This window comes from Streptomyces sp. x-80, from assembly GCF_046549095.1.
In the GTDB taxonomy this organism is placed as follows: Bacteria; Actinomycetota; Actinomycetes; order Streptomycetales; family Streptomycetaceae; genus Streptomyces; species Streptomyces celluloflavus.
This window is the reverse complement of record NZ_JAJPWM010000013.1, coordinates 115,344-230,686: the sequence shown is the minus strand read 5'-3', so window position 1 is coordinate 230,686 and position 115,343 is coordinate 115,344. Positions and strand designations below refer to the sequence as shown.

The following is a 115,343-nucleotide window of genomic DNA, read 5'->3' as shown; positions in this document are numbered from 1 at the left end:
GTGCGGTGGCCTGCTCGGCCGCCCTGAGCTTGGCGGCGGCATAGCGCTCAGCAGGGGACATGTCCTCGGTCATCGTGCTTACGAGCCTACCGGCCCCCTCTGACAACGACCCGATCTTTATGACGGCCGGTACGGGCCGGGCCCGTACCGACGGCCCCGCCGAGCCCGGCCGACGGCGCCCGGCCGACAGCCCGTACCGGTACGGCCCCGCCCCGTCCCCTCGTGCCCGGCAGCCGGACGGCCCCCGGCTCGCAGAGCTCGGGGGCCGTCGGCCACGACAGACCGTCTCCCTCCGGTCACCCGGAGGGAGACCGGACGGATCAGGTCACGTCGTCGTATCCGTTGCGCCGGGGCGGCTCGCCCTTGCCGGAGTCACCGCCCGGCAGCTCCGGGGGCGTCCGGCTGGAGGTGACCGGCTCGATCTCGCCGAGCGCGGAGGGCGTCAGATCGAGCTCCGACGCCTCGTCGTCGCTCAGCCCCGCGTCCGGGTTCTTGCGCTGACGGCGGCGGTCGTTGAAGAGGCAGATGCCGACGGCGCCGAAGTACAGCACCACGATCGGCGCGGCCACCAGGCACATGGTCAGCGGGTCACCGGTGGGGGTGGCGATGGCCGAGAAGATCGTGATGCCCAGCACCATGAACCGCCACCAGCTCAGGACCCGGCGACCGGTGATCACACCGCCCATGTTCAGCATCACCAGGAGCAGCGGCAGCTCGAAGCCGATTCCGAAGACCATGACCATGCGGGTCACGATGTCGAGGAACTCGTCGGCCGGGAAGAGGTTGGTCCACTCGCTGGGCGTCAGTCCGACCAGCGCACCGGCGGTGGTGGGCAGCACCGCGTAGGCGAGATAGGCGCCACCGAGGAAGAGCGGCGCACCGGCGGCGACGAAGCTCAGCGCGTACTTCTTCTCGTGGGAGTGCAGGCCCGGCGCCAGGAAGGCCCAGAACTGGTAGAGCCAGATCGGGCTGGCCAGCACGAGCCCCGTGGTGAGGGACAGCTTGAGCATGATCGTGAACGGCGCCAGCAGACCGTTGGCGGTGACCTGGGCGCACGGGTGCGTGCGCGGTCCGAGGGCTCCGGTGGACGCGGGACAGCCGACGGCGTCGATGACCGGACCCGTGACGAAGTGGGCGATCGCCGGGTACTGCCACATCGCTATGGCACTGATCACCACGATCGCCAGCACCGACTTCAGCAGCCGGTTGCGCAGCTCACGCAGATGCTCCGCGAGCGGCATCCGCCCGTCGGGGTCCTTCTCGTGCTTGCGGGCGGACTTGGGCAACCCACTTCCTCGTCTCGTGCGTCAGCCGCTCCCGACGGGGTCGGTGCGGCTGGGTCGGCTCAGGTCAGCTCTGGGGGGCGCGGTTCGGCTCGGCCACCGGACGCGCGCTGCTCACATCGCCGGGAGCCGCCTGGATCGTGCGCGGCGCGGTCTGCTGAGCGGCGTCGGGGGCGGGCTCGGGCGCGGCACCGGCCGCCGCCTTCTCCGCCTCGCCCTCCTTCTTCATGGCCTTGGCCTCGCTCTTGAGGATACGAGCCGACTTGCCGAGCGAACGCGCCATGTCCGGAAGCTTCTTGGCGCCGAACAGCAGCACGACGACGACGAGAATCAGAATGATCTCGGTGGGCCTCAGGTTGCTGAGCATGTGCGACTACCTTCTCGCCGGGGCGGCGTCTGCTGTGGTGCCTGCCGATGGGGTCGGACTGGCGTCCTGGTGCTGCGTCGATCGTAACGTTCGGTGGTGAACGCTGGGCAATCCCCGTGCATACTCCGGATTGCCTCCCCCTGCTCGCGGTGCGGTCCGCGGGTGCAGCGTACCTCTCGGATTCCCGTCGCAGCAGAGTGCCGCAGAGGTCAGTCCCGCGTCGCCTCGTGCACCCGCGAGGCGAGCGGCGTCGCGGCCCGCTCCAGGTCCTGTGCGGCCCGCTGGATCCGCTCCGACGCCGCACCGACCTGGCGGGCCAGCCGCCGTACCTCGACGAAGACCCGGACGGCGAGGACTCCGAGCACGGCGATGCCGAGGAAGCCGAGGGCGACAGCGATCATGGGCCAGAGCATGGAGTGAGCCTATCGGGCGTCCGCGGGGAGCCGCGGCCTGCCGTACGGGGACGGTGGACGGACCCGGCTCAGCCGGTGTACAGCCGGAGCGTACGGACCCCGCCACCGGTCAGCAGCTCGACGATCCGCTCGCCGGCCGGCCTGCGCACCGGGCGGGCGCAGGCGGGGCAGGTGAAGGAGTAGAAGGTGGTGCGGCGGCTGCCGCCGATGGCCAGCCGGAAGGCGTCCGAGGCCAGTTCGAAGCGGCCCCGGCAGTCCGGACAGGCCGCTTTGAAGAACACCGGCGCGGCCATCGTCGCCAGGGTGGTGGTCGCCGTCGTGGTCGTCATCCTCCGCTGCCTCCTCCGTGCGTGTCCCGGGAGCCGCGCTCAGTCGTCGTACGCCGCGAGGGCCTGCGCCGCCGCCTGCCGCGCGCTGTCGGCCAGCGCCTGCGGTGCGACGATCCGGCCGTCCCGGCCCAGCCGCAGCCCCAGCCGCCGCAGCGACGCCGGGTCGGGGGTGCGCAGAGTGATGCGCAGTCCGCCGTCGGGGAGTTCCTCGGCGCTGTCGTGCGGGTAGTACTCGGCGACCCAGCGGCCGCCAGGACCGACCTCGATGGAGACCTCGGGGTCCTCGGCAGCGGGCTGCACCAGGCCCTCCGAGAGGTCACGCAGTTCGATGGGCGGCGGGTCGGCGGGCGCGTCCAGCAGCCTGATCTCGGCGACGCGGTCCAGCCGGAAGGTCCGGCGGGCCTCCGAGAGCCGGCACCACGCCTCCACATAGGTGTGCCCGACGGCGAAGAGGCGGATCGGGTCCACCTCGCGCTCGGTCAGCTCGTCGCGGGCCGGCGAGTAGTAGCGCAGCCAGAGCCGGCGCCGCTCGGCGATGGCGCGGTCCACATCGGCGAAGACCCCGCCCTCGGATTCGAAGGTCACCGAGAGCCGGGAACTGGCGCCCGCCGCCTCGCCGGCCGCCGCCTCCAGCTTGGCGGTGGCACGCAGCAGCGCCTGGCGGTCGCCCTCGCGCAGACCGGGGAGGGTGGCCACGGCGCGGGCCGCGACCAGCAGGGCGGTGGCCTCGTCGGCCGCCAGCCGCAGCGGCTCGGCGACATCGTCGGGGTTGTGCCACCAGATGCGGTCGCCGTCGGTGTCGATGTCCAGGAGGTCGCCGCCGCGGAAGCTCGTACCGCACATCGGCAGGACGTCGAGGTCGGCGATCAGCTCGTCCTCGGTGATGCCGAAGGCGCGGGCGACGTCGCTGACGCGGGCGCCGGGGCGCTCGCGCAGATAGGTCACCAGGGACAGCATCCGGCGGGTCTGGTCGATCGCGTTGGTCGCCATGGGTTCTCGTGTCCCTCTCAGCCCTTGGCCACGGCGCGCAGCCGGTCCACGACATCGGCCCGCAGTTCGGCGGGTTCCAGCACCACCACGTCCGGCCCGAACTCCACCAGCCAGGCGTCGAGTCCGCGTCCGTTGGGGATCTCCAGCTCGTCCCAGCCGTCACCCAGCGCCCGGACGGCGAGCGCGCGGGCGCGCAGCGGATAGCCGTGGTCGGCGCGGAGCTTGATCCGGGCCGTACCGGTGGCGGTCTCACCCGCCCAGCTCTCGACCGTCTCGCGGACGGTGACGTGATCGGGCACCGGCGCGGTGAACGCCCCCTGCCGGGAACGGACCCGGCCGGTGATCCGGGAGAGCCGGAAGACCCGCTCGGCCCGCCGGTCCCGGTCCCAGCCCGCGACGTACCAGTGGCCTCGCCAGCACTCCAGGATCCACGGTTCGACCTGCCGCGGCTCGGGGCGGGCGGCGTTGGACTTGCGGTAGTCGAAGACCACTGGACGGCGGTCCCGGCAGGCCAGCATCAGCGGCTCGAAGGCAGCTTCATGGGCGGGGATACGGGGTTCGAGCGCACTGTGCGGCTGCCCCGCGTCGAAGTCGCCGTCGTCGGCGGCCAGCGGCATCCCGGCCGCCCGCAGCTTCTGCAACGCGCCACTGGCGGCACCGGCCAGCCGGGCCTGCTGCCAGATCTTGGCGGCCAGCCCCAGGGCGGCCGCCTCCTCCGCGTCCAGCGTGATCGGGGGCAGCCGGTTGCTGTCGCGGCGGGCGAGATAGCCGACCTCACCGTCGATGCTGTCGACGGTCTCGATGACCAGGCCCAGCTCGCGCAGATCGTCCTTGTCCCGCTCGAACATGCGGTTGAACGAGTCGTCGCTGTTCGCCTCGATGTACGCCTCGATGGACGACCGCAGTTCGCGCTTGGCCAGCGGGCGGCGCGTCCCCAGCAGGCACAGCGCGAGGTTCATCAGCCGCTCGGCCTTGGCAATCGCCATCGACGCCCTTTCTCGTGGCACTCCCGACCGTTGACCGTACCGTCCAGGCTGCTCACGGCAAAAGCCGAGGGTCCGTGCCTGGGCAGGCACGGACCCTCGGACGCGTCAGCGGCGATCTCAGACGGAGACCAGGTCGCAGACGAAGATCAGCGTCTCGCCCGGGGCGATCCGGCCGCCGCCGGCGCCGCGGTCACCGTACGCGAGGTGCGGCGGGATGGTCAGCCGGCGGCGACCGCCGACCTTCATGCCCTGCACGCCCTGGTCCCAACCGGAGATGACCTGGCCGGCGCCCAGCTGGAACTGGAGCGGGGTGCCGCGGTTCCAGCTGGCGTCGAACTCCTCACCGGTGCTGAAGGCGACGCCCACATAGTGGACGGCGACCGTGGCCCCGGCCTGCGCGACCGGCCCGTCGCCCTCCCACACGTCCACGATTTCCAGCTCGGTGGGAGCCTGGCCCTCGGGGAAGTCGATCTCGGGCTTGTCGATGCTCACGAATGTGCTCCTACTTACGAATCACGACGATTACTGCGACAGTCTGGCAGACCGCGGTCAGACGGTGCCGACGACGTCGACCACGAAGACCAGGGTGTTCTTCGCCAGCTCGTGCTGCGGGCTCGCGCCGTAACCCAGCTTCGGCGGGATCACGATCTCCACCCGGTCACCGACGTGCTTGCCGACCAGCGCCTTGTCCCAGCCCTGGACGACCTGACCCGTGCCGATCTGGAAGGCGGTCGCGCCACCGTGGTCCCAGGACGAGTCGAACTTCTTGCCGTCCTCCCACTTCACACCGGTGTACTGCGCGATCAGCCCGTCGCCGGCCTTCACCTCGGGGCCCTTGCCCTTGATGAGGACCTGCTCCTTGAGATCGGTCGGCGCCTTCTCCCCCTTGGGGACGGTGATCGTCGCGGCCTTCTCGTCCGCGGCCTTCACCTCGGGCATACCGCTCTCCGGCGCCGTCTGCTCGCCCTCGGCCTTGGCCTTCTTGTCGACCTTCTTCGCGCCGACCACATCGACGACCCACACCAGGCCGTCCTCGGGCTTGATGCCCGACTGCGGGTTCAGCCCCTCGCCGATCAGCGCCTTGGCGGTGCCCTCGACCTCGAAGCGGCTGCCGACCTTCTGCCCGGCCACCGCGGACATCACCTTCGGCGGCAGCATCTGCTGGGTCATCTGGTCGGTGACCTCGCTGACGACCTGGGTACGCGGCGCACCCGGCTTGGAACCGGGCTGCGGCGTCCAGCTGCTGCCGAGGTTCTGGCCCTTCATCGTCTGGGCGGCGAAGTCCAGCCGGACCAGATCACCCTTCTTGACTACCTCGCCCTTGCCCTCGATGAGGTTCTTGGTGACGGCCTTGTCGGCGGGCTTGGCGTCCTTGGGCACGGTGATCGTCGGCTTCGCCCCCTCCTTGCCCTCCACCTTGACGACGGCTCCGTCGGACGAGCCCTTGCCGTCGTCGGACCCGCAAGCAGCGGTGAACAGCAGGATGGGCACGGTCAGCGCCGCGGCGGCGGCGCGACGGGTGTTCTTCGTGAGGTTCATCAGTCCAACTCGGGCTCGTGGGGTGGGTGGGCAATGCCCGCCACTCTACGACCTGTCCTTCGGGGTGTTTCCCGGTGCGACACAGCAATGTGCCGAGAACCCACAGGTCCTCGGCACACCACGGCATTCCCTCCGGTCACATCCCGGCGATCAGCTTCTCCACCCGGTCGTCCACGGACCGGAACGGGTCCTTGCACAGCACCGTGCGCTGCGCCTGATCATTGAGCTTGAGATGCACCCAGTCGACCGTGAAATCACGGCGCTGTTCCTGCGCCCGGCGAATGAAGTCGCCGCGCAGCCGGGCCCGGGTGGTCTGCGGCGGTACCGATTTCCCTTCGAAGATCTTCAGATCGTTGCAGACCCGCGCCGCCTGTCCCTTCCGTTCCAGGAGGTAATACAGCCCCCGACGGCGGTGGATATCGTGATACGCGAGATCTATCTGCGCCACCCGCGGGTGGGACATGGTGATGTTGTTCTTCGCCCGGTACCGCTCGATGAGCTGATGTTTCATCACCCAGTCGATCTCGGTCGAGATACGGTCCAGGGCCTGGTCCCGGATCGCCTCCAGAGTGCGGCCCCACAGTTCCAGGACCCGCTCCACGGTGCCCGTACGGATTCCGCGGCGCTCGCAGAAGTCGACGGCTTTCTCGTAGTACTCCTGCTGGACTTCGAGGGCCGAGGCTTCCCGGCCGCTGGCCAGCCGCACCTTGCGCTGGCCGGTGATGTCGTGGCTGACCTCACGGATGGCCCGGATCGGGTTCTCCAGCGTCAGATCGCGCATCACCGTGCCCGCCTCGATCATGCGCAGGACGAGATCGGTGGCCCCGACCTTGAGCAGCATGGTCGTCTCGGACATGTTGGAGTCGCCGACGATGACGTGCAGCCGGCGGTAGCGCTCGGCGTCGGCGTGCGGTTCGTCGCGGGTGTTGATGATCGGGCGGGAGCGGGTCGTCGCGGAGGAGACGCCCTCCCAGATGTGCTCCGCGCGCTGGCTGACGCAGTAGACCGCGCCCCGCGGGGTCTGCAACACCTTGCCCGCGCCGCACAGCAGCTGACGGGTGACAAGGAAGGGAATGAGAATGTCCGCGAGCCGGGAGAACTCACCGTGGCGGGCGACGAGATAGTTCTCGTGGCAGCCGTAGGAGTTCCCGGCGGAATCGGTGTTGTTCTTGAAGAGATAGACGTCGCCCGCGATTCCCTCCTCGTGCAAGCGGCGTTCTGCGTCGACGAGCAAGCCTTCGAGAATGCGTTCACCGGCCTTGTCGTGGGTGACCAGCTCGGTCACGTTGTCGCACTCGGGAGTTGCGTATTCCGGATGCGAACCCACGTCCAGGTACAGGCGGGCGCCGTTCCGCAGGAAGACATTGCTGCTGCGGCCCCATGACACAACACGGCGGAAGAGGTACCGCGCCACTTCGTCAGGCGACAGTCGGCGCTGTCCCCTGAACGTGCACGTGACGCCGTACTCGTTCTCCAGCCCGAAAATGCGGCGGTCCATGACTGAACATTACGCCTGATGGCCTGCTCTGAAACCGGGTTCGACAGCCCCGTTTCGATCATTTTCCGCCGGTCCCGCGCCTTCCTCGTGCGACCCGGGATCCCCCAGGAAGCGTTTCGTCGACAAAAGAACGAGCAGCGCGGCGATCCCCCCGGCGCCCGCCACCGCGAAACCGGCCGTCGCCCCGCCGTGCTCCACCGCCGGACCCACCACCGAGGTGCCCACCGCCGAGCCGACCCCGAAGGTCGTCACCAGCCACGAAAATGCCTCCGTCACCGTGCCCTTGGGCGCGTGCCGGTCCACGACCACGAACGCGCAGGCCAGTGCGGGCGCCAGGAACACCCCCGCGACACCGGTCAGCGCCGTCATCCCGGCGACCCCCGGGGTCAGCGCCAGCGGCAGATACCCCAGCGCCAGCAGGGCGACGAGCAGCCGCAGCCGGTTCTCCGGCAGCCCCGGCCACGCGCGGGCGCCGTAGACGACGCCGCCGGCCAGCGCACCGGCCCCCAGCGCGGAGAGCAGCCAGCTGGAAACCATGCCGCCACCGTGCTCATCGGCGTACGCCACCGCCGCGACCGCGATGGAGCCGAGCGCCAGCCCGACGAAGAAGAACGCACCGATCAGCACCAGCAGCCCGGCGGAGCGCAGCGCGCCCAGCCAGTGCGCCTCACGCGGCGCGCTGCGCCACTGCCGCGACGGCGGGGAGAGCACGACGGAGAGCGCGCCGAGCACCCCGATCAGGTTGATGACCAGCAGCGCGAACCGCTCCGACCAGACCGCCACGCACAGCGTGACCAGCAACGGTCCCACCGCGAACATGACTTCCTGCGCGACCGCGTCCAGCGCGTACGCGGCGTGCACCCGGTCCGCGCGCTTGAGCACCCCGGGCCACAGGGCCCGCAGACCACCCTCCAGGGGCGGCGTGCAGAGACCGGCGATCACCACGGCGACGAAGGCGAGCCACAGCACGTCGAGGCCGACGGCGGCGAGCAGCGCCATCCCCAGCGCGGAGAGGACCGAGGCGGGCAGCATCACCCGCGGCTGCCCGTAGACGTCCACGGCCCGGCCGAGCAGCGGCTGACCGATGGCGTTGGAGATCCCGTAGGCCGCGGAGAGCACGCCGGCGAGCGCATAGCTGCCGCCCTCGGCGCGGACGAAGAGCACCACGGCGAGCGCCGCGGTGGCGTTCGGCAGCCTGCCGACCAGGGTCCCCGCCAGGAGCCGGGCCGCGTGCCGGGTCCTGAGCAGCTCCGCATATCCCGCGGCCATCCCTGCCCCTTTGCGTCCGGTTCCGTCCGGATCGGCCGGACGTGTTACGTATAACGTGCGGCGTTATACGTACCATGACGACAGCCCGCGGGTCCACCCCGCAGCGGAGAGCGCAAGGAGCGAACCACCGGTGACCAGCGACAAGGCCCCGACCCGGGCCCACCGCGAGCCGCCCCGCCGGACCCCCGGGGAGACCGGACGGCCGTCCGCGGCGCCGGCGGCCGGACCGGGGACGCCACCGCCACCGGTCACCCCGGGCACCTCCGGCGGACCGAACGCCCCGGACACGCCGGGTAGCTCCACCGCCCCGCCCACTGCGCCGCCGGCCGCCCCGCGCACCACCAGCCGGGACGTCGCCCGCGCCGCCGGGGTCTCCCAGGCCGCTGTCTCCCTCGTCCTGGGCGACAAATGGCGCGGCCGGGTCTCCCCCGCCAAAGCCGAAGCGGTCCGCGCCGCCGCCCGCGACCTGGGCTACCGCCCCAATCTCGCGGCCCGCAACCTGCGCATGGGAAGCACCCGCACCGTGCTCCTCGTCGTCCCCGCGCTCACCACCGAGTTCTTCGCCCGGGTCTACACCGGAGCGGCCCGGGTCGCCGCCGACCACGGTTTCGGTGTGGTGCTCTACCCGTCCCCCGAGGGCATAGGACCGGCCCGCGACCCCTTCGCCTCCGCAGCGGCCACCCTGGACGGTGTGCTCGCCTCGTCCATGGCCGCCGACGCGCTCACCGCCCTGCGCACCGCCGGACTGCCCCTGGTGATGCTGGACAGCGACCCGGACGACGAGCGGGCCGCCGCCACCGTGAACCTCGACATCGCCGGCGGCGTCCGGCAGTTGGCGGCCCATCTGCTCGGCCTCGGCCACCGCCGTCTCGCCCATCTCGCGGCTGATGTGGACTCCTGGACCTTCGCGCTGCGCGCCCGCACGCTCGACGCGGCGCTCGGCGAGGTCCCGGGCGCGGTGCTGCGCCGCGAGCCGGCCGAGCTCAGTGTGGCGGCCGGTCTGCACGCGGCGCACACCGTACTGACCGGCCCCGGCCCGCGCCCCACGGCGCTGCTCTGTGACGACGACATCCTGGCCGCCGGCGCGCTCAAGGCCGTCCGCCGACTGGGCCTGCGGGTACCGGAGGACGTCTCCGTCACCGGCTTCGACGATCTGGCCCTCGCGGTAGCGGTCGAACCGGAGCTGACGACCGTACGGCTGCCCGCCGAGGAGTTCGGCGAGGCCGGTATGCGGGCGCTGCTGGCGGTACTCGACGGCGGGCCGGCCGCGGTCCCCGCCCTGCCGGTCGAGCTGGTCGCCCGGGGCTCCACGGCCCCGCCGTCGGCCGCCGGCGCCCCGCTCCGGAACGGGAACGCCGTGCGCCCCGGCGGGCGTTGACCCACCGGGGCGCACGGCCCGGACCCACAGCCCGGTTGCGGTACTAGTCCTTCGCGTCCGACGATCCGCCGGGCTCCTCCGGGGAGTCCGCGCCGGGTGTGCCGGAGCCGCCCTTCCGCGTGGCGCCGTTGCCCTTGGCACCAGTGCCCTTGGCCCCGTTGTCCTTGGTGCCCTTGCCGGACGGCCCGGCCGCGCCTCCCGCGTCCGACGATTCCTCGGCGCCCGCGTCCGCCACGGGCTTCGCGCCGGCCGCCGGGGCGTTCTCCTCCAGCAGCCGGGAGAGCTGACGCCCCAGGATCCGCTTGAACTTCCGCTGCTGCGGCCGCGTACGGTCCAGCGTCGCGACCTCAAGGTGTTCGGCGGTCAGTGTGCGCTCACCGCCGTTGTTGTCGCGCGACAGCGAATCGACGGCCAGCCTCAGCGCCTCGCCCAGCGTCATACCGTCGCGGTGCCGCTGGTCGAGATAGTTGCTGATCTGATCGGCGTTGCCGCCCACCGCGACCGAGCCGTGCTCGTCCACGATCGAGCCGTCGTGCGGCAGCCGGTAGATCTGGTCGTCCTCGGCGGCGTTGCCGACCTCGGCGACGATCAGCTCGACCTCGTACGGCTTCTCGGCGGCGCTGGAGAAGATCGTGCCGAGCGTCTGGGCGTAGACATTGGCGAGACCGCGCGCGGTCACGTCCGCACGGTCGTACGTATAGCCCCGCAGATCGGCATAGCGCACGCCACCGATCCGCAGATTCTCGAACTCGTTGTATTTGCCGACCGCCGCGAAGGCGATGCGGTCATAGATCTCGCTGACCTTGTGCAGGGCGCGGGAGGGATTCTCGGCGACGAATACCACGCCGTCGGTGTACTGAAGCACCACGACGCTGCGGCCGCGTGCGATGCCCTTGCGGGCGTACTCGGCCCGATCGGCCATGGCCTGCTGGGGTGAGACATAGAACGGCGTCGACACCGGCTATCCGTCCCTTTCTGTCAAGAGCTCTATCAGTGGCGAATGCATTCCGGAACATCCGTCCCGTCAGAGCAGTTCGGCGCGCGGGCCGTCGGGCAGCTCCAGCCGGCCCTCGTGGATGGCGCGCGCGATCTCCGAGACCTCGGCTTCGGTGAACCTCCGGAAACCGTCCTCGGTGATGACCGTGACGATCGGGTAGATCCGCCGGATGAGATCGGGCCCACCGGTCGCCGCGTCGTCGTCCGCGGCGTCGTAGAGCGCCTGAACGACAGCCGTGGCGGCCTGGTTCTCCGAGAAATCGTGGCGGTAGAGCTTCTTCAGGGCGCCACGGGCGTAGACGGAACCGGATCCCGTCGCCGTGAAACCGTGCTCCTCGGACCGACCGCCGGTGACGTCATAGGAGAAAATGCGGCCCTTCTGCCGGTCCACGTCCCAGCCGGCGAACAGCGGCACCACGGCCAGGCCCTGCATGGCCATCCCGAGATTGCCGCGGATCATCGTGGAGAGACGGTTCGCCTTGCCCTCCAGGGAGAGTTGGGCGCCTTCCACCTTCTCGAAGTGCTCCAGCTCCAACTGGAACAGCTTCACCATCTCGACGGCGAGACCGGCCGTGCCGGCGATGCCGACCGCGGAGTACTCGTCGGCCGGGAAAACCTTCTCGATATCGCGCTGCGCGATGACATTGCCCATCGTCGCCCGCCGGTCACCGGCGAGCACCACGCCACCGGGGAAGGACGCCGCCACGATGGTCGTGCCGTGCGGCGCCTCGAAGGCACCCTGGACGACCGGCAACGGCCGGTTTCCCGGCAGCAGATCGGGAGAGTGCGCACCGAGGAAGTCCATGAACGACGAGGATCCAGGCGTCAGGAAGGCGGCTGGTAGACGCCCGGTGCTACGAGTGTTGGCTTCCACACGTTTCCTTCCGGATATTCGGCCGCCCGCCAAGGTGTCCGGCCGATCCTTGAATTGGCCCCTGCCTGCATTGCAGCCGAGGCTGAGTACGCCTCGGACCCTACCCGCCCTGTGGTCGTGATCCACGCGAGTTCCGGAACCGGACCGCGGACGCGGTACCTCCGGTGCGGACGCACCGCACCGGCCTGCCGCCGGGACGGCCCCTGCGGACTCCCGCCCGGCGGCCGCCCGCGCTCCCGGCACCGCGGGCGGCGTTCCGCGGAACGCCGCCGACGCGGCCACCGGGACCACGGCCGGCTACTCGCCGCCCTTCTGCACAAAGGACCGCACGAAGTCCTCTGCGTTCTCCTCCAGGACGTCGTCGATTTCGTCCAGCACCGAATCCACGTCGTCCGACAGCTTTTCCTGGCGCTCCTTGAGGTCCTCGGAAACTTCCGCGTCCTGCGTCTGCTCCTCGACCTCTTCGGTGGAACGCGTCGCCTTCTGCTGCCCGCCGCCGCTGTCCTTGGTCGCCATATCCCTCACCCCGCTCGGTTCGCCCCGCTCGATGTGACCTGCAAGATCAGACCCTACAAGCAGGGTCCGACATCGGCCCTGCACTTGGTGCAACGTCCGGGAGTCACCTCGATGATTCCCGCACGGTGGCCATTTCAGCCGCCGAACGGCAGCGGATCGCGGCGAATGTGCCGCGTATCCGCCCCGGCTCAGCGGCCGGAAAGCACCCGTACCAGTTCCTCGGCCGTACGGCACCGGTCCAGGAGCTCCTTGACGTGCTTGCGTGTGCCGCGCAGCGGCTCCAGTGTGGGCACCCGTTGCAGGGAGTCACGGCCCGGCAGGTCGAAGATGACCGAATCCCATGAGGCGGCCGCGACGTCGTCCGCGTACTGCTCCAGACAGCGGCCGCGGAAATAGGCCCTGGTGTCCTCCGGCGGCTTCAGCTGGGCCCGCACGACGTCGGGCTCGTCCAGCAGCCGCTGCATCTTGCCCCGGGCCGCCAGACGGTTGTACAGGCCCTTCTCCGACCGCACGTCGGCGTACTGGAGGTCGACGAGATGCAGCCGTGCGGCGTCCCAGCCCAGGCCGTCGCGCTGGCGGTAGCCCTCCATCAGCTCCCGCTTCGCCACCCAGTCCAGCTCACCCGACAGGCTCATCGGATCGTTCTCCAGCCGCCCGAGCACGTCCTCCCACCTGGTCAGGACGTCCTTCGTCTGATCGTCCGCATCCGCTCCGTAACGGTCCTCGACGTACTTGCGGGCCAGCTCGAAGTACTCCATCTGGAGCTGTACGGCGGTGAGCGTGCGACCGCTGCGGAGCGTGACCAGATGGTGCAGTGTGGGGTCGTGCGAGATCTGGTGGAGCGCGCGTACGGGCTGGTCGACGGCCAGGTCGACGGCGATGAAGCCGTCCTCGATCATGGAGAGCACCAGCGAGGTCGTGCCCAGCTTCAGGTACGTCGAGATCTCGGAGAGGTTGGCGTCGCCGATGATGACGTGCAGGCGGCGGTATTTCTCGGCGTCCGCGTGCGGCTCGTCGCGGGTGTTGATGATCGGCCGCTTGAGGGTCGTCTCCAGGCCGACCTCGACCTCGAAGTAGTCGGCGCGCTGGCTGAGCTGGAAGCCGTGCTCATGGCCGTCCTGGCCGATACCGACCCGGCCGGCGCCGGTGACCACCTGGCGCGATACGAAGAACGGGGTCAGGTGCCGCACGATGTCCGAGAAGGGGGTCTCCCGCTTCATCAGGTAGTTCTCGTGCGTGCCGTAGGAGGCGCCCTTGTTGTCGGTGTTGTTCTTGTAGAGGTGGATCGGCTGGGCGCCGGGGACCTGGGCGGCGCGCTCGGCGGCCTCGGCCATGACCCGTTCGCCGGCCTTGTCCCACAGCACCGCGTCGCGCGGATTGGTGACCTCGGGAGAGCTGTACTCGGGGTGCGCGTGGTCGACGTAGAGCCGGGCCCCGTTGGTGAGGATCACATTGGCGAGGCCGATGTCCTCGTCGGTGAGCTGGCTGGAATCGGCGGCCTCGCGGGCGAGGTCGAAGCCACGGGCGTCCCGCAGCGGGTTCTCCTCCTCGAAGTCCCAGCGGGCACGCCGTGCCCGGTGCATCGCGGCCGCGTAGGCGTTGACGACCTGGGACGAGGTGAGCATGGCATTGGCGTTCGGGTGACCGGGGACGGAGATCCCGTACTCCGTCTCGATGCCCATTACTCGCCGTACGGTCATGCGGCCCTCCTTGCCCGGCGGCGCCCCCGGACGGGGACGGCGCTCAAGTACCGCTGCGCTTCCGGTCCGTATGCGATCTCCGCTCCCGGACAGCGCGACGCGGCGGTACCGAAGAGCCTAGAACGCCTTTGCGGTGCTGGGGAGATCATTACAGTCATTGCTCCAGTCCGGTTTTCCCTGCTCCACCGTGCCCCATTGCGGGAACGGTCCGGGCGCCCCCGGAAAAGCAACCGGCTGCGGACGCCCCGTGCAGGACATCCGCAGCCGGAGAGCGGCGTTACAGGTATTGGCCGGTATTCGCCACGGTGTCGATGGAGCGACCGGTGTCCGCGCCCTGTTTTCCGGTGACCAGTGTGCGGATGTAGACGATCCGCTCACCCTTCTTACCGGAAATACGGGCCCAGTCGTCCGGATTGGTGGTATTGGGTAGGTCCTCGTTCTCCTTGAACTCGTCCACGCATGCCTGGAGCAGGTGGGAGACCCGCAGACCTTTCTGGTTGTGTTCGAGAAATGCCTTGATCGCCATTTTCTTGGCACGGCCGACGATGTTCTCGATCATGGCTCCGGAGTTGAAGTCCTTGAAGTAGAGGACTTCCTTGTCACCATTGGCGTAGGTGACCTCCAGGAAGCGGTTCTCCTCGGATTCCGCGTACATCTGCTCGACCACCGACTGGATCATCGCGCCGACCGCGGCCTTGCGCGAGTCGCCGTGCTCGGCGAGATCATCGGCGTGCAGCGGCAGCCGCTCCGTGAGGTACTTCGAGAAGATGTCCTTCGCCGCCTCCGCGTCCGGACGCTCGATCTTGATCTTCACATCGAGGCGGCCGGGGCGCAGGATGGCCGGGTCGATCATGTCCTCGCGGTTCGAGGCACCGATCACGATGACGTTTTCCAGGCCCTCCACGCCGTCGATCTCGGAGAGGAGCTGCGGGACGATGGTGTTCTCCACGTCCGAGCTGACCCCGGAGCCACGGGTGCGGAAGAGGGAGTCCATCTCGTCGAAGAAGACGATGACGGGGGTGCCCTCGCTCGCCTTTTCTCTCGCCCGCTGGAAGACCAGCCGGATGTGCCGCTCCGTCTCGCCGACGTACTTGTTGAGCAGCTCGGGGCCCTTGATGTTGAGGAAGAAGCTCTTCCCCGCGGGCTGCCCGGTCACCTCGGCGACCTTCTTGGCAAGGGAGTTGGCGACCGCCTTGGCGATGAGCGTCTTGCCGCAGCCGGGCGGGCCGTAGAGCAAAACGCCCTTGGGCGGGCGGAGTTCGTGTTCCTTGAAGAGGTCGGGGTAGAGGTACGGAAGCTCGACCGCGTCCCGGATCAGCTCGATCTGGCCGCTCAGGCCGCCGATCTTGGTGTAGTCGATGTCCGGGACCTCTTCGAGGACGAGTTCCTCGACCTCGCTCTTCGGGATCACTTCGTAGACGTAACCGGAGCGGGGTTCGAGCAGCAGGGCGTCGCCGGGGCGGATGGTGATGTCCAGCAGCGGCTCGGCGAGCCGCACCACCCGCTCCTCGTCCGTGTGCCCGATGACCAGGGCGCGCTCGCCGTCCTCAAGGATCTCCTTGAGGGTGACGATGTCCCCCGCGCTCTCGAACGTCATGGCCTCGACCACGTTGAGCGCTTCGTTGAGCATGACCTCCTGGCCGCGCCGGAGATCCTCGGTCTCCACGCCGGGACTGACATTCACCCGGAGCTTTCGACCGCCGGTGAAAATGTCGGCCGTACCGTCCTCGTTCGCCTGTAGGAAGACGCCGAAGCCGGCCGGCGGCTGCGCGAGCCGGTCGACTTCCTCCTTGAGCGCGACGATCTGGTCGCGGGCCTCGCGGAGTGTATTGGCGAGTCGCTCGTTCTGAGCGGAGACGCCGGCCAGGTTGGTCTGTAGCTCGACGATCCGCTCTTCGAGAATCCTCGTGTGCCGCGGAGAGTCGGCGAGCTTGCGTCGCAGGACGGCGATCTCCTGCTCAAGATAGGCAACCTGGCCGGCGGGATCTTCAGACCCTCGCCCCGGCCGGATGCCGCGGTTCATGTCGTCGTCGTGGGCTGCCACGGTCCTCACCTCCTCCAAGGAGCTGGACGCTTCCTGACCCTACCTGGGCCGGTGCAGGTTGAAACCCCTAGATCGAAAAGACTGTCGGGGTGTGTCCGATCTTCACCCTTGCGCACGTCCTCACGCCAAGGGAATACCCACCCAACAACATCGGAAAGCGAGCGGTTGTATCGTCGAGTCGGTCAACACCCGTCAGGGCTGGCACCACTTAGTCAAAATTGGTTCACGTAAGTAGGAACGGCAGGCGAGATGACCGCACAGGATGAAGCCCGTCCAGAGCTTGAAGTCTGGATCGACCAGGACCTGTGCACCGGCGACGGTATCTGCGCGCAGTACGCGCCGGAGGTCTTCGAGCTCGACATCGACGGCCTGGCCTATGTGAAGAGCGCCGATGACGAGCTCCTTCAGGACAAGGGCGCCACAACGCCCGTCCCGCTGACGCTGCTCAATGACGTACGGGACTCCGCCAAGGAGTGCCCGGGGGACTGCATTCACGTCCGCCGCGTCGCGGACCGGGTCGAGGTGTACGGTCCGGACGCGGAGTAGACACGGCGTCGACGAAGCGTAGGCGTGGCGTAGACACCACGGAAGACGCTCGTACGCCAGGTGACGGGTCAGGCACGCTCGGTGCTCGACAAGGCGGGAAGTTCGCTCTGGACGAACTTCCCGCCTTTCCATTGCCACTTGACGGCCGTGCGGACGTCGGGGCAGCAGCGCGGTACGTCGGTGGTGGAGTAGCCCAGGAGCGTCGCGGAGATCACGCCGCGCTTCAGGGTGAAGTCCTCGACGCTGAGCTTCCGGGCGGGCGCGAGCAGGGTGGCCACGATCCGCGGCGCGGCCTTGGCGCCGGCGGGCTGCGCGAGGACGTAGACGCCGCTGGGCGGAGTGCCGGCCTCGGTGTGGCAGCGGACCACGGCGACGGTCTCGGCCGTGCCGTCGCCGTCGAGGTCGCCGGACGCCTTCGTCACCACGTCGAGGCGGTTGGGGCCGCAGTCGACGGGAAAGGTCACTTTGGCCGGGTCCGGGGCCGCCGCGGCCCGCCGGCCGGTCCCGGCGTCGCCCGAGGTGGTGGCGGTGGCATCGGGCGGCTGGACGAAGGACGCGGCCGCGACGACAGCCGCGAGGGCGGCGGCGGTGACGAGCCAGTGCATGGGGCGGGGCTGGGTGTGCGGAAGGTCCGGGCCTGCCAAGGGCTGCACGCGGGGTAACTCCTGTGAAGAGCTGTGGCGGTGGGAGTGACCGGCATCGTTCCACAGGACGGGGCGCCGAGGAACCAGCCGGTCCGGAGTTTTGCGGGGAGAACGAAACAGCGCCGCCGACGGTTCCCGGGGGAACTCGTCGGCGGCGCCTGGTGGTTCGGTGTCCTGAGCGCGGGTCAGCCGCGCTCTCCGGAGCCGCTGCCCGCGGCCGCCGCACCGTCGGCCTTGCCGGGTCCGGTGTAGTCGTCGCCGTACGCGCCCTTGGCGGGCCGGCGGCGGCGCAGCGGGGGCTCGACGCCGTCGGCGAGGCGGCGGGCGGTGAGCAGGAAGCCGGTGTGGCCGATCATGCGGTGGTCGGGTCGGACGGCCAGGCCCTCGACGTGCCAGGTGCGGACCATGGATTCCCAGGCCGACGGCTCGTTGAAGGTGCCGTGCTCGCGGATCGCCTCGACGGTGCGGGCCAGCTGCGTGGTCGTGGCGACGTAGGCGCAGAGGATGCCGCCGGGGACCAGGGCCTTGGAGACAGCCTCCAGGCACTCCCAGGGGGCGAGCATGTCGAGGATGACGCGGTCGACGTCGGTGTCGGAGAGGTTGTCCTGGAGGTCACCGACGGTGAGCGTCCACGCGGGGTGCGGGCTGCCGAAGTAGCGCTCGACGTTCTGCGTGGCGATCTCGGCGAAGTCGGCGCGGCGCTCGTAGGAGTGCAGCATGCCGTGGTCGCCGATGGCGCGCAGCAGGAAGCTGCTGAGCGAGCCGGATCCCACCCCCGCCTCGACGACCCGGGCACCGGGGAAGATGTCGGCCATCGCCAGGATCTGCCCCGCGTCCTTGGGGTAGACCACGGCGGCGCCGCGGGGCATGGACAGGACGTAGTCGGGGAGCAGCGGGCGCAGCGCAAGGTAGGCGACGTTCCCGGTGGTACGGACAACACTGCCCTCGGGAGCACCGATCAGCTCGTCGTGGGGGAAGGCTCCCTTGTGGGTGTGGAAGCTTTTTCCCTCTTCGAGCGTGAAGGTGTAGTGGCGTCCCTTGGGGTCGGTGAGCTGGACCTGGTCCCCGACCTTGAAGGGCCCGCGACGGCGGGCGGCACCGGTCGGTTCGGACATGTGACCAGCCTACCGGCCCCTGGGGACGCCCGGGACCAGAGGGTTCCCGGCGGAGGGCCGGGCGGCTCAGGAGTGGCGGGCCATGGCGGAGACGAAGGCGCGTTCCACGTCCGCGGTGGACAGCACGCCGTAGATCTCGCCGGTGTCCTCGACCACGAGGTACTCGGTGGCGGGGGTGGCCCGCAGGTATTCGAGGAGGTCCTCGCCGGCGAGTTCGGCGGAGACCCGCATACCGTCCCTGAGGTCCTGGGCGAGGGTGCCGACGGCGACCCAGGGGCGGCGGTGCTCGGGGACGCCGACGATGGCGGCCTCGCGCACGAGGGCGGTGGGCTCGCCCTGACCGTCCACGACGACCAGGGCGCGGGCGCCGGCGTCGTTGGCGCGGCGCAGTGCCTCGGAGAGGGGGGTCTCGGTCTCGACGGGGACGGCGCGCCGGGTGAGATTGCGGGCCTGGAGGTCGGGGAGGCGTTCGCGCAGCCGGGCGACGCGCAGGCTGTTGCCCGCGCCGGTCCAGATGATGGCGGCGAGGATCGCCGCGAGCAGGGCGTCGGTGAGCGAGTCGGCGCCGCCGATCTCGGGGCGGGTGTTGCCGAGGGCGCCGGTGTGGGTGAGCAGGGGGAGGCCGATCAGGACCGTGACGGCGAGCGCACGGCCCACCCAGGCCGCGGCGACGGTGCCGCTCATGGGGTTGCCGGTGATCTTCCAGACGACGGCGCGCAGCATCCGGCCGCCGTCCAGCGGGAGGCCCGGGAGGAAGTTGAAGACGGCGACGATGAGGTTGGAGATCATCAGGCCGGCGAGCAGGACGCCGGGGACCGTACCGGGCTCGACCAGCTGCATACCGGCGTAGAAGACACCGGCGAGGACGAGGGAGAGCAGCGGGCCGACGAAGGCCAGGACGAACTCCCGGCCGGGGGTCTCGCTCTCCTTCTCGATCTCCGAGACGCCGCCGAAGAACTGGAGCTGGATGCGACGTACGGGGAGTTTGAAGCGGAGTGCCGCGACGGTGTGCGCCAGCTCGTGGATGAGCACCGAGGCGTAGAAGGCGACGGCGAAGAAGAGCGAGACGAGGTAGCGGGCGCTGCCCAGCTCGGGCAGTACGCGCTCCAGCTGGCCGCCGAAGACCCAGGTGATCAGGGCTGCGACGAGGAACCAGCTGGGGGCGACGTAGACGGGCACACCGAACGGGCGGCCCATGAGGATGCCGCCGCCGGGGCTCTGCTTCCCGCCGTCCGGCGCGGGCGCCCGGCGCTTCTTGCCGTCCTTGGGCGGCTTGGGCGGATGGGGCGGCTGGGGCTGCCCGGACTCCTGGGGGTCCTGCGGCTTCCCGCTCTCGTCCACGGCGTCCCCTCGTCGAAATACGGCCTTCGCACCTGCTCGGCGCGATCTCTCTCGATCATGCAGGGCAAAGGGGTCTGGCGTCGATGGTATGCGGAATGCGGTGTGGTGATCCGCCGCGGGGGCCCGGCGCCCGGACACCGTCCGGGACGGTGCGCAGTGTCAGTGGCGGGCCGTAGGGTCTTGTGGCATGGGAACGAGCACCGAGAAGGCCGGGGCGGCCACGCAGGGTGAACAGCGCGGGCCGGACCCGCGGCAGACCGCGGCCGGGCCGGGGGCGCCGCGCGGGCCGCAGCCGGGTGAGAGCTCGCCGGCGGGGGCCGGCGGGCGTCCGGTCGCGCTCTCCCCGTCGCGGGCGAGCGATTTCATGCAGTGCCCGCTGCTCTACCGCTTCCGGGTGATCGACAAGCTCCCGGAGAAGCCGAGCGCCGCGGCGACACGGGGCACGGTGGTGCACGCGGTGCTGGAGCGGCTCTTCGACGCGCCGGCCGCGGAGCGTACGGCGCCCGGGGCGCGAGCGATGGTGCCGGGCGAGTGGGAGAAGCTGCTGGCCAAGCGGCCGGAGCTGGCGGAGCTCTTCGAGGACGACCCCGGGGGCGAGCGGCTGGGGACGTGGCTGGCGGACGCCGAGGCGCTGGTGGAGCGGTGGTTCTCGCTGGAGGATCCGACGCGTCTGGAACCGGCCGACCGCGAGCTGTATGTGGAGACGGTGCTGGATTCCGGGCTCCGGCTGCGCGGGTTCATCGACCGGGTCGATATCGCGTCGACGGGCGAGGTGCGGATCGTCGACTACAAGACCGGCAAGGCGCCCCGGCCGGAGTACGCCGAGGGCGCGCTGTTCCAGATGAAGTTCTACGCGCTGGTGATGTGGCGGCTGCGGGGCACGGTGCCGCGGCGGTTGCAGCTGGTGTATCTGGGCAGCGGCGACGTGCGGACGTACGACCCGTCCGAGGCCGATCTGCGGGGTGTGGAGCGGAAGTTGCTGGCGCTGTGGGACGCGATCCAGCGGGCCACGGACTCCGGGGACTGGCGGCCGCGGCCGACCAAGCTCTGCGGCTGGTGCGACCACCAGGCGCACTGCCCGGAATTCGGCGGCACTCCCCCGGTCTATCCGCTGCCGGTCCGCCCGGCGGACGGCGACGGGGCGGCGCAGGGCAGAATGGAGCAGATCTAACGAAGGAGTGTTCGTGGCTATCCGCGTCCTGCTGGTCGACGACCAGCCCCTGCTGCGCACGGGATTCCGGATGATTCTGGAGGCCGAGCAGGATCTGGCGGTCGTCGGCGAGGCCGGCGACGGTCTCCAGGCGCTGGACCAGGTGCGGGCGCTACAGCCCGATGTGGTGCTGATGGACATCCGGATGCCGCGGATGGACGGTGTCGAGGCGACCCGGCAGATCACCGGCCCCGCGAAGGACGGTCCGGCCAAGGTGCTGGTGCTGACGACCTTCGATCTGGACGAGTACGTCGTCGAGGCGCTGCGGGCGGGTGCCAGCGGCTTCCTGCTCAAGGACGCGCCGGCCAATGAGCTGGTGCAGGCGATCCGGGTGGTGGCGGCGGGCGAGGCGATGCTCGCGCCGAGCATCACGCGCCGGCTGCTGGACAAGTACGCCGGGCATCTGCCGTCGGGCGAGGAGCCGATGCCGGACACGCTGCACACCCTCACCGAGCGTGAGGTCGAGGTGCTGAAGCTGGTGGCCCGCGGGTTGTCGAACGCCGAGATCGCCGCGGAGCTGTTCGTGAGCGAGACGACGGTCAAGACGCATGTGGGCCATGTGCTGACGAAGTTGGGGCTGCGCGACCGGGTGCAGGCCGCGGTGTACGCGTACGAGAGCGGGCTGGTGCGCCCCGGCGCGCAGTAGCGGCCGCCGCCCCCGCGGCACGGCCGGATCCGGCACATGACGGCGGGGCCGGCCCGAGGATTCCTCGGGCCGGCCCCGCCGTCGTGTCCGCGCCGTACGGCCGGCTCAGCCGGGCGTCACTTGCCGACGCCGCGGCCCAGCTCCCAGATCTGGAGCGAGGAGGAGGAGTTGAGGGCCCATTCGGTGCCGGTGACGGTGTCCCGGGCGGCGACGTACTGCTTGCCCTGCCACAGCGGGAGGATCGGCACGTCGTCGGCGATGATGTTCTGGGCCAGCTGGAAGCCGGTGGCGGCGGCGTTGCGGTCCGCCTGCTGGCGGGTACCGATGATCGCCTGGGACTCGATCTTGGCGTTGCGGTAGGGGATGTTGAGGAAGTTCCCCTTGCCGATGAACGGCGCGATGTAGTTGTCGGCGTCCGGGAAGTCGGCGTACCAGCCCATGCCGTAGATCGCGTACTTGCCCTCGGTCTGGTCCTTGCGGAACTCCTGCCAGTTGTCGATGCCCTTGATCTCGACGTCGAACAGGCCGCTCTTGTTGAACTGGTTCTGCAGCTCCTTGAACTCCTTGGCCGTGATGGCGCCGTAGTGGTCCTTGGTGTAGGTCAGGGTCGTCTTCACCGGGGTGGAGACGTGCGCCTGCTGGAGGATCTTGCGGGCCTCGGCCACGTTCGGGTTGCCGTACTTGGTGAAGAAGGAGTTGACGTGACCGGTGAGGCCGGCCGGGACCAGCGAGTAGAGCGGGTTGCCGGTGTAGGCGTACACATCGCGTACCAGCGCGGCGCGGTCCACGAGCTGGGCCATGGCCTGGCGTACGGCCTTGTCGGAGATCACCGGGTCGTCGGTGTTGAAGGCGAGGTAGCGGATCTCCGCGCCGGGCATCTCCTGGAGCGTGATGCCCTTGTCGCGGGCATTTTGCAGACCCTGGATCTGCTCGGGCGACAGGCTGCGGTTCATCATGTCGATGTCGCCCTTGCGCAGCGCCTGTTCCATGGCCTTGGAGTCCTTGAAGAACACCATCTCGATCTTGTCGCTCTTCACCGTGATCCCGCCCTTGTAATTCGGGTTCTTGGTGTAGATCGCCTTGGTGACACGCTCACCACTGCGTTCGATCTTGACCGTGTACGGGCCGGAGCCCGTGATGTCGAAGCCCTTGAAAAGGCGGTCCTTCGGGTACACCGCGCTGTCGAGAATGGACGCGGACGGCGTCGCGAGCTTCTGCGGGAAGGTGGCGTCGGGCTTCTTGAGGTGGAAGACCACCTCGCTCTCGCTCGGCGTCTCGACCTTGTCGATACCGCTGAGCAGCGAGACCGGACCCCGGGCGAAGTTGATGGTGAGCATGCGCTCGATGGAGAACTTCACGTCCTTCGCCGTGAGCGGATGCCCGTTGGAGAACTTCAGGCCACTGCGCATGGTGCAGCGGTACTGTTCGTTCTGGGTGTCGCGGAAGCCGCAGGATTCGGCCGCTTCGGGCACCGGCGCGTTGCCGGTCCTGGGCAGCCGCAGCAGCGTCTGAAGGCTGGGGCGCAGCACGTTCATCGCGTCGACGTCGTACGCCTGCGCGGGGTCGAGAGGGGCCGGCGCGTCCTTGATGGCCTCGATCGCGGCGGTCGTGCCGACGACGATCGGATCACCGCCCTCGCCCGCGCCGTCCGTACTGCCACAGGCCGCGAGTGCGGGGACGAGCAGACCGGCCAGGGCCGGCAGCACCAAGGTCTTGCGATTCATCGTCGGCAGGTTCCTTATCAGCGCAGAGGTGTTGCTCGCGTCGACATTAGTAGGAACGGCCAGCGGGTCCGGGACACAACAGAGTTGACCGGATATCACGCCCGGATAACAGCAGCCGGGTGACCGATATCCGGACGGTGGAACGTTTCGTACGCTGCCCCACCAATCCGGACACTTACCCCCAGAAGAAGTCCCGAAAAGGCTCCATGGAACAACAGTTGACCTTGCTGTCGACGCACTGGCGCGTGAGAAACCTCACTCACGCAATTGCGCACATGTGTACGGGAATTCGGCCAGTGCATTCGTCACGGAAAATGAGCACACCGCTGCCCACAGTTCCTTCCGCTTTCGGCAGGACACGCTCAGTGCACGGCTCACCGGCTTTCCGTGATGAGGGCCCGGAGAAAAGACAGATCCACTTCTTCGAGTGAGCCGACGACCGTGCGGCCGGACGCGGGGGCGATCGGCGTGACCGATGGCACGGCGACGACCCGGCAGCCCGCGGCCTCCCCCGCCGTCACTCCCGTCACGGTGTCCTCCACGACCGCACAGCGCGCCGGGTCCACGCCCAGCCGCGCCGCCGCGGTCAGATAGGGGTCCGGATGCGGTTTGGTCCTGGGCAGCTCGTCACCGGCCAGCGTCAGCCGGAAGTTCTCCCGGCCCAGCGAATGCAGCATCCGGTCGATGACGCCGCGGTGCGAGGCGGAGACCAGGGCGGTGGGCACCCGGTGGGCGGCCAGTTCGGCCAGGAGCCGGCGCGCGCCCGGCATCAGGGGCACCCCGCGCGCGATCCGGGTCATGAAGCGCGCGTTGAGCAGCAGCGTCAGCTCGGCCAGGGCGATATCGGCGCCGGTCACCTGGATCAGATAGGCGGCGCTGCGCGCCATCGGCCCGCCGACGACGACCTCGCGGTGCGCCTCGTCCAGGGTGTGGCCCAGTTCGGCGAAGACCGCGGACTCGGCCTCCCACCAGAAGCCCTCGGTGTCGACGAGAGTGCCGTCCAGGTCGAGGAAGACGGCCTGGAGTGTCGCGGAATCGGCCATCCGGGTGCCGACCGCGGGGACGCTGCTGGTCATCCAGCCACCTCCGTGAGGGTGTCCCCGAAGGGACGAAAGGGCCGGCCGCCATCCCGGGCAGGGGAGGCGGCCGGCCACTACCGGACCGACCAGTCTACGACGGTTGGCCCCGGCGCGCGGGGGGACGGCGGACGGGGCCGTCCGGGGGACTCCCCGCACGGCGCCGCGCCGGCCGCGTGACCGGCCGCCCGGCCGGTCACGTGGTGTCTCACCTGGCGTTGAAGTACTTGGCCTCGGGGTGGTGGATGACGATGGCGTCGGTGGACTGCTCGGGGTGCAGCTGGAACTCCTCGGAGAGCTCCACGCCGATCCGGCCCGGTTCGAGCAGGTCCGCGATCTTGGCCCGGTCCTCCAGGTCGGGGCAGGCGCCGTAGCCGAGGGAGAAGCGGGCACCGCGGTACTTGAGGGCGAACATGTCCTCGACCTCCGCGGGGTCCTCACCGCCGAAGCCCAGCTCGGTGCGGACCCGGGCGTGCCAGTACTCGGCCAGCGCCTCGGCCAACTGCACGGACAGGCCGTGCAGTTCGAGGTAGTCGCGGTAGGAGTTGGCCTCGAAGAGCTCGGCGGTGGCCGCGCCGATCTTCGAGCCGACGGTGACGACCTGGAGGCCGACCACGTCCGTCTCGCCGGATTCCTCCGGGCGGAAGAAGTCCGCCAGGCAGAGCCGGCGGCCACGGCGCTGGCGGGGGAAGGTGAAGCGGGTGCGCTCGGTGCCGTCCTCGTGCAGCAGGATCAGGTCGTCGCCCTTGGAGACGCACGGGAAGTAGCCGTGCACGACGGCGGCTTCCAGGAGGTTGTCGGTCTGGAGCTTGTCGAGCCAGCCGCGCAGCCGGGGACGGCCCTCGGTCTCGACCAGCTCCTCGTAGGTCGGGCCGTCGCCGGTGCGGGCCTGCTTGAGGCCCCACTGGCCCTTGAACAGCGCGCCCTCGTCCAGCCAGGAGGCGTAGTCGGCGAGCTGGATGCCCTTGACGACCCGGGTGCCCCAGAACGGCGGGGTGGGGACCGGGTTGTCGGTGGCGGTGTCGGAGCGCACCGAGCCCTCGGGCTCGTCCACCTCCAGGGCGGCCGTCTCGCGCTTGGGCACCCGGCGCTGCTTGAGCTCCGGCAGGGTGGCGCCGGGGACGCCGCGCTTGACGGCGATCAGCGCGTCCATCAGGCGCAGGCCCTCGAACGCGTCGCGGGCGTAGCGGACCTCGCCCTCGTAGATCTCGTGCAGATCCTGTTCGACGTAGGCGCGGGTCAGGGCGGCGCCGCCGAGGATGACGGGGAAGTCCGCGGCCATCTTGCGCTGGTTGAGCTCCTGGAGGTTCTCCTTCATGATCACGGTGGACTTGACCAGGAGTCCGGACATCCCGATGACGTCGGCACGGTGCTCCTCGGCGGCCTCCAGGATCGCCGAGACGGGCTGCTTGATGCCGAGGTTGACGACGTTGTAGCCGTTGTTGGACAGGATGATGTCGACGAGGTTCTTGCCGATGTCGTGGACGTCGCCGCGGACGGTGGCCAGCACGATGGTGCCCTTGCCGTCGGCGTCGGACTTCTCCATGTGCGGCTCCAGATAGGCCACCGCGTTCTTCATGACCTCGGCGGACTGGAGCACGAACGGCAGCTGCATCTGGCCCGAGCCGAACAGCTCACCGACGACCTTCATGCCCTCCAGAAGGGTGTCGTTGACGATGTCCAGGGCCGGACGGTCCGCCAGCGCCTCGTCCAGGTCGGCTTCCAGGCCGTTCTTCTCCCCGTCGATGATGCGCCGCTTCAGGCGCTCCTCCAGGGGCAGCGCGAGGAGTTCCTCGGCCCGGCCGGCCTGCATCGACCTGGTGTTGACGCCCTCGAAGAGCGCCATGAGCCGCTGGAGCGGGTCGTAGGCCGGCTCGTCCCCCTGCCGGGGGCGCCGTCGGTCGTAGACCAGGTCGAGGGCGACCTCGACCTGCTCCGCCTCCAGCCGGGCGATCGGCAGGATCTTGGAGGCGTGCACGATGGCGGAGTCCAGACCGGCCTTGACGCACTCGTCCAGGAAGACGGAGTTCAGCACGAGGCGGGCGGCCGGGTTGAGGCCGAAGGAGATGTTGGACAGGCCCAGGGTGGTCTGGACGTCGGGGTGGCGGCGCTTGAGTTCGCGGATCGCCTCGATGGTGGCGATGCCGTCGCCGCGGGACTCCTCCTGGCCGGTGCAGATGGTGAAGGTCAGGCAGTCGATGAGGATGTCCGACTCCAGGATGCCCCAGTTGCCGGTGAGGTCCTCGATGAGCCGCTCGGCGATGGCGACCTTGTGTTCGACGGTGCGGGCCTGGCCCTCCTCGTCGATGGTCAGCGCGATCAGCGCCGCGCCGTGCTCGGCGGCCAGCGCGGTGACCTTCGCGAACCGGGATTCGGGGCCGTCGCCGTCCTCGTAGTTGACGGAGTTGATGACCGCCCGGCCGCCCAGCTTCTCCAGACCGGCCCGCAGCACGTCCAGTTCGGTGGAGTCCAGCACGATCGGGAGGGTGGAGGCGGTGGCGAACCGGCCGGCCAGCTCCTCCATGTCGGCGACGCCGTCCCGGCCCACGTAGTCGACGCACAGGTCGAGCATGTGCGCGCCCTCGCGGATCTGGTCGCGGGCCATCTCCACGCAGTCGTCCCAGCGGCCCGCCAGCATCGCCTCGCGGAACCGCTTCGACCCGTTGGCGTTCGTCCGCTCGCCGATCGCCAGGTACGAGGTGTCCTGCCGGAACGGGACGGTCTGGTAGAGGGAGGCGGCGCCCGGCTCGGGGCGCGGGCTGCGCGGTGTCGGCGCCAGGCCCCGCACCCGCTCGACGACCTGCCGCAGATGTTCGGGGGTGGTGCCGCAGCAGCCGCCGACCAGCGAGAGCCCGTACTCGCCGACGAACGTCTCCTGGGCGTCGGCGAGTTCACCGGGGGTCAGCGGGTAGTGCGCGCCGTCCTTGCCCAGGATCGGCAGGCCCGCGTTGGGCATGCAGGAGATCGGGACGCGGGAGTTGCGCGCCAGATAGCGCAGGTGCTCGCTCATCTCGGCGGGGCCGGTGGCGCAGTTCAGGCCGATCATGTCGATGCCCAGCGGCTCCAGCGCGGTCAGCGCGGCGCCGATCTCCGAGCCCAGCAGCATCGTGCCGGTGGTCTCGACGGTGACCGAGCAGATCACCGGGAGCTGGGTGCCGGTGGCCGTCAGGGCGCGGCGGGCGCCCAGGATGGCGGCCTTGGTCTGCAACAGGTCCTGGGTGGTCTCCACCAGCAGGGCGTCCGCACCGCCGGCGATCATGCCCTCGGCGTTCTGCTGGTAGGCGTCGCGCAGCGTCACGTACGGGGCGTGGCCCAGCGTCGGCAGCTTCGTCCCGGGGCCCATCGAGCCGAGCACCCAGCGCTGCTGTCCGGTCGCGGCGGTGAACTCGTCGGCGACCTCGCGGGCGACGCGGGCGCCGGATTCCGAGAGCTCGAAGACCCGGCCGGGAATGTCGTACTCGGCGAGCGCGGCGAAGTTCGCGCCGAAGGTGTTGGTCTCCACACAGTCGACGCCGACCGCGAAGTACGCCTCGTGCACCGCGCGGACGATGTCGGGGCGGGTGACGTTGAGGATCTCGTTGCAGCCTTCCAGCTGCTCGAAGTCCTCCATAGTGGGGTCCTGCGCCTGGAGCATCGTGCCCATCGCGCCGTCGGCGACCACCACCCGGGAGGCGAGCGCCTCGCGGAGCGATTCGACGCGGGATGTGCTGGTGGACGATGGCGTGTACGAGGCCATGGAGATGCTCCCCTGGTTGCGACGGCTGTCGGCTTTGCGGCCTCCGGTAGAGGGCGCACCCGGCCAGCGTAGCTGGCGGCCCGCTGCGAGTGTTCCCCCGTTCCACGGCGTGGACGAGTGGACGGCGGCGGGGGCCGGTGCGCCGTCCTTGATCGTTCATCGACCGGAATTGATCCCCTGGGTCGGCATGGGCCGATATCGTTCAGCATTGTCGAATCGCTCATTTTGGAGGTTGCCCTCATGGCACGCACCATCCAGTCGCTGGAGCGCGCCGCGGCAATGCTGCGGCTGCTGGCCGGCGGGGAACGGCGGCTGGGACTCTCGGACATCTCCTCCTCACTGGGGCTGGCCAAAGGCACGGCCCACGGGATTCTGCGCACGCTCCAGCAGGAGGGTTTCGTCGAGCAGGACCCGGCATCGGGCCGCTACCAGCTCGGCGCCGAGCTGCTGCGTCTGGGCAACAGCTATCTGGACGTGCACGAGCTGCGCGCCCGCGCCCTGGTGTGGACCGACGACCTGGCCCGCTCCAGCGGCGAGAGCGCCTATCTGGGGGTCCTGCACCAGCACGGGGTGCTGATCGTGCACCACGTCTTCCGGCCGGACGACAGCCGGCAGGTGCTGGAGGTCGGGGCGATGCAGCCGCTGCACAGCACGGCGCTGGGCAAGGTGCTCTCGGCGTACGACCCGGTGGCGCACAGCGAGGCCGTCGAGGCGGCGCAGGAGGCGTTCACCCCGCGCACGGTGACCGGCCCGGCGGACTTCGAGAAGCTGCTGGACCTGACGCGGGCGCGCGGCTGGGCGGCGGATGTGGAGGAGACCTGGGAGGGCGTGGCGTCGGTGGCCGCGCCGATTCACGACCGGCGGCGGATGCCGGTGGGGGCGGTGGGGATCACCGGGGCCGTGGAGCGGGTGTGCCGGGACGGTGAGCTGCGGCCCGAGCTCGTCGCCGCGGTGCGGGATTGCGCACGCGCGGTGTCCCGGGATCTTGGTGCAGGGCGATTCTGACCCGATTCACCCCATATGTTCATCTAGGTTTCTGGTCACGGAACCCTTGACGACGTCCGGTTGGTGAATAAAACTGCCGTTCGTCGGTCGGCATTGTCGAACACCTCTCGGCAATCTTCGTTATGGTGGGGCAATGCCGCGGGCCGACCACCGCCCTCTCGGAGGGCGCGGGCCACCGGAGGGACCCGGGGTTCGCTTTTCTCTGGACGAAGGACAAAGGAGTCGCGGGTGTCCAGCTCCGACATCTTCATCAGCGAGACCATCGGTACCGCTGTTCTGATCCTGCTGGGCGGGGGCGTCTGCGCCGCCGTCACGCTCAAACGCTCCAAGGCGTACAACGCCGGATGGCTCGCCATCGCCTTCGGGTGGGGCTTCGCGGTCCTCACGGGTGCCTACATCGCCGCGAAGTCCGGCGCACACCTGAATCCGGCGGTCACGATCGGCCTCGCCATCAAGGGCGGTATCGAGTGGAGCCAGGTGCCGGTGTACTTCGCCGGTGAGCTGCTCGGCGCCATGATCGGCGCAGTGCTCGTGTGGATCACGTACTACGGACAGTTCCGGGCGCATCTGACCGACCCGGCAGTGCTCTCCGAGCACTACGGCTATCTCGACTCGGTCGACCACGAAGGCATGGTCGAGCAGTCCGCCTCGCCGAAGGCCGGTCCGGTCCTGGGCATCTTCTCCACCGGCCCGGAGATCCGTAACGTCGTACAGAACCTGGCCACCGAGATCATCGCCACCGTCGTTCTGGTGCTGTCGATCCTCACTCTCGGTCTGAGCGCCGACGGCAAGGGCGTCGGCGTCCTGGGCTCGCTGCTGGTCGCGTTCGTCGTCGTCGGCATCGGTCTGTCGCTGGGCGGCCCGACCGGCTACGCCATCAACCCGGTCCGTGACCTCGGCCCGCGCATCGTGCACGCACTGCTGCCGCTGCCGAACAAGGGCGGGTCGGACTGGGGCTACGCATGGATCCCCGTCGTCGGCCCGCTGATCGGCGGAGCCATCGCCGGTGGCATCTATCAGCTGGCGTTCGCCTGAGCCGCACGACCGCCCCGACCGCGCCCGCACAGACTTCCTTGGAGCACACCATGAGCGACACCCACCACACCGGTACTTCCTCCCACGGCCAGGGGACGTCCTCCCACGGCCATGGGACTTCCTCCCACGGCCATGGGACTTCCTCCCACGGCCATGGGCCGTTCATTGCCGCCATCGACCAGGGCACCACCTCCAGCCGCTGCATCGTCTTCGACAAGGACGGCAGGATCGTCTCGGTCGAGCAGAAGGAACACGAGCAGATCTTCCCGAAGCCGGGCTGGGTCGAGCACGACGCGAACGAGATCTGGGCCAACGTCCAGCAGGTCGTCGCCGGCGCCGTCGAGAAGGCCGGGATCACCGCCGCCGACGTCAAGGCCATCGGCATCACCAACCAGCGCGAGACCACGCTGCTCTGGGACAAGAACACCGGTGAGCCGGTCCACAACGCCATCGTCTGGCAGGACACCCGCACCGACGGGCTCTGCAAGGAGCTCGGCCGCAACGTCGGCCAGGACCGCTTCCGCCGCGAGACCGGCCTCCCCCTGGCCTCGTACTTCGCGGGGCCGAAGGTCCGCTGGCTGCTGGACAACGTCGAGGGCCTGCGCGAGCGCGCCGAGCGCGGCGAGATCCTCTTCGGCACCATGGACTCCTGGGTCATCTGGAACCTCACCGGCGGCGTCGACGGCGGTGTGCACGTCACCGACGTCACCAACGCCTCGCGCACCCTCCTGATGAACCTGCACGACCTGGCGTGGGACGAGAAGATCCTGCACTCCCTGGAGATTCCGGCCGCGCTGCTGCCGGAGATCCGGTCGTCCGCCGAGGTGTACGGCACCACCGCCCACGGCGTGCTGGCCGGTGTCCCGGTCGCCTCCGCGCTCGGTGACCAGCAGGCCGCGCTGTTCGGCCAGACCTGCTTCGAGCAGGGCGAGGCCAAGTCCACGTACGGCACCGGCACCTTCATGCTGATGAACACCGGTGGCGAGCCCGTCAACTCGTACAACGGGCTGCTGACCACCGTCGGCTACCGCATCGGCGACCAGGCCCCGGTCTACGCCCTGGAAGGCTCCATCGCCGTCACCGGTTCGCTGGTGCAGTGGATGCGCGACCAGATGGGCCTGATCAACAGCGCCGCCGAGATCGAGACGCTGGCCAGCACCGTCGAGGACAACGGCGGCGCCTACTTCGTACCGGCCTTCTCCGGCCTGTTCGCCCCCTACTGGCGCTCCGACGCGCGCGGTGTCATCGCGGGCCTGACCCGCTATGTCACCAAGGCGCACATCGCCCGCGCCGTGCTCGAGGCCACCGCCTGGCAGACCCGCGAGATCACCGACGCCATGACCAAGGACTCCGGCGTCGAGCTGACCGCGCTCAAGGTCGACGGCGGAATGACCTCCAACAACCTGCTGATGCAGACCATCTCGGACTTCCTGGACGCTCCTGTGGTGCGCCCCATGGTCGCCGAGACGACCTGCCTCGGCGCTGCCTACGCGGCCGGACTGGCCGTCGGCTTCTGGTCCAGCACCGACGAACTGCGCGCCAACTGGCGCCGGGCCGCCGAGTGGACCCCCCGGATGGATGCGGCCACCCGTGACCGCGAGTACAAGAGCTGGCTCAAGGCCGTCGAGCGGACCATGGGCTGGATCGAGGACGAGGAGTAATCATGACCACCACGCAGAGCGTCCCGGCACTCGGGACGCACCCGGCCGACGGTTCGAACCCGAGCCGCGCCGAGACTCGGGAGCAGCTTTCCAAGGCGACGTACGACCTCCTGGTGATCGGCGGCGGCATCCTGGGCATCTCCACTGCCTGGCACGCCGCGCAGGCCGGGCTGCGGGTGGCCCTGGTGGACGCCGGCGACTTCGCCGGCGCCACCTCCTCCGCCTCCTCCAAGCTGCTGCACGGCGGACTGCGCTACCTCCAGACCGGTGCGGTCAAGCTGGTCGCGGAGAACCACTTCGAGCGGCGCGCCGTCTCCCGTGAGGTCGCACCGCATCTCGCCAACCCCCTGACCTTCTACCTGCCCGTCTACAAGGGCGGCCCGCACGGCGCGGCCAAGCTCGGCGCGGGCGTCTTCGCCTACTCCGCGCTCTCCGCGTTCGGCGACGGCGTCGGCCATGTCATAAGCCCGGCCAAGGCCCAGCGTGATGTGCCGGAGCTGCGCACGGACAACCTCAAGGCCGTGGCCGTGTACGGCGACGACCAGATGAACGACGCCCGGATGGCCCTGATGACCGTCCGCGCCGCCGTCGCGGCCGGCGCCACGGTCCTCAACCACGCCGAGGTCACCGGCCTGCGCTTCACCCAGGGCCGGGTCACCGGCGCGGAGCTCAAGGACCGGCTGGACGGCGCGGAGTTCGGCGTCAACGCCCGCCTGGTGCTGAACGCCACCGGCCCGTGGGTGGACCACCTGCGCAAGCTGGAGGACCCGAACGCGGCCCCCTCGATCCGGCTGTCGAAGGGCGCGCACCTGGTCCTCAAGCGCACCGCTCCCTGGAAGGCCGCACTGGCCACCCCGATCGACAAGTACCGCATCACCTTCGCCCTCCCCTGGGAGGACATGCTGCTGCTGGGCACCACGGACGAGGAGTTCGAGGGCGACCCGGCGGACGTCGCGGTCACCGAGAAGGACACCGCGCAGATCCTGGACGAGGCCGCGTTCTCGGTCCGCGACCAGCAGCTCTCCCGTGACCTGATCACGTACTCCTTCGCGGGTCTGCGGGTGCTGCCCGGCGGCCCCGGCGACACCTCCAAGGCCAAGCGCGAGACGGTCGTCACCGAGGGCAGCGGCGGCATGCTGTCGGTCGCCGGCGGCAAGTGGACGACCTTCCGGCACATCGGCCGTACGGTCATGAACAAGCTCGCCGCGCTGCCCGGTCACCCGCTGGCCGACGACATGGAGCCGATCTCCCATCTGCCGAAGAAGCTCCCGCTGCCGGGTATCGCCAACCCGAACGCGGTCGCGCACCGGCTGCTGGTCGACGGCGGCACCCCTGGCCCGCGGATGTCCCCGGAGACCGCCCGGCACCTCGCCACCCACTACGGCTCGCTCTCCTTCGACATCGCGCGGCTGGCGAACGACGACCCGGCGCTGGCCGAGCGCATCCACCCGGACGCGCCGGAGATCTGGGCCCAGGTCGCCTACGCCCGGGACCACGAGTGGGCCGAGACGGTCGACGACGTGCTGCGCCGCCGGACGACCCTGACGATCCGCGGTCTGGACACCGAGGACGTGCGCGCCAAGGTGAAGGACATGCTGGCCGGCTGAGGCACGCTGACGGCACGTCATGGTGCCGGACGACGGGGCGGTCCCTCGGGGGCCGCCCCGTCGTCGTACCGCGGGGCGCGGTCCGCGGCCGGCCCCCGGCGCGGTCCCCGGTCAGCCCCGTGGCGGTGCCATGCGGCTGACATACGGCGGCAACGTCCGGCGCGCACAGTGGGAGGACCCGCCGACCGCCCCGGCAGCCGCCGGCGGACCCGGGCAGCCCCCGACGCCGGAAGGACACCATGAAATTCTCCGTGCTCTCGCTCATCGGCCACGCACCGCATCCGCTGACCGGTGAACTCCCCACCCCCGCGGACCGGTTCGCGGAGGTCGTCGAGACCGGGGTGGCGGCCGAGCGGCTGGGCTTCGACGGATACGCCGTCGGGGAGCGGCACGCCGGCCCGTTCCTGTCGTCCAGCCCGACGGTGGTGCTGGGCGCGCTGGCCGCCCGGACCACCCGGATCAGGTTGCTGACCGGGGTCACGGTCGTCGCGATCCTCGATCCGGTCCGGGTCGCCGAGGACTACGCGACCCTCACCCAGCTCGCGCGCGGCCGCATCGAGCTGGTCATCGGCAAGGGCGCCGAGGCCGGACACTTCGACCTCTTCGGACTCGACGAGGACCGGCAGTGGGACCTCCAGGCCGAGAAGTACGAGCTGCTGCGCCGGCTGTGGAGCGAGGAGAACCTGGACTGGGCCGGCGAGTTCCGGGCGCCGCTGAAGAACGTCACGACGCTGCCGCGGCCCTACGGCGGGCCGCCGCGGATCTGGCACGGCTCGGCCACCAGCCGCAACTCCCCCGAGCTGGCCGCCCGGCACGGCGATCCGCTGTTCACCGCGAACGCGATACAGCCGCGCGCCGCGTACGCCGAGCTGATCGCGTACTACCGCGAGCGCTACGCGGCGTACGGCCACGACCCGGCCGGGGCGCGGGTCGCGGCGGGCTCCGGCGGGCTGCTGATCGCGGACTCCGACCGGCAGGCGGTGGCACGGTACAAGGAGCTGTACGAGGCGCGGGTCGCGCAGACCTTCCAGCCGCACCTGGCGGGCCGGGCCGGCTACAACACGCCCTTCCGGACCATCGAGTCCGCCATGGCCGACGGTCCGCAGCTGATCGGCGGCCCGCAGCAGATCATCGACAAGATCCTCGGCTACCACGAGGTCTACGGGCACGACCTCCAGTCGATCACCGTCGACGGTTACGGGCTCGGGCACGCCGAACAGCTGGAGACCTTGCAGCGGTTCGCCGAGGAGATCGCCCCCGTGGTGCGCCGCGAGGCGCCGAGCACGCTGTGGGAGCCGCCGCGGCCGTGACGGGGGCGGGCTCCCCCGGCGGACCCCGTACCGGCGCGGCCGGGCCGGCGGCGACAGGTCATAATGGGCCCATACATCGGATGTCTGTGCGGACGTCCGGCGGGTCCTAGCGGGGAGGGCGGCCATGGCGGTCACCGACGAGGCGATAGAGAAGATCAAGGGGATGATCGTCTCCGGGGCGCTGCGGCCGGGCGACCGGCTGCCGAAGGAGAGCGAGCTGGCGGCCGGACTCGGCCTGTCCCGCAACTCGCTGCGCGAGGCGGTGCGCGCGCTCTCCCTCATCCGCATCCTGGACGTCCGCCAGGGCGACGGCACGTACGTCACCAGCCTCGATCCGCAACTCCTGCTGGAGGCCATGAGTTTCGTGGTGGACTTCCACCGCGACGACACGGTGCTGGAGTTCCTCGCCGTCCGCCGGATCCTGGAGCCGGCCGCCACGGCGATGGCGGCCGGCCGGCTGGCACCGGAGCAACTGGACGCCCTGGAGGACCAGTTGGACGCACTGGGCCCGGAACCCTCCGTCGAGGACCTGGTCGCCTGCGACCTGGAGTTCCACCGCGGGATCGTCGCCGCGTCCGGCAACTCCGTGCTCTGCTCGCTGCTGGACGGCCTGTCCGGGCCGACCACCCGGGCCAGGATCTGGCGCGGGCTGACGCAGAAGGACGCGGTGCGGCGCACCCTGACCGAGCACCGGGCGATCATCGGCGCGCTGCGGGACCGGGACGCGGAGGCGGCGCGGGCCTGGGCGACGGTGCACATCGCGAGCGTGGAGCAGTGGCTGCGCTCGACGCTGTGAGAGGCGCCCCCGCCGCCCGGTGCCCGCGTCCCCGGCGGCGGGTCAGACCGCGAAACCGCCGTCCACCGCGATGGCGGCGCCGGTGACATACCGCCCGCCCTCGCCCGCCAGATGCGCCACGGTCGCCGCGACATCCGACGGCCGCCCGTACGAGCCGAGCGCGGTGAGCCCGGCCTGCGTCGCCGCGCTCTCGCCGTCGGCCGGGTTCATGTCGGTGTCGATGGGGCCGGGGTGCACCAGGTTGACGGTGATCCCGCGCGGCCCCAGCTCCCTGGCGAGGGCCTTCGTCAGACCGGTGAGCGCGGCCTTGCTGGTGGTGTAGAGGGCGCCGCCGGGGAAGGCGGACCGCTCGGCCATGCAGCTGCCGACGGAGATGATCCGGCCACCGTCGGCCAGGTGCCCGGCCGCGGCCTGGGCGGCCAGGAACGGCGCCCGGACATTGGTCTGCAACACCCGGTCGACATCGGCGAGGGAGGCCCCCTCGAACGGGCCGATCAGGCCGACGCCCGCGTTGTTCACCAGGATGTCGAGCCGTCCGAACCGGTCCGCGGTGCCGGCCACCGAGGCCCACACGGCTTCCGGGTCCCGGCTGTCGGCCCGTACCGCCCAGGCCCGTCCGCCGGCCCGCGTGATCCGCTCGACGACCTGCGCCGCGCGGTCCTCGCCGTGCTGGTAGGTGAGCGCCACCGCCGCGCCGTCGGCCGCCAGCCGCAGCGCGATGGCCGCCCCGATGCCGCGGCTGCCGCCGGTCACCAGGGCCACCCTGCCGTCGAGCGGCCGGGTGCCGGTGGCCGCCACGGCCGTCGCTGTCGCCGTCCCGGCGGGGGTCGTCATCGCCATCGTCCTCATCACCTTCACATCGAGCGTGGTTCCCGTACCGCGGTCCGCCGCGGTACGACTCGATCCTGCGGCGCGGCGGCGGCCGAAGCTGGCGGAATCCGGACGTCGCTGTGGGGCGCGGTGCTGTGCTGTGCCGTGCCGTGCTGCGCGGTGCCGCCCTATTCGGCCGCCACCCGGTACACCCGCCCTGCCGTCCCCCCGAAGACGGCGGACCGTTCGGCCGGGGTGAGGTGGCCGGTGGCGGCCTCCGCGAGGGCGACGACGTCCGCGTAGCCGGCGGCGAGGGTGCACACCGGCCAGTCGGAGCCGAAGAGGACCCGCTCGGGCCCGAAGGCGTCCAGGACGTGCCGGGCGTACGGGAGGAGCTGCCGGGGCCGCCAGGCCGCCCAGTCGGCCTCGGTGACCAGGCCGGACAGTTTGCAGCTGACGTTCGGCAGCCGGGCCAGGTCCGCGATCCCGGCCGCCCACGGCTGCCAGTCCCCGCGCGCCACCGCGGGTTTGGCCGCGTGGTCCAGGACGAAGGCCAGCTCCGGCAGGGCCCGTACGGCGGCCAGCGCGGCGGGCAGTTCGCGCGGGGTGACCAGCAGGTCGTAGACGAGGCCCGCGCCGGCCACGGCGCCCAGGCCGCGCAGCACGTCGGGCCGGGTCAGCCAGTCCGGGTCCGGCTCGTCCTGCACCTGGTGCCGGACACCGACGAGGCCGGCGGGCAGCGCGGCCAGCACACCGGCCAGCCCGGGGTCGGTGAGATCGGCCCAGCCCACCACACCGCGCACCGGCCCGTCCCCGGCCGCCACGGCCAGCAGGTCGGCCGTCTCCGCGTACGAGGCCGACGACTGGACGAGCACGGTGCCGTCCACGGCGTGCGCGGCCAGGTGCGGTGCCAGGTCCGGCAGCGCGTAACTGCGGCGGATCGGTGCGGCCCAGGCCCCGTCCAGCCACGGCTGGTCGCGCCGGGTCAGGTCCCACAGGTGGTGATGGGCGTCGATGCGCATCAGGGGCGTACTCCCGGTTCGGCGAGGGGCAGCGGCAGGTCCGCGTCGAGCAGCCCGCGGGCCACCAGGGTGTGCCACAGCTCGTCGGGGATGTCACGGGTGAAGAGCGCGGCGTTCTCCACGACCTCCCCGGGGGTGGCGGCGCCGACGACGGCCGCGGCGACACTGGCGTGCCCGAACGGGAAGCGGAGCGCGGCGGCCTTGAGCGGGACGTCGAACTCGGCGCAGACGGCGGCGAGTTGCCGGGCCCGGTCGAGCAGGGCGGCGGGCGCGGGGGCGTAGTCGTACGGTGCGCCCGGCGACGGGTCGGCCAGCAGACCGGAGTTGTAGACGCCGCCGACCACCACCGACGTGCCGCGGCGCGCGCATACCGGCAGCAGATCGTCGAAGGCGGTGCGCTCCAGCAGGGTCCAGCGGCCCGCGCAGAGCACCACGTCCACCTCCAGGTCGGCGACCAGCCGGGCCAGCGGACCGCTGTGGTTCATCCCGAAGCCGATGGCCCGTACGGCTTTCTGATCGCGGAGTTCGGCGAGGGCCGGGAAGCCGGTCTCGTGGACCTCGCGCAGATGGTTCTCCACATCGTGCAGATAGACGATGTCGACGGCGTCCACACCGAGCCGGGCCAGGGACGCGTCGAGGGTGGCCCGGATGCCGTCGCGGGAGAAGTCCCGTACCCGGGCGCGCGCGGGGGCGTCGACGAAGCCCTCGGCGTCCGCCGCCTCGCCCGGCGCGAGCGGCCGCAGCCGGCGGCCGACCTTGGTGGAGAGGGTGTACGCACCGCGGTCGTGGCCGCGCAGCGCCCGGCCGAGGCGCTCCTCCGAGAGGCCCGCGCCGTAGTGCGGGGCGGTGTCGAAGTACCGGGCACCGGTGGCGAAGGCGGCGCGCAGCACGTCCTGTGCGCGCTCCTCGGGGACGGCGCGGTAGAGGTTGCCCAGGGGCGCGCAGCCCAGGCCGAGGGGCGGGACGGTGACGCCGCTGCGCCCCAGCTCCCGTGGTCCGTACGGTGGAGACGGCATCGCGGGCACCCTTCAGTCCTGCTGTTCGCCGCTGGTGAAGCGGGAGATGACCAGCGCGATGATGATGATCAGGCCGTTGAGGAACTGCGTCCACAGCGGCGGCACCCCGCCGAGCGTCATCACGTTGATGACGAGCTGGAGGGTGAGGACGCCGGTCAGTGCGCCGAAGAGGGTGCCGCGGCCGCCCTTGAGGCTGATGCCGCCGATCACCGCGGCGGCGAAGACCTGGAAGATCCAGCCGTTGCCCTGGCTCGCGGAGACGGCGCCGTAGTGGCCCGTGTAGAGGATGCCGGCGAAGGCCGCCAGGACGCCGCCGACGGCCAGCACGATCCAGGTGATCCGGTCCACCCGGACACCGGCCGCCTTCGCCGCCTCCGGGTTGCCGCCGATCGCGTACAGCGCCCGCCCGTGCCGCAGATAACCCAGCGCCGCGCCGCCGAGCGCGAAGAGTGCCAGGCAGATCCAGACGGCGGCCGGGACGCCGAGCCAGTCGGCCTTGCCTAGGTAGGCGAAGGACTCCGGGACGTTGCCGATGGAGCGGCCCTCGGAGATGCCCACTTGCAGACCGCGCAGCATGGTGAGCATGCCGAGGGTGGCGATGAAGCCGTTGACCCGCAGTCTGAGGATGAGGAAGCCGTTGGTGGCGCCGACCGCCGCGCCCACCGCCAGGCAGAGCGGGATCGCCGTCCAGGCGGGGAAGAGCTCCAGGCCGGCGAAGCGGGCGCCGTGCGCGGGCATCACCAGCCACAGGGCGATCACCGGTGCCAGCCCGATGGTCGATTCCAGCGACAGGTCCATCCGCCCGCTGATCAGGATGAGCGCCTCGCCGAGCACCAGCAGGCCCAGTTCGGTGGACTGCTGGATGACGCCGATCAGGTTGTCCTGGGTCAGGAAGGCGGGCGAGACGATGAAGCCGATGACGCCCAGCACGAAGATCACCGGTACCAGCGAGAAGTCCCGCCAGCGGGCCAGGCCGGGCCACGGCCGGGCCCGGCCGGGCGCCCCGGCGGCCGCCTCGGTGGCCGGCGGCGATGCGGTCTCGGTCATGGCGCGGTCCCTTCCGTTCCGTCCGTGCTGTCGGTGCCGTCGGTGCCCGCCGGTCGCCCCGGGTACCGTTCGCGTGGTCCGCCGGGCCCGCTCCCGCCGCCCGCCATCCCCTCCATCGCCGCGACCAGTTCGTGATCGCTCCAGCCGCTGCCGAACTCCGCGACCACCCGGCCGTGGAAGACGGCCAGTACCCGGTCGCAGACCCGCAGATCGTCCAGCTCGTCGGAGACGATCACCGCTCCGCTGCCGCCGTCCGCGACCTCCCGGACGACGCCCAGCAGCGCCTCCTTGGACTTGACGTCCACGCCGTTGGTGGGCCGGACGGCGACCAGCACGCTCGGCTCGCGGGCCAGCGCGCGGGCGATGACAACCTTCTGCTGGTTGCCGCCGGAGAGGCCGGCGACGGGCTGTCCGGGTCCGGTCGTCCTGATGTCCAGCGAGGTGATCATGCGGTGGGCGAACTCCCGGGTCCGGCCGGGCAGTACGGTCCCCAGCGGCCCGAGCTGGTCGGCGACGGTCAGGGTCGCGTTCTCGGCGACGCTGCGGCCCGGGATCAGCCCCTGGCGGTGCCGGTCCTCGGGGACGTAGCCGATGCCCGCCGCGATGGCGTGCGGCACGCTGCCGGTACGGACCGGCCGGCCGCGCACCGTGATCCGGCCGCCGCCCGGCGTCCGCAGCCCGGCCAGGGTCTCGCCGATCGCGGTGTTCCCGCTGGCCGTCGCGCCCGCCAGCCCCACCACCTCGCCGGCCCGTACGGTCAGGTCCAGCGGCGCGAACCGGCCGGCCAGCACCAGCCCCTCGGTCCGCAGCACCGGCTCGCCCGCGGCGGGCCCGGCCGCGCGCACCGGGCGGGCCGCGGCCGGCTCCTCCCCCGTCATCGCCCGCACCAGTTCGGTCCTGGGCAGCCCGGCGACCGGGGCGCTCAGCACGTGCCGGGCGTCCCGGAAGACGGTGACGGTGTCGCAGAGCTCGTAGACCTCCTGGAGGTGGTGCGAGATGAACAGGAAGGCCACGCCCTGGGCGCGCAGACCGCGCAGCTTGCCGAAGAGCCGGTCGATACCGCCCGCGTCGAGCCGGGCGGTGGGTTCGTCGAGGACGATCAGCCGGGCGCCGCGGGACAGCGCCCGCGCGATCTCCACGAACTGCCGCTGCTCGACGCCGAGATCCTTGATCCGGTCGGCCGGGTCGACCGCGACGCCGTACTCGGCGAGCAGTTCGCGGGCGCGGGCGCGCAGGGTCCGCCAGCGGATGGCGCGGCCGCCCGGGAAGCGGTTGAGGTAGAGGTTCTCCGCGACGGTCAGCTCCGGCACGGTCATCGACTTCTGGTAGACGCAGGCGACCTTGCGCTGCCAGGCGGCGGTGTCGCCCCAGCCGGGCGCGGGCGCACCACCGAAGGCGACGGTGCCGGCGTCCGGCCGCGTCATCCCGGTCAGCACCGAGACCAGGGTGGACTTGCCCGCGCCGTTGCGGCCGACGAGCGCGTGCGCCTCCCCGGCCCGTACGGTCAGGTGGACGCCGTCGAGGGCGAGGGTGGATCCGTAGCGTTTGACGATGCCCGTGGCGCGGACCGCGGGGTCCGCGGCGGGCCGTCCGGGGCCGGGCGCGGTGTGGCCGGTGCTCGCCACCGCCGTTACTTCTTCTTCTCTAGTTGGTTGGCCCAGAGCTTCTTGTCGTCGACGTTGTCCTTGGTGACCAGCGGCGCCGGCAGCTGGTCCTCCAGACCGTTCTTGATCTTGACGATGGTCGAGCCGTGGTCGGTCGGGCCGGGCCGGAAGGTCTTCCCGGCCAGCCCCGCCCTGGCGTAGAAGAGCGCGTACCGGGCGTAGAGATCGGCCGGCTGGGAGAGGGTGGCGTCGATCTTGCCGGCCCGGATCGCGGCCAGTTCGTCCGGGATGCCGTCGTTGGAGATGACGGTGATGTGACCGGCGGTCCCGGCCGACCGGAGCCGCTTCTGCTGCTCCAGCAGGGCCAGCGTCGGCTGGAGGAAGGCACCGCCCGCCTGTAGGTAGATGCCGTCGAGGTCGCCGTGCTGGGCGAGCAGGCTCTGGAGCTTGGCGGAGGCGACCTCGCCCTTCCAGTCGGTGGCCAGCTCGTGGACGGTGATTCCGGGGTACTTCTGCCGCATACAGGCCGCGAACGCCTCGGAGCGGTCCCGTCCGTTGATCGAGCTGAGGTCGCCCTGGAGCTCGGCGACCCGGCCCTTGCCGCCCAGCTTCTTGCCCAGGTAGTCGCAGGACTTCTCGCCGTAGGCGCGGTTGTCGGCGCGTACGACCATGTAGACCTCGCCCTCGTCGGGGCGGGTGTCCACGCTCACCACCGGGATCTTCTTCGCCGCCAGCCGCTGGAGCTCGGCGGTGATCGCGCCGGTGTCCTGCGGGGCCATCACGATCGCCTTCGCGCCCTGGTCGGTGAGCGCCTGCACATTGGCCACGACCTTGGCGATGTCGTTCTGCGAGTTGGACAGCGGCAGCGCGGGCACCTTGTCCTGGTCCAGGTCCTTTTGCAGGTACTGCTGGTAGGAGTTCCAGAAGTCGGTGTCCGTACGGGGCATGTCGATACCGAGCTTGCCGCCCGCGGTGTCGCTGCCGCGGTTGCAGCCGGCGAGCGCGGCGGTGGCGAGCAGGACGGCGCAGGCCGCCGCGCCGGTCGTACGCAGTCTCATGAGGGTCCCTCGGTCGTGGGGTGCGGCTCGGGTGCGGTCGGGGTCAGGTGGCGGGGCGCAGGCGCAGGCCCTGCATCCCGCCGTCGACGGCGAGTGCGGTTCCGGTGATGCCGGAGGCGGCCGGGGACGCCAGGTGGGCGATGGCGGCGGCCACTTCACCGGCGGTGACCATCCGGCCCATCGGCTGGCGGGCGTTGAGCGCGGCCCGTTCGGCGGCGGGGTCGTCGGCCTGGTCCAGCAGCCGGCCGACCCAGGGGGTGTCGGCGGTCCCGGGGTTGACGCAGTTGACGCGGATGCCCTCGCGGACGTGGTCGGCGGCCATCGCGAGGGTCAGCGAGAGGACCGCGCCCTTGCTCGCGCTGTAGAGGGCGCGCTGCGGCAGCCCCGCGGTCGCGGCGATGGAGCAGGTGTGGGTGATGGAGACGTGGCCGGGGCGGGCGGCCGCGGCGCGGCGCAGATGCGGCAGCGCGGCGCGGGCACCGCGCACCAGCCCCAGGACGTTCACCTCCAGGACCCGCTGCCACTCCGCGTCGTCGTTGTCCTCGACGGTGCCGACGGCGCCGATACCGGCGTTGCCGACGAGGGTGTGCAGGGTGCCCAGCTCCGCCACCGCCTCCTCGACCGCGGCCCGTACGGCGGCGTCGGAGGTCAGATCGGCCTGTACCGGGACCGTCCCGGCGGGCGCGCCGGACGGGTCGCGGTCCAGCACGGCGACCTTGGCACCGCGGGCCAGCAGCAGGGCGGCGGTGGCCGCGCCGATGCCGGAGCCGCCGCCGGTGACGAGGGCGCCCATCCCCTCGAAGTCGCGTAGCCGGCCGGACCGCGCCGTGGTCTGCTGTCCGTCGCTCATGCGGAGACTCCTTCTTCGCCGTTGCTGCCGTATCCGCTCTGCTGGTTCTGCCCGTCCGGGGCGGCCGGTACGTCCGGCGTGTCGCGCGGGCGCTGCCGGGCGCGCCACACCGGCCCGTCGGGGAAGCAGTGGGCGGCGACCGACTCGGGCCGCATCCGGGCCGAGAACCCGGGCGCGGCCGGGGCCCGGTAGCGGCCCCGCTCCACCACGGCCGGTTCGGTGAAGTGCTCGTGCAGGTGGTCGACGTACTCGATCACCCGGTCCTCCCAACTGCCGGACACCGCCACGTAGTCGAACATCGCGAGGTGCTGCACCAGCTCGCACAGCCCCACCCCGCCGGCGTGCGGACAGACCGGCACGCCGTACTTCGCGGCCAGCAGCAGGATCGCGAGATTCTCGTTCACCCCGGCCACCCGGGCCGCGTCGATCTGGACGAAGTCCACCGCGCCGGCCTGCAACAGCTGTTTGAAGACCACCCGGTTGGCGACGTGCTCGCCGGTGGCGACCTTCACCGGCTGCCCGGCGCGCACCGCCGCGTGGCCCAGGACGTCGTCCGGGCTGGTGGGCTCCTCGATCCAGTGCGGGGCGTACGGCGCCAGCGCGGTCATCCAGCGGACCGCTTCGGCCACGTCCCAGCGCTGGTTGGCGTCGACCGCGATCCGTACGCCGGGCCCGACGGCGTCCCGCGCCAGCCGCATCCGCCGCAGATCGTCGTCGAGGTCGGCGCCCACCTTCAGCTTGATCTGCCCGAAGCCGTCGGCCACCGCTTCCCGGGCGAGGCGCACCAGCTTGGTGTCGTCGTAGCCGAGCCAGCCGGGCGAGGTGGTGTACGCGGGGTAGCCCTCGGCTCTGAGGCGGGCGGCGCGGGCGGCCCGGCCGGGCTCGGCGGCGCGTAGGAGGGCCAGCGCCTCGTCGGGGGTCAGCGCGTCGGTCAGATAGCGGAAGTCGACGAGCGAGACCAGTTCCTCGGGGGTCATCGCGGCGAGGAACTCCCAGACCGGCAGGCCCGCGCGGCCGGCCGCCAGATCCCAGGCGGCGTTGACCACCGCACCGGCCGCCATGTGCAGCACCCCCTTCTCCGGGCCGAGCCAGCGCAGCTGGGAGTCATGGGTGAGGTCGCGGTGCAGCGCCGCCAGACCGGCCGCGGTGGTGGGCGCGGGCCGGCCGACGACGTACGGGGCGAGCGCCCGGATCGCGGCGGCCATCACGTCGTTGCCGCGGCCGATGGTGAAGCAGAAGCCGTATCCCGGCCTGCCGCCGTCGGTGTGCAGCACGACGTAGGCGGCGGAGTAGTCGGGGTCCGGGTTCATGGCGTCCGAACCGTCGAGCTGCTCCGAGGTGGGGAAGCGGACATCGTGGACCTCCAGCTCCGTGACGGTGTCGGTTACGGCCATGCGCACGCCCCCTGAGGTGCCGCGGAAGAACATCGGACCTTTCCTGGTCATCCGATGTATAGCCCTGCTCGCAAGGCAGCGTCCAGACCCCGTACGGAAGTTGAACGAACAATCCCGGAAACAGGTCGGATGAATAGGTACGCCTTCTTGCACAGGGGCTGCGGACGGGCACCCCGGACGCCGTAGTGTGGGGAGCGCACGTAACGGAACTGCTGCCGGCGGCCGCCCCGAGGTGGTCCGACCGGTCGGAAGGAGGCGCTGGGTGATCGAGCTGGAGGGGGTGCCCGAGCTGATCGACCCGGTCATGGTGGCCGCGTTCGAAGGCTGGAACGACGCCGGCGACGCCGCCTCCGCCGCCGTCGCCCATCTGGACCGGGAGTGGAAGGGCCAGGTCTTCGCCGCGCTCGACGCGGAGGACTACTACGACTTCCAGGTCAACCGCCCGACCGTCTTCCTCGACGGCGGCGTCCGGAAGATCACCTGGCCCACCACCCGGCTCTCCGTCGTCCGCGTCGGCGACGCCGACGGCAAGGGAAACCCCCGCGATCTGGTCCTGGTCCGCGGTGTCGAGCCCAGCATGCGCTGGCGGTCGTTCTGCAACGAACTGCTGGGCTTCGCCCACGAGCTGGGCGTGGAGATGGTGGTGGTCCTGGGCGCGCTGCTCGGCGACACCCCGCACACCCGCCCGGTCCCGGTCAGCGGCGTCACCTCGGACGCCGACCTCGCCGGCCGGCTGGACCTGGAGGAGTCGCGCTACGAGGGCCCCACGGGCATCGTCGGCATCCTCCAGGAGGCGTGCACCCACGCGGGCGTCCCCGCGGTCAGCCTGTGGGCGGCGGTGCCGCACTACGTCTCCCAGCCGCCCAACCCGAAGGCCAGCCTCGCCCTGATCAACCGCCTGGAGGACCTGCTGGGCGTACGCATCCCGCTCGGCGAGCTGAGCGAGGACGCGCGCGCCTGGCAGCTGGGCGTCGACCAGCTGGCGGCCGAGGACAGCGAGGTCGCCGAGTACGTCCAGTCGCTGGAGGAGGCGCGCGACACCGCGGAGCTGCCGGAGGCGTCCGGCGAGGCCATCGCCCGCGAGTTCGAGCGCTATCTGCGGCGCCGCGACCCGCAGGCCGGACCGGGAGTGGCGACCGAGGGCGGGCTCGCCGACGGCCGCGACGGCGGCTATCTGCGCGACCCGGCGGGCGGCCGCACCCGGCCGGCCCGGCCGGTGTCCAAGGAGCCGCGCGACGCCGGGTCCGGCACCGCCGACGGCACGGAGCCGGCGGAGACCGGTACGGCGGACGCCGGCGGCGGGTCCGCACCGTCCACGACGCCCACGGACGCCGCCGGATCCCCGTCCGCAGCCGCCCCGGACAGCTCTCCCGCCCCGGACGCCGCGGACACCCCGGACGTCTCCGACGGCCCGGCCGCCGACGCCGAGAAGCCCGCGGACGGCCCCGCGGACAAGGACACCGGCACCGGGCGCTGAGCCCGCCCCGTCCGCGCCCCCGTTCCGTATCCGGCCACCCCGGGCGAGGTGCCTGACCGCAGTCGGCCGGCGGACGCCCGGTGGGTGTCGTGGGTGCCCGCGGTGGCGGCCGTCCGTACGACCGCCACCGCCGTGGCTCACCGGCCGCCGGTACCCGGGGTCTTGCCGCCGACCGCGCTGGCGCCCTTCAGCGTCAGGGCGAAGGCGTGGGCGGTACTGCGCGGCGCGGTCTTGACCCGGACGACACCGGCCCGGTCGGACGCGTCGTAGTACCAGCCCTCGCCCGCCTTCGCGAACGCGCTCGCGGAGGCCAGCCGCTTCAGCGGACGGCCGGCCAGCACGACACCGCGCGGCGCGTCACCGGTGTGCACGGTGAACTCGTAGGGCCGGGCGGTCTGCTTGCCCCGGAACGAGCCCCGGGAGGCGCCGACGTCGATGCGCACCTCCCCCGCCCCGGCGCGCGGGGCCACCACCTTCACCCGCTGTGTCGCGCCGGCGCCCGCGCGGTGCGCGCGGGTCACCCCGTCGTCCTCGTAGAGGGTGAAGGAGGACGTGCCCTGCGGGTAGACGTCCCAGGCGAGCGGCGAGCGGGCCGTCCGGTCCTGGTACGAGCTGATGCCCGGCCACATCGGCACCGCGGCGCCCGCCTTGACGAACAGTGGCAGGGTGTCCAGCGGGGCGTGGTAGCCGTTGACCGTCGTCGGGCCCTGATAGGTGCGCCCGGTCCAGTAGTCGACCCAGGTCCCCTTGGGCAGATAGATGCCGTCGCGGGTGTCGCTGTCCTGGTAGACCGGGGCGACCAGGAAGTCCTCGCCGGTCAGGAACTCGTACTTGGCGGCGTCGGTGGCCGCCTCGGGATCGCCGGGGTACTCCAGCGCCAGCGGACGCACCGGCCCGACACCGGTACGGGTCGCCTCGGCCGCGTAGGTGTACATGTACGGCAGCAGCGACTCCTTCAGCTTCAGGTACTTCCGGTTGATGGAGGTGTACGGCTCCCCGTACCGGTAGGGCTGCTTGTCGTTCTTCGCCCAGCCGTCCATCGTCATCACCGCCGGGAGGAAGGACTTCCACTCCAGGTCGCGGACGTAGGTCTGGGGGCTGCCGCCGAAGATGCCGTCCACATCACCCGTCGTGTAGGCGAGTCCGGACATGGTGGCCCCGGCGTACGTCGGGATCTGCCAGCGGATGTAGTCCCAGCTGCCGCTCTGGTCGCCGGACCACTGGACGCCGCAGCGCTGCGCGCCCGCCCAGCTCTCGGGGGCCCAGGTGAAGCCCCGGGCGTCACTGTTGTCCTCGATGCCCTGGTATGCCTTCTTGCAGCCGTCCAGCGCGAACTTGTAGCCGTCGCCGACCCAGGCCACGTCGAGCTTGGCGATCCGCTGACCGGCCTTGACCTGGTCGGCGAGCTTGTCGATGCCGTCCTCGGTCCACAGCCCGAGCGTCATCTTCCGGTCGCCCAGGCCCTTGGCGGTCTCCGCGAGGTTCTCGTATCCGCACCCGTAGCCGTCGTTGACCAGCATCCAGCCGTTGGGCATGTCGTGTGCGGTGTATCCGTCGGCGATCTTCAGCGCGTCCAGGGTGTGCCGCTCGCCCCGGTTGGCGTTGTGCAGATAGCAGTCCGAATCGCCGATCTCCAGCCCGTACAGCGGGGGCAGGAAGGGTTTGCCGGTGAGCTCGGTGTACTGGCCGATGACGTCCTTCGCGCCGGGACCGGCGAAGTAGTAGGCGTCGAAGCGCCGTTCCTGCGCGGTCGTGGTCACCGGGTCCTTGAAGGCGTAGGTGTTCGGCGCGTAGGTGTTGCGGAAGACCCCGTAGCCGGCCGACGAGAGGTAGAAGGGGACGGAGTTGGGGTGCCCGCCGTCGTCCCAGTGGTAGTCGACGCCGACCTCGACGGTGCTGCCCCGGTGCGAGGTGTTGCCGCGGCCGTTCTGCATCCCGGCCCCGTAGAACTGTTCACCGGCGCCACGCGCCAGCGTCTGCGTGGTGGTGTCCTTGTCCCAGCTCAGCCCCTTCGCCTCGGACCACACCAGCGAGCCGTCGGCCCGGCGCAGTTCGAAGCGCAGCGGCGCCTTGACGGCCCGCAGCGTCACCTGGGAGGTGCTGAGTTCGTACGCGTCCCCGGCGTCCCGCCAGCGGGTGGCGGGCAGTGCGCCCTGGGGCAGCACGATGTCCTTGCCCGTGGGGTCGGCGAAGGTGCCGTCCGGGGCGAGCTCGATGCGGAAGGTACGGTCCGAGACAAAGCTGACGCGCGCCTCGGCCGCCCCGGCGTGCAGGCGGTAGACGGCTCCCGCGGCCTCGAACCCGGTGATGTCGCCCACGGTCCCGGGTGCGGAACCGGCGGCCCGTACGCCGCCCACCGGCCCCGCGACCACCGCCACGAGCCCCAGCAACGCGGCAACGACGGCCGCTCGCAGTCCTCTTGGTTTCCTCATACACGCAGATCTAGCGCGATGGCGCGGACATGACCATGGACTCCCGGACCGTGTTACTGGACTTCCGGCCGCGGCGGGGCCCCGGTGGTGGGCTCGGGCAAGGAAGAGGGGCGCCCCCGCTGTCCGGCGGAAGCGCCCCAGGGTCGGCGGGCGGAGGTCAGCGCGGCGCCGTCGGCACCGTCACAGGGCCACGCCCAGGAGCGCGTCCACGGCGCGCGACACCAGGCCGGGGGCGCCCTCGTCGCTGCCGCCGGTGGCCTGTTGCGCGGCGGCCCAGCGGTCGACGGCCGCGAGCGCGGCGGGCGAGTCCAGGTCGTCGGCGAGGGCCGTGCGGATCTCCTCCAGGAGGGCGTCGGCGGGCGGTCCGTCCGGGCGGGAGACGGCGGCGCGCCAGCGCGCGAGCCGTTCCTGGGCCTCGGTCAGCACCGAGTCGGTCCACTCCCAGTCGGCGCGGTAGTGGTGCGCGAGCAGCGCGAGGCGGATCGCGGCCGGGTCGGTGCCGGCCCGCCGCACCGTGGAGACGAAGACGAGGTTGCCCTTGGACTTGGACATCTTCTCGCCGTTCAGGGCCACCATCCCGGCGTGCACATACGCCTTGGCGAACGGGTACTCGCCGGTGAGCGCCTGGGCGTGCGAGGCGCCCATCTCGTGGTGCGGGAAGGCGAGGTCGGAGCCGCCGCCCTGGACGTCGAAGCCCATGCCCAGATGCTCCAGGGCGATGGCGACACACTCGATGTGCCAGCCGGGGCGGCCCCGGCCGAGCGAACCGCCGTCCCAGCTCGGGTCGCCGTCGCGGGCGGCCATCCACAGCATCGGGTCGAGCGGGTTCTTCTTGCCCTCCCGCTCCGGGTCACCGCCGCGCTCGGCGGAGAGCAGCCGCATCGCCGCGGCGTCCAGCCCGGAGACCTCACCGAAGTGGGCGTCGGACGCGACGGAGAAGTAGATGTCGCCGTCCAGGTCGTAGGCGGCGCCGGCGTCGAGCAGCCGTTCCACGAGCGGCACGATGCCGGGTATCGCCTCGACGGCGCCGATGTAGTGCCGGGGCGGCAGCATCCGCAGGGCCGTCATGTCCTCGCGGAACAGGGCGGTCTCGCGTTCGGCGAGCGCCGTCCAGTCGTCACCGGTGGCGACGGCCCGCTCCAGCAGCGGGTCGTCGACATCGGTGACGTTCTGCACGTAGTGCACCTGGCGCTTCGTGTCGAGCCACACGCGCTGAACCAGGTCGAACGCGTTGTAGGTCGCCGCGTGCCCCATGTGGGTGGCGTCGTACGGCGTGATGCCGCAGACGTAGATACGGGCGACGGGACCGGGGTCGAGGGAGACTCGTCCGCCGGTCGCGGTGTCGTGGATCCTCAGGTCGCGGCCCTGGCCAGGCAGGGCGGGGACCTCAGAAGCGGGCCATGCATGCATGCATTGAGCGTAACCGGACGCATGTTCCGGATACGAACCGGACCGGGTGTCTTGGCCGGATAGGCGGTCTTGCGTTCGACGGCGAAGCGTGCAAGAGGCGACCGGCGGGCCGCCCCGGTCAGACCGGCGGCCAGGGGATCGGCGGCCACTGGCCGCTCGGTTCGGGGTGCCGGCCGCTGCGCAGCAGTCCGGCCACCCGTGCCCGCAGCGCCGCGATCTCGGCGCCGGTGATCAATTCGGCCAGTCGGGCGGCGAGCGGCGCGGCGTCCGCCAGCGCCTCCTGGAGGCCCCGCAGGACCGTCAGCGCCTCCTCGGTCAGCGGCTCCCCCGCCCACCCCCACAGCAGCGTGCGGAGCTTGTCCTCGGCGTTGAACGTCACACCGTGGTCGATGGCGAAGAGCCGGCCGCCGGCCGCGGGCAGCAGATGGCCGCCCTTGCGGTCCCCGTTGTTGATCACCGCGTCGAGTACCGCGAGCCGCCGCAGCCGCGGATCGTCGGCGTGCACCAGCAGCGCGGTACGGCCCGCGCCGGTCTCGGCGAGCCCGACCGCCTTCCAGCCGGGGCCCGGCTCCGCGTCCTCGACCAGGGCGAGCAGCTCCGGCACCGCCCCGTCGCCGTCGGGCGCCTCGATCCACTCCTGGACCATGCCGGTGCCGTACGGGCCCTCCCGCAGCACCGTGGGCGGGATCAGGTCCCAGCCGCTCGCCCGGGAGATCTCGTACGCGGCGACCTCGCGCTGGGCGAGCGTGCCGTCGGGGAAGTCCCACAGCGGACGCTCCCCCGCGACCGGCTTGTACACGCAGGCGGCGGTGCGGCCGTCGAGGGCGACCGTGCAGTAGAGCACGGCGTTGGACGCCTCCCGGATCTGGCCGCGCACGGTCAGCTCGCCCTCGGCCAGCAATGCGACGGACACCCCGGCGGCGGGCTCCGGCGCCGCTCCCCCGCCGTCCGGCGGCTGCGCGGGGGACGGCATCGCCCCGGCCTGTCCGGCCGGCCCGGCCGAGGGATCCATGGCGCTCAGGCGTCCCGTCGGTATCCGTTCTGGCGCGGGCATACGTGTCCCTCCGGGTCGAGCGGCAGGCTGCACAGCGGGCACGGCGGGCGCCCGGCGTTGACGACTTCCAGGGCCCGTCTGGCGAACGCCCTGGCCATGGTCCCGCTGAGGCGCACCCGCAGCATCGGCGGGCCGTTCTCGTCGTCCTGGAGCAGCCGCTCCTCGGCCTCGGCGAGATCCTCGTCGCTGCCGGCGTCCATCTCGACGAGCGCCTGCGCCTCCACGATCATCCGCTGGTCCTCGCCGTCCCAGGCCAGCGCCATGGTGCCGACCCGGAACTCCTCCTCGACGGGCGATTCCAGCGGGGCGGTGTCGGCCAGCTCGGTGGGGGCGACGGCGGGCACCGGGGCGTTGCCGCCGCTGCGCCGCACCACCTCGTCCAGCAGCTCGTCGATCCGCTCGGCGAGGGCGGCCACCTGGGTCTTCTCCAGGGCGACGCTGGTGGTGCGGCCGGCCGCGGTGGCCTGGAGGAAGAAGCTACGACGGCCAGGCAGCCCGACCGTACCGGCCACGAAGCGGTCCGGCGCGTCGTAGAAGAACACCTGACGGGACAACGTCCTGCTCCGATTGCTCGACTGCGGGGTCAGTGCGGTCGCTGCAAGGTCCTGCGGTCACGGTGCGGATCGCAGGGACAGGGCGGACAGCGCCGTGGCCCCACCCTACTGCGCCCGCTGATCACGGCGCTCCCGCGCCGCCTCCGACGGCCGCGTACCGCTCACCGTCCACCGGACCGGCGTCCTCGCGGGGCACCAGACCCCCGAAGTCGCCGGTGTCACCGAGCCGTACGAGGTAGGGGCGCAGCCGGGTGTAGCGGATCACGGTGACCGAGCAGGGCTCGACGGAGATCCGCTGGAAGAGATCGAGGTGCATCCCCAGGGCGTCGGCGACAAGGGATTTGATGATGTCGCCGTGCGAGCACATGAGGTAGGCGGCCTCGGCGCCGTGCGCCTCCTCGGTCCGGGCGTTCCAGTCGCGGACCGCGTCCACCGCGCGGGCCTGCATGGCCCGCATCGACTCGCCGCCGGGGAAGGCGGCGGCGGACGGGTGCCGCTGGACGACCTCCATCAGCGGCTGGTCGGCCAGCTCGGCGAGTTTGCGGCCCGACCAGTCGCCGTAGTCGCATTCGCTGATCCGGTCCTCGGCGTACAGCGGCAGTCCGGGGCGGGCCGCCAGCAGGGGCCGCAGGGTCTCCCGGCAACGCTGGAGCGGGCTGGAGACGGCGGCGGCCAGCGGTACGCCGGCCAGCCGCGCGGGGAGCGCCGCGGCCTGGGCGGTACCGCGCTCGTCGAGGGCGACACCGGGCATCCGTCCGGCGAGCACACCGGAGGTGTTGGCGGTGGAGCGGCCGTGCCGCACCAGGATCAGCGTGGGCATGTCCGCCAGCCTACGTGCCGCGTCCGCCGTGCCGGCGGGCGGCCGGGCGAGGGGGAGAATACCGGGTGTGATCAAGGACTGTGCCATCTACCGGGAGGGCCGCCGCACCGAGCGGGCGGCCGACTTCGCCACCGCCCTCGCCATGGCGCGGGCCGACGGCGACTCCTTCCTGTGGCTGGGGCTGCACGAGCCGACGCAGCAGGAGTTCGACCTCGTCAGCAGCGAGTTCGGGCTGCATCCGCTGGCCGTCGAGGACGCGCTCAAGGCCCATCAGCGGCCCAAGCTGGAGGTGTACGAGGACTCGCTGTTCGTGGTGCTGAAGCAGGTCGGCTACGACGCCGGGACCGACACGGTGACCACCTCCGAGCTGATGGTCTTCGTCGGTGACTCGTTCGTCGTCACGGTGCGGCACGGCGAGGCGAGCCCGCTCACGGAGGTGCGGCAGCGGCTGGAGCACCAGCCGGAGATCCTCCGGCACGGCCCGACGGCGGTGCTCTACGCGGTCAGCGACGCGGTGGTCGACGACTACATCGAGGTGGCCCGCGAACTCCAGCTGGACCTGGAGGAGTTGGAGGCCGAGGTGTTCTCCTCGGACGGCGGCGACACCAAGAACACCGCGGCCAGGATCTACGCGTTCAAGCGCCAGGTGCTCGAATTCCGGCGCGCCACCGGCCCGTTGCTGGAGCCGATGGTCCGCCTCCAGAACCCCGGGGTGCCCTTCGTACCCGGCCACGCCCGGCCGTTCTTCCGCGATGTCGGCGACCACCTCACCCGCGCCAACGACTCCGTGGAGGGCCTGGACCGGCTGCTCTCGGACATTCTCGCGGCCCATCTGGCACAGGTGGGCGTGCGGCAGAACGACGATATGCGCAAGATCTCGGCGTGGGCGGCGCTGGCGGCCGTCCCCACCCTGATCGCCGGGATCTATGGCATGAACTTCACCGACATGCCCGAGCTGAGGTGGCCGCTGGGCTATCCGGTGGTCCTGCTGGCGATGGCGGGCGTCGAACTCACGCTGTACCGGCTGTTCAAACGCCGCGGCTGGCTCTGACCGGGCGTCCGGCCCCGCGGCCGGGCCGCTCAGGCGTACTCCGGCGCGCCGGTGGCCGGGCCGCCCAGCGCGTCGCGCCGCTCGGGCATCCGCAGCCCGGCCATGCGCCGCCAGCCGCCCAGCCGCTCATGGCCGTGCACCGCCCGGACGGCCGTGGCGAGCACCGCGGACCTGGCCGCGGACCAGCCCAGGATGCGGCCCATGTGGTCCAGCACCGCGAGGCTGACGTCCCGGTGGACGCCGGTCTCGGCGAGCGCGCAGTCGCGCAGGATCCGCTGGATCGTCCGGCCGTGCCCGGCGCGGGCCAGCCGGAGCAGCTCCTCGTGGCAGTAGGCGAGGTGGTTCTCCTCGTCCCGGGAGATCATCCGGATCGCCCTGCCCACCTCCGGATGGTCGCCGAAGCAGGACTTGAGCATGCCCATCTGGTCGGCGGCGCGCTGTTCGGTGACCCGGCTGTGCGCGAGGTAGGTGATGATGTCGAGTTCGCTGAGCGGTTCGTCGCGGCGCAGCTTGTCGTGGGCCAGGCCGATGCCCCGGCGCTCCAGCAGCATGGTGTAGTCGACCGCCGGGGGGACCTCGGCGGGTGTCAGACCGCGCTTGCGCAGCAGGGCGTGGAAGATCCGGCCGTGCTTGTCCTCGTCGGCGCCGTGCCGGGTGACCTTGGGCGCCAGTTCGCGCAGCGACGCGGGGAGCAGCGCGGCGATCCGGCCGTTCTCCCAGCCGCCCTGTGCCTCGCCGCTGGCGGCCACCGAGCAGAACAGCCGGTAGGACTCGTCGTGCTCGATGATCTCCTGGAACAGGCTCCGGGCCGAGAACATCTGCGCCACCTCCGAACGGACACGCCCGCATTGGAAAAGTGAAATGCGGGGTGGGGGCGGCGGCAACCGCACGGCCCGTCCGGCTACCCGTTCGGGCGACCGGTGCGCTGATGTCCGGGCGTAACCGGTGCGCTCACCGGGGCGTTGTGCTGGGCGACGGCCGTGGCGGGGAAGACCCCCGAGCCCCCACCACGGCCGCTGTGCCGGGGCCGCCCGGCGCCACCGGCGCCGGGCTTTCCTTATGCCCGGTCCCCCTACGGCCGCCTCCTCACGACCGCCCTCGCGCCCGCTCCCCGTTACGCCAGCCCGGCGCGCTCCAGCGCCTCGGTACCGGCCCGCAGCGACGCGACCCGGTCCGCCAGCGTGAAGCCCGCGGGCGCCAGCGTCAGCGTGGTCACCCCGGCCGCCGCGTACGCCTGCATCCGCTCCGCGATCCGCTCGACGGAGCCGAGCAGCGTGGTCTGGTCGATCAGCTGCTGCGGGATGGCCGCGGCCGCGCCGTCCTTGTCGCCGGACAGGTACTTGTCCTGGATCTCGGCGGCTTCCTTCTCGTAGCCCATCCGCCGGGCCAGCTGGTTGTAGAAGTTCTGCTTGCGACTGCCCATCCCGCCGACGTACAGGGCGGTGTACGGCCGGAACATGTCGGCCAGCGCGCCGACGTCCTCGCCGACGGCCAGCGGCAGCGTCGGACAGACGTCGAAGCCCTCCATCGTCTTGCCGGCCTTCTCGCGGCCCGCCCGGAGGTGCGAGACCGCGGTCTCCTCCAGGTGGTCAGCGGAGGGGAAGATCAACAGCGCGCCGTCGGCGATCTCACCGGTCTGCTGAAGGTTCTTGGGGCCGATCGCCGCGATGTAGAGCGGGATGTGCTCCCGCTGCGGGTGCACGGTGAGCTTGAGCGGCTTGCCGGGGCCACCGGGCAGCGGCAGCGTCCAGTGCTCGCCCTCGTAGGACAACCGCTCGCGGGTCATGGCCTTGCGGACGATGTCGACGTACTCGCGGGTGCGCGCCAGCGGCTTGTCGAACTTGACGCCGTACCAGCCCTCGGAGACCTGCGGCCCGGAGACGCCGAGACCGAGCCGGAACCGGCCGCCGGAGAGCGAGTCCAGGGTCGCGGCCGTCATCGCGGTCATCGCGGGCGTACGGGCCGGGATCTGGAGGATCGCCGACCCGATGTCGATGCGCTCGGTCTGCGCGGCGACCCAGGAGAGCACCGTGGGAGCGTCGGAGCCGTACGCCTCGGCGGCCCAGCAGACCGCGTAGCCGAGGCGGTCGGCCTCCTGTGCCACCGCGAGATTGTCCGCGTCCATGCCGGCGCCCCAGTAGCCGAGGTTGATGCCAAGCCTCATGCCGCTCCCCTTACTGATCAGTAACGTCGCTGTTGCGGGGACTCTAGCGTCCAAGGCCGCGAGCCGTCATCGGCGGGTTGTCCACAGGTCCCCTGATCCGGACCGGCGGCCAGTAATCTCAAGGGCCATGGAGCAAAGGCACCTCGGCCGTACGGGGCTTCGCGTGTCCCGCCTCGGGCTGGGCACCCTGACCTGGGCACGCGACACGGACGAGCAGGAAGCCGCCGATCAGCTCAAGACGTTCTGGGAGGCCGGGGGCACCCTCGTCGACACCGCGGACATCTATGCCGACGGCGGGGCCGAATATCTCCTGGGCCGGCTGACGGATGTGCTCGTGCCGCGCGCCGATCTGGTGATCGCGACCAAGGCCGGCGGCGTCCTGGAGGCGGACCGCCGCGTCGACGGTTCCCGACGCCACCTCCTGGCCTCCCTGGACGCCTCCCTGGAGCGGCTGGGTACCGACTACGTCGACCTGTGGCAGCTGCACGCCTTCGATCCGCACACCCCTCTGGAGGAGACCCTCCAGGCGCTCGATCTCGCCGTCACCAGCGGCCGGGCGCGCTATGCGGGCCTGTCGAACTTCTCCGGCTGGCAGCTCGCCAAGGCCGCCACCTGGCAGCTCGCCGCGCCCGGCGTCCGCAGCCGGCTGGCGAGTACGCAGATGGAGTACTCCCTCCTCCAGCGCGGCGTCGAGCGCGAGGTGCTGCCCGCGGCCCGCGACCTCGACATCGGCGTACTGGCCTCCTCCCCGCTGGGCCGGGGCGTCCTCACCGGCAAGTACCGCCGAGCCACCCCCGCCGACTCGCGCGGCGCCTCGGAACATCTCGCGCCGTTCGTCGCGCCGTATCTCGACGAGGCGGCGAGCCGGATCGTCGAAGCGGTCAGCACGGCCGCCGACGGCCTCGCCGTCACCCCGCTCCAGGTCGCGCTCAGCTGGGTCCGCGACCGCCCAGGGGTCACCGCGCCGCTGGTGGGAGCCCGCACCGGAGAGCAGCTCAGAGCGGCTCTGTCAGTGGAGACCCTTAGTCTTCCTGACGAGATCCGCCGGGCGCTGGACGATGTGTCGGCCCCGGTGCACCACTATCCCGATCACGACTGGAGCACGCTGTGAGTACCGACCGCCCCGCCGGCGAGACCGCGCCCGAGCAGGAGGCCGCGCCCGGCACTACGGATGCCCGGTCACCCGGCGAGGACGCCGGGGCACGGGGGGCGGACGTGGTGGCGCCGGGCGCGGATGCGGCGGCGCCAAGCGCAGATGCGGCGGCGGGCGCGGATTCCGGGGAGCCGGTTGCCGGGGCTCCGGCAGCGGAGCAGGGGACCGGTCCGGTGGCGGACACCGAGACGGCGGCCGGCGTCGGCGGTGCCGGCGCGCGGGCCGACGGCGACGACCCGGCTCCGAACACCTCGGCACCACAGACGGCAGAGACGTACGGCGCGGCGCCCAGGACAGCGGCACCGGCTCCCGCACCGGCCGGGAACTCCGGCCCGGCCACGGACGGCGCACCATCCGGTCCGGCGACGGGCGCGGAGACGACAGCCGACGTCAGCGATGACGGCACACGAGCCAACAGCGACACCCCGGCTCCGAACACCTCGGCACCACACCCGGCAGAGACGGACAGCACGCCACCCAGGACAGCAGCTCCGGCACCGGCACCGGCACCGGCACCGGCACCGGCCGGGACCTCCGGCCCGGCCACAGGCGGCGGCGCACCGTCCGGTCCGGCCGCCGCGACGGCTGCGGCGCTGGCGGCTGCGGCGCTGGCGGCGGCGGTGCGGGCCGTGGAGAGCGGTGAGCGCTCGGCCGCCTCGTTCTTCGCCGAGGCGCCGCGCCGCACCGCACCCGCGGCGCCCGCCGCCGGACGGCCCGCCCCGGTGGGCGCCCCGGCGGGCCCGGCGCCCGAGGTGGCACGGCAGCGGACCGCGAGCGGGTCCCCCGGCCCGTCCAGGCCGGCCGCCGCCCCCGGGGACGGCACCCCGGCCACCCCCGCGTCCGCCCCCCGCCCCGTGGTGGCGACGGCCCCCGGCGTCGACGGCGTACGACAGATCCTCGCGGCGGGCGGCGCTCCCGAGGCACTGGCCGAGAAGGCCGCCGAGGCGCTCGGTGAGCGGGCCGCGGAGACGCTGGCCGCCGACCCCTGGCAGCTGCTCGGCGTGCCCGGGGTGCGCCCCGAGCAGGCCGACGGCTTCGCGCGGGCGCTGCTCGGCGCCGCCTGCGGACCGGCCGACGAGCGGCGCGCGCAGGCGCTGGTCGGCTGGCTGCTGGAGCAGGCCGCCGTGGCCGGCCACTCCGCACTGGAAGCCTCCGCATTGCGGGCCGCCCTCGCCCAGCGCGCCGTTCCGGACCCCGACGACGCCCTCCAGACCGCGATCGCCGACGGCGCGGTCCTGGTCTTCCAGGACGCGATCGACACACCGGGCCGGGCCCGCCCCGCCGCGGATGACGAGGAGGCCGAGCAGCCGGTCCGGATCCTGCTCGGCCTGGACCGGTTCGCGATGGCGGAGGAGAGCGTCGCCGACGGCCTGGCGCGCCTGCTCAACACCTTCGAGACCGGCGGGGCGGACCGGGGTGCCGCAGACGCAGCCGAGGCGGGCGACGACGGTGCGGCGGACGAGACGGCGACGGAGCCCGGGGCCACGGACGGCGCGGATGACATGAGCGGCGCCTCTGCGACTCCCGACGCCCGGCAGGAGGACGACGGGGCCGGGAGCGGGTACCGGCGGCCGCGGCCGGCCGCGGCCGACTGGGCCGCCGCGGCGGACGCCGCGCCCTCACCGTCGGCCGCGGAGCTGATCCGGGCGGCCGCGGACAGCGGTCTGGTGGCGCACACCGGCGCCGAGGCGGCCCGCGCCGAGCCCGCCGCGCTGATCGCCGCGGCCCGAGCCCTGGGTCTGCGGGCGTTCGGCGCCACCCACAGCGAGAACGGCCGCCGACGCCTGGCGGCACACCTCACCGAGGCCACACCGGGCACCCCGACCACGGACGCCCCGGCCACGGGCTCAGCGGACCCGGGCGCGGCGGCGGTGACGGTGGCGGGCCTGCTCTCCGGACGGCAGGGCCCCGGCCGGGACTCGGACGGCGCGCTCGCGCTCGATCTGCTGGTCGTGCTGGACGCGCCGCAGCTGGATCTGGAAACGGCCGCGCTGCTCATCGAATCGCTGACCGACGGGACCCGGCTCGTGCTCAGCGGCGATCCCGGGGTCCTGTGGTCCGCCGGACCCGGCCGGCTCTTCGCCGACCTCCTCGCCGCCCGGTTCTGCCCCCAGGTCGCCTCCCGCACACCGGACTCCGGCCCGATCGGCGAGCTGGTGTCGGGCATCGGCATCGGCGAGCTGAACCAGGTCGAGGCCCCCGGCAAGGAGGTCGTGATCGTCCCGGCGCGCGATGCCGGGGAGGCGGTGCACCGCACCGTCCAGCTGGTCGCCGACTCCGTACCGCGGGCGCTCGGCGTCCCGGCGGAGCAGACCCGGGTCATCACCGTCGGCCACGGCGGCGCGGCCGGCACCCGCGCGCTGAACACCGCGCTCAAGGAGCGGCTCAACCCCGGCCCCGGCCGCTTCGGCGGCTTCGACCCGGGTGATCACGTCGTCTACGCCCCGGCCCCCGGCCGCACCCTGCCCGGCAAGGTCACCGGCGCGGACGCCGCCGGTCTGCGTCTCGACTGCGACGGCGGGACCGTGGTGGTGCCCCGCGAGCAGGTCGGCGCCGGTGCGGTCCGGCACGGCTGGGCGCTCACCGCCCATCAGGCGGCCGGTATGCGCTGGCCCGCCGCGGTGGTGGTCCTGCCCGGCGACGCCGCCGGCGGGCTGACCCGCGCCTGGGTCTACACCGCCTTCAGCCGCGGCGAGCGCCATCTGTCGGTCGTCCAGGGCGTCGACCAGGCGCTGCCGCGCGCGGTCGCCGAGGTGCCCGTCAAGGACCGCACCACCCGGCTGCGCACCCTGCTCCAGACACAGAGCGTGCAGGCCGCGGCGGACTCGGCGGCGGCCGGCTGACCGCCCCGGGAGGGCCGTCCCGGGCCCCTGACGCCGCTGCCCCGGCCCGTCGGTACGTTCCCGACGGGCCGGGGCAGCGGCATATGCGAGGCGGCGGATGACGACGGCGTACGCGTACGTCCCCAGGGGGCACGCGCGCCGTCCCGCGCTCACCGTTCCCGGTCGAGTGCCTCCAGCGGGTCGTCGTCCTCCTCGCCCGGTTCCTCGTCGAAGACCGAGCTGACGTCGAAGCGGCACACCACACGCTGGGGATCGGCCTGGTCGAACGGCGTGGACAGCCACTCCCCCGGCTCGGCCGGTTCGTCGGCGGCCGTGACCCACAGCGTGGAATCGCCCTCCTCCAGGCCGAACTCCTTGTGCCGGGAGGCGATCTCGTCCGGTTCGAACTCCCCGAACAGCACGCCCAGCGCCGCGTGCACGCTGCTGCCGACCACCCCGGCCGCCATACCGGCGCCGTCCGCGCCGTCCCGCGCCGCGGCGTCGGCGGCGTCCGGATCGAGATCGGCGATGCGCTGCGCCTGATGCAGCAGACGCGGGGGCTCGGCGACCGTGTAGTCGCGCCGGATGAGCACGCTCAGCGCGCTCGGCTCCTCCGGGCCCGCATAGGCCGGCAGCGTGTCGCTCCCGGGGATCTCGAACGGAGTGACCTCGTCGTAGGTGTCGTACAGCAGCTCGTCGTAGACCTCCGCCGCCGCGGCGAGCTCGTCGAAGGCGGCGTACACGGCCGGATCATCCTGCCCCGAGCGGCGTTCCACCGCGTCGAGGTGACGGTCCAGCGCGGCTTTGACCGCCTCGGCGGCGGCACGTACCTCGGCAGCGGAAGGCTGCGCAGCATCAGACATAGTGCAGACGCTATCCGTACCGGGGCCGGTCCCGCACAATAGATGCGATGCCGGAATACGAATTCTGCGATGTGTATGTGCCACGGGGGGTCTCCCGCAAGGCCGCCACACGCCTGCTGACCGACCATGCCGAGTACGGACACTGGGAGTTGGACCGACTTCGCCTCAACCCCGACGGGAGCCGCAAGGCGCGGCTGCGCCGCCGGATCATCCGACAGCTGCGCGCCACCTGGTGAGCGCCGTCGCCGGGTGAGCACGGCGACGGTGTGCACACGGCGGGTGAGCACACAGCAGAGCGGGCCCCGTCCGTGCGGGGCCCGCTCCCTTCAGTGCCGGCCCGGCCGGCGAGTGCCGGTCCGGTCGGCCCGGCTCACCTGCGCGCGGTGCGCGCCCGGCGGTAGAGCAGCGCGCCACCGAGCAGCAGCCCGGCGCTCGCCGGTACCGCGTAGCCGATCGTGCCGGCGCCGGTGTGCGCGAGCTGCTTGACGGGCGCGGGCGTCGACACGATCTGCGAGTGCGGCTCGTTCACGGTAGGCGTCCGCTTCGCCGGGGTGTCCGGCGTGACCCGGTTCCCCGGAGTCCGCGGGCTCTGCGGGTGCTCCGGGCTCCTCGGGTGCCCCGGGCGCTCCGGGGTCCGCGGGTGCTCCGGGGTCCGCGGGTGCGACGGGTTCTGCGGGTGCTCCGGAGTCCGCGGGTGCGACGGGATCCGCGGAGTCGGCTTGTCCGGGTGCTCCGGGTGCTCCGGATGCCGCGGATACTCCGGGCTCGTCGGCGACACATGGTCGCACTCGTTGCCGAAGGCGGGGTTGAGCAGCCCGACGACGTCGACGGTGTTACCGCAGGCGTTGACCGGTACGTCGACCGGTACCTGCGCGGTGTTGCCCGAGCCGACGCCGGGCGAGTGCACGGCCGATCCGTGCGCTTCGGCGCCGTGGTGCCGGCCGGAGGTCTCCCGGTTCCGGCCGCCGCCGTCGTGCGAGCCGTGCCGCCCGCCATGGGACGCATGGGCGCAGTGGTTGCCGAACGCCGGGTTGAGCAGTCCGACGACGTCGATGGTGTTGCCGCATGCGTTCACCGGTACGTCGACCGGCAGTTGGATCGTGTTGCCGGCCACCACCCCGGGTGAATGCGCCGAGAGCCCCTGGGCTCCCGCATCCGCGAACGCGTAGCCACCGGTGACGGCGATTACACCGCCCGCGGCCGCAATAGTGATCAGGCCCTTTCGCGCGACCTGTCTCATAGGTTGGTTCCCCTGCCTTGTGCCTTCAGGAATGCGGGCGAGTGGCGATCCACCCGCCCGCCGAAATACCCAGCGGCTCCGGAACGCAGGTGATGCGCTCCGGAGCCGACCGGGAACAGACCCTTACGGGTACAACGTCACGTGGTGATACAGGTGTTGCCGAAGGCGGGATTCAACAGTCCGATCAGCGAGATCGTATTGCCGCAGACATTCAGCGGTACGTGCACCGGCACCTGGATGTCATTGCCGGACACCACACCCGGGGACTGCACCGCAGCACCCTGGGCACCGGAGTCGGCAACGGCCAGGCCCGCGCCGGCGAGCACGAGACCACCGGAAACCGCCGCGGCAGCGACGATCTTCTTGATCATTGTTCCTCCTTGTGGGCAACGCGACCCCAGCCGCGGATCGCACACACTGCAACGAGAAACGGGCCATTGAAGCTACGAACCGATGGTGGCATTCACTCTTTTCAGCTAAGTCCGTACAGATGGCAGGTAATCCGCACAGGCTTCGCCTTCGAGGTTTCAGTTCCCGGAATCCCACTCTGACGTCGCGGCTCCGCGTTTCAGCTCTGGTCGATGAACCGGTCCAGGACGCGGACACCGAACTTCAGCCCGTCCACCGGAACCCGCTCGTCCACACCGTGGAACATGCCGGCGAAGTCCAGCTCCGGCGGCAGCTTCAGCGGTGCGAACCCGAATCCGCGGATTCCGAGGTCGTCGAAGGACTTGGCGTCCGTACCGGCCGAGAGCATGTACGGCACGGCGCGCGCGATCGGGTCCTCGGCCAGCAGCGCCGACTGCATCGCGTCCACCAGGGCGCCGTCGAAGGTGGTCTCCAGCGCCTTGTCCGCGTGCACGTCCTCGCGCTTGACCCGCGGGCCCAGGATCCGGTCCAGGTCGGCCAGGAACTCCTCCTCGTAGCCGGGCAGGAAGCGGCCGTCGACGTGCGCGGTGGCCTGGCCCGGGATGACGTTGACCTTGTAGCCGGCGCCCAGCTGCGTCGGGTTGGCGGTGTTCCTGAGCGAGGCGCCGATCAGCTTGGCGATGCCGCCGAGCTTGGCCAGCGTGGCGTCCATGTTCTCCGGGTCGAGCTCGGTGCCCAGCGCGTCCCCCAGTTCGTCGAGGAAGGCCCGCAGCGTCTTGGTCACCCGCACCGGGAACTCGTGCCGCCCCAACCGTCCGACGGCCTCGGAGAGTTCGGTGATGGCGTTGTCCTTGTGGATCATCGAACCGTGTCCGGCGGAGCCGTCCACGGTCAGCTTCATCCAGTGCATGCCCTTCTGCGCCGTCTCGATGAGATAGAGCCGCAGGTTCTCGTTGACGGTGAAGGAGAAACCGCCGACCTCGCTGATCGCCTCCGTCACGCCCTCGAAGAGCCCCGGGTGCTTGTCGACGAGATAGCGCGCGCCGTAGGTGCCGCCCGCCTCCTCGTCCGCGAGGAAGGCCAGCACGATGTCGCGCGGCGGCTTGCGGCCGGACCGCAGCCGGTCGCGGACGACCGCCAGCGTCATCGCGTCCATGTCCTTCATGTCGACCGCGCCGCGGCCCCACACACAGCCGTCGGCGATCTCGCCAGAGAAGGGGTCGTGGGTCCAGTCCGCGGCGTTGGCCGGTACGACGTCGGTGTGCCCGTGGATCAGCAGCGCGGGCCGGGAGCTGTCCTCCCCCTCGATCCGGGCCACCGTCGAGGCACGGCCCTTGGCGGACTCGAAGATCTGCGGCTCCAGCCCGACCTCGGCGAGCTTCTCCGCGACGTATTCGGCCGCCGCCCGCTCTCCCGGGCCCGAGTGGTCGCCGTAGTTGCTGGTATCGATCCTGATCAGGTCCCGGCACAGGTCGACGACCTCGTCCTCGCCGGTGACCGTACGGGCCGGCTGCGACTCGCTCACACTGCCTCCTCTTGGTTCACGGCCGCGTCGCGCTCCCCCGAGGAGCGCGGTCCGCGGCGGGGGTCCACCGCCATCCTCCACCTCGCGGCCGCTGCGCCCAAGGCCGCAATACTCCCGACATCCGCAGGTCACAGCCGTCCGCCCGGTCACATGTACGGGTGATCGACCACCCCCGAACGTTTGCTATTGTTTTCCACGTCGGAACGGCCCAGCCGCCCCGGCAGACACCTTGTCCGGGTGGCGGAATGGCAGACGCGCTAGCTTGAGGTGCTAGTGCCCTTTATCGGGCGTGGGGGTTCAAGTCCCCCCTCGGACACCAGCACCAGCCCAGCAGAGACCCCAGTTCACCTGGGGTTTTTCTGTTTCTCCGGCTGTGGCGTGACCAACAGCCGAGCGAATCTCCTGGTCAGACCAGGGAAACGTCGAACCTCCCCAGCTCTCCCTCGGTATACGGCACGGGCCCGCCCCGCGCGCCTTGCCGAGCCCCTACCGCTGGTCAGCGGAGCCAGGGTAGGGAGACAGAGCGAGGCGAGACGGTTTCCGGACTGCACCTTCGGTACGCCTCCCTTGCGCCCGATGGAGAACGCAATCCGGTACACGTCCGGCAGGTCGATCCGGTCGTCCTTGCGCCGCCGCATCACACCGAGGGCGATCAGCTCGTCGATCAGGCGCAGGTAATCGTCCGGGTATCGGGGGCCTGTCCGTACTTCCTCAGCATTGTCTGAGGCACTGGCGCGTACCGACTCGCGCCGGAGCCGCACGGTCAGGTCGGCCTCGGCCCACCGCCCCAGCAAGAGATCCTGGTCGATCGGAATCCGCTGACCGTTCAAGGGAGCGATGGCGGTGTGCACCCACGGCATGTCCTCTCGGATTTCACCGACGCGCGTACGCGATGCGGACTGCACGCCGCGTCGGATCCCCTCGTGGTGGATGGCGTACGGGTGCGCCGCGTAGTCGCTACGCGTCTCGTTGACCGCCATCCTCAGAGCGTTGGGGAAGCTACGCGGGCTGACCTGCTCGACCCCGTCCATGAGGTGGTTCGGACCACAGGTCCGGAAGGTGGCCGAAGTGCTTGGGCTCACCCGCCGCGTCGGGAGCCCAGGGCTTCACGCTCGGAGGCTTGCCCGGCCTGGTCGGATTCATCGACACCTGGGTATACCGAAGGATCACACTCTTCAGAGCGCACTCCGCGGCGAAGCCGAAGTGATGGTCTGCGTGGGGCAGTCGGCCGTCGTCGTGGAGATGGATCGCGTCGTCATGATGGCGCATCGCAGCACGCGCGTAATGGCCTTCCGCCGAGGTCTGAGGCACGGCGAGATCCCATTCGGACCGTGGGGACCGTGGGGGGCAACACCGCAGTCCATCGCATCTCGTTCCAGCCGGACGAGATGAAATTGACCGGTACCCCTACGAGGGGTTCACGTTCCCCCTCGGCCACCGGCGAGAACCCCAGTTGATCCGGTTTTTTTGCGTTTCCGGGAGTTGGCGTGACCCACCGGACGGCCAACGGCCCGGTGGCTGCCCCGCCCGCCGTACGCCGTGGCCGTGGGCCGGCGCCGCCGTCCCGGATCTCTGCCGAACGGCAGATGTGCCGGGGGTCCCCGACGACGAACCTGGGAGCGTCCTGCCAAGACCTCCGGAGGTAGATGTGTTCCGTCGTACGGCCACCAAGGGCCTGAGGGCCGCCGCCGCCCTCGCCGCACCGGCCGCGCCGCTCTCACGGGCCGCACCGGCCGCACCGGCCGCCGTCGCGGGGTGCGCCGACGCCGGGAGCGCGAAACCCGGGGCGCGTAACCACCCGTCCGCGGGCGGGGCGCCAAACGTCCGGGCGCACGGCCTTCCCACGGGCCCGGACGGCACCGGGGCCGCGGCACCCGCGTCGCGGACCGCCGGCCGCGCCTTCGGCGCGTGAGGGCGGGCACCGTGCTGGAACTCATCGACGTCACCAAGGTCTACCGCGGCGGCAAGCGTGCCGTGGACGGCATGACCATGCGGCTGGACACCGGGCTGCTCGGGCTGCTCGGTCCGAACGGCGCCGGGAAGTCCTCCCTGCTGCGGATCGCCGCGACCGTCACCCGCCCGACCGGCGGCCGGGTCCTGTTCCGGGGGACGGACGTGGTGGCCGAACCGGGCGTACTCCGCCGGGCGCTGGGCTATCTTCCGCAGGACTTCGGGGTCTACCCGAACCTCACCTCGCGGGAGTTCCTCGCCTATCTCGCGGCGGCGAAGGGGCTCTCGGCCCGCTCCGCGCGCGCCCGGATCGACGAACTGCTGGTGCTGGTCAATCTCACCGAGGCGGTCAAGCGGCCGCTGGGCACATACTCCGGCGGCATGCTGCGCCGGGTCGGCATCGCCCAGGCCCTGCTCGCCGACCCTCAGGTGATCATCGTGGACGAGCCCACGGCCGGTCTCGACCCCGAGGAACGGGTGCGTTTCCGCAACCTGCTGAGCGATCTCGCCGCGGACCGGGTGGTCATGCTCTCCACGCACATCGTCTCCGACGTGGAGTCGGTGGCCTCGGACATCGCGGTGGTCGCCCAGGGACGGCTCCGGAGCCGCGGGGCGCCGGACGAGCTGCTCGCGGCGGTCGAGGGGCGGGTGTGGGAAATCCTGGCGGACCCGGCCGACATCCCGTCGATCCGGCAGCGGAACCTGGTCAGCCGGCTGGCGCACACCTCCGGCGGGGTACGGGTGCGGCTGCTGGCCGATGCCCCGCCGTACGCGACCGCGCAGCAGGTGCCGCCCGATCTGGAGGACGCGTACCTGGCCATCGTGAACCGGGTCCCGGCCCGGCCGGCGTGCACCGCCACCCGGCGCGACGGGCGGGCGTGATGGTGCCGATGCTCGTCCGGCTCGCCGTCGCCGACTTCCGGGACCGGGTGCGGCGCCCGGCCTGTGCGGCGATCCTCATCGCCGCCGTCGCCCTCGGGTACCTCGCCACCCCGGCCTCGTCGGCCAACTGGGTCGTCGTGCAGGTGGGCAGCTACCGCGGCACCTACAACAGCGCCTATATCGGCATGATCGTCGCCCTGGCCGGTGCGATCTGGCTCTCGCTCGCCGGGTTCTACGTGGTCCGCAACGCCCTCTCGCGGGACGCGAGCACCGGCGTCGGCCGGCTCCTCGCGGCGACACCGCTGCGTACCTCCGCCTATCTGGTCGCGAAGTTCCTCAGCAGTGTCCTGGTCCTCGCCTCGATGCTGGGGGTCCTCGCGGTGACCGCCGTGGTCATGCAGCTGGCGCGCGGGGAGGACATGGCCGTCGATCCGGTCCGGCTGCTGTCGCCGTTCGTGCTGATCGCGCTGCCGCTGATGGCGCTCACCGCCGCGGCGGCCCTGCTCTTCGAGACCGTTCCGGTGCTCCGCACGGGATTTGGCAACATTGTGTGGTTCTTCCTCTGGTCCGTCGTCGCGATCGGCGGACAGTCGCCCCGGGCGCCGCTCGGCGGTATCGGCGTCCACAGCGTGGTGCGGTCCCTCGCTGCGGCTATGGCGGCGCAGGGCATCGACCCGCACCGGGGCGGCGAGTTCAGCCTGGGCCTGACCTTCGTGGACGAACCGCTGCGCACCTTCGACTGGGCCGGTTTCGATCCGTCACCGGAGTTCCTCGTCAGCAGGCTGGTGCTGGTGCTGCTCGCCCTGGCGCTGGTGGTGCTCCCCGCCCTGTGGTTCCCGAGGTTCGACCCCGCGCGCTCCGCCGGGCAGCCGTCCGGGGCCGAGGGCACCGGCCGCGCGCAGGACGCGTACCCCGGTGCGCATGCGGCGGCCGTCCCGGCGGCGGGGCCGGCCGCCTTCCAGGGCGTCCCGTGCGCTCCGGTCCGGCCGGGCAGCCCGGCGCTGCGGCTGCTGGCCGGCGAGGTGCGCATCCTGGTCCAGGGCACCCCGCGGTGGTGGTGGGCCGGGGTCCTGGTGCTCACCGTGGTCGCCCAGATGGCCACGCCGGCGACCGGTGCGAGCCGGGTCCTGCTTCCGCTGGCCTGGATCTGGCCCGTACTGCTGTGGTCCCGGCTCGGCACCCAGCGCCATGAGGCCGGTGTCGAGGCGGTCCTCGGTGCCTACCCCGCGGCACGGCGCCGGATCGCCGCGGAGTGGGGCGCGGGATTCCTGCTCACCGCGGTGAGCGGTATCGGGCCGGCGCTGCGCATGCTGACGGGCTCCGACTTCCCCGGGCTGCTGCACTGGCTGTGCGGCGCGCTGTTCATCCCGTCGTTCGCCCTGGTGCTGGGCACCCTGAGCCGTACGCACCGGCTCTTCCAGGCGGTCTACCTGCCGCTGTGGTACGGCACGGTCAACGGCATCACACCACTTGACTTCATGGGCGCCGTCCGGGGGCCGGACGGACAGCCGGCCGGCCTGCCACCCGCCGTACTGCTCGGCGCCGTCGTCGTGGCCCTCGGGATCGTGTACGGGGCGGCCGCGACGCGGCGGGCGGCGTCATGAGGCGCGGGGGCGCGGGAGGCGCGGGGCGGGACCGACGGGGCGGGTGCGCTCGGCGGGGCCGATCGGGCGGGCGGGACTGTCCCGCGTGGGCAGGGCGGGCCCGGCCGGGCGAACCTGACCGGCGTGCGCCCCCTCGCGAGCGCTCCCGTAATTTGCGGTGCGTCCGCGTGCGGACCGTGCGTAGGGTGCGCGGGTCGGTGGAGTGTGAAAGGGGTGCGCGGCGGGTGTTGATCTTTGATGCGGATGACACGTTGTGGGAGAACAACGTGATCTTCGAGCGGGTCATCGACGAGTTTCTGGCGTGGATGGCGCGGCCGGGCCTCGACCGGGACGGGGTCCGGGCCGTGCTGGACGGCATCGAAGCGGCGAACGCCGTGACCCACGGGTACGGCAGCAAGGTGTTTCTGCGCAGTCTCGGGGAGTGCGTGGCGCGGCTGCGGGGGCGGGCTGCGACGCCCGAAGAAAGCGCGCGGATCTCGGGGTGGGCGGCGGCGTTCGACGTGGACCGGGTGGAGCTGATTCCCGGGGTGGCCGAGACGCTGGCGGAGTTGGCGCGGCGGCACGAACTGCTCCTGCTCACCAAGGGCGACGCCCAGGAGCAGGAGCGGAAGGTGGCGGCCTCGGGACTCACCCGGCACTTCCGGGGCGTGCACATCGTGGCGGAGAAGGACATGGCCACGTACGAGGAGCTGACGCGGACGTACGGATTGATACCGGAGGCGACCTGGATGATCGGGAACTCGCCGAAATCGGACATCCTGCCCGCCCGTTCGGCAGGTCTCAACGCCGTGTTCATCCCCAACGAGCACACCTGGGTTCTGGAGCACGGCGCACTCGACCCCGCCGACGGGAAGGTGCTGCGGCTGTCGGCCTTCGGCGAGCTGTTGCGGCACTTCTGAGCGGACGGGACACGGGAGAGGGTGGAGTCGGTGGTGGCGGGGCCGAGGGTGTCATGTGTGTTCGTGTGTCACGACGGGGCGGGGCGGGTGCTGTTGGCGCGACGGAGCGCGGGGGCCCGGGACGAACCGGGGACATGGGACTGCGGCGCCGGGGCGCTGGAGTTCGGTGAGACCTTCGAGGCGGCCGTGGCGCGGGAGGTCGGCGAGGAGTACGGTGCGCGACCGCTCGGGATCGAGCGGATCGGGGTGCGCAATGTGCTGCGCGGTGCTCCGGTTGTCTCGCACTGGGTCGCGGTGATCTTCGCCGTACGGGTGGCGCCGGACGAGGTGACGATCGGTGAGCCGCACAAGTTCGACGCGCTGCGGTGGTTCGCACCGGACGCGCTGCCGGCGCCGCTGCACTCGCAGTGCGCGGAGAGCCTGGCCTGTTTCTGGTGATGCGGAGGGTGGTGCGGTCGGTGCCGGTGGTGTCGATCGCCCGTGGCGTCCCTCTCCCGTGGCGTCGACCGCCAGTGGCGTCGATGAGGCCGCCGGCGGTTTGCGCGTACGGTCGCCGCCGCCGTCGGGCTTCGTGGGGCCACTGACGGCGGCGGCTGCTCCGGTACGCGGCGCGGTGGTGAGGGCGAGAGCCGGTGTCAGGTCAGGCGCGGGCTGTGGACCGGGCCGGGCGACGGGAGGTGGTCGCGGGGGCCGGTGAGCCACTCGTCGCGGGCGGTGGTGACGAAACGGCCCAGCACCCCGTCCGGGTCGGCCGGGGACTCGCCGTCACCGGGGTCGGGGGTGGGGTCCGCGCGGAGCAGGTCGTCCACGATGACCTGCTCGGGGCGGTCGTCGGGAGAGCCCTGGGCGGCGCCGTCGTCGGAGAAGCGGAGGCGGGCACTCCACGGGGCCCTGACGAACTGCCCGAGGAGCGTGCTGATATCGGCGCTGACGGCCGGCGGACGGGTCCAGCAGGTGGCGTGCTCGAAGAGGATCTGTTGGTGGGTGCGGTCCTGAAGCTGCCGGAGAGTGTCCGGATCGGCGTCGTCGAGGCGGTGGGCGACCACGAGGGTACGGGCGCGACCGGGGTCGAACGGCTCGGCCGGCAGGCCCAGGAGGCGGGCCGCGGCCCGTCCGAGGATGCGGCTGGAACGGTCCGGGAGCAGGGAGACCGTCCGGGGGCGGAGGCCGGCCCGAGCCAGGACCAGGCGCAGCCGGTGCAGTCCGTGCAGCACCCCGCCCGGAGTCTCCTGGAGGAGGCCGTAGCGGCCGCGCATGCTCGCGAAGCCGTGGGGCGAGAGGGTGGTGAGGATGCCGCCGGTGAGGGCGAAATGCCAGCCGCGCAGGTCGTCGGGGCCCAGCGGGACGGGAGCGGGTGGCGCGTCGGAGGTGGGGCCGGTGGAGTGGGGGGCGAGGCACCCGCCGAGGGCCGCGACGGAGTCGAAGGGGTGCGGGGTGGCCGCCGCCCGGAGGGCCAGGGTGCGGCGGAGCATGGCGTGGAGGCGGGCATGGGCGGGCTGCCACTGTGCGTCGTCGGGGACGGGCAGCCGCGCGAAGTGGGTACCCGCCCGGTCCGGGTCACCCGCCAGGAGGGCGTTGAACGCCAGGAGGTAGCGGTCGGGCCAGGGGCGCAGCGCCACCGTGCGCGCTTCGAGCAGGTCGACCACTTCGGCGTGCCGGTTCTCCGCCTCCAGCGCGGCCACGAGCTCGGTACGCGCCAACGGGGAGCCGGGGACGTGCCGCAGGGCCTCGTACAGCGGCCGGATGGCGAGGAAGGCGGCGCCCCGGTCCACACAGGCGTACCCGAAGTCGTAGAGGTGCTGGGGATCTCCGGGATCGTGGGCGAGGGCGGTGGCCGCCTCGGCGAGGTTGTCGAAGCCCAGGGCGGTGGCGAGCTTTCCGGTGATCCGGGCCGTGTCGCGCAGGGACAGGTCGTCGGCGGTGCGCAGGACACGCAGGGCAGCCGGGGCATCGCCGGCCTCGGCCAGGCGCTGGAGTCGGGCGATGTCGGTGGGGTCGCTGGGGTGACGAGTGGTCATGGCTGGGACCTCATGGGGTCGGGCGCACCCGGGAGGGGCGGGCAGGCCGGTGGACAGATGGCTCGGCGGGTCGGTGTGCAGGCAGGAGAGGGGTGATGTACGGGTGGGTGTAGGGGTGATCACGCGCCGGCGGATGGACACAGAGCGCGGAGAGCCGTAACACGCCTTATGGGCACACGAGTTGACGCGGCCAGATGGCGGCGCGGACGTTCACGCACAGCCGTTCAGACACGGGCGTCGGGGCAGCGAAGTGCGGGTGAGGGGCAGGGTGGATCAGCAGGTCCCGCCCCGGCCTTCGCCCGTCGGGCCCCTACGGGATGCCTTGAGCGGTCTCGTACGGAGCGAACCCGTGAGCGCCGGAGAAGGTGTGCGCCGCCCTCGCCGTGCGGTCGTCGGGCAGCCGGGCCGCGAGCCGTCCGGCACGGCGCGCCACGGGACGCGCGAGGCGAGGCGACGCGTCTCGGGATGTGCCGGCCGTGCCAGGTGACGTGTCATGGGATGTCCCGTGTCGGGGGATGTCCCGTGCGGCCCGCCATGGGGCGTGACGGCCGTCCTGTTCCGGTGAGCCGTGAGCCGGTGGTGGGTGCCCCGTCGCCCGTGCGACCCGGCGCCCGACCGGCCGGGCGACCGCGCGATCGGGCGGCCGGGCATACCGGCGCGATGGCGCGTACGGCCGACGGGACTGCGGTGCGGTACGCCGCCAGGCGGGGCGACAGGGCAAAGTGCTGCCGCGCGGGGCTGTCGCCGAGTGCGCCCGGAACCGGGTGACCGGCCTGTCGGGGCCGGTGCGGCCGGGGCGTGGCGCGTCGCGGGCGGCGGCGTCTCAGGCCGGGCCGAGCGGGGAGAGTGGCGACCCGTCGGCGGCCCCGGCGATCTCGTCGGCCAGGGGGCGCACTCGGGGAGGGACGGGGCGGAAGCCGGGCTTCGGGCCGGCGTCCGCGCGGTCATCGGGTGGGGCGGTGGCCGCCCTTCCTGTTGGTCATGCGGAGGATCATGACCCATGAAGGAAGGTTTCGGCAACAGGTTCGCGGCGGGGTGGCGCGGCGGGCGGGACCGAGCGGCGCCGCACCCGCCGAGGCGCCCTCCTGCCGCGTCCCCCCTGCCGCGCTCCCCCGGCAGCCCGCCTACAGCGGCTCGATACGGGTCAGTTCGCCGCCCTCCAGCGCGAGCCATCGGGTGATGCCGAGTTCGCGCAGGAACGTCAGATCGTGGCTGACGACGACCAGCGCTCCCTCGTACGACTCCAGGGCCGTGACGAGCTTGCGGACCGACGCCATGTCGAGGTTGTTCGTCGGCTCGTCGAGCAGCAGGAGCTGGGGGGACGGTTCGGCCAGCATCAGGGCGGCGAGCGAGGCGCGGAAGCGTTCGCCGCCGGAAAGGGTGCCGGCCTGTTGATCGGCGCGGGCTCCCTTGAAGAGGAAGCGCGCGAGCCGGGCCCGGATGCGGTTGTTGGTGGCGTCCGGGGCGAAGCGGGCGACATTTTCGGCCACGGTGAGGTCGTCGTCGAGCACTGCCAGACGTTGCGGAAGGAAGCGGTACGGCACATACGCCTCCGCCGTGCCCGCGACCGGCGGGATCTCGCCCGCGACGGTCCGCAGCAGAGTCGTCTTGCCCGAACCGTTGCGGCCGGTCAGGGCGATCCGTTCGGGGCCGCGTACGTCGAGGTCGGCATGCGCGCCGTGGCGGACCCGGAGGTCCCGCAGGGTGAGGACGGACCGGCCCGGCGGTACGGCGGTGTGCGGCAGGTCGATGCGGATCTCGTCGTCGTCCCGCACGGCTTCGGCGGCCTCGTCAAGGCGGTCCTTGGCCTCCTTCAGCCGCTCGGTGTGCAGGATGCGGTGTTTGCCCGCGGAGACCTGGGCCTCCCTCTTGCGCTCGTTCATGACGATCTTCGGCTCGCGCTTGGTGGCGTTCATTTTTTTGCCGTAGCGAACCCGGCGGGCCAAGGTGACCTGGGCGGCGGACAGTTCGCGTTTCTGGCGTTGGACGTCGGCCTCGGCGACCCGCACCATCCGCTCGGCCGCGTCCTGTTCGACGGCCAGCGCCTGTTCGTACGCGGTGAAGTTGCCGCCGTACCAGTGGACGTCGCCGCCGCGGAGATCGGCGATCCGGTCGACCAGTTCGAGGAGTTCGCGGTCGTGGCTGACGACGACGAGCACGCCGGCCCAGTCGGCGACCGCCGCGTACAGCCGCCGGCGGGCGGCGCGGTCGAGGTTGTTGGTGGGCTCGTCCAGCAGCAGTACGTCCGGCCGGCGCAGCAGCAGCGCGGCCAGCCGCAGCAGTACGGACTCACCGCCGGAGACCTCGCCGACGGTGCGGTCGAGGTCGATACCGGGCAGCCCGAGCTGGTCGAGGGTGGCGCGGGCGCGCTCCTCGACGTCCCAGTCGTCGCCGATGGCGGTGTACTGCGCCTCGCTGGTGTCACCGCCCTCGATGGCGTGCAGGGCGGCGCGCGCCGTGGCGATGCCGAGCACCTGGTCGACCCGCAGTTCCGTGTCGAGCGGGACATGCTGCGGGAGGTGGCCGACCTCGCCGACGGTCCTGACGCTGCCCGCGGTCGGCGTCAGCTCGCCTGCGATCAGCTTCAGCAGGGTTGATTTCCCTGCTCCGTTGAGGCCGATGAGGCCCGTTCGTCCAAGCCCGACGGCGAGCGAGAAGCCGTCCAGTACGGGCGTACCGTCAGGCCAGGCGAAGCCGAGGCCGGTGCAGACGATGGACGGCCGGGCCGATCGGACCAGCCGTGGCGGCCGGGCCGGATGCGAAGGCGGGGACGCCGAGGCGGGCGCCGGGGAGGCCGCGGCGGCGGAGATGGCTCGGAACGGGGGCCTGGACCTGGACATAGGGGTCTCCTGCGGTGCGTGGGGCGGGAAAGGGGCTGCACAGGAGACACCGCGGGAGAGGCCCGGAGGGAGGCCGCCGACGGGACGGCCGCCGGCCGAAGCCGACAGGGACGCTGCCGACGGGGGAGCCGAGGCGGACCGGCTGACGCCGAGGTCGCGGACAGGGCCGGACGATGAGCGGGCGACGGGCGGGGCACGAGGCGTACGCCCTGGCAGCGGAGGCTGCGGGCGGGGCTGTCGTGCGGTGCCGCGGTGCGTCATCGCGGGCGCGGTGTCTCAGGACCTCAGACGAGCAACGGCTTTCTCCGATCAACGGCAGTGGGACCGACAACGACGTTACGGCGGGTGCCGCGAAAACGCAAACGCTATTTTGGTTGCGTTTATGTGTGAGGGGCGCGATGCGACAGTGACGGGCGGTCGGTGGCTCATTCCGGGGAGCGCCGCCCCGGGGCAGCCCGCGGCCGGCCGGATCCGCGCACGTAGCATGTGCGCAATGATCACCAAGAGTTCCGGCCGGGCGGCCGCCGAAACCCCGTGCCGGGTCACCGTGTGCCGTGGCTGCTGCTGCGGTGACGGGGCCAAGATCCCGGGCGTCGACCACGCCGGACAGATACCCCGGCTGCGCACGGCACTTGACGGCGCCGCACCGGTACGCGCCTCGGAGTGCCTGGACGTCTGCGACCAGGCCAATGTCGTCGTGGTCCAGCCGTCGGCGGCGGGCCGGGCCGCGGGCGGGCGGCCCGTCTGGCTGGGGCTCGTCAACGATGACGAGGCGCTGACGGACATCGCCGCCTGGATCCGGGCGGGCGGCCCCGGTATCGCGGAGCCGCCGGGAGTGCTGGACCTCTACACGTTCACGGTGTCACGGCGGGTGCGGGAGGCGCTGGAGGGCTGAGGCCCGGGGACGGCCGCGCGGGCCGGGCAGCGCGGGCACCGGGCAGGCCGACCGCGAAGGTGTCGGCGCGCAGGGCGGTGCCGGCGGGGGCCGGGCGGGCGGCGGCGCCGGCCGTCAAGGGGCGGCGGCGCAGGCGGTCCCTCGTCCGGTCAGCCCGAACGGAACACCGTGTCGCGGGCGGCCCGGAAGGCCGCTCCGGCGTCGTGGCCGGTGTAGGACCACGGTGCGGGCGTGGCGTACGGGCCGATGCGGTGGAAGAGGGCCGCCGCCTCGGCCAGGCTGCCCTCGTGGAACGTGGCGTGGGCGAGGAAGTTGAGGTCGACCTTGCCGCGCGGGTGGCCCTCGCCCTCCCACTCCAGCCACCAGTCGAAGGCGGCCTTCAGGGCCTGGCGGGCGCGGCGGGTGGACCAGTGGCCGGAGGCGGCCGGGTCCGGGGGCGCGAGTCCGGCGGCGGCCAGGACGCGATAGCGCTCGGCGTGCGCGATGACGGGGAGGACGGCCAGCGGGGAGTCGGCGGGGGCCTGTTCGGCGGACCGGACGGCGAAGTCGTAGACCTCGTGCAGCGGGTCGTCCGGGGTGCCGTGCTGCCGCTCGGCGAGGCAGGCCGTCATGAGGTGGTGCGCGTGGTGGTGGTCGGGGTGGCGGGCCCGTATCTCCTCGAAGGCGTGCGCGCAGTGCTCCGCGGTGCCGGTGCGGCGGGCGAGGATCAGTTCGGCGAGCCAGGGGGTGGGGTCGGCGGGCAGCATCCGGGCGGCGGTCCGGCACTCCCGGGCCGCGGCCTCGGCGCTGCCCGTACCGCGTACGGCGAGCTGCACCGTCGCACAGGCGAGGAGGGTGGCGGCGTCGCCGCTCTCCGGGTCGGCGAGCTGCCAGTCGCGGGCCCAGGCGGCGCTTCCGGGGCACCGGGCCAGCACCGTTAATCGGTGTCCGCGCAGATCCCAGTCCTCGCCGGTCTCGGCGAGCAGGGTGCGCACCCGGGTCCACCGGCCGTGCGCCAGCGCCTCGGTGGCGATGGTCAGTTGGATGTCGTCCAGGGCCGGGGAGAGGACGACCGGCGCGGGACGAGGAGGGCGGGCCGGGGAGAGGACGGCGGCGTTCTCGCCGCGGGGGTGCCCCGGCCCGCGCGGCGGTGGCGGAGGAGTCATGGACCGGGGGACTCCGGGACGCGCTGCACCGATCTTTCACCTCGCTGTGTCGCGGTGGCTGTGTCGCCTTGGACGAGGGGTGGATCCGGTCCGCCTGCGGGCGCGGTCCGGGGTGCGCCCGACGGGGCACCGCACACCCGGCCCGCCGCGGGGTCCGCCTGCGGGGAGTGGTGACCCGGTCCACACCGAGTAATCACGCACAGCAAAGCGGTAGGCAGGGCTCTGCGTCAAGACCGGAAGGGGAATGGCCGGATCCGCCAACTCCCCTTCCCTGCAACGACATTGAAACGACATGAAACTGACATCCGGCGGCCACGCGCACGAGGTGCCCGCGCGTCCGGTGCGCGGACCGCGTGCCCGTCAGGAGACCGCCTTCGCCGCCGCGCGGCCCGCCGTACGGCCCGAGAAGAGGCAGCCGCCGAGGAAGGTGCCCTCCAGCGAGCGGTAGCCGTGCACTCCGCCGCCGCCGAAGCCCGCCGCCTCGCCCGCCGCGTACACGCCCGGCAGCGGCTCGCCGCCCTCGGTCAGGACCCGCGAGGCCAGGTCGGTCTCCAGGCCGCCGAGCGTCTTACGGGTCAGGATGTGCAGCCGTACGGCGATCAGCGGACCGGCCGCGGGGTCCAGCAGCCGGTGCGGGGCGGCGGTGCGGATGAGGCGGTCGCCGAGGTACTTACGGGTGCCGCGCACAGCGGTGACCTGGAGGTCCTTGGTGAAGGGGTTGGCGATCTCCCGGTCGCGTGCGACGATCTCGGCGCGCAGCGCGGCCGCGTCGATCAGCGGCTCCCCGGTCAGCTCGTTCATCCGCCGGACCAGCTCGGCCGGCGAGCGCTCGACGATGAAGTCCGCACCGTGGTCCAGGAACGCCTGCACCGGGCCCGGCGCACCGCCTCTGGCCCGCCCCAGCACGTCACGGATGCTCTTACCGGTGAGATCCGGGTTCTGTTCGGAACCGGAGAGGGTGAACTCCTTCTCGATGATCTTCCGGGTGAGCACGAACCAGGTGTGGTCGTACCCGGACCGCATGATGTGTTCGAGCGTGCCGAGGGTGTCGAAGCCCGGGAACAGCGGCACCGGCAGCCGCTTGCCGCGGGCGTCCAGCCACAGCGGGGACGGCCCGGACAGGATCCGGATGCCGTGCCGCGGCCAGATGGGGTGCCAGTTCTCGATGCCCTCGGTGTAGTGCCACATCCGGTCGCGGTTGATGAGCCGGCCGCCGGCCCGTTCCGTGATGCCGAGCATCTTGCCGTCCACATGGGCGGGCACCCCGGACAGCATCCGCGCCGGCGGCTTGCCGAGCCGCCGGGGCCAGTTGGCGCGCACCAGGTCGTGGTTGCCGCCGATCCCGCCCGAGGTGACGATCACGGCCTGCGCCTTGAACTCGAAGGCACCGGCCACCTCGCGGCTGCTGGGCGTACCGCGTTCGGCGCGGGAGGGGGCGAGCACCTCGCCGCAGACCGTGTCCACGCTCCCCGCGCTGCGCGCGAGCCCGGTGACGCGGTGCCGGAAGCGCAGCTCGACCAGACCGCGCGCGACTCCGGCCCGCACCCGGCGTTCGAAGGGCGCGACGAGGCCGGGTCCGGTGCCCCAGGTGATGTGGAAGCGGGGGACGGAGTTGCCGTGGCCGGTCGCGCCGTAGCCGCCGCGCTCGGCCCAGCCGACGACCGGGAAGATCCGTATGCCCTGCCGGTGCAGCCAGGAGCGCTTCTCGCCGGCCGCGAAATCCACGTACGCCTCGGCCCACCGGCGCGGCCAGTGGTCCTCGGGCCGGTCGAAGCCCGCCGCGCCGAGCCAGTCCTGCCAGGCCAGTTCGTGGCTGTCGCGGATCCGCAGGCGGCGCTGTTCGGGCGAGTCGACCAGGAAGAGACCGCCGAAGGACCAGTGGGCCTGACCGCCGATGGACTGTTCGGGCTCCTGGTCGAGGAGGATCACCTTGCGTCCGGCGTCCACCAGCTCCGCGGTGGCCGCCAGGCCCGCCAGCCCCGCCCCGATCACGATCACATCAGCGTCGTACGCCATCTCTGGTCTCCTCACCGGGGCGGGCCGGACGCCCCGGCCGCCGTGGTGGGTCGATCCTCAGCGCACCCGGCCGCGGGCGTCAACCTCGGATTACCCGGTTTCCCGCACGGGTGTCAGGCTGGGAAGAGGCGACAAGGACCACCGCGCGGCCGTCGCCGGATGGCTATTCTCGACACATCCCCCGCCCCGCGCGATACGAGGTGTGCGACGTGACGGTGATACTGCTCGCCCTGGGTGCGGCGTGCTGTCTGGGGCTCGGTTTCGTGCTCCAGCAGGCCGCTGCCCAGCACGCTCCGGCGAAGGACTTCCTCTCGCTGCGGCTGCTGCTCGACCTGATGCGGATGCCGCGCTGGCTGGCCGGTGTCGCCCTGATGGTGTGCGGGATGGGGCTCGGCGCGGTGGCGCTGGGGATGGGCGACATCACCCTCGTCGAACCGCTGCTCGCGACGAATCTGCTGTTCGCGATGGCGCTGTCCCGGCAGCTGACCAGGCAGCGGCTCGGCCGCCGCGGCTGGGCCGGGCTGTGGCTGCTGGCGGGCGGGGTGACGGCCTTCATCGTGGCGGGCCGGCCGCGCGGCGGCGGGCACACCGACGCGACGCTGTGGCAATGGCTGATCATGGGCATCGTGCTGGCCACCGCCCTGCTGCTCACCGTCTACGCCAAGCGGGTACGGATCCACATCAGCCTGGAGGCGGCGCTGCTGGGCCTGGCGGCCGGGCTGATCTACGGCCTCCAGGACGCGCTGACCCGGCTCAGCGGGGACCGGTTCGGGCACGGCGGCTGGTCCGCGCTGTTCACGAGCTGGCAGCCGTACACCATCGTGGTGCTCGGTGTGCTGGCGCTGGTGCTGGTGCAGAGCGCCTTCGAGACGGCGCCGCTGCGGATGTCGCTGCCCGCGCTGACGGCCGCCCAGCCGCTGGCCGGTATCGCCTGCGGGGTGGGCTTCCTCGGCGACCGGCTGGAGGTGACGACCGGGGCGCTGGCCGGGGAGGCGGTCGGGATAGCGGCCGTCATCGCGGGGATCGTGCTGATCGGCAGCCATCCGGCGATGCCGCCGGGGACCGGCCGGGCCGAGACCGTACGGGAGCTCCAGCCGCGCTGACCCCGGTCCGGGAACCGCGCCACGGCACGGGAGAACGGGCCGCCGCTCCCCCGGCACGGGACGGCCCGGTGCCGCTGGTGATTGCATGGCCCCATGACCGACCAGCAACCGCTCAACGCGGACGAGATCCTCGACGTCGTCGACGAGAACGACCAGGTCGTGGGGCAGGCCCCACGGGGCGAGGCGTACGCCCGCAGACTCCGCACCCGATGCGCGTTCGTCCTGGTCCGGGACGCCGCGGACCGGATCTTCGTACACCGCCGCACCGCGCGGAAGCTGGTCTTCCCCGCGCACTACGACATGTTCGTGGGCGGCGTGGTCGGCGCCGGCGAGAGCTACGACGAGGCGGCGCTGCGCGAGGCGGAGGAGGAGCTGGGCGTGCGCGGTCTGGCCCGCCCCGAGCGGCTCTTCTCCTTCCTCTACGAGACGCCGGAACACACCTGGTGGTCCGCGGTCTACGAGGTGCGGTGCACGCTGCCGGTCGCCCCGCAGGAGTCGGAGATCGACTGGCACGCCTTCCTGACCGAGGAGGAGCTGACCCGGCGGCTCGCTGCGTGGGCGTGGACGCCGGACGGTCTGGAGGCGTACCGGCGGCTGCTGGCCCGGCGGGCGGACGGGAAGGGCTGATGCCGCGCGGGCCCGCTCCGGACCGACCGGTAGGGTTTTGGCCATGAGCCACCCCGACCCCGGTCCCGACACCCACGGACGGCGGTCGATCGGCGCCGAGGTGCGGCTGTGGTTCTCGCCCGCGCGGATCCGCGAGGAGGGCAGCACGCCCGACTACCGCTTCTCGCTCGCCAATGAGCGGACCTTTCTCGCCTGGCTGCGCACCGGCCTGGCGCTGGTCGGCGGCGGCTTCGCGGTGGACCAGTTCCTGCCCCGGCTGCACGAGGGGATGCGGCTGACGTTCACCGTCGTGCTGCTGGTGGCCGGTGCGCTGTGCGCGCTGCGGGCGGTCCGCCACTGGGGGCGCTGCGAGCGGGCGATGCGGCGCGGTACGGACCTGCCCGTCTCCCGCTTCCCCTCCTTCCTGGCGCTGGGCCTGGGTGTCCTGGCGGCGGCGATGGTGGTGCTGGTCGCGCTGGGCTGGACCCGGTAGCCGATGGGTGACACCGGCCGGGAGGACGCGCGGCCACCGGGCCCGGCACCCCACCGGGACGCCGGGTTGCAGCCGGAGCGGACCCGGCTGGCCTGGCGGCGTACCTCGCTCGCCGCCTCGGTCGTCGCGGTGCTGGCCGGCCGGCAGCTGGTGCGGAGCGGCGCCCCGGGCCCGGTCGAGGTGCTGGGGACGGCACTGCTGGGTCTGATGTGGCTGATGTTCGTGGTGATCGCGCACCGCCGGATGCGGGCGATGGCCGCCGCCCGCCCGGCGGGGCTGCCGCCGCGCACCGCGCTGCTGCTGGGCGGCGGCACGGTGGCGCTGACAGTGTTCGGCGCGGCGATCCTGCTGCCCGGTCACTGACGGGCGGGGGCGGCCGCCAGGCCGGACGGGTGCCGGGAGCCGGCCGTACAGGTGCCGGAGGTACGGTGACGCCGGGCCCGACGGCGTCCTGCCGGGCGCAGACCGGGCTCCGGGTACGAGGGGTGACCGACCCTCACCCGAACGGACCATCACCCGAGGGGAACTCCTCCGCATGCCCGACACGGCACCCCAGGACGCCGGCCCGGACTCCGTCCGCCCGTCCGCCGCCGACACACCCCGCACCGCGACGCCCCCGGCGGCTCCGGGCGGCACACCGCCGGGCCCGACGGGCCCCGGGCCCGACGTCCCCGAGCCGTACCTCACCGAACTGGCCGCCGGCGTCCACGCGTTCATCCAGCCGGACGGCGGCTGGTGCCTGAACAACGCGGGCTTCGTCACCGACGGCGACACCACGCTCGTGGTGGACACCGCCGCCACCGAGCGCCGGGCGCGTCTGCTGCGCCGCCGGATCGCGGAGAGCGGCGCACCGACGCCCCGCGTGGTCGTGAACACCCACCACCACGGCGACCACACCTACGGCAACAGCGTCTTCACACCCGAGGCGACGGTCATCGGACACGCCGCCTGCCGCCGTGAAGTGGTGGCCGCCGGGCATCAACTGCACGCGGTGTGGCCGCAGGTGGCGTACGGCGACGTGCCGATCACGCCGCCGTCCGTCACCTTCACCGACACCCTGACCCTCCACGTCGGCGAAATCGAGGTGCAACTGATCCACCCCGGCGTCGCGCACACCACCGGCGACACCATCGTCTGGCTGCCCCGGCAGCGCATCGTCTTCGCCGGGGACCTCGTCTTCCACGGCGGTACCCCGTTCGTCCTCATGGGCTCGCTGGCCGGTTCGCTGCGCGCGATCGAGGTGCTGCGGTCGCTGGACGCGGTCACCGTCGTCCCCGGGCACGGCACGGTGACCGGGCCCGAGGTGTACGACGGCATCGAGCGCTATCTGCGGTTCGTCGAGGAACTGGCCCGGCGGGGCAGGGCGGCCGGCCGTACACCGCTCGACGTCGCGCGGGAGGCGGATCTCGGCCCGTTCGCGCACCTGGCCGAGAGCGAGCGGCTGGTGGCGAACCTGCACCGGGCGTACGCGGAACTGTCGGGCGCCGAGCAGGGGGCGCCGCTGGACCCGCTGGCCGCCTTCGCCGACATGACGGCCATGAACGGCGGGGTGCCGATGGCCTGCCACGCGTGAGACCGCGGGTGGGGCGGCCCGTCCGCGGAGCCGCCCCACCCTCCGCCGCATGCCCTGCCCTCCGGCGGAAATCCGCCGCGTGACCGACGTCCCCCGTGCGAACACTGGACGCCATACCGACTAGTCGGCATGATCGTGCCAGCGACCGGCCGACCGGCCCCCTGTCCACTCCGTACGGAGGAGCACGATGAGCAAGGGCACCCCTCCCCCGCAGGACGCGCCCCCGGAGGAACCCCCGGGCCTCGATCCGGAGCGGCTGCGCGCACATCTGGACCGGCAGCTGCCGGGGCTGACCCGCGGCCCGCTGCGCGCGCGGCTGATCGAGGGCGGGCGGTCCAATCTCACCTACCGCGTCACCGACGGCACGTCCTCCTGGGTCGTCCGCCGGCCGCCGCTGGGCCATGTCCTCGCCACCGCGCACGACATGCGGCGCGAGTACCGGGTGATCAGCGCGCTGCACGGGACGCCGGTGCCGGTACCCGAGGCGCTGCTGCTGTGCACGGACGAGTCGGTGCTCGGCGCGCCCTTCTATGTGATGGAGCTGGTCGAGGGGACGCCGTACCGCACCGCCGACCAGCTGCGGCCGCTGGGCGCCGAGCGCACCCGCGCCGTGGTGCTCTCGCTCGTCGACACCCTCGTCGAGCTGCACGCGGTCGACCCGGAGACGGCCGGTCTCGGCGACTTCGGGCGTCCCGAGGGTTTCCTCGACCGTCAGCTGCGGCGCTGGGGCAAGCAGTTGGCGGCGTCCAGGAGCCGCGAACTGCCGGGCATCGACGCGCTCCACGACGAGCTGCGCAGCACGCTGCCCGACTCCCCGGCGCCGACCGTCGTGCACGGCGACTACCGGCTGGACAACGTCCTGGTGGGCGCCGACGACCGGATCACCGCCGTACTGGACTGGGAGATGTCCACCCTCGGCGATCCGCTCACCGACCTCGGGCTGCTGGTCATGTACAGCGAGCAGCGGGAGAGCCCGCTCGCCGGAGCCGGGGCCGGGGCACCCTCGCCCCTCGCCACGACCCGTGGCGCGCCCGGCCACCCCGAACCGGCCGAACTGATCGAGCGGTACGCGGCCCGCTCCGGCCGGGACGTCTCCCGGGTCGCCTGGTACACCGCGTTCGCCTACTTCAAGATCGCGGTGATCCTGGAGGGCATCCACTACCGCTACACGCTCGGCCGGACCCTGGGTGAGGGGTTCGACCGGATCGGTGCGGTCGTCCCGCACTTCATCGAGCACGGCCACGCCACCCTGTCCGCCCTCGACGAAAGCTGAGGCACCCCATGGACTTCGCATTCGACGCCCGTACCGAAGAACTGCGCGAGCGGCTGCTGGCCTTCATGGCCACGCACGTACTGCCCGCCGAGCGGACCGCGGACGAGCAGCGGGCGGCGCTCGCCTCCCCCTGGGACACCCCGCCGGTGGTCGAGGAGCTCAAGGCCGAGGCGCGCCGGCAGGGGCTGTGGAACCTGTTCCTGCCGGACCCGGAGTACGGCGCGGGGCTGACGAACCTTCAGTACGCGCCGCTCGCGGAGATCACCGGCCACAGCCCCCAGCTGGCGCCCACCGCGCTGAACTGCGCCGCCCCGGACACCGGCAACATGGAGGTGCTGGCGCAGTTCGGCACCGAGGCGCAGCGCGAGCAGTGGCTGGCACCGCTGCTGGCGGGCGAGATCCGGTCGGCGTTCGCGATGACCGAGCCCGACGTGGCGTCCTCGGACGCGACGAACATCGAGACGCGGATCGACCGGGACGGCGACGACTACGTCATCAACGGCCGGAAGTGGTACATCTCCGGCGCGATGAACCCGCTGTGCCAGATCTTCATCGTGATGGGCAAGACCGATCCGGACGGCCCCGACATCCGGCGCCAGCAGTCGATGGTGCTCGTCCCGCGCGACACCCCCGGTCTGGAGGTGAAGCGCGCCATGCGGGTGTACGGCTACGAGGACCACTCCCACGGCGGCCACGCCGAGGTGGTCTTCGACGACGTACGGGTTCCGGCGGGCAATCTGATCGGCGAGGAGGGCGGCGGCTTCGCCATCGCCCAGGCCCGGCTCGGCCCCGGCCGGATCCACCACTGCATGCGGCTGATCGGCTTCGCGGAACGCGCCATCGAGCTGATGTGCCGCCGCGCGGTGGCCCGTACGGCCTTCGGCAAACCGCTGGCCCAGCAGGGCGTGATCCAGGAGTGGATCGCGGACGCGCGGGTCGCGGTGGAACAGCTGCGGCTGCTGGTGCTGAAGACCGCCTGGCTGATGGACACCGTCGGCAACAAGGGCGCGCACACCGAGATCCAGGCCATCAAGATCGCCACCCCGCGCACGGTCGTGGACATCCTCGACCGGGCGGTACAGCTGTACGGTGCGGGCGGGGTCAGCCAGGACTCGCCGCTGGCGGAGCTGTGGGCCGCGGCGCGCACGCTGCGGCTGGCGGACGGTCCGGACGAGGTGCACCTGCGGTCGCTGGCCCGGCGCGAGCTGAAGAAGTACCGGTAGCGGACGGCGGAACGCCGGCGGGGCCCCCGCACTGCCACGGGGCTCCGCCGGCGCCCGCGGGTGCTACGGCCGCAGCGCGCGCAGCAGCAGCTCGGCGAGGTGGTCGGCGACCTGCTGCGGGGTGAGCGGGCCGTCCGCGCGGTACCAGGTGCCCAGGTGGTGCACGGAGCCGAAGTGGTAGTCCACGATGAGGTCGGCCGGGATGTCGGCGGCGAACACTCCGGTGCGCTGGCCCTCCTCGACCAGCGCCCGGAACCGCTCGTGGTAGCGCCGCCGTTCGGCCCGTACCTGCTTGTCCTTCTCCGGGCTGAGGAGGTGCATCGAACGGAAGAAGATCGTGGCGTCGTCGAGGTTCTCGATGGTGGTGACGACGACATCGGCCGCGGCGTCCCGCAGCCGCTGTTCGACCGGCGCGCCGGAGCTCGCGAAGTGGTCCAGACGCTCCTGCTGGAGCCGCAGCACCCGGCCGTAGACCTCGTGCAGCAGATCGTCCTTGGAGCCGAAATAGTGGTACAGGGCGCCCTTGGTGACGCCCGCCGCGTCGACGATCTCCTGGACCGAGGTGCGGTCGTAGCCCTGCTCCGCGAAGAGCCTGGTGGCGGTGGCCAGCAGCCGCTGGGCCACGGGCTTCGTACCGCCGCCGCCGACGCCGCCGCCGTCCTTCGTCCCGGCCATCGTCCTCACCTGTCCTTCGTCCGTACGCGCCTGTCGTGCCGGTGGCCGGGCCGCCCGGCCGGGGGCCCGCGGGGTACCCCGGGTCATGCGCGGTCGCGCAGCTCCCGTCGGAGGATCTTGCCACTCGTGGTTTTCGGCAGCTCCGGCAGGATCTCCACCTCCCGGGGATATTTGTACGCCGCCAGCCGCTCCTCGCAGTGGGCGATCAGCTCCGCGGGCGCCGGGGCGGCCCCCGGCCGCAGGCTCACATACGCCTTCACCGACTCGCCCCGGTAGGCGTCGGGCACGCCGACGACGGCCGCCTCGCGCACCGCCGGGTGGGTGTAGAGCACGTCCTCGACCTCCCGCGGCCACACCTTGAAACCGGCGGCGTTGATCATGTCCTTCTTGCGGTCCACGACGTACAGCCAGCCGTCGCGGTCCATGAAGCCGATATCGCCCGTCCGCAGTTCGCCGTCCGGAATGCTCTCGGCGGTGGCGTCCGGCCGCCGCCAGTAGCCGGGCACCACCTGCGGACCACGCACCACGATCTCGCCCTGCTCGCCGAACGGCACGTCCCGGCCACCCTCGTCGATGATCCGGACCACCGTGTCCGGGCCCGGCACGCCGACCGCCAGGGTGCCGGAGACCGCGTCGACCGGCGCCTCCTTGCCGGGCGGGACGCTGGCACACGGGGCGGTGCACTCGGTCAGGCCGTAGCCGTTGTGGAGGTACGGGCCGAAACCGGAGCGGAACTTCGCCACCAGCGCGGGCGGCAGCGGCGCGCCGCCCGAGGACATCATCCGGAAGGACGCGAAGTGCTCCCGGCTGACGTCGGGATGGGCCATCAGCGCCATGTACGCGGTGGACGGGCCGACGGTGTAGGCGGGGCGGTGCTCCAGGAAGGCGTCCAGGACGACGCCCGCCTCGAAGCGGTAGGCCAGCACGAGGGTGCCGGCGTTGCCGAGGGCGGCGGACAGCTGGCAGACCATACCGGTGATGTGGAAGAGCGGGGCGAGCGCGAAGTACGTGGCGCCTTCCGGGAGGGGGAGGCCGGTGCGCTGCCGCTCGGCGTTGTAACTGATGTTGCCGTGGGTGTTGGTGGCGCCCTTGGGGGTTCCGCTGGTGCCGGAGGTGTAGCTGATCAGCGCGATGTCGTCGGCGGTGAGGGCCGGACCGTCCGGGACGGCAGCTATCGCTCCGCCCGTGCGGGCAACGGTCAGCAGGTCGTCGGCGCCCTCGCGCGCCCCGAGCCGCTCACCGCGCAGCACCCGGGGATCGTCGCGGGTCTGGAGCTCCCATTCGCAGGCGGTGAGCGCGATCCGCACCGAGGGCGCCTCGGCGGCGGTGGCGCGCAGGAAGCGGTCCCAGGTGTGGTCGGCGCAGATGACGGCGGTGACCTCGGCGTCGTGCAGGATGTGCCGCATCTCCCCGGACTTGTACATCGGGTTGACGGGGACGGCCACCCCACCCGCCTTCCAGACCCCGAGCAGCGCGAGCACGAAGTGCGGGGTGTTCTGGAGCATCACCGCGGCCCGGTCACCGCGCCGGAAGCCGCGGGCGGCGAGGTGGGCGGCGACGCCGTCGGAGAGCGCGTCGGCCTCGGCGTAGGTCAGCCGTCCGTCGAAGTAGGCGAGCGCGGTACGGCCGGGCGCGCGCCGGACCGCGTCCCGGAAGGCGTGCAGCGGCGAGGCCGGCGGCTGGACGGGCGCGCGCTGGGCGTCGTTGAGCTGCGCCAGCCACGGCTTGTCCTGGTACGAGGTCATCGGTGCGGCCCTCTCTTCCTGGTCATGTGGACGCCTGGTCATGTGGTCACGTGGTCGCCCGGTCACATGGTGGTCCGGTGGCTGGTCGCCCCGGTGGCCTGGTTTGTCTGCATCGTCCCTGCCGAGTGCCAGCGCCGTGCAGCCGGGGTGGAGCGGGACCGGGACCGGGCCGCCCGGCCCGGTCCCGGGGAGCGAGGCGCTAGGAGACGTCCCGGCCCTCCGTCTGCTCCCACTTCTGCTGGAGGTGGTTCATCCCGCTGAGCCAGCGGTCCGGGTCGGCGGCCCGCGCGGTGTAGTAGCCGGCGACCTCCGGGTGCGGCAGGACCAGGAACCGGCCCGCCTCGATGGCGGCGAACAGCGCGTCCACGACGACATCGGGCTCGACGGCCCCCGGCCTGAGGACCAGATCACCGGCGGTGCCGGTACCGGCGAGCATGTCGGTGCGGACGCCCTGCGGACAGATGGCGTGTACGTCGATGCCCCGGTGGCGATAGGTCGCGGAGAGCCATTCGGCGAAGGCGTAGGCGCCGTGCTTGGTGACGCTGTACGGCGCGGAGCCGACCATGGTGAGCAGCCCGGCGGCGGAGACCGTGGAGATGAAACGCCCGCTGCCGCGTTCCAGCCAGTGCGGCACCAGCTCGCGGGCGGCCCGGACATGCGCCATGACATTGACGTCCCAGGCTTGCTGCCAGACGTCCTCGGCCGCCTCGGGACCCCCCGCGTCGCCCCGGCCGGCGTTGGCGCAGAAGATGTCCACGGCACCGCCGAGCGCCTCGCGGGCGGCCGGAACGACGACGGAGGCGTCACCCGGGACCGCGATGGCCCCGATCTCGGCCGCGGTCCGCTCGGCCTTCTCCCGGTCCAGGTCGTTGACCACCACCCGAGCCCCCTCGGCGGCGAACCGGCGGGCCAGCGCGGCGCCGATCCCCCCGCCCGCTCCAGTGACGACAACGGCCTTGTCCCGTACGGCTTCCACGCTGGGGCTCCCTTTGGTCTTGCGGTTGGTCTTGGTCTTGGTGGGTTGGTCTTGGTCTTGGCCTGGGTGGGTTGGTCTTGGTCTTGGCCGGTTGGTCTTGGCCGGTTGGCCTCGGTCAGTCTCGGTCGGAGTCGGGCTCGGTTGCACGTGGTCTCGGTCGCGCACGGTTTGAGTCGCGCGCGGTCCCGTTCGGGCGCGGTCATCAGTCGCACTCGACTCCGGCCGACAAGGACGCCGACTGACAGGTAACCGGCCGACAGATCGCAGCCGATCGCCTCCGACTCGACTGACCGGCGGATCGAATGGTGGATCAACTGGCGGCAGACTAACCAGTCGGTATGTCTGGTGGAAGGGGTCCGCCACCGCGATGGCCGGATGCGTCCCCGTCGCGATGTGGCGGCCGGGTCCGTTCCACGACCGCACGTCAGCCGAATACGTTTCAGATGTTTCAGACGTTTCAGGACACCGCACCGGCCCGATACGTTCCGGCAGGTTCCCCATCCGCATGACAGCCGGGTACGTCCCACGGCGATGCGACAGCCGATTACGTCCTGCGGCGACGGCGCGACGACCAAGTACGTCCCCGAGCGACGCGACAGCCGGGTGCGTTCCGCATCGGTGCGACGGCCCGGCACGTTCCGCATCGGCCCGAGCCGCGTTAGCGTGCGCACGACACACACCACGGCCACCCCTCCTGTCCCCCGGCCCTCCGATCCCCCAGCTACCGCTCTCCCCCGGCTCTCGCTTCCCCGGCCACTGCCCCCTCAGTGACCACCTCTCAGTGACCACCCCTCAGCGTTCCCCCAATGACCACCCTCTCGGTGACCCCTGGTGACCCCTGACTGATCACGGAGGTCTGCACATGGCCCTGTCGAGACGCGTACTGCTCGGGCATCTGGCGGCGACCGGCGCGGCCGGCGCGGCGCTCACCGCGACGGCGGGGCCGGCCCGTGCGGCGGGGGCGGCCCAAGCCGCGGGAGCTGCTGCGGACTCGGCCCACCTACCGGGCCGGCCGGAGCCCGGCGGGCGGCGGGTCCACACCGGCTTCGACCGACTGGCCGCCGACGGCTACCGCCTCCTCGACGGCCACCGGGTCGGCATCGTCACCAACCCCACCGGCATCACCCCGGGCCTGCGCCACATCGTCGACGTGATGCACGCCGACAACCGGGTACGGCTGACCGCCGTCTTCGGCCCCGAACACGGTTTCCGGGGCACCGCCCAGGCAGGCGGCTCGGAGGGCCGCTACGACGACCCGGCCACCGGCCTGCCCGTTTACGACACCTACGACAAGAGCGGCAAAGAACTCGCCGACATCTTCACCGCCTCCGGCGTGGACACCGTCATCTTCGACATCCAGGACGTCGGCGCACGCTTCTACACCTACATCTGGACCCTCTACGACTGCATGGTGGCCGCCGCCCGCGCCGGCAAACGGTTCGTGGTCCTGGACCGCCCCAACCCGGTAACCGGCCGCTCGGCCACCGGCCCGGTACTGGACAAGGCGTACGCCTCCTTCGTCGGCCGCGAGCCCATCTCACAGGCCCACGGGATGACGGTGGCGGAGTTGGCCCTCCTGTTCAACGGCGAGTTCGTCCCGAAGGCCGCCGGCCGGCCGGTGGAACTGGACACCGTCCTGATGACGGGCTGGCGACGCGACGACTTCTTCGACGCCACGGGACTGCCCTGGGTACCGCCCAGCCCCAACATGCCCACCCCCGACACCGCCCTCGTCTACGCCGGCACCTGCCTCTTCGAGGGCACCAACCTCTCCGAAGGCCGCGGCACCACCCGCCCGTTCGAACTGCTCGGCGCACACGGCATCGACCACCGCTGGTCCGCCGCCGCCAACGAACTGGCCCTCCCCGGCGTCCACTTCAGAGAGGCGTATTTCGCCCCCACCTTCTCCAAATTCCAGGGCAAAACCATCGGCGGCCTCCAACTCCACCTCCACGACCGCACCACCTTCGACCCGGTACGCACCGGCATCGCCCTGCTCATGACCGCGAAACAGACCTGGCCCGACTTCGCCTGGCGCTCGGACCACGGCATCGACCACCTCACCGGCTCCGCCACCGTACGGACCATGATCGACGCGGGGGCGAGTACGGACGAGGTGGTCACCTCTTGGCGCGCCGGACTCCGGCAGTTCCGGGGGGTACGGGGACGGTACCTGCGGTATCGGTAACAGAAGCCGACGAGCCCACCGGTCAGGCGCCACCCCACTGCGCAAACAGCAACACACAGAGCCGAATTGCCGACGTGCTCACAACCACCACATGCCCGCCGCTCTGCAAGCACTGCCCCACCCCGACTTCAGCCGGCCCGCACTCGGCGAATTCACCTGCCAACCTCTTGATTGGCTACGGCACCGCCCTTACCAATCCCACCATCCGGCGGGCTTCCACCGCCTCCCTCTCCCCGCGCTGCGCCTTCCGAACCCCCAGCGGTACGAGGTGATCACGACGGCGCCCCCACATATTCCTCAAACCGGCCCACGAGTGCTCACCGGCCGACATATGACGGCAATTCCTCAGCTGCCAGGCAACGACACCTTCCTGAGAGGCATGACCAGCGCGGCAAAGAGCACCTGAACACCAGCCAAGATCAAAAGCATGTTCAACGGCGTGAATATCACGTAAGGCCACAGCGGGAAAAGGAGCAGGAATCCCGCTCTGAGCCTGAAGGAGCCGACTGTCTCTTGATGTCTGTGCCGAGCGATAAATCCCAGGACCACCAGAGACTGCCAGCCCTCGATCAACAATGGCCCCCATCCGCCGGACAGGCCCCGCAAAAAGGATTCCCAGAACGGCAGTCGCACAGAAAAGTCCAAGGATGTCGGATCATTGGGGCGATCAAATGTGGCCGCCACGAGAACCCAACCCAGCGCAAAGATAATGACGTATCGAATGCCGCAGCGCACAAGCCAACGAAGGGTTGACTCATCTGAACGCTCCAGGGGATCTACAGAATTCACGGCAGCACGCATTCACTTCCAGCCCGTCACGGCTATCGATTACCGGAATTTCCAAGCCATCACCAAACACTCCACGGAAATCAAGGAGTCAAATCCATGGATACTTATCCTCACACAACCTCACCCGAGCCACAAACGCCTCCCCCAACCACCTCACTTGGTCCCGCGACCGCCGCGACAGCCTGGAGGACAGAGCGAGATTCACTCTGATACCGAGGGGTCAGAACATGACGGCCAATCGGTTTGACCAGGAGGCTGCCCACGTCTCGCATACCTTACCCTTCTCGGCATAAGTATCACTCCTGAGAAAACCTGCACTCCCGCGAGAATCCACAGCCCTTCCCCTCCCCCAGCGAAGAAGAAAGGCCACAGAGGCATGAGGAGCAGAAATCCCATCACTGTTCGCAATGAAACATTCGCCCGCTCCGCAATCAATCCTGCCGCTATCATAAAAAGGACGAGAGACTGACCGCCAATAATCGCCAGCACCGACGGCCCGTCAGCCAGCCCCATCCTGAAAGACTCCCAGAAAGAAAGGACTGCATCGATATCCACGCCCACTCGCCGCGGGTCGGGGCGGCGCAGGCTCACGACACAATAGAGAACCCATCCAGCCGAAAACGCGAAACAATAGCAAACAATAGTCCGAACGAACCATCTAATGATATTCATTTCCCCCACGGCCTCACCCGTCATCGCCCCACCCCTCTCACGCAAGCGCAGCTGATCCGCGTGCCATTTGTCTGCACAACGGCGGCCCGGAACATCGATACGGCTCCCCCTACTCCGCACCGCTTCACACCATTCTCATCGCAGCCGCAGCCCAGCAAACCCTCCCTACGGCTGGTGCGGACCGACTGCAATCCCTGTTCAAACTCGCCCTGCACGCTGAACTCCGCAAAGGCGAACTCCTCAGCCTCCACTGGGACGACATCGATCTCATCAACGGCACCGCCGCCACCCGCCGCACCCTCCAGCTCACCAGCTCAGGCGGGCTCACCACGCCGCCTACCAAGAGCCCGAGCTTCCGAACGCCGCATCACCCTCCCCGCCAGTTGCCTCCACCCGCCGAAGCTTCACCGCGAGCAGCAGCGGGCGGAGCCGGACGGATCTGGTGCCGAATGGCAGGGAAACGGGCGCGTCTTCACCACTGCGCAGGGCCGCCCCATCGGCCCGACCAACCTCATCCACACCTTCAACACGCTCCTCCGCCGCGCTGGCCTCCGCCGCATCCGCTTCCACGACATCCGCCACTCGACCGCCGTCCTGCTCCTGGAACAGGGCGTCGAACTCGTCGTCAACAAGGACTCCTCGGCCACGCCCACATCGGCGTCACGGCCGGCGTCTACGCGCACGTCCGCCTCCGCCTCCAGCGCGACGCCATCGACACCCTCAGTGCCGTCCTTGACGGCCCTGCCAACGACGAGTCGACCTACGACGACGGCAACGACCCGCCGCTGTGCGGAGCCACCGTCCACTGACGTTGCCGTCAACTGCTGCCGTCACCCCATGCAGAAGCCCCATCAGGATGCACCTGACGGGGCTTCAAATTGCAGAAGCATCCTACCCAGTGACTCTCAATACCCGGGCGGGACCACGAAACTCGGCAAGGAACCTTGACCGCCCATAGGTCCATAGTTGGCGGTCAGGGTTGCGGCGTACCCGTCCGGGACGGTCCGCCCCGCGAAGGTCAGCGGAAGATACGACTCCAACGCGCCTGATACGTCCAGGAAGGGCCCGAACTGCGTGCACCATTCATTCCGTGCAACTGCGTTCGGGAACCCCCGAAAAACTGCAACTTCGGGATCCCTTTCACCCCAGCATCCCCATCTTCCGGAAGGTCCGGTCGCAGTAATGACGTTCGCCGAGATCGCGATCGACCCCATGATGTCGCCGTCCGGCTCGTAACCGATCGCGGCCCAATAGTCGTCCACGTCAGCCTCGACGGACAACGACATCGCCGGGTACATCCCGTACTCCGGGACGTAGAACGCATCGCAATCCGGCTCAAGAACCAGCAGTTCGACGCACCCGTCACCATGCCACCGAGCCATCGCACAGAGCGCCGACCAGAAGTCCGGGGCGAGGACAGCATCGAACTCACAAAACAGCGAGTCTCCAGCACCCTCCTTGAAGACCTGGTTGGGCAACCTGGCGTCAAGGTCGAAGGCGGCTGCGCCACGGGAGCGAACATCCAGGTAGTCGTTGCGATCGATCACAATCGAGTTCGCCTCTGCCATCAATCCTCACCCAGCCTGATCTTGATGTCGGCCTTCTTGGACCCTGGATTGTAGTAGTCCGCCGTCCACCCCTCGTGACTGTTGGCCTTCCCTCGGAGGAAATACCTTGCCCCATCCTTCTCGTACATGATGTTCGGGCCCTTTTCGGTGCGAGTCCACCCATTGACCTGAAGGTTCTTTCCGAACTCCACGGGACCGACGTCCGTCGATTTGTTCCGCATGCGGGCGCCGGGGCTAGTGATGTCCTCATATTTCGACGCGGTCGAACAGTTGCTGTTGTGAACGAGTACTGGCGTCTTCCCCGCCAGCACATAGTACGTGTGCGTGCCCTCGACGGTCAGATCGTGTGTCCGCTGCTGCTTGTGGAAGTGGCGGACCGCAGTGACCTTGGTTGTTGCGCCCTGGGGCGTGCGGAGTTCGGTGCCCGGGTGGAGGTCGCCGGCGTTGATCCACTTCTTCTTGTCGACGGACCAGAAGGGGTGGGTGTCGGTGGCGATGATGCTGGAGTCGCCGGACGGGGTCCTGACGGTGAGGTCGGTGAAGTGTTTGTCTTCCTTGGTGACGATGGTGGCAACGACAGGGCGAGTGGTGGTTTCGCCGGTTTCAGGGTCGGTGGCTATGACTTTGTCGCCGGTTTCGACATCTTCTATTTTCTTCTTCTTGCCGTCGGCTAGGGCCACTTCCGTGTCGGGCAGGAAGCTGTGACAACCTCCGCCACGCTTGTATCCGCGTAGGCCCAGGCGTCCCCCGGGCCCCTCGCCACCGCCGCCTGCATGGACTCCCGCTCCTATGGCGTTCGCCACCAACTCCCAGCGCCCTTCGGGGCAGTGCCCCTCCATCTCCGCGCAGGCCACCAGTTTCAGGATGGCCAGGCTCAAATGGGTGTTCGGGTCATACGGGTCGATGTTGAACATGCCCTGATAGAAGAGCTTTTGGTCGGTCGCTCGGTCGTAGACGCGGTTGGTGAACTCCTCAGCTCGGTCCCAGGTGGCGTCGACGGTGAGTCCCGGAAGCACCATGGCCTTGGGCCGAGGAGCTCGATAGTGTCCCCACTTCGATGGGTTGATCGCTGCGAGACCGTTGAGGAAATCACGACGGTCCTTTTTCGAGCCCCAGTCCATCCACGGGCAGCTGACAGGGTCACACCCCTTGGACCCGTTCTCCGCAGGCCGCAACAGGCCGCTGGGGTCGGAATCGGTGACGGGGTTGCTGCCCGCGTAGGTGTAACCGTTGAAGGACTCCGAATCGGCCAGGTTCAGCAACGGGTCCACCGAGAGAAAGCGGCCCGCCTCCGGGTCGTATTCGCGGGCGCCGAGGTGGGTGAGGCCGGTGTCGGTGGTGTCGTCGGTGCCGCCGACGAAGCCTCTGGAGCCGGGCCAGGTGGGTGGTGTGTCGCCGCGGGGGCCGCCGAAGGGCAGGCTGCGGCGTTGGGTGAGGGTCTGGTCGGCGGACTTGATGGCGAGTTGGCCGGTGCCGTGGTGGTCGGCGAGGGTGATGGTGTAGGCGCCGTCGTCGGTCAGGACGGCCTGGTTGCCGCCGCCGAGGGGGATGTAGCGGGTGGCCTTCGGGGTGGCGGCGTCCTTGTCGAGGGTCAGTTCGGTGTGGTCGCCGAGGTAGAGGGTGGTCTTGGTGTCAGTGCGGGCGATGAGGCGGTTGCCGTCGGCGTCGTAGAGGTAGGAGGTGGTCTTGGTGCCGTTGTCGCCGGTGGGTTCGGTGACCTTGGCGAGGTGGCCTTCGGCGTCCCAGTCCAGGGTCTGTTTGTCGCCCTTGAGGGTGCGGGCGATGGTGTTGCCCGTGGGGTCGTAACCGTAAGTGCTCTGGGCCGTTCCGGTCGGCCCGGTGGTGTCGACCGCGGTGAGGCTGTGGGGCTGGGCCGTGCCGGGCTTCGGGTAGGTGTAGGTGCTCTTGGTGTCCTTGGCCGCGTCGCCCGCCGGGTCGTGCTGGGTCAGGGTACGGCGGTTGCCCGCCGCGTCGTACGCGTAGGACTGCCAGTAGGGAGCGGGACCGGCGATCAGATTGCCGGCCGGGGCATCCGCGCAGGTCTTCTGGTTCTGGGTCCAGGCTTCGGTGAGACGGCGCAGGAAGTCATAGGTGAAGCACTGGGTGTCGGTGCCGGAGCGGGAGACGTCCGAGACGGCGGTGATGTTGCCCGCCGGATCGTAGCCGTAGGTGGCGGACTGGTCGACGCCCGCGACGCCCAGACGGTCGACGCGGGAGTTCGACAGGCGCTGCGTGCCGAACTCGTAGGTGTTGGTGACCTGGGTGAGCCCGCCGCTGTTGATCTTGTAGGTGAGGGGCTGCCCGACGTGGTTGTACGTCGGGTCGGCGCGGAAGCCGGAGCCGAAGACGGCGGTGGTGCGCATGGTGTCGTCGTCGTAGTTGTAGTTCCAGCCCTTGCCGAGGATGTTCCCGACGGTGGAGAAACTGCGGCCCCGTACCAGGCCGTTGCCGTAGTACAACGTGCCGGCTTCGTAGCTGCCGGCCAGTTTGCCTTCGGAGTCGGGAATGACCGTGGCCATGCGCTGCGGCCGGTAGAGGCGGTCGTACTGGGTGATCTTGTTGGTGTACGGCTTGCCGTCGATGTAGCGGGTGGATTCGGAGAGTTGGCCCCGGGCCCCGGCGACGGTGTCGTAGACCCACTTGGCGCGCAGCGGGCCGTCCAGGGCCTTGTCACGGAGTTCGGTCTTGCGGCCGAGGCCGTCGTAGGCGGTGGCGAGGGTGGTGCCCCGGGAGTCGGTGGTGGTGGTCTGCTGGCCCCGGTCGTCGAAGGTGGCCTTCGAGGTGCCCTTGTCCGGGTCGGTGGACTGGGTCTGGTTGCCGGCCTGGTCGTAGGTGTAGGTCCAGCTGTTCCCGGCCGGGTCGGCGACCTTGGCCAGCTCTCCCTTGGGGGTGTAGGCGTAGCGCGTGGTCTCGGCCGGGGCGTCGGCCGCGCGGGTGTGGTGCTGGAGGAGTTCGGTGGTCTTGCCGCGGGCGTTGGTCACCGTGGTGGTGGCGGTGGCGCCCTCGGGCGGGATGACGGTGGTGCGGTCGCCTCCGTAGAGGGTGCTGGTGACGGCGAGGACCTTGCCGCCGTCTCCGTTGCCGGCGACCTGGCGGGACTCGGTGGTGCGGCCGAGCCCGTCGTAGGTGTTCCAGGTCTGCGTTTCGACGCTGAGGGCGTTCTCGGGCTTGAAGAGGTCCCGGGCGGGCTTGCCGGTGGTGTAGTACGGCGCGAACGACTTGGCGGTCAGGCCGCGTTCGTCATAGAAGGTGTCGCTGATCAGCCGCCCGGCGTCCGGACCGGGGACCTGTGTCTGGCGTGCCCGCAGGTAGCCGTCGTAGAGGGTGTACGAGACGGTCTGGGTGCCGCCGGCCGGGTTGAGGGTGCGGGTGGCGACGGCGGTCGGCTTGCCCTCTTCGACGAAGTAGTTGAACTGGTAGGTGGGCACCGCCGGACTGGCCCGGTCGGCCAGATAGACCATCCACGACCGGCCCAGGGCGTCGTAGCGCAGTGTGGTCCGCTTGCCGTTGGTGTCGACGGTCGCGGCGGGCAGACCGCGCAGTGGGTCGAGTTCCGTCGTGGTGGTCTGCGCGGTGGCGCTGTCCTTGCCGTCGGCGGGCGGGGTGACGGTGGTGGTCTTGGCGGGGATGCCGGTGGCCGGGGTGTAGGCCGTGGTGGTCGTGCGGCCGTCGGTGCGGGCCGTGCGGGCGGGGGCGCTGTCCCCGATGGCGGTGACGTCGGCGGTGAGGTCGGTGACCTTCTCCGGGCGGCCGTAGGCGTCGTAGGTGGTGCCGGACTCCAGGTAGGTGGCCGTGGTGCCGTCGTGCTTCTTCAGCGTCGCGGAGGTGGTGGCGTCGCCCTTGGTGGGCGCGGTTCCGTACGAGCCGCCGTCGTACGCGGTGCGGACATCCACGATGACGTCCTTCGCGCGGTCGGGGCTGGTGGCGCACTTCTTGGCGACGGTCTCGACCCGGGCGGGCAGGGTGAGGAGGTTCTTGTCGGTGTTGGTGGCGTAGGTGGTGCGGGTGCACTGGTCGTCGTCCTGGTCGGCCTCGTCCCCGAGGTCGCTGACCTCGGTGACACGTCCGGCGACGGTGTCATAGGTGGACGCGGTCGCCGTGGTGCGCCACTTGGCCCCGGCTCCTTGGTCCAGCGAGGTCCACGAGCGGGAACTCGCGGTGCCGGTGAAGTTGGCGGTGACGGTCCCCCAGTCCCGCGTCTTCTTGGCCGTCTCGTGGTGCCAGGGCCTGCTGACGGTCTTGGCCAGGACCTTTCCGCCGGGGGCCGAGTAGGTGACCGTCTTGTAAGGGAAGCCGGCCGTGGAGGAGTGCTCGGCGATGGCGTCGCCCTCGCCGTCGCCCAGGGAGACGTTGACGCTCTTGCTGCCGCCGGTGGTCGTCTTGCGGTCGCCGTCCATACCGCGCAGGAAGTAGCTGTCCTCCTGTGTCTTCATGGCGGTCGCGGCGGGGCCCTGGCCGCCGGTCTGTACGCGTACCTGGCCGTAGCCGCGCCACTGCGACCAGGTCTTGAACTTTTCCTTGGTCAGGCCGTCGTCATCGTCGTAGTGCCAGGCCGCGTCGCCGAGGTAGGTGTAGCGGGTGACCTGGTCGGGGGCGCCGCCGGTGCGGTCCGTGGTGGTGACGGCGGTGACGACGTACTTGTTGAACCACTGCCTGTCCGGGTCGTCACTGGAGCTGCCGCCGATGAACTGCGGGAAGCAGCGGGTGGTGTTGGACTCGGGGGTGGGCAGACCGCCGGACGCGCAGGCCGGGGCGGAGTAGGTGACGTCGGTCTGGCCGCCGTACTCGTCGGCGATGGTGGACAGGCGGTCCTTGACGTAGGGCGGGTAGCCGTCGCCGGTCTTGTCGAGGCGGTTGACGAGCTGGGTGTAGGCGAAGGTGGTCTTCGGCAGTGTGGTGGGGGTGGCCGCGGTGTGGCCGGTGTGCTGGATGGATTCCAGTTCGAGCTGGTAGTCGACGTCCGCCTTGCCCCAGCGGTGCGTCAGGGCCCAGGAGTCGACGGGAGTCAGCGCACCGTCCTTGAGGATCTCGGCGGTGATACCGGTCAGCCGCTTGCGGGTCCAGAAGGTGGGCGAGAACCGGCCCTTGTCGCAGGCCGTACCCGCCTTGCAGTTGAGGTCCCAGGGGGTGTCGTACCAGTACTCGCCCTTGGCGTCGATCGTGTCGGCGGCGCAGGTCACCCCGGTCTGCGGCAGGCAGCGTTCGGCGTTGGTGAACGACACCTGGGCCAGTGGCTTGTCCTTGTAGAGGTCGCCGGCCTGCCGGCCGTACTCGATCCGCTTCAGGTAGCCGCCGCGGGTGTAGGGGGTGTCGTCGGTGTCCTTGAGATCGCGGCCGTAGGAGTTGGACTCCTTCTCGTAGTAGTACGCGAGGGCGTCACCGTGCGGGTCGACGACATAGTCGAGGTTCCAGCGCCAGCCTTGCTGGCACCAGGAGTCCTTGAAGGTGTCCTTGTGGCAGGGCTCGCCGGCGTCGTTGCCGAACACCGGGACGGTCCAGGTCGAGTCGGTGGTGTCCTTGCCCGCGGCCCAGCCGGGCAGCTTGTGGTAGCCGAAGTAGTAGCGGACGCCGGCGGGGTCGGTCAGTTCCCAGTACTCGTTGTCGTTGTCACCGTTGTCCCGTGCGGCCGAGGTCAGCCTCTTGATCTTGGTGCCGTCGTCGTTCTTGAGCTTCCACTGGTCGGTGCCCGCCGGAACGAGTTCGCCGGCCTTTCCGTTGAAGGAGATGAAGGCGTTGTCGTAGGCCCAGCACAGGTCGCCCGGCTTGTTGCCGTCGGCGTGCTTCACCCCGTCGTCGGAGCAGGGCTTGTAGCGGCGCTCGATGTAGCCGGGCCACAGGTCGAAACCGTCGCCGGCCCAGGAGCCCTGGTTGTTGCTGTTCCCGGTGCGCCCGTCGATGGCGCCCGAGGAGTACGACAGGCCCACCCGGGGCTTGAGGCCGCCGGGCACCTCGGGGACCGGAATGTCGTAGGACCAGCTGAAGTCACCGGTGTTGAGGTTGGTGTCCCAGGTCGCGGACGGGGCGAGGCTGGTCGCCTGGTAGTCGCCCTTGGCGCCCTTGTCGTCGGCCACGGCCGCCAGCACCGTCGGCGCGTTCGACCGCAGCGGCACGGAGGCCGCGGTGAGGGTGTGGTGCTCGCCGTCGTTGGTGGTGGGCAGGGGCTTGGCGGTACGGCAGGACGCCTGGGACGGATCGCTCACCGCACAGGCGGGCAGCTCCACCAGGCGCAGCCGCGAGGCGTACGCGCCGCCGAAGGCACCGGCGAAGCCGCTGTAATCGACGGTCACGCGGAGCGGGCCCGGTGCCTGATCGGGCTGCTGACCGGACTCACCGGGCTGCCCGTCGGGCTGGGACTTGGACGGGGCTGCCGCGGCCGGCTGGAGCGTGAACAACATGCCGTCCACACCGGCCTGTCGCGCCTGCTTCCGGTCCAGCATCCGGGCGGTCACGGCGCCCGGTGCGGTCGCGGCCGTCGTCCGGTGGTCTTGCGCGGACGACTTGGCCGCGTGCGCCGGCTTCGGCGCCTTGGCCGGCTCGTCCGGCTCGTCCGAAGGGGCCTGGGCGGGCGCGAGGGTGAGCGGGAGGCCGTCGGCCTTGCGCGGTGCGACGCCCGCGGACGGTGTGTCCGAGGCGGAGGGGGTGAAGTGGACCGTCGCCTCGGCGGCACCGGGCCATGCGCTCTTGGGGCGCTCCTGGGGGGTGCGCGGTCCCGTCGGCAGCTTCCGTGGTTTGACGTGGATGCCTTCGGTACCGGGGACGGTCCTGCCGACGTCGGGCTGTGCCGCGGCGTCCGGTGCGGCCGATGCTTCCGGCAAGGTCAGCGCCGGCAGCAGCGAACCCACCAGCACCGCGGAGATACCCAAGGCGATTCTGTGTCGCAGACGTCTGCGTCTGCCTGCGCCGACCGTCCCGTTCATTACTGTCCCCACCCCTCGCTGCCGCACCGCAGGCACTCCCGTGGTGCTGCGGTGTTCAATTCCGTGAATGTGTCCGTTGGTGGCTTGGCATGCGGGTCGGTTGTGCACCGCATGCGGTCGGGCGTCAGGTCGCCTTCGGCACCTCGGTCGGCAGTTCGTACATCTCGCCGGCCATGCTGCGGACCTGTTCTGCGGTCAACGCGCCCCGGAAGGCCCATACGTCGTCCACGTCGCCCGGCCAGTAGTTCCCGAAGGAACCGCCGTTCTTGTCCCGCCCGACCTGGAACGACTTGAGGGCTTCGAAGGAGATGACGTTCTCGGCCCACGGCACCGCTTCGGCGCACTGCGGGTCGTCGGCCTGGCCGTCGCCGTCCCGGTCGACACAAGCCGCCTCGCCGAGCTGGCCGTTGACGTAGATGCGGACCTGTCCGGCGAAGCCGTCGTAGACGACGGCGACGTGGTTCCAGTCGGTCACGCTATTGAACGTCTGACTGTTGGCGGCCCGGTCGATACCGGCGTCCGCGGAGTCGGACCGTGGCATCGCCACCTCCCAGACGCCTTCGGTTCCGGTGTCCTTCGCATCCGGCTGGAACCCCAGCCGGATGCTGCTCGTATTGGCCCCCTCCGCACTCACCACCGTCGCCGGACGCGTAGGCACGGCCGCTGCCCGGACCCAGGCAGTGACGGTGAAGCTGGCGCTGGTGTCGAAGGGGACCGGGCTGGAGGCATAGTCCTTGACGCCGTCCAGGACCAGGCCGCCCTCGCCCATGAACGCTCCCTCCGGGGCCCGCTTCGCGCCGCCGCCCAGGGTCAGCGCCGGGCCGCCCGGTACCGAGTTGGTGCCGATGTCGCTCTCCTGGTCGAACTGCCAGCGGCCGGTCAGGACCGGGCGTTGCTGGAAGAGCTGGTGGATCTCGCCTTCGGAGACGGGGCGGTCGAAGATGCGGACGTCATCGATCTGGCCGGCCAGGTGGTCGGCATAGGCGCCGCGGTAGAGGGCGCGGCCGATCTGCACGGCGCCGTCGCCGCGCCAGGCGCCGGGCGCGGCCGCGGAGCCCTGGAGGACGCCGTTGACGTACAGGCTCACCGTGCCCGCGACGGTGTCGTGGACCGCGGCGAGGTGCGTCCACTGGCCGAGGGCCGCTTTCTGTGTGGACGCGACGCGTTGTGCGGTGAGGCCGCCGTCGGTGGCGTCCTTGGTCGCCAGACGGACGCTCCAGACTCCGCCGAAGGTTTCGTAGGAGAGGTAGAAGGCGCTGAGGAAGCCGCCGTCCTGTCCGACGACGGTCTGGTTGCGGGTGGCGTCGGTGACGCGGGCCCAGGCGGTGACCGCGTAGGACCGTGAGGTGTCGACGTGCGGCGCGGCCACGGAGGCGTAGCCGTCCTTGCCGTCCAGGGTCAGGGCGTTGCCCGCCACCCCGGGGCGGCCGGGCTGTGCGCCCCCGTGGAAGACGGCGGGCAGGACGTCACCGTGGCCCGTCACCTGCTTGGTACCGGCCTCCTCGTCGAGCGGGAAGGCGGCGCGGGCGGGGCGGCCGGGGCCGCTGAGGCGTTCCTTGTTGAACAGGCGGGTGACCTCACCGGCCGAGACGGCTCTGTCGAAGATCTGTATCTCGTCCAGGGAGCCGGGGAAGAAGGCTCCGGGATTGCCGGTGTACGAACCGGCGCCCAGTTGCAGGCCCCGGCGGGCGTTCCAGGCCGTCGTGTACGGCGTCTGGCCGGCCAGCTTGCCGTTGACGTACAGCTGGAGCACCTTGGCGACGCTGTCGTAGGCGCCGACCAGATGGGTCCACTCGCCCGCGGTGACGCCTCCGGGCTGGGGGGCCATTGCGCGGGCGATGCCGGCGTCCTGGCTGTCGGCGGTGTACTGGTTGAAGACCCACCGCTTGAGGTCGGACGAGTAGTACAGCTCGAAGCCGGGGCGGTAGTTGCCCGGCTGGGTGGCGATGATCGCCGCGTGGTCGGGGATCTCGGTCGGCCGGACCCAGGCGGAGACGGCGAAGCCGGCGGAGGTGTCGATCACGGGGATGTCGGTGGAGGCGTAGGCGTCGGTGCCGTTCAGGGACAGCCCCGTCCCCACCACCCCGTCGCCGCCGAGAGTGGCGCCGCCGTGCAGGTCCGCGGTGCGGGCCGGGGTGGAGCCCTTGGCCTCGGTGGCACCGGCCGCCTCGTCCATCTGCCAGGTGGCGCGCTCGGGCTGTCCGGCCCTGACCCGGAACTGGTAGGTACGGATCTCGCTGCCGTTGCCGGCCTCGTCGAATGCCTGGGCGGTCACGAAGTTGACGCCCGGCTTCTGGGGCAGCACGTTGACGTTCTTCGCCGCGCCGCCACTGGTCGTCAGCTGGTTCTTGGCGGACGGGTCGTTGTTGACGCCGTACCGGTAGCGATTGACGTCCTTGGAGGCGGAGCTGAGGGCGAAGGCGCCGTACTGGCCGACACCGTCGTACCAGGGGTCGTCGGGGTTCTCCGGGTCGGAGGGGGGATATGCGCCGGAGTTGATGGCGGGTGCGGCGGGGACGGTGGTGTCGTAGATGAAGTAGCACGCCTGCGGTGCTCCGGCGTAGGACCAGGGCGAGTACTGCGCTCCGTCGTAGACGCGGACGAACCAGTTGACCACCACGTTCTGCGGTACCACCGGCGCGGTGACCGAGAAGTTCGACCCGGACTTCTTCGCCGTGGTCAGGCCCGGCTTCCAGCGCACGATGTTGCCCTTGCCGTCACCGGCGTCCCAGTTGGCCGCGAACTCGACGGCGACGTTGTCGTTGTCCGGATCGGTGATCTGGTTCGCGTACAGCTTCCCCCGGGTGCGGACGTGAGCCGGCGCATCGGACTTCTTGCACGCTCCCCCGTACTCCATCGCCAGCTGCGAGGTCTTCACCTGCGGCGGCGGGCGGTTGTACGTCACCCGCAGATACGCCTTGTCGGAGAACCGCTTCCAGGCGTACCCGTCGGCCTCGCTGCCGGCCTTCAGCCCGAACGTCAGCGTGGGCCACTGGTTGTTCGCGGCCTCCTGGACAGCGGACTTGACGTCGAACTCACCGTCCTTGGCCGCGCATCCCTCATAGCCGTACGCGAAGCTGTCGGAGGCGAGCTGCCGGACCCAGAAGCCGGCGGCGTTCTGGGAGTTCCAGGTCGTCGCGGAGGTGATGGGCCGGGTGCGCCACAGCTGGACCTCCTTCTTGGTACAGGAGGCGGACCAGGTGTTGCGGACCACGAACTCCGCCGACAGGACCGACTTGCCGGCGAACGCGGAGGTCGGGATCTGGTAGAAGAGGCGCTTGGTGTCGTTCGGCTTGCAGTAGTTCCAGTTGCAATAGCCCAGCCCGGCGTCGTGGTCTCCGTTGAACTTCCACTGCGGGGAGGAGGCCCAGTACTTCGACGCCATCGTCCACGACGTGGCACGCGGGGTGGACCACTGCGGGTCGATGAACACCGGGTACACGGTGTCCTTGCCCTTGAGGACCTCGGCATCCGGTGTCAGCACCACCTGGCCCTGACCGGCCGGTACCGCCACGGCCACCGGTGCGAGCTTGCCCGACTCACCCGCCGAGGGCTCGGGGCTCTGCCCGGTCGGGGGCTCGGCCCCCTCCTCCGCCGTGGCGCCCTTCGCCGCCGGGGCACGGCCTTGGTCCTTCGCCGCCGACCGGGCCTGCTGCCCCGCCGGGCCGTCGGCGGCCCGGCCGGGGCTGGAGTCCCACATCATCGGGGTCGGCGCCTCGAAGACCGGGGATCCGGCGCCCTTGTCCACCGCCGCCAGCCCGCCGGCGGAGGTCTCCTTGACGTCCATACCGGCCGCCGCCACCTTCAGCCGCAGCTGCGCCAGCGCCTCGCCGGCGGCGGCCTCGGCAGTCTTCACCACCAACAGCTGGGTGAACCCGTCCGCTTGGGCTCCCATCCGCAGGTCCACGTCCGGCAGCACATCGCGGTACGTCGCCACGTCCCCGTCCAGCACCGGAGCCGGCAACGTGCCCGGCCACGACAGCGCGAGTTCACGCCCCGCGCGCCGCATCCGCACCAGGGGAGCGTCCCCGCCCCCGGAGAACGCCAGGTCCACCGTCGCGGACCTCGGGGCGACGCTTCCGTCGCCGCTCTTGGCCAGATCGGTGTCGATGTCCTTCCACTGGCCGCCGATCCGTGCGCGGACCGGGCGCAGGTACTGCCGCGCCTGCAACTTCCCCTCGGGGGTTGCGAAAACGTCGGCCGACTCGCCCTGCATCGACGTGATCTTCACAGGGTGGCCGGTGCGCACGGCTGTCGCCAACGCCCTTTCCTCCGTGGCCGCCTGGCTGTCCGACGTCTCGGCGCGCGCCGCCGCGGGGCTTGCCTGACGGGGCGCAGACCATGTGAAGGCCGCGGACGGCCCCGGTAGCAGACCGACCGTCAGCACACCGCCCAGCCCGGCGGCCAGCAGTCCAGACATGCGCCTTCGACGCATCCGCGTACCCATCCCCCACACCCCGCCCACAAAAATGAGAATTACGTGAAGATCCCGTAGGACGGGAACCTAAAGGGAATCGGCCGGTGCGGGACAGATCCATGAATTGCCACCGAAGCCGCGGAAGTGACATACAAGGATCAATGGTGATGTGACTTGCGTCACCGCGGGAGAAGGGCGGGTGGGGCGCCAACTTCACCGGTACGCCCCCGCCTTCATCCCTGTCTCAACAACCGAGACAGCCCATCCCATGTATTGACTGCCTCCCGGGCCCGGCGTGAGAGTGCGGCTCGTGCAGAGTGACGCGACATCAGCAACGACATCAGCGACGACATCAGGACCGTCATCGGCGGCGGCGGGTGGATCGGGCTCCGGAGAGAGCCTGCGGCGGGTCGCGGTGGCCTCGTTCATCGGGACGGCCATCGAGTTCTACGACTTCTACATCTACGGGACGGCTGCCGCGCTCGTTCTCAATCAGGCGTTCTTCCCGACGCTCGACCCGGTGACCGCCACCCTCGCGTCGTTCTCGACGTATGCGGTGGCGTTCGTGGCCCGACCGCTCGGTTCGGTGGTCTTCGGGCACTTCGGTGACCGGGTGGGGCGCAAGTCGGTGCTGGTCGCCTCGCTGCTGCTGATGGGGCTGTCCACGGCCTGCGTCGGGCTGCTGCCGGGCTATGGCACGCTCGGCATCTGGGCGCCGCTGCTGCTGATCCTGCTGCGCTTCCTCCAAGGCATCGGGCTGGGCGGCGAATGGGGCGGGGCCGCCCTGCTGGCGGTCGAGCACGCCCCGAAGAAGCGCCGCGGGCTGTACGCCGCGTTCCCGCAACTCGGGCCGTCCGTCGGCTTCTTCGCGGCGACCGGGGTGTTCTGGCTGCTCTCCGCGGTGCTGGACGACGGGGCGTTCCGCTCCTGGGGCTGGCGGGTGCCGTTCCTGCTGTCGTTCGTGCTGGTCGGCGTCGGGCTGTTCGTCCGGCTGAAGATCAGTGAGACGCCGGTCTTCGCGAAGGTGATGGACGCCCAGGAGGCGAGCAGGGTCCCCACGCTGGACGTGCTGCGGCGGCATCCTCGCGAACTGCTGCTGGGGGCCGGCGGCATGATCATCGCGTACGGCCTCTTCTACACCGCGACGACCTACTGCCTCTCCTACGCCACCGGCACCCTCGGCATCTCGCGCGACACCATGCTGGGCCTCTCGCTCGTCGCCTGCCTCTTCCTCGCGGCCGGCACCTGGCTCGCCGCCACCCGTTCCGACGGCTCCGGCCGCCGCAAGCTGATCCTCGCCGGGTGCGGGCTCGCGGTGGTCTGGGGGCTGGTCCTCTTCCCGCTGCTGGACACCGGGCAGCCCGTGCTGATCGCCCTCGGGGTCGGCGGCGCGCTGTTCTGCATGGGGGTGGTGTACGGCCCGATGGGGGCCTATCTGCCGGAGTTGTTCGGTACGACGGTGCGCTACTCGGGCGCCTCGCTGGCGTACAACCTGGGCGGCGTCCTGGGCGGTGCGGTGGCGCCGCTGGTCGCCACCCGGCTCCAGTCGGCGTTCGGCTCCGCGTCGGTGGGCTGGTACGTCAGCGCGATGGCGGTCGTCTCGCTGCTCTGTGTGCTGGCGCTGCCGGAGACGCGGGAGCGCGAGCTGGCCTGAGGGCGGGCGCGGCTCCGGTGGCCGCGGCGGACGGCAGCGGTCACTCGCGACCCGTCGCCCCGCCCCGGGCTGCCGGTGTGCTGTCGGCGGCCTGTCAGTAGCGTACGCGACAGTGGGACATGGCCGAATCCCGGCCGCTGTCCGGCCGACCGGCCCCCGTCCGCCCGCGCCCCGGCCCCGGGCGGGTGCCCGGGGCCGGTCTGTGCGGGACGGCACCGGCCGCTCGACGTCCACCGGTGTCACCAGTGCTGCCGGTGCTGCCGGTGGTGTCCGCGCCCGCCGCGTGACGCGCTCATCTGTGTGACGGGAATTCCACGACCTGCTGATAGGTCGGCCGGTTCTGCCAGCTGATGGTGGCGTGGGTCAGACCGCCCACCGCGCGCTGGACGATGGAGTCCGCGCACCACTGGTCGCCGGCCTTGCAGGTGTCGTCACCGGGGTAGACCTGCTCGGCCGTCTGCCCGTTCGCCTGCTGCAACGTCGCCAGCAGGGTGTCGCGGCAGGCCGGCAGCTCGCCGTTGCCGCAGTATTTCTCGGCGAGCGGGCCCTCGGCCTTGTCGCCCAGTACCGCGCGCAGGTCCTTGTCCGCGTAGCTCCACCAGCCGTACTGGAACGCCGATCCGGCGTGTGCCCCGGTGGGGCCGTGGCCGGCCGACGGTGACTCGTCGATGGCGAGGTTGGCGCCCAGCGCGCGGTAGAGGTCGTCGCCCAGACCCGGTGCGAAGACACCCTCGATCAGCCGCGGCCACCAGGCGTCCATCAGCCGTACGGCGTCGGAGTGGGCGTAGCTGTGCGAGCCCGCGGTGGTCTCGCGGCGCTGCGCGCCGTCCTTGCGCCATGCCTCCAGCTGCTGGACGGCGGTGTTCAGCTTGGGGTCGGTGACCGGCTCGCTGCGCAGCACGCGCAGGAGTTCGGGCAGTACGTCCTCGCCGCGCAGATCGGTGACGGCGGCCTCGGACATCGCCCGGGTCAGCGCCGCCCGGGTCACCCCGCCGCCCCGGGTCAGCGCGCGCACCCGGTCGTCCAGGAGGTTGGCGCGGTGCACCGAGCCGTTGCCGAACCCGGCCGAGTCGTAGTCCTTGGCCTGTTTGTTGTTCCAGGAGATGTAGTAGTCCTGGTTCACCGACTGCGGATGCTGGGCGGGCGGGGTGTAGTCGGTGGTGTTGGTCCTGGGGTCGTAGCCCCGCCACTCGTACGCCGGGTCGGCCTTGACGGGCAGCGCCGGGTCGACGTCCGGGTTGCGGACGGGGTTGAGGCCGCTGTTGTAGTACGCGATGTCGCGGGAGTCGGCGTAGAACCAGTTGAAGGCGTAGCCGATGTGCTGGGCGGCCTGCTGGAAGGTCGCGGCGTCGCGGACGTAGGACGGGTCGTTGAGCATCTGGAAGCCGATGATGGAGTCGGCCTCGTGGCGGTAGGTGGAGCGCTGCGCCGTGTACGCGACGGGCTTGCCGTCGATGGTGGCGCGATGGGTGACGATCCCGTAGTTCGTCCGGAGGACCTGCATGCGGTAGGAGCCGGCGGCCGTCGGGTCGGCGATGGTGGGGTGCCAGGCGTTGGTGTGCTCCAGCTTCTCCATGGGGACGCACTCGCCGCGGTAGCGGTAGGACGTGGCGTCCTTGGCGGGCGCGGAGCCGTCCGCGTTGCACAGGTCGACGGCGTAGGTGTCGGTGATGTCCTGGCCGGCGGAGGTGGCGCTCCAGGCGTAGTCCTGGCCGCGGCCGAGCTGGACGTACATCCCGACGCCCGCGAAGGAGGCGCCGCGGGCGCTGATGCCCGGTCCCTGGATCTCCTGGAGCATCAGCAGCTGGGGCGCGAAGTAGCCGGTCTGCGGCCCGAAGACGGCGACCGGGTGGCCGCCGGCGGTGTGCTTGCCGGAGACGAGCAGCGCGTTGGACATCCCGCGGTGCTGGGTCGGGTCGAAGCTGCCCTTGGGCAGCACCCCGTCCTTGAACATCCCCTCCAGTTTGCGGTACTTCTCCGGCGCCTTGACCGGGTTCCGGGGTAGTTCCTTGCCCTTGACGGCGGCCGCTCCCTGGCGGTCGAAGACCAGCGGTTCCGGGGTGACCGAGCCGCGGTCGGGCAGCGCGGTGCCCTTGGCCCTGGCCGGTTTGACGGCGTACGGGAAGCTGCTGCCGTCGTGCAGGGTCTTCGCGGCCTCCGGGTCGTTGCGCTCGCGGAAGGACTCCCAGACCCTGGTGCCCTGTTCGACGCCGTACTTCTGCTGGGCGGAGAGCAGTGCGAGGGCCGCGGGGACCTCGCCGCCGCCGCCGTTGCCGAAGAGGCCGCCGACGACGGAGGCCAGCGCTATCAGGTCGGTGAGTTCGAAGGGCTTGATCTCGCCGGCGTTGGTGATGGCGTCCACATGGCCGGTCAGTACGTACTCGCCGGGGAAATAGCGGCCGTTCTTGGACTGTTCGCGGTAGGCGTTGATGCCGTCCACGTACGCCTGGGCGTCGTCCATGGCCTGTTTGCCGCGGGCCCCGTTGGTGTCCCGGATGTTCTCGACCTGGGCTTGCAGATCGGCTTCGGTGTACGGGGCCTGTGGCCAGAACTGCTGCTCCAGGCCCTGGTTGGCGAGCGCGCCGCCCGCGAAGGAGGTCAGTTCGCCGCGTCCGATGTGCCGGAAGAGGTCCATCAGCCAGAGCCGGTCCTGGCCCGCGGCGTAGCCGGCGCCGAATTCGGTGCCGTATCGGGTGGTGCCCTTGATGTGCGGGACGCCGGTCTTCTTGTCGCGGGTGATGGTCACGTCGTCGCGCGGCGTGGTGACCTTGGCTATCTGGTCCTTGGGGACGCCGAAGGAGGCGTCGTTGAAGAACTGGGTGAGGGTGTCGTCGGTGAGCGACTGATAGCCGCTCGCCAGCGCGCCGTACGGGGCGAGCTGGTCGGTGGTGTGCTCGGGATGGGTGCCGAACAGTTTGTTGCCGAGGATCTCCGCCAGCGTCGCGTTGCCGCTGGCACCCGGCGGCAGGATGTCGGCGCACTGGCCCTGGCAGTAGTCGTCGGCATCGTTCGGCCCGGTGGCCGCGGCCGCGGTGGGGGGTGGGGCCAAGACCATGGCACCCAGGGCGAACAGGGCTGCCGCGGCGGCAGTCCTGAGCCTTCCGGTACGTCGTCGCATGCCTGCTCCTCAGGAGGCGGGTGGGCCGGAGGTTACCGCCGGTTACTCGGCACCGGAAGATGAACAGCCGTCACCTTTTCCCACCCCCCGCGCAAGCCCGGCCACTGGCCGAAGGCCCGGCATTGACGCCGGTGGCGGCACTGACGACGATGACGGCGCTGGACACCTCGCACAAACCGCACAAAAATTCGATGGATCCAGGTGGCGGCCGGGTACGTCCATTCCCTGTCACATCGGGTCCTCCCCACGGAGGTGGGATGACATGGCCGGTTTCAGAGCTCTCGCAGAACAGGTCCGCAATCCGCGACTCGCCGCAGCCCAGCGGCGTACCGCCCTGCGCAAGTGCCTCGAACGCTTCGCCCCGTACGGGCACCGGGCGACCTGGCACCATCTCTGCACCCGGGCGGGCATCGCGGCCCAGGACCGCGAACCGGACCCGGAGCGGCTGGTGGCCGCCCTCGCCGAACTGGAGGAGGCCCGCGCCCTGTGGCTGTCGTACGAGGCGGAGTTCGCGGCCCGGCGCCGGCGGGAGAAGCACGACGGCATCCGGCAGCCCGATGCCACCGCCGACTGGCACCGGCGCACCTGGGGCGGCCGTGACATCGTGTCGTGCGAGTCACCGCAGCGGCATCCGACGGCCCGCCTGGCGGTGGTGCTGCGCAGCATGATCGTGGCGATGGAATCGGGGCGGCCGCGCCGGGACTGCCCGGTGTGCGGCGGGACGCGGTTCGCCTGGCGCCCGGAGCCGGCGGGCCGGCCGGCGGACCGCACGGTGCTCGGGCCGGTCTGCGCGGGGTGCGGTGTGGTGGCCCCGGCGTCCGTGCTGACGTCCGAGGCACTGACGGCCGCGGCGCGGGGCGGCGGTGCGCGGGTGTACACAGCGGCCTGAGCCGGGACCGCGGAACGTACGGCCCAGGGCCTTGTCAGACCCCTCTGTCATAATCTTCACATGTGTCAGATCCGTATCAACGAGCCCTGGACGGCGGCCGGTTGCGGGGCAGCGCCGAGGCCACCGACCGCACTCGCGATACCGCGCGCCGGTGGCGGTGACGGGGGCCCTGTGGCATCGGCGTCGACACCGGCATCGGCATCGAGGCGCCCGGCCGGAGAGGGAATCGGCAGCAGCTCGCCCAGGACCTGACACACGCGTTCCCGGGCCGACCGACGTCGGCCCGGCCGCCCACCCGGCATCAGGGCCGCGCGGGCACCGTACGAGAGGGTGGACGTCCATGGCCGAACTGCACGATCTGACCGCGCTCGAACAAGCCGCCGCGATCCGGTCCGGGGAGCTCTCCCCCGTCGAACTCACCGAGCACTACCTGGCGCGCATCGACCGGCTGGACGACACGCTCGGCGCCTTCCTGACCCGCACCCCGGACCTCGCCCGCAAACAGGCCGCGGAGGCCGAGAGCGCGGCCGCCGCCGCCCGCCGGGAAGGCCGCGAACTCCCGCCGCTGCACGGCATCCCCGTCCCGGTCAAGGACCTCAACAACGTCGCCGGGGTCCGCTGCACGCTGGGCTCGCGGACGCTGGCCGAGCGCGTCCCGACCGTCGACGACCACGTGGTCGGCAAGCTGCGGCAGGCCGGCACGGTCCTGCTCGGCAAGACCAACACCCCTGAGTTCGGGCTCTCCTGTCACACCGAGAACGACCTCACACCGCCCGCCCGTACCCCCTGGGACCTGACGCGCTCGGCGGGCGGTTCGAGCGGCGGGTCGGGCGCGGCGGTCGCCGGCGGCCTGGCGCCCCTGGCGCATGCGAGCGACGGCGGCGGCTCGGTCCGGATCCCGGCGTCGGTCTGCGGGCTGTACGGCATCAAGCCGAGCCGCGGCCGGGTCAGTACCGGCCCGCTGCACGACATCACGGGTATGAGCTCCTCGGGACCGCTGGCTCGTACGGTCGCCGACGCGGCCACACTGCTGGACGTCCTGGCGGGGCCGATGCCCGGCGATCCGTACACGGCGCCCGCGCTGCCGCCCGGGGAGACGTTCGCCGCGTACGCCCGCCGCGATCCGGGGCGGCTGCGGATCGGTGTTCTCACCGCCCCGCCCATACCCGGCATCGAGGTACATCCGGACTGCCACGCCGCCGTCGCGGAGACCGCGGCCCTGCTGTCCGGACTGGGCCACCGGACCGAGGAGGCGTCCCTGCCGGCCGACGACTCCATCCGCCAGGCCGTCACCCGTGTCTGGGCGATCATCGCCGGCCGGAGTCCGGTGCCGCCGGAGGGCGAGGATCTGCTGCTGCCGCTCACCCGCTATCTGCGCGAGTGCGCCGCCGAGGTCTCCGGCACGGAGTTCGCGGCGGCGCTGTTCGCGTTCCGGGTGCTCGGCCAGAGCATCGCCGACGACCTGATGCCGCCGGACACCGGCTACGACGTGCTCCTCTCGCCGACGCTGGCCACTCCGCCGCTGCCGGTCGGCGGGCTGCGCAACGACGCGGATCCGGAGGCCGAGTTCGCCTCCCTCATCGCGTTCACCCCCTTCACCACGGTCTACAACGCCACCGGCCAGCCGTCGGTCAGCGTCCCGGTGCACTGGAACGCCGAGGGGCTGCCGATCGGCGTGATGCTGACCGGCCGGTACGGCGCGGACGCCCTGCTGGTCTCGCTCTCCGCCCAGCTGGAGCAGGCCCGCCCGTGGGCCGGGCGCCGGCCTGACGTCTGGTGACGGGGCCGCCGCATCCTCCCGGACTGCGCCCTCCGGTCAGGGAGTGGCGGGGCCGGGGACGGCACAGCCGCCGGTGCCCCGCGCGCCGTCGGCGGGCCGGGCCGTGCCGCACCCTCGCCCGTCCGGTGTCCGCCGCTCGTCCGCGGCCGCCCGCCCGTCCGGTGTCCGCCGCCCGGCGCCGTCGTCCTTGTCCGCCGCCGGACCCGACGGGTCCTTGGCCCGCCGGTCGACCCGCAGCCGCCGCGCGCCGGGGCCCTGTTCGCCGAGTTCGTCGTACGGGTTGGACAGCGCGCACTTCTCCAGCGACAGACAGCCGCAGCCGATGCAGTCGGTCAGCCGGTCCCGCAACTCGACGAGCTGGCCGATCCGTTCGTCCAGCTCGGCACGCCAGACCTCGGAGAGCCTGGCCCAGTCGTCGCGGTTGGGGGTCCGCTCGTCCGGCAGCTCCGTCAGCGCGTCCCGGATCACCGCGAGCGGAATCCCGACCCGCTGCGCGGCCCGTACGAAGGCGACCCGGCGCAGCGCGTCACGGGTGTAGCGGCGCTGGTTGCCGGCCGTGCGGGTGCTGCTGATCAGCCCCTTGGACTCGTAGAAATGCAGCGCCGAGACGGCCGCGCCGCTCCGCGCGGAGAGCTGGCCGACGGTGAGTTCATGGACCTTGTAGGGAAGCTGGGGCACGGGTTCCACCCTAAGGTCTGTCCCGTCATACCTGGCGGGCGCGCGACGACAGCTACGGCACCTCGCCGCGTTGCCGGAGCGTCCACCAACATCCAGTAGACGGATGCTCCTCCGCCTTGCGATGCACCGCATCCGACGCCGCGCGCTGACCCACCAGGTATGACGGGTCAGCCCTTGATAGCGGGGATCCACGCATACGTTGACAGCCGGTGGGGGCACTCAGCATGCTGAGCAAGCGCTCAGTCAGCGCCGGGCAGCGGCATACGGCGACGGCGTTCAGCGACGGCGACAGGCGCGCACGGATCCCTGAGGAGGCAGACGGAGATGGCAGAGCCCCGAGTGTTCGGATCGCTCGACGAGCTGCGGGCCGCGGTCGGCGAGGACCTGGGCACCAGCGACTGGCTGGAGATCGACCAGCAGCGGATCGACCTGTTCGCGGAGGCCACCGGCGACCACCAGTGGATCCATGTCGATCCGGAGCGGGCCGCCGCCGGTCCCTTCGGGACGACCATCGCGCACGGCTATCTGACGCTGTCGCTGCTGCCCGCGCTCGTCCCGCAGCTGATGCGGGTCGACAACGTCACGATGGGCATCAACTACGGCGTGAACAAGGTGCGTTTCCCCGCCACCGTCCCGGTCGGCTCGCGGCTGCGCGCCTCGGCCAGGATCGCGGAAGTGACCGAGGTGCCGGACGGCGTCCAGGTCGCGACGACGGTGACGGTCGAGCGGGAGGGCGGCGGCAAGCCGGTCTGCGTCGCGGAGACGGTCAGCCGCTTCTACCTCTGACACCGGCCGGCCGACGGGCCGGGGCCGCTTCAGCCGCGACGCCCCGGCCCGCCGAGCCCGCCCGGCCCGTACCTCATACCGTCTCCGCGCCGACCATGCGCAGCACCAGACCGGCGTAGAGTGCGCCGACCTCGTCGGGGGTGCGCGGGCCGTCCGCGGAGAACCACCGGGCGACGTCCACGCACAGGGAGAGCACCGCGAGGGTGGTGCCGGGCACGTCGTCGGCCCGGAACTCCCCGGTGTCCGCGCCGTCCTGGATGATCTGGCGCAGCGCCCGGTCGGTCCGGCGGCGCAGACCGGTGATCTCGGCGTAGTGCTCCGGGCCCAGCGCCTGGAGTTCGTACTGGATGACCCGGGCGGTGGTGTGGTGCTCGGCGTGCCAGCTGGCGAAGCCGCGTACGGCGTCACCGAGCCGCTCGGTGGCAGTGCCCCCGGCCGCGGCGGCGGCGCCCATGATGCGCAGCGCCTGCTCGTGGCCGATGCCGCTGATGCGGTAGAGGAGTTCTTCCTTGGTCTTGTAGTGGATGTAGAGCGCGGCGGGGCTCATCCCCGCCCGGCCGGCGATATCGCGGGTGGTGGTGGCGTGGTATCCGCGCTCGGCGAACGCCTCGACGGCCGCGCTGACCAGCCGCCGCGCGGCGTCCGGGGTCACATCGGCCCACTCCTCGCGGCCCCCTGCCGCCCGCTCCGCCTCCGTACCCATCGCGCACCCCGCTCTTCGCTCCTCGGCCCGCCAGGGACAGCCCGCTGCCGGATCGAACACCATACCGTGCACTGAGCAAGCGCTTAGCGAGCTGTCGGTGCGCGCCGGGGAAGGGGGCCGGAATCGGGTGAACGGCGGCCCGGCGGCCGGGTCAGAAGGCGGAGACGCCGGTCAGCGCGCGGCCGATGACCAGTTTCTGGATCTGACTGGTGCCCTCGTACAGGGTCATCACCCGGGCGTCCCGCACCAGCTTGCCGACGGGGTACTCGTCGATGTAGCCGTAACCGCCGAAGACCTGGAGGGCGTTGTTGGCGGCCCGCACGGCGGCTTCGGAGGCGAACAGTTTGGCCTTGGACGCCTCGGTGGCGAACGGCTCGCCGCGGTCGATCAGATCGGCGACCCGCCAGGTCAGCAGGCGCGCGGCGTCCACGTCCACGGCGATATCGCTGATCAGCTCCTGCACCAGCTGATGTCCGGCGACGGGCTTGCCGAACTGCTCGCGCCGGGCCGCGTAGCCGAGGGCGGCGTCCAGGGCGGCCTGGGCGATGCCCACACAGCCGGCGGCGACCGACATCCGGCCCTTGGCCAGCGCGGACATCGCGACCGGGAACCCCTTGCCCGCGGGCCCCAGCAGGGCGCTCTCCGGCACCCGGACACCGTCCAGGAACAGTTCCGCGGTGGCCTGGCCGCGCAGCCCCAGCTTGCCGTGGATCTCGCGGCGCTCCAGCCCGGGGCTGTCGGCCGGGACGAGGAAGGCGCTGATGCCCCGGTGGCCGGGCTCCTCGCCGGTGCGGGCGAAGAGCAGCACGACATCGGCCCAGGTGCCGTTGGTGATGAACATCTTGCTGCCGTCGATGATCCAGTCCCCGCCGGAGCCGCCGTCGCGACGGGCCCGGGTCGTGAGGGCGGCCGCGTCCGAGCCGGTACCCGGTTCGGTGAGGCCGAAGCAGCCGAGGGCGCCGCCGGAGGTGAGCGACGGCAGCCACCGGCGCTTCTGCCGTTCGTCGCCCCAGGCCGCGATGGTCTTGGCGACCAGGCCGAGGGAGACCGAGACGATGCCGCGCACCGCGGAGTCGCCGCGGCCCAGCTCCTCGGTCACCAGGGCGTACGAGAGGTGGTCGCCGCCGGAGCCGCCGTACTCCTCGGGGACGGTGAGCCCGAGGAAGCCGAGGTCGCCCAGTTTTCGCACGATGCCGCGGTCGACCTCCTCGGCGCGGTCCCAGGCCGTGACATGCGGGGTGATCTCCCGGTCGGTGAAGTCCTTGGCGAGCTGCCGCACGGCGGCCTGCTCCTCGCTGAGTTCCAGGTTCATCGGGGCCCCTTGTGGACGACGGCGGTGCGGTGCGGTGGTACACGGCGTGACGAGGTGGTGCGAGGCAGCGTGTTCGCCGGTGCGCCCATTAAATTAGCGCTGCTAGTTTTCGCTGGGCAGCCTCTACTATGTGCGTCATGGCCCGACCCCGCAAGCCCCTGCTGAGCCGCGAGCGCATCGTCACCACGGCGCTGGCGCTCATCGACGCGGAAGGGCTGCCGGCGCTCTCCACCCGGCGCCTCGCGGCGGAGCTGGGCGTGAGCGGGCCGTCCCTCTACAACCACTTCACGACCAAGGACGAGATCCTCGACGCGGTCGCCGACACGGTCATCGCGCACGTCGACGTCTCGGCCTTCGAGGGGGGCGCGGACTGGCGGGCCGGGCTGCTGGACTGGGCCCGCTCCTACCGCGCGGCGCTCGCCGCGCATCCCCACATCGTGCCGTTCCTCGCCCAGGGCCCCGGCCGCCGGCCGGCCGGCCTGAAGATGGCCGACGCGGCGTTCGGCGGCATGGTCGAGGCCGGCTGGCCGCCCGCGCAGGCGACCCGGATCTGCGCGATGATCCGCTACTTCGTCGCGGGCTCCGCG

The 115,343-nt window shown here is 71.4% G+C and carries 90 protein-coding genes, 1 tRNA gene and 2 pseudogenes (2 of these 93 cut by a window edge); 35 read left to right on the top strand and 58 right to left on the bottom strand.

The window, feature by feature from the left end; translation table 11 throughout:
- From ACLJWH_RS26130 to ACLJWH_RS26080, 11 genes are all read right to left on the bottom strand, one after another.
- Positions 1-73 carry the 5' portion of a DEAD/DEAH box helicase gene (locus ACLJWH_RS26130; RefSeq protein WP_411144184.1) on the bottom strand. 2,744 nt of this gene lie to the left of the window's left edge, so 73 of the gene's 2,817 nt are visible here — the first part of the coding sequence; its start codon is at positions 71-73; the stop codon falls past the left edge of the window.
- A gap of 247 nt (positions 74-320) precedes the next feature.
- Complete coding sequence (gene tatC, locus ACLJWH_RS26125) at positions 321-1,286, bottom strand: twin-arginine translocase subunit TatC (RefSeq protein ID WP_411144183.1); 966 nt, start codon at positions 1,284-1,286, stop codon at positions 321-323.
- A gap of 64 nt (positions 1,287-1,350) precedes the next feature.
- A complete protein-coding gene (gene tatA / locus ACLJWH_RS26120) occupies positions 1,351-1,650 on the bottom strand; it encodes a Sec-independent protein translocase subunit TatA (protein WP_411144182.1) in 300 nt (99 codons plus the stop codon).
- A gap of 209 nt (positions 1,651-1,859) precedes the next feature.
- Complete coding sequence (locus tag ACLJWH_RS26115) at positions 1,860-2,063, bottom strand: hypothetical protein (RefSeq protein WP_387807240.1); 204 nt, start codon at positions 2,061-2,063, stop codon at positions 1,860-1,862.
- Between the two features lie 68 nt (positions 2,064-2,131).
- On the bottom strand, positions 2,132-2,392 hold the full coding sequence (locus ACLJWH_RS26110) for a hypothetical protein (protein WP_411144181.1): 261 nt from the start codon (positions 2,390-2,392) through the stop codon (positions 2,132-2,134).
- 39 nt (positions 2,393-2,431) lie between these two features.
- Positions 2,432-3,382 (bottom strand): helix-turn-helix transcriptional regulator, encoded by a 951-nt coding sequence (locus tag ACLJWH_RS26105; protein ID WP_411144180.1) that lies wholly within the window; start codon positions 3,380-3,382, stop codon positions 2,432-2,434.
- A 17-nt stretch (positions 3,383-3,399) separates the two neighbouring features.
- Complete coding sequence (locus tag ACLJWH_RS26100) at positions 3,400-4,368, bottom strand: helix-turn-helix transcriptional regulator (protein WP_411144179.1); 969 nt, start codon at positions 4,366-4,368, stop codon at positions 3,400-3,402.
- Between the two features lie 117 nt (positions 4,369-4,485).
- On the bottom strand, positions 4,486-4,860 hold the full coding sequence (locus tag ACLJWH_RS26095; protein WP_411144178.1) for an FKBP-type peptidyl-prolyl cis-trans isomerase: 375 nt from the start codon (positions 4,858-4,860) through the stop codon (positions 4,486-4,488).
- 57 nt (positions 4,861-4,917) lie between these two features.
- The gene (locus tag ACLJWH_RS26090; protein WP_411144177.1) at positions 4,918-5,907 is read right to left on the bottom strand and encodes an FKBP-type peptidyl-prolyl cis-trans isomerase; all 990 of its coding nucleotides are present in this window, start codon (positions 5,905-5,907) and stop codon (positions 4,918-4,920) included.
- Positions 5,908-6,043: 136 nt separating this feature from the next.
- A complete protein-coding gene (pafA, locus tag ACLJWH_RS26085) occupies positions 6,044-7,405 on the bottom strand; it encodes a Pup--protein ligase (RefSeq protein ID WP_052857604.1) in 1,362 nt (453 codons plus the stop codon).
- A gap of 9 nt (positions 7,406-7,414) precedes the next feature.
- Positions 7,415-8,674: an MFS transporter gene (locus ACLJWH_RS26080; RefSeq protein ID WP_411144176.1), complete on the bottom strand. Its 1,260-nt coding sequence runs from the start codon at positions 8,672-8,674 to the stop codon at positions 7,415-7,417.
- Positions 8,675-8,804: 130 nt separating this feature from the next.
- Here ACLJWH_RS26080 and ACLJWH_RS26075 point away from each other — a divergent pair, with 130 nt between their 5' ends.
- Positions 8,805-10,052, top strand: coding sequence for a LacI family DNA-binding transcriptional regulator (locus tag ACLJWH_RS26075; protein WP_411144175.1), 1,248 nt, complete (start codon positions 8,805-8,807; stop codon positions 10,050-10,052).
- A 43-nt stretch (positions 10,053-10,095) separates the two neighbouring features.
- Here ACLJWH_RS26075 and prcA read toward each other — a convergent pair whose 3' ends face one another.
- The 6 genes and pseudogenes from prcA to arc form a co-directional block, all read right to left on the bottom strand.
- Positions 10,096-11,010 (bottom strand): proteasome subunit alpha, encoded by a 915-nt coding sequence (gene prcA, locus ACLJWH_RS26070; protein ID WP_411144174.1) that lies wholly within the window; start codon positions 11,008-11,010, stop codon positions 10,096-10,098.
- Between the two features lie 66 nt (positions 11,011-11,076).
- Positions 11,077-11,922 (bottom strand): proteasome subunit beta, encoded by an 846-nt coding sequence (gene prcB, locus ACLJWH_RS26065; RefSeq protein WP_052857597.1) that lies wholly within the window; start codon positions 11,920-11,922, stop codon positions 11,077-11,079.
- A gap of 78 nt (positions 11,923-12,000) precedes the next feature.
- Positions 12,001-12,048, bottom strand: a pseudogene (locus tag ACLJWH_RS26060) (hypothetical protein); the annotation flags it as partial.
- Between the two features lie 171 nt (positions 12,049-12,219).
- The gene (locus ACLJWH_RS26055; RefSeq protein ID WP_052857596.1) at positions 12,220-12,438 is read right to left on the bottom strand and encodes a ubiquitin-like protein Pup; all 219 of its coding nucleotides are present in this window, start codon (positions 12,436-12,438) and stop codon (positions 12,220-12,222) included.
- A gap of 188 nt (positions 12,439-12,626) precedes the next feature.
- Entirely contained in the window at positions 12,627-14,138 is a 1,512-nt protein-coding gene (dop, locus tag ACLJWH_RS26050; RefSeq protein ID WP_411144173.1) for a depupylase/deamidase Dop, read from the bottom strand.
- A 277-nt stretch (positions 14,139-14,415) separates the two neighbouring features.
- On the bottom strand, positions 14,416-16,182 hold the full coding sequence (gene arc / locus ACLJWH_RS26045; protein WP_411144172.1) for a proteasome ATPase: 1,767 nt from the start codon (positions 16,180-16,182) through the stop codon (positions 14,416-14,418).
- Between the two features lie 249 nt (positions 16,183-16,431).
- Between arc and ACLJWH_RS26040 the strand changes: the two genes are divergently transcribed.
- Positions 16,432-16,728 (top strand): ferredoxin, encoded by a 297-nt coding sequence (locus tag ACLJWH_RS26040; protein WP_052857593.1) that lies wholly within the window; start codon positions 16,432-16,434, stop codon positions 16,726-16,728.
- Positions 16,729-16,796: 68 nt separating this feature from the next.
- Here ACLJWH_RS26040 and ACLJWH_RS26035 read toward each other — a convergent pair whose 3' ends face one another.
- The 3 genes from ACLJWH_RS26035 to ACLJWH_RS26025 form a co-directional block, all read right to left on the bottom strand.
- Positions 16,797-17,381, bottom strand: coding sequence for a hypothetical protein (locus ACLJWH_RS26035; RefSeq protein WP_411144171.1), 585 nt, complete (start codon positions 17,379-17,381; stop codon positions 16,797-16,799).
- A gap of 176 nt (positions 17,382-17,557) precedes the next feature.
- On the bottom strand, positions 17,558-18,487 hold the full coding sequence (locus ACLJWH_RS26030) for a tRNA (adenine-N1)-methyltransferase (RefSeq protein ID WP_411144170.1): 930 nt from the start codon (positions 18,485-18,487) through the stop codon (positions 17,558-17,560).
- A 66-nt stretch (positions 18,488-18,553) separates the two neighbouring features.
- Positions 18,554-19,828, bottom strand: a complete 1,275-nt coding sequence (locus tag ACLJWH_RS26025; RefSeq protein ID WP_411144169.1) for a site-2 protease family protein — start codon at positions 19,826-19,828, stop codon at positions 18,554-18,556.
- A gap of 187 nt (positions 19,829-20,015) precedes the next feature.
- On the opposite strand from ACLJWH_RS26025, the gene ACLJWH_RS26020 reads away from it, so the two are divergent.
- Both ACLJWH_RS26020 and ACLJWH_RS26015 read left to right on the top strand, forming a co-directional pair.
- Complete coding sequence (locus ACLJWH_RS26020) at positions 20,016-20,999, top strand: RecB family exonuclease (RefSeq protein ID WP_411144168.1); 984 nt, start codon at positions 20,016-20,018, stop codon at positions 20,997-20,999.
- A 13-nt stretch (positions 21,000-21,012) separates the two neighbouring features.
- Positions 21,013-21,684 (top strand): response regulator, encoded by a 672-nt coding sequence (locus ACLJWH_RS26015; protein ID WP_052857583.1) that lies wholly within the window; start codon positions 21,013-21,015, stop codon positions 21,682-21,684.
- Between the two features lie 116 nt (positions 21,685-21,800).
- Here the strand turns inward: ACLJWH_RS26015 and ACLJWH_RS26010 are convergent, their stop codons facing one another.
- The 3 genes from ACLJWH_RS26010 to metH form a co-directional block, all read right to left on the bottom strand.
- On the bottom strand, positions 21,801-23,408 hold the full coding sequence (locus tag ACLJWH_RS26010; RefSeq protein WP_411144167.1) for an ABC transporter substrate-binding protein: 1,608 nt from the start codon (positions 23,406-23,408) through the stop codon (positions 21,801-21,803).
- A gap of 374 nt (positions 23,409-23,782) precedes the next feature.
- Complete coding sequence (locus ACLJWH_RS26005) at positions 23,783-24,484, bottom strand: HAD family hydrolase (RefSeq protein ID WP_411144166.1); 702 nt, start codon at positions 24,482-24,484, stop codon at positions 23,783-23,785.
- A 208-nt stretch (positions 24,485-24,692) separates the two neighbouring features.
- The gene (metH, locus tag ACLJWH_RS26000) at positions 24,693-28,220 is read right to left on the bottom strand and encodes a methionine synthase (protein WP_411144165.1); all 3,528 of its coding nucleotides are present in this window, start codon (positions 28,218-28,220) and stop codon (positions 24,693-24,695) included.
- Between the two features lie 240 nt (positions 28,221-28,460).
- Here metH and ACLJWH_RS25995 point away from each other — a divergent pair, with 240 nt between their 5' ends.
- The 6 genes from ACLJWH_RS25995 to ACLJWH_RS25970 all read left to right on the top strand — a co-directional run bounded on the left by ACLJWH_RS25995 (position 28,461) and on the right by ACLJWH_RS25970 (position 35,634).
- Positions 28,461-29,225: an IclR family transcriptional regulator gene (locus tag ACLJWH_RS25995; protein WP_411144164.1), complete on the top strand. Its 765-nt coding sequence runs from the start codon at positions 28,461-28,463 to the stop codon at positions 29,223-29,225.
- 228 nt (positions 29,226-29,453) lie between these two features.
- Positions 29,454-30,260 carry an MIP/aquaporin family protein gene (locus ACLJWH_RS25990; protein ID WP_411144163.1) on the top strand — a complete coding sequence of 269 codons (807 nt, stop codon included), beginning with the start codon at positions 29,454-29,456 and terminating at the stop codon, positions 30,258-30,260.
- A 50-nt stretch (positions 30,261-30,310) separates the two neighbouring features.
- Positions 30,311-31,921 (top strand): glycerol kinase GlpK, encoded by a 1,611-nt coding sequence (gene glpK / locus ACLJWH_RS25985; RefSeq protein WP_411144162.1) that lies wholly within the window; start codon positions 30,311-30,313, stop codon positions 31,919-31,921.
- Between the two features lie 2 nt (positions 31,922-31,923).
- Complete coding sequence (locus ACLJWH_RS25980) at positions 31,924-33,528, top strand: FAD-dependent oxidoreductase (RefSeq protein ID WP_411144161.1); 1,605 nt, start codon at positions 31,924-31,926, stop codon at positions 33,526-33,528.
- Between the two features lie 239 nt (positions 33,529-33,767).
- Positions 33,768-34,838 (top strand): LLM class flavin-dependent oxidoreductase, encoded by a 1,071-nt coding sequence (locus tag ACLJWH_RS25975; RefSeq protein ID WP_411144160.1) that lies wholly within the window; start codon positions 33,768-33,770, stop codon positions 34,836-34,838.
- A 124-nt stretch (positions 34,839-34,962) separates the two neighbouring features.
- The gene (locus tag ACLJWH_RS25970) at positions 34,963-35,634 is read left to right on the top strand and encodes a FadR/GntR family transcriptional regulator (RefSeq protein WP_411144159.1); all 672 of its coding nucleotides are present in this window, start codon (positions 34,963-34,965) and stop codon (positions 35,632-35,634) included.
- 42 nt (positions 35,635-35,676) lie between these two features.
- Here ACLJWH_RS25970 and ACLJWH_RS25965 read toward each other — a convergent pair whose 3' ends face one another.
- The 8 genes from ACLJWH_RS25965 to ACLJWH_RS25930 form a co-directional block, all read right to left on the bottom strand.
- A complete protein-coding gene (locus ACLJWH_RS25965) occupies positions 35,677-36,468 on the bottom strand; it encodes an SDR family oxidoreductase (protein WP_411144243.1) in 792 nt (263 codons plus the stop codon).
- Between the two features lie 164 nt (positions 36,469-36,632).
- Positions 36,633-37,466, bottom strand: coding sequence for an amidohydrolase family protein (locus ACLJWH_RS25960; protein WP_411144158.1), 834 nt, complete (start codon positions 37,464-37,466; stop codon positions 36,633-36,635).
- Positions 37,466-38,482, bottom strand: a complete 1,017-nt coding sequence (locus ACLJWH_RS25955) for an aldo/keto reductase (protein WP_411144157.1) — start codon at positions 38,480-38,482, stop codon at positions 37,466-37,468. The genes ACLJWH_RS25960 and ACLJWH_RS25955 overlap by 1 nt, the downstream gene beginning before the upstream one ends.
- Before the next feature lie 12 nt (positions 38,483-38,494).
- Positions 38,495-39,529, bottom strand: a complete 1,035-nt coding sequence (locus ACLJWH_RS25950; protein ID WP_411144156.1) for an ABC transporter permease — start codon at positions 39,527-39,529, stop codon at positions 38,495-38,497.
- The gene (locus ACLJWH_RS25945; protein ID WP_411144155.1) at positions 39,526-41,154 is read right to left on the bottom strand and encodes a sugar ABC transporter ATP-binding protein; all 1,629 of its coding nucleotides are present in this window, start codon (positions 41,152-41,154) and stop codon (positions 39,526-39,528) included. Before ACLJWH_RS25945 ends, ACLJWH_RS25950 begins: the two co-directional genes overlap by 4 nt.
- Positions 41,155-41,159: 5 nt before the next feature.
- Entirely contained in the window at positions 41,160-42,191 is a 1,032-nt protein-coding gene (locus ACLJWH_RS25940) for a sugar ABC transporter substrate-binding protein (protein WP_411144154.1), read from the bottom strand.
- Between the two features lie 43 nt (positions 42,192-42,234).
- The gene (locus ACLJWH_RS25935) at positions 42,235-43,041 is read right to left on the bottom strand and encodes an SDR family NAD(P)-dependent oxidoreductase (RefSeq protein ID WP_411144153.1); all 807 of its coding nucleotides are present in this window, start codon (positions 43,039-43,041) and stop codon (positions 42,235-42,237) included.
- Positions 43,038-44,435 (bottom strand): enolase C-terminal domain-like protein, encoded by a 1,398-nt coding sequence (locus ACLJWH_RS25930; RefSeq protein WP_411144152.1) that lies wholly within the window; start codon positions 44,433-44,435, stop codon positions 43,038-43,040. Before ACLJWH_RS25930 ends, ACLJWH_RS25935 begins: the two co-directional genes overlap by 4 nt.
- A gap of 262 nt (positions 44,436-44,697) precedes the next feature.
- Here ACLJWH_RS25930 and ACLJWH_RS25925 point away from each other — a divergent pair, with 262 nt between their 5' ends.
- On the top strand, positions 44,698-45,912 hold the full coding sequence (locus ACLJWH_RS25925; protein ID WP_411144151.1) for a PAC2 family protein: 1,215 nt from the start codon (positions 44,698-44,700) through the stop codon (positions 45,910-45,912).
- Between the two features lie 137 nt (positions 45,913-46,049).
- On the opposite strand, the gene ACLJWH_RS25920 is transcribed toward ACLJWH_RS25925, so the two are convergent.
- The 5 genes from ACLJWH_RS25920 to ACLJWH_RS25900 all read right to left on the bottom strand — a co-directional run bounded on the left by ACLJWH_RS25920 (position 46,050) and on the right by ACLJWH_RS25900 (position 52,182).
- Entirely contained in the window at positions 46,050-48,344 is a 2,295-nt protein-coding gene (locus ACLJWH_RS25920) for a TIM-barrel domain-containing protein (protein WP_411144150.1), read from the bottom strand.
- A gap of 180 nt (positions 48,345-48,524) precedes the next feature.
- A complete protein-coding gene (gene mshC / locus ACLJWH_RS25915; RefSeq protein WP_411144149.1) occupies positions 48,525-49,754 on the bottom strand; it encodes a cysteine--1-D-myo-inosityl 2-amino-2-deoxy-alpha-D-glucopyranoside ligase in 1,230 nt (409 codons plus the stop codon).
- 118 nt (positions 49,755-49,872) lie between these two features.
- Positions 49,873-50,766, bottom strand: coding sequence for an SCO1664 family protein (locus ACLJWH_RS25910; protein WP_411144242.1), 894 nt, complete (start codon positions 50,764-50,766; stop codon positions 49,873-49,875).
- 5 nt (positions 50,767-50,771) lie between these two features.
- A complete protein-coding gene (locus ACLJWH_RS25905) occupies positions 50,772-51,362 on the bottom strand; it encodes a DUF3090 domain-containing protein (protein ID WP_411144148.1) in 591 nt (196 codons plus the stop codon).
- Positions 51,363-51,483: 121 nt separating this feature from the next.
- On the bottom strand, positions 51,484-52,182 hold the full coding sequence (locus tag ACLJWH_RS25900; RefSeq protein WP_411144147.1) for a histidine phosphatase family protein: 699 nt from the start codon (positions 52,180-52,182) through the stop codon (positions 51,484-51,486).
- Positions 52,183-52,240: 58 nt separating this feature from the next.
- On the opposite strand from ACLJWH_RS25900, the gene corA reads away from it, so the two are divergent.
- Entirely contained in the window at positions 52,241-53,233 is a 993-nt protein-coding gene (gene corA, locus ACLJWH_RS25895) for a magnesium/cobalt transporter CorA (protein WP_411144241.1), read from the top strand.
- Positions 53,234-53,262: 29 nt separating this feature from the next.
- Here the strand turns inward: corA and ACLJWH_RS25890 are convergent, their stop codons facing one another.
- Positions 53,263-54,051, bottom strand: coding sequence for a ferritin-like domain-containing protein (locus ACLJWH_RS25890; protein ID WP_411144146.1), 789 nt, complete (start codon positions 54,049-54,051; stop codon positions 53,263-53,265).
- Between the two features lie 296 nt (positions 54,052-54,347).
- A complete protein-coding gene (locus ACLJWH_RS25885) occupies positions 54,348-55,397 on the bottom strand; it encodes an LLM class F420-dependent oxidoreductase (RefSeq protein ID WP_094794585.1) in 1,050 nt (349 codons plus the stop codon).
- A 127-nt stretch (positions 55,398-55,524) separates the two neighbouring features.
- Between ACLJWH_RS25885 and ACLJWH_RS25880 the strand changes: the two genes are divergently transcribed.
- Together ACLJWH_RS25880 and ACLJWH_RS25875 are read left to right on the top strand one after the other, a co-directional pair.
- The gene (locus ACLJWH_RS25880) at positions 55,525-56,508 is read left to right on the top strand and encodes an aldo/keto reductase (RefSeq protein ID WP_411144145.1); all 984 of its coding nucleotides are present in this window, start codon (positions 55,525-55,527) and stop codon (positions 56,506-56,508) included.
- Positions 56,505-59,393, top strand: a complete 2,889-nt coding sequence (locus ACLJWH_RS25875; RefSeq protein WP_411144144.1) for a helix-hairpin-helix domain-containing protein — start codon at positions 56,505-56,507, stop codon at positions 59,391-59,393. The genes ACLJWH_RS25880 and ACLJWH_RS25875 overlap by 4 nt, the downstream gene beginning before the upstream one ends.
- Positions 59,394-59,542: 149 nt before the next feature.
- Here ACLJWH_RS25875 and ACLJWH_RS25870 read toward each other — a convergent pair whose 3' ends face one another.
- Positions 59,543-60,235, bottom strand: a complete 693-nt coding sequence (locus tag ACLJWH_RS25870; protein ID WP_411144143.1) for a hypothetical protein — start codon at positions 60,233-60,235, stop codon at positions 59,543-59,545.
- 47 nt (positions 60,236-60,282) lie between these two features.
- On the opposite strand from ACLJWH_RS25870, the gene ACLJWH_RS25865 reads away from it, so the two are divergent.
- Positions 60,283-60,471, top strand: coding sequence for a DUF5703 family protein (locus ACLJWH_RS25865; protein ID WP_411144142.1), 189 nt, complete (start codon positions 60,283-60,285; stop codon positions 60,469-60,471).
- 134 nt (positions 60,472-60,605) lie between these two features.
- On the opposite strand, the gene ACLJWH_RS25860 is transcribed toward ACLJWH_RS25865, so the two are convergent.
- From ACLJWH_RS25860 to ACLJWH_RS25850, 3 genes are all read right to left on the bottom strand, one after another.
- Positions 60,606-61,475 carry a chaplin family protein gene (locus tag ACLJWH_RS25860; protein WP_411144141.1) on the bottom strand — a complete coding sequence of 290 codons (870 nt, stop codon included), beginning with the start codon at positions 61,473-61,475 and terminating at the stop codon, positions 60,606-60,608.
- 137 nt (positions 61,476-61,612) lie between these two features.
- The gene (locus ACLJWH_RS25855; RefSeq protein WP_411144140.1) at positions 61,613-61,846 is read right to left on the bottom strand and encodes a chaplin; all 234 of its coding nucleotides are present in this window, start codon (positions 61,844-61,846) and stop codon (positions 61,613-61,615) included.
- 197 nt (positions 61,847-62,043) lie between these two features.
- Complete coding sequence (locus ACLJWH_RS25850) at positions 62,044-63,369, bottom strand: M20/M25/M40 family metallo-hydrolase (RefSeq protein ID WP_411144139.1); 1,326 nt, start codon at positions 63,367-63,369, stop codon at positions 62,044-62,046.
- Positions 63,370-63,600: 231 nt separating this feature from the next.
- Here ACLJWH_RS25850 and ACLJWH_RS25845 point away from each other — a divergent pair.
- Positions 63,601-63,688, top strand: a tRNA-Leu gene (locus ACLJWH_RS25845).
- 25 nt (positions 63,689-63,713) lie between these two features.
- Here ACLJWH_RS25845 and ACLJWH_RS25840 read toward each other — a convergent pair.
- Positions 63,714-64,349 (bottom strand): hypothetical protein, encoded by a 636-nt coding sequence (locus ACLJWH_RS25840; RefSeq protein ID WP_411144138.1) that lies wholly within the window; start codon positions 64,347-64,349, stop codon positions 63,714-63,716.
- A 943-nt stretch (positions 64,350-65,292) separates the two neighbouring features.
- On the opposite strand from ACLJWH_RS25840, the gene ACLJWH_RS25835 reads away from it, so the two are divergent.
- The 4 genes from ACLJWH_RS25835 (at position 65,293) to ACLJWH_RS25820 (ending at position 69,142) form a co-directional block, all read left to right on the top strand.
- Complete coding sequence (locus ACLJWH_RS25835) at positions 65,293-66,201, top strand: ATP-binding cassette domain-containing protein (protein WP_411144240.1); 909 nt, start codon at positions 65,293-65,295, stop codon at positions 66,199-66,201.
- Positions 66,201-67,805 carry a hypothetical protein gene (locus ACLJWH_RS25830; RefSeq protein ID WP_411144137.1) on the top strand — a complete coding sequence of 535 codons (1,605 nt, stop codon included), beginning with the start codon at positions 66,201-66,203 and terminating at the stop codon, positions 67,803-67,805. Before ACLJWH_RS25835 ends, ACLJWH_RS25830 begins: the two co-directional genes overlap by 1 nt.
- A 224-nt stretch (positions 67,806-68,029) precedes the next feature.
- Positions 68,030-68,704, top strand: coding sequence for an HAD family hydrolase (locus tag ACLJWH_RS25825; protein WP_411144136.1), 675 nt, complete (start codon positions 68,030-68,032; stop codon positions 68,702-68,704).
- 57 nt (positions 68,705-68,761) lie between these two features.
- Complete coding sequence (locus ACLJWH_RS25820) at positions 68,762-69,142, top strand: NUDIX hydrolase (RefSeq protein ID WP_411144135.1); 381 nt, start codon at positions 68,762-68,764, stop codon at positions 69,140-69,142.
- 197 nt (positions 69,143-69,339) lie between these two features.
- Here the strand turns inward: ACLJWH_RS25820 and ACLJWH_RS25815 are convergent, their stop codons facing one another.
- Complete coding sequence (locus ACLJWH_RS25815; protein WP_411144134.1) at positions 69,340-70,722, bottom strand: tetratricopeptide repeat protein; 1,383 nt, start codon at positions 70,720-70,722, stop codon at positions 69,340-69,342.
- A 1,124-nt stretch (positions 70,723-71,846) separates the two neighbouring features.
- Positions 71,847-73,562: an ABC-F family ATP-binding cassette domain-containing protein gene (locus ACLJWH_RS25810; RefSeq protein WP_411144133.1), complete on the bottom strand. Its 1,716-nt coding sequence runs from the start codon at positions 73,560-73,562 to the stop codon at positions 71,847-71,849.
- A gap of 493 nt (positions 73,563-74,055) precedes the next feature.
- Between ACLJWH_RS25810 and ACLJWH_RS25805 the strand changes: the two genes are divergently transcribed.
- Positions 74,056-74,457, top strand: coding sequence for a (2Fe-2S) ferredoxin domain-containing protein (locus ACLJWH_RS25805; RefSeq protein ID WP_411144132.1), 402 nt, complete (start codon positions 74,056-74,058; stop codon positions 74,455-74,457).
- Positions 74,458-74,606: 149 nt separating this feature from the next.
- Here ACLJWH_RS25805 and ACLJWH_RS25800 read toward each other — a convergent pair whose 3' ends face one another.
- Together ACLJWH_RS25800 and ACLJWH_RS25795 are read right to left on the bottom strand one after the other, a co-directional pair.
- On the bottom strand, positions 74,607-75,602 hold the full coding sequence (locus ACLJWH_RS25800; RefSeq protein ID WP_411144131.1) for a hypothetical protein: 996 nt from the start codon (positions 75,600-75,602) through the stop codon (positions 74,607-74,609).
- Positions 75,603-75,962: 360 nt separating this feature from the next.
- Positions 75,963-77,618, bottom strand: coding sequence for an FAD-binding dehydrogenase (locus ACLJWH_RS25795; RefSeq protein ID WP_411144130.1), 1,656 nt, complete (start codon positions 77,616-77,618; stop codon positions 75,963-75,965).
- A 209-nt stretch (positions 77,619-77,827) separates the two neighbouring features.
- On the opposite strand from ACLJWH_RS25795, the gene ACLJWH_RS25790 reads away from it, so the two are divergent.
- The 7 genes from ACLJWH_RS25790 to ACLJWH_RS25760 all read left to right on the top strand — a co-directional run bounded on the left by ACLJWH_RS25790 (position 77,828) and on the right by ACLJWH_RS25760 (position 83,889).
- Entirely contained in the window at positions 77,828-78,721 is an 894-nt protein-coding gene (locus ACLJWH_RS25790) for a DMT family transporter (RefSeq protein WP_411144129.1), read from the top strand.
- A 93-nt stretch (positions 78,722-78,814) separates the two neighbouring features.
- The gene (locus tag ACLJWH_RS25785) at positions 78,815-79,348 is read left to right on the top strand and encodes an NUDIX hydrolase (protein ID WP_411144128.1); all 534 of its coding nucleotides are present in this window, start codon (positions 78,815-78,817) and stop codon (positions 79,346-79,348) included.
- A gap of 43 nt (positions 79,349-79,391) precedes the next feature.
- The gene (locus ACLJWH_RS25780) at positions 79,392-79,820 is read left to right on the top strand and encodes a YidH family protein (RefSeq protein ID WP_411144127.1); all 429 of its coding nucleotides are present in this window, start codon (positions 79,392-79,394) and stop codon (positions 79,818-79,820) included.
- 3 nt (positions 79,821-79,823) lie between these two features.
- Positions 79,824-80,183 (top strand): DUF202 domain-containing protein, encoded by a 360-nt coding sequence (locus ACLJWH_RS25775; protein WP_411144126.1) that lies wholly within the window; start codon positions 79,824-79,826, stop codon positions 80,181-80,183.
- Positions 80,184-80,355: 172 nt separating this feature from the next.
- Positions 80,356-81,393 (top strand): MBL fold metallo-hydrolase, encoded by a 1,038-nt coding sequence (locus tag ACLJWH_RS25770; protein WP_411144125.1) that lies wholly within the window; start codon positions 80,356-80,358, stop codon positions 81,391-81,393.
- A gap of 187 nt (positions 81,394-81,580) precedes the next feature.
- Positions 81,581-82,666 (top strand): phosphotransferase family protein, encoded by a 1,086-nt coding sequence (locus tag ACLJWH_RS25765; RefSeq protein WP_411144124.1) that lies wholly within the window; start codon positions 81,581-81,583, stop codon positions 82,664-82,666.
- A gap of 8 nt (positions 82,667-82,674) precedes the next feature.
- A complete protein-coding gene (locus ACLJWH_RS25760; protein ID WP_411144123.1) occupies positions 82,675-83,889 on the top strand; it encodes an acyl-CoA dehydrogenase family protein in 1,215 nt (404 codons plus the stop codon).
- A 63-nt stretch (positions 83,890-83,952) separates the two neighbouring features.
- Here ACLJWH_RS25760 and ACLJWH_RS25755 read toward each other — a convergent pair whose 3' ends face one another.
- The 3 genes from ACLJWH_RS25755 to ACLJWH_RS25745 form a co-directional block, all read right to left on the bottom strand.
- Positions 83,953-84,564 carry a TetR/AcrR family transcriptional regulator gene (locus ACLJWH_RS25755; RefSeq protein ID WP_411144122.1) on the bottom strand — a complete coding sequence of 204 codons (612 nt, stop codon included), beginning with the start codon at positions 84,562-84,564 and terminating at the stop codon, positions 83,953-83,955.
- A gap of 83 nt (positions 84,565-84,647) precedes the next feature.
- The gene (locus ACLJWH_RS25750; protein WP_411144121.1) at positions 84,648-86,309 is read right to left on the bottom strand and encodes a class I adenylate-forming enzyme family protein; all 1,662 of its coding nucleotides are present in this window, start codon (positions 86,307-86,309) and stop codon (positions 84,648-84,650) included.
- Positions 86,310-86,508: 199 nt separating this feature from the next.
- Complete coding sequence (locus ACLJWH_RS25745) at positions 86,509-87,285, bottom strand: SDR family oxidoreductase (protein WP_411144120.1); 777 nt, start codon at positions 87,283-87,285, stop codon at positions 86,509-86,511.
- Positions 87,286-88,147: 862 nt separating this feature from the next.
- Between ACLJWH_RS25745 and ACLJWH_RS25740 the strand changes: the two genes are divergently transcribed.
- Positions 88,148-89,473 (top strand): exo-beta-N-acetylmuramidase NamZ domain-containing protein, encoded by a 1,326-nt coding sequence (locus tag ACLJWH_RS25740; RefSeq protein ID WP_411144119.1) that lies wholly within the window; start codon positions 88,148-88,150, stop codon positions 89,471-89,473.
- Positions 89,474-89,818: 345 nt separating this feature from the next.
- On the opposite strand, the gene ACLJWH_RS25735 is transcribed toward ACLJWH_RS25740, so the two are convergent.
- Positions 89,819-90,274, bottom strand: coding sequence for a hypothetical protein (locus ACLJWH_RS25735; RefSeq protein ID WP_411144118.1), 456 nt, complete (start codon positions 90,272-90,274; stop codon positions 89,819-89,821).
- Positions 90,275-91,018: 744 nt separating this feature from the next.
- On the opposite strand from ACLJWH_RS25735, the pseudogene ACLJWH_RS25730 reads away from it, so the two are divergent.
- A pseudogene (locus tag ACLJWH_RS25730) lies at positions 91,019-91,743 on the top strand (site-specific integrase); the annotation flags it as partial.
- Between the two features lie 96 nt (positions 91,744-91,839).
- Here ACLJWH_RS25730 and ACLJWH_RS25725 read toward each other — a convergent pair.
- The 3 genes from ACLJWH_RS25725 to ACLJWH_RS25715 all read right to left on the bottom strand — a co-directional run bounded on the left by ACLJWH_RS25725 (position 91,840) and on the right by ACLJWH_RS25715 (position 103,635).
- Positions 91,840-92,502, bottom strand: coding sequence for a hypothetical protein (locus ACLJWH_RS25725; protein WP_411144117.1), 663 nt, complete (start codon positions 92,500-92,502; stop codon positions 91,840-91,842).
- A complete protein-coding gene (locus ACLJWH_RS25720) occupies positions 92,502-99,365 on the bottom strand; it encodes a polymorphic toxin-type HINT domain-containing protein (protein ID WP_411144116.1) in 6,864 nt (2,287 codons plus the stop codon). The genes ACLJWH_RS25725 and ACLJWH_RS25720 overlap by 1 nt, the downstream gene beginning before the upstream one ends.
- A gap of 178 nt (positions 99,366-99,543) precedes the next feature.
- A complete protein-coding gene (locus ACLJWH_RS25715; RefSeq protein WP_411144239.1) occupies positions 99,544-103,635 on the bottom strand; it encodes a LamG-like jellyroll fold domain-containing protein in 4,092 nt (1,363 codons plus the stop codon).
- A gap of 511 nt (positions 103,636-104,146) precedes the next feature.
- Between ACLJWH_RS25715 and ACLJWH_RS25710 the strand changes: the two genes are divergently transcribed.
- Complete coding sequence (locus tag ACLJWH_RS25710) at positions 104,147-105,490, top strand: MFS transporter (protein WP_411144115.1); 1,344 nt, start codon at positions 104,147-104,149, stop codon at positions 105,488-105,490.
- A gap of 292 nt (positions 105,491-105,782) precedes the next feature.
- Here ACLJWH_RS25710 and ACLJWH_RS25705 read toward each other — a convergent pair whose 3' ends face one another.
- Entirely contained in the window at positions 105,783-108,608 is a 2,826-nt protein-coding gene (locus tag ACLJWH_RS25705) for a penicillin acylase family protein (protein ID WP_411144114.1), read from the bottom strand.
- Between the two features lie 262 nt (positions 108,609-108,870).
- On the opposite strand from ACLJWH_RS25705, the gene ACLJWH_RS25700 reads away from it, so the two are divergent.
- Together ACLJWH_RS25700 and ACLJWH_RS25695 are read left to right on the top strand one after the other, a co-directional pair.
- Positions 108,871-109,497 (top strand): hypothetical protein, encoded by a 627-nt coding sequence (locus tag ACLJWH_RS25700; RefSeq protein WP_411144113.1) that lies wholly within the window; start codon positions 108,871-108,873, stop codon positions 109,495-109,497.
- 340 nt (positions 109,498-109,837) lie between these two features.
- On the top strand, positions 109,838-111,277 hold the full coding sequence (locus ACLJWH_RS25695; RefSeq protein ID WP_411144112.1) for an amidase: 1,440 nt from the start codon (positions 109,838-109,840) through the stop codon (positions 111,275-111,277).
- A 36-nt stretch (positions 111,278-111,313) separates the two neighbouring features.
- Here ACLJWH_RS25695 and soxR read toward each other — a convergent pair whose 3' ends face one another.
- Complete coding sequence (gene soxR / locus ACLJWH_RS25690) at positions 111,314-111,955, bottom strand: redox-sensitive transcriptional activator SoxR (protein ID WP_411144111.1); 642 nt, start codon at positions 111,953-111,955, stop codon at positions 111,314-111,316.
- A 324-nt stretch (positions 111,956-112,279) separates the two neighbouring features.
- Between soxR and ACLJWH_RS25685 the strand changes: the two genes are divergently transcribed.
- Positions 112,280-112,741, top strand: a complete 462-nt coding sequence (locus ACLJWH_RS25685; RefSeq protein WP_411144110.1) for a MaoC family dehydratase — start codon at positions 112,280-112,282, stop codon at positions 112,739-112,741.
- Between the two features lie 73 nt (positions 112,742-112,814).
- Here the strand turns inward: ACLJWH_RS25685 and ACLJWH_RS25680 are convergent, their stop codons facing one another.
- Together ACLJWH_RS25680 and ACLJWH_RS25675 are read right to left on the bottom strand one after the other, a co-directional pair.
- Positions 112,815-113,444 (bottom strand): TetR/AcrR family transcriptional regulator, encoded by a 630-nt coding sequence (locus ACLJWH_RS25680; RefSeq protein WP_411144109.1) that lies wholly within the window; start codon positions 113,442-113,444, stop codon positions 112,815-112,817.
- A gap of 151 nt (positions 113,445-113,595) precedes the next feature.
- Positions 113,596-114,756, bottom strand: a complete 1,161-nt coding sequence (locus ACLJWH_RS25675; protein ID WP_411144108.1) for an acyl-CoA dehydrogenase family protein — start codon at positions 114,754-114,756, stop codon at positions 113,596-113,598.
- 137 nt (positions 114,757-114,893) lie between these two features.
- On the opposite strand from ACLJWH_RS25675, the gene ACLJWH_RS25670 reads away from it, so the two are divergent.
- Positions 114,894-115,343: the 5' portion of a TetR/AcrR family transcriptional regulator gene (locus ACLJWH_RS25670; RefSeq protein ID WP_411144107.1), read on the top strand. Its footprint extends 213 nt past the window's final position; the window shows 450 of its 663 coding nt (coding positions 1-450); its start codon is at positions 114,894-114,896; its stop codon lies off the right edge, out of view.

What these genes read in the sequence shown, in the direction of transcription:
- tatA (WP_411144182.1), bottom strand. Translation starts at nt 1,650, where the DNA reads ATGCTCAGCAACCTGAGGCCCACCGAGATCATTCTGATTCTCGTCGTC.
- ACLJWH_RS26115 (WP_387807240.1), bottom strand. Translation starts at nt 2,063, where the DNA reads ATGCTCTGGCCCATGATCGCTGTCGCCCTCGGCTTCCTCGGCATCGCC.
- ACLJWH_RS26110 (WP_411144181.1), bottom strand. Translation starts at nt 2,392, where the DNA reads ATGACGACCACGACGGCGACCACCACCCTGGCGACGATGGCCGCGCCG.
- ACLJWH_RS26105 (WP_411144180.1), bottom strand. Translation starts at nt 3,382, where the DNA reads ATGGCGACCAACGCGATCGACCAGACCCGCCGGATGCTGTCCCTGGTG.
- ACLJWH_RS26100 (WP_411144179.1), bottom strand. Translation starts at nt 4,368, where the DNA reads ATGGCGATTGCCAAGGCCGAGCGGCTGATGAACCTCGCGCTGTGCCTG.
- ACLJWH_RS26090 (WP_411144177.1), bottom strand. Translation starts at nt 5,907, where the DNA reads ATGAACCTCACGAAGAACACCCGTCGCGCCGCCGCCGCGGCGCTGACC.
- pafA (WP_052857604.1), bottom strand. Translation starts at nt 7,405, where the DNA reads ATGGACCGCCGCATTTTCGGGCTGGAGAACGAGTACGGCGTCACGTGC.
- ACLJWH_RS26080 (WP_411144176.1), bottom strand. Translation starts at nt 8,674, where the DNA reads ATGGCCGCGGGATATGCGGAGCTGCTCAGGACCCGGCACGCGGCCCGG.
- ACLJWH_RS26055 (WP_052857596.1), bottom strand. Translation starts at nt 12,438, where the DNA reads ATGGCGACCAAGGACAGCGGCGGCGGGCAGCAGAAGGCGACGCGTTCC.
- dop (WP_411144173.1), bottom strand. Translation starts at nt 14,138, where the DNA reads ATGACCGTACGGCGAGTAATGGGCATCGAGACGGAGTACGGGATCTCC.
- ACLJWH_RS26040 (WP_052857593.1), top strand. Translation starts at nt 16,432, where the DNA reads ATGACCGCACAGGATGAAGCCCGTCCAGAGCTTGAAGTCTGGATCGAC.
- ACLJWH_RS26030 (WP_411144170.1), bottom strand. Translation starts at nt 18,487, where the DNA reads ATGTCCGAACCGACCGGTGCCGCCCGCCGTCGCGGGCCCTTCAAGGTC.
- ACLJWH_RS26020 (WP_411144168.1), top strand. Translation starts at nt 20,016, where the DNA reads ATGGGAACGAGCACCGAGAAGGCCGGGGCGGCCACGCAGGGTGAACAG.
- ACLJWH_RS26010 (WP_411144167.1), bottom strand. Translation starts at nt 23,408, where the DNA reads ATGAATCGCAAGACCTTGGTGCTGCCGGCCCTGGCCGGTCTGCTCGTC.
- ACLJWH_RS26005 (WP_411144166.1), bottom strand. Translation starts at nt 24,484, where the DNA reads ATGACCAGCAGCGTCCCCGCGGTCGGCACCCGGATGGCCGATTCCGCG.
- metH (WP_411144165.1), bottom strand. Translation starts at nt 28,220, where the DNA reads ATGGCCTCGTACACGCCATCGTCCACCAGCACATCCCGCGTCGAATCG.
- ACLJWH_RS25995 (WP_411144164.1), top strand. Translation starts at nt 28,461, where the DNA reads ATGGCACGCACCATCCAGTCGCTGGAGCGCGCCGCGGCAATGCTGCGG.
- glpK (WP_411144162.1), top strand. Translation starts at nt 30,311, where the DNA reads ATGAGCGACACCCACCACACCGGTACTTCCTCCCACGGCCAGGGGACG.
- ACLJWH_RS25980 (WP_411144161.1), top strand. Translation starts at nt 31,924, where the DNA reads ATGACCACCACGCAGAGCGTCCCGGCACTCGGGACGCACCCGGCCGAC.
- ACLJWH_RS25975 (WP_411144160.1), top strand. Translation starts at nt 33,768, where the DNA reads ATGAAATTCTCCGTGCTCTCGCTCATCGGCCACGCACCGCATCCGCTG.
- ACLJWH_RS25970 (WP_411144159.1), top strand. Translation starts at nt 34,963, where the DNA reads ATGGCGGTCACCGACGAGGCGATAGAGAAGATCAAGGGGATGATCGTC.
- ACLJWH_RS25965 (WP_411144243.1), bottom strand. Translation starts at nt 36,468, where the DNA reads ATGACGACCCCCGCCGGGACGGCGACAGCGACGGCCGTGGCGGCCACC.
- ACLJWH_RS25960 (WP_411144158.1), bottom strand. Translation starts at nt 37,466, where the DNA reads ATGCGCATCGACGCCCATCACCACCTGTGGGACCTGACCCGGCGCGAC.
- ACLJWH_RS25955 (WP_411144157.1), bottom strand. Translation starts at nt 38,482, where the DNA reads ATGCCGTCTCCACCGTACGGACCACGGGAGCTGGGGCGCAGCGGCGTC.
- ACLJWH_RS25950 (WP_411144156.1), bottom strand. Translation starts at nt 39,529, where the DNA reads ATGACCGAGACCGCATCGCCGCCGGCCACCGAGGCGGCCGCCGGGGCG.
- ACLJWH_RS25940 (WP_411144154.1), bottom strand. Translation starts at nt 42,191, where the DNA reads ATGAGACTGCGTACGACCGGCGCGGCGGCCTGCGCCGTCCTGCTCGCC.
- ACLJWH_RS25935 (WP_411144153.1), bottom strand. Translation starts at nt 43,041, where the DNA reads ATGAGCGACGGACAGCAGACCACGGCGCGGTCCGGCCGGCTACGCGAC.
- ACLJWH_RS25930 (WP_411144152.1), bottom strand. Translation starts at nt 44,435, where the DNA reads ATGGCCGTAACCGACACCGTCACGGAGCTGGAGGTCCACGATGTCCGC.
- ACLJWH_RS25920 (WP_411144150.1), bottom strand. Translation starts at nt 48,344, where the DNA reads ATGAGGAAACCAAGAGGACTGCGAGCGGCCGTCGTTGCCGCGTTGCTG.
- mshC (WP_411144149.1), bottom strand. Translation starts at nt 49,754, where the DNA reads ATGCATGCATGGCCCGCTTCTGAGGTCCCCGCCCTGCCTGGCCAGGGC.
- ACLJWH_RS25910 (WP_411144242.1), bottom strand. Translation starts at nt 50,766, where the DNA reads ATGGATCCCTCGGCCGGGCCGGCCGGACAGGCCGGGGCGATGCCGTCC.
- ACLJWH_RS25900 (WP_411144147.1), bottom strand. Translation starts at nt 52,182, where the DNA reads ATGCCCACGCTGATCCTGGTGCGGCACGGCCGCTCCACCGCCAACACC.
- ACLJWH_RS25890 (WP_411144146.1), bottom strand. Translation starts at nt 54,051, where the DNA reads ATGTTCTCGGCCCGGAGCCTGTTCCAGGAGATCATCGAGCACGACGAG.
- ACLJWH_RS25885 (WP_094794585.1), bottom strand. Translation starts at nt 55,397, where the DNA reads ATGAGGCTTGGCATCAACCTCGGCTACTGGGGCGCCGGCATGGACGCG.
- ACLJWH_RS25880 (WP_411144145.1), top strand. Translation starts at nt 55,525, where the DNA reads ATGGAGCAAAGGCACCTCGGCCGTACGGGGCTTCGCGTGTCCCGCCTC.
- ACLJWH_RS25870 (WP_411144143.1), bottom strand. Translation starts at nt 60,235, where the DNA reads ATGTCTGATGCTGCGCAGCCTTCCGCTGCCGAGGTACGTGCCGCCGCC.
- ACLJWH_RS25865 (WP_411144142.1), top strand. Translation starts at nt 60,283, where the DNA reads ATGCCGGAATACGAATTCTGCGATGTGTATGTGCCACGGGGGGTCTCC.
- ACLJWH_RS25860 (WP_411144141.1), bottom strand. Translation starts at nt 61,475, where the DNA reads ATGAGACAGGTCGCGCGAAAGGGCCTGATCACTATTGCGGCCGCGGGC.
- ACLJWH_RS25855 (WP_411144140.1), bottom strand. Translation starts at nt 61,846, where the DNA reads ATGATCAAGAAGATCGTCGCTGCCGCGGCGGTTTCCGGTGGTCTCGTG.
- ACLJWH_RS25840 (WP_411144138.1), bottom strand. Translation starts at nt 64,349, where the DNA reads ATGGCGGTCAACGAGACGCGTAGCGACTACGCGGCGCACCCGTACGCC.
- ACLJWH_RS25830 (WP_411144137.1), top strand. Translation starts at nt 66,201, where the DNA reads ATGGTGCCGATGCTCGTCCGGCTCGCCGTCGCCGACTTCCGGGACCGG.
- ACLJWH_RS25815 (WP_411144134.1), bottom strand. Translation starts at nt 70,722, where the DNA reads ATGACCACTCGTCACCCCAGCGACCCCACCGACATCGCCCGACTCCAG.
- ACLJWH_RS25810 (WP_411144133.1), bottom strand. Translation starts at nt 73,562, where the DNA reads ATGTCCAGGTCCAGGCCCCCGTTCCGAGCCATCTCCGCCGCCGCGGCC.
- ACLJWH_RS25805 (WP_411144132.1), top strand. Translation starts at nt 74,056, where the DNA reads ATGATCACCAAGAGTTCCGGCCGGGCGGCCGCCGAAACCCCGTGCCGG.
- ACLJWH_RS25800 (WP_411144131.1), bottom strand. Translation starts at nt 75,602, where the DNA reads ATGACTCCTCCGCCACCGCCGCGCGGGCCGGGGCACCCCCGCGGCGAG.
- ACLJWH_RS25795 (WP_411144130.1), bottom strand. Translation starts at nt 77,618, where the DNA reads ATGGCGTACGACGCTGATGTGATCGTGATCGGGGCGGGGCTGGCGGGC.
- ACLJWH_RS25785 (WP_411144128.1), top strand. Translation starts at nt 78,815, where the DNA reads ATGACCGACCAGCAACCGCTCAACGCGGACGAGATCCTCGACGTCGTC.
- ACLJWH_RS25780 (WP_411144127.1), top strand. Translation starts at nt 79,392, where the DNA reads ATGAGCCACCCCGACCCCGGTCCCGACACCCACGGACGGCGGTCGATC.
- ACLJWH_RS25775 (WP_411144126.1), top strand. Translation starts at nt 79,824, where the DNA reads ATGGGTGACACCGGCCGGGAGGACGCGCGGCCACCGGGCCCGGCACCC.
- ACLJWH_RS25770 (WP_411144125.1), top strand. Translation starts at nt 80,356, where the DNA reads ATGCCCGACACGGCACCCCAGGACGCCGGCCCGGACTCCGTCCGCCCG.
- ACLJWH_RS25765 (WP_411144124.1), top strand. Translation starts at nt 81,581, where the DNA reads ATGAGCAAGGGCACCCCTCCCCCGCAGGACGCGCCCCCGGAGGAACCC.
- ACLJWH_RS25760 (WP_411144123.1), top strand. Translation starts at nt 82,675, where the DNA reads ATGGACTTCGCATTCGACGCCCGTACCGAAGAACTGCGCGAGCGGCTG.
- ACLJWH_RS25755 (WP_411144122.1), bottom strand. Translation starts at nt 84,564, where the DNA reads ATGGCCGGGACGAAGGACGGCGGCGGCGTCGGCGGCGGCGGTACGAAG.
- ACLJWH_RS25750 (WP_411144121.1), bottom strand. Translation starts at nt 86,309, where the DNA reads ATGACCTCGTACCAGGACAAGCCGTGGCTGGCGCAGCTCAACGACGCC.
- ACLJWH_RS25740 (WP_411144119.1), top strand. Translation starts at nt 88,148, where the DNA reads ATGGCCCTGTCGAGACGCGTACTGCTCGGGCATCTGGCGGCGACCGGC.
- ACLJWH_RS25735 (WP_411144118.1), bottom strand. Translation starts at nt 90,274, where the DNA reads ATGCGTGCTGCCGTGAATTCTGTAGATCCCCTGGAGCGTTCAGATGAG.
- ACLJWH_RS25725 (WP_411144117.1), bottom strand. Translation starts at nt 92,502, where the DNA reads ATGGCAGAGGCGAACTCGATTGTGATCGATCGCAACGACTACCTGGAT.
- ACLJWH_RS25715 (WP_411144239.1), bottom strand. Translation starts at nt 103,635, where the DNA reads ATGCAGGGCGAGTCGGCCGACGTTTTCGCAACCCCCGAGGGGAAGTTG.
- ACLJWH_RS25705 (WP_411144114.1), bottom strand. Translation starts at nt 108,608, where the DNA reads ATGCGACGACGTACCGGAAGGCTCAGGACTGCCGCCGCGGCAGCCCTG.
- ACLJWH_RS25700 (WP_411144113.1), top strand. Translation starts at nt 108,871, where the DNA reads ATGGCCGGTTTCAGAGCTCTCGCAGAACAGGTCCGCAATCCGCGACTC.
- ACLJWH_RS25695 (WP_411144112.1), top strand. Translation starts at nt 109,838, where the DNA reads ATGGCCGAACTGCACGATCTGACCGCGCTCGAACAAGCCGCCGCGATC.
- ACLJWH_RS25685 (WP_411144110.1), top strand. Translation starts at nt 112,280, where the DNA reads ATGGCAGAGCCCCGAGTGTTCGGATCGCTCGACGAGCTGCGGGCCGCG.
- ACLJWH_RS25680 (WP_411144109.1), bottom strand. Translation starts at nt 113,444, where the DNA reads ATGGGTACGGAGGCGGAGCGGGCGGCAGGGGGCCGCGAGGAGTGGGCC.
- ACLJWH_RS25675 (WP_411144108.1), bottom strand. Translation starts at nt 114,756, where the DNA reads ATGAACCTGGAACTCAGCGAGGAGCAGGCCGCCGTGCGGCAGCTCGCC.